The organism is Variovorax sp. GW823-FHT04F07, assembly GCF_058795995.1.
Window position 1 is genome coordinate 1231611 of record NZ_JBXAIG010000001.1, and the last position, 110013, is coordinate 1341623.

Sequence of the window (110013 nt, forward strand, 5' to 3'; positions counted from 1 at the left end):
CCGAGGCGCCGCAGCAGGCCAGCAGCAGCACCGCGAAGGCGATCGACAGGCGCCGCGACAGCGTGGCCCAAGCCATCGTCATTGAAGCACCCTTGGCGCTTCGCGCCTTCCCGCCAGGCGAGAGCGAGCTTGCTTGGGGCGGCCCGGCGCGGCGCTCATACGTCGCCCTTCGGTGCAGCATCGTCCGCCGCGAGCTTGTAGCCGCGCCCCCACACCGTGAGGATGCGCCGCGGCGCGGCCGGGTCGGCCTCGACCTTGGTGCGCAGCCGGTTGATGTGCGTGTTGACCGTGTGCTCGTAGCCGTCGTGCTGGTAGCCCCAGACCTGGTTGAGCAGGTCGAGCCGCGAGAACACCTTGCCGGGGTGGCGCGCGAAGAAGTACAGCAGGTCGAACTCGCGCGGCGTGAGCTCGATCGGCTTGCCGTCGACGCGCACCTCGCGCGCCAGCGGCTCGATGTCGAGGTTGCCCAGCGTGAGGCTGCCCGAATCGAGGCGAGCATTGCGCGCCAGCGCGTCGGTGCGCCGCAGCAGCGCCTTCACACGCGCCACCAGCTCCAGCACCGAGAAGGGCTTGGCCAGGTAGTCGTCGGCGCCCAGCTCCAGCCCGAGGATGCGGTGCACTTCGCTCGAGCGCGCGCTCACGATGATGATGGGCGTGTAGCGCGCCATGGCGCGGGCGCGACGGCAGATCTCGAGGCCGTCGATGCCGGGCAGCATGAGGTCGAGCACCAGCGCATCCCACTGGCCGCGCTCCAGCGCGCGCAGGCCGGCGTTGCCGTCGGCGGCGTGCTCGACCGCGTAGCCCTCGTCGCGCAGGTGCATGCGCAGCAGCTCGGCAATGTGGGCGTCGTCCTCGACGATCAGCACGCGTTTGGCGGTGTCCATGGCCGCGATTGTCCCGCGAGACGCCCCTCGGAGTTATCACGAATCTTTGAACTTTGCGTGATGAATCGGCGAGGGGGTGCGCCCAACAATCCGGGCCATGCAGACACGCTCCGCCCCCGACCACCGACCGATCCACCCGCCGTGGATGCGCGTCACGCACTGGCTCAATGCGCTGGCCGTGCTGGTGCTGGTGACCAGCGGCTGGCGCATCTACAACGCGGCGCCCTTCTTTGCCTTTCGCTTCCCGGCCTCGATCACGCTGGGCGGCTGGCTCGGCGGCGCGCTGCAGTGGCACTTCGCGGCGATGTGGCTGCTGGTGTTCAACGGGCTCGTCTACCTGGTGCTGAACCTTGCCAGCGGACGCTTCGCACGCAAGTTCTTCCCGCTCACGCCGGCCGGAATTTGGCGCGATGCGCGGGCCGCGCTCGGCGGCAGGCTCTCGCATGCCGACCCGCGCCACTACAACCATGTGCAAAAGCTCGCCTACCTGTTCGTGATCGTCGACCTCGTCGCGATCGTGCTGTCGGGGCTGGTGCTGTGGAAGTCGGTGCAGTTTCCGCTGCTGCGCGAGCTGCTGGGCGGCTACGAAGCCGCGCGCCGCGTCCACTTCGTGGCGATGGCCGCCCTGGTGGCTTTCGTTGCCGTGCACCTGGTGATGGTGGCGCTCGTGCCCCGCACCCTGCTCACCATGCTGCGCGGTCGCGCGCCCCACACCCCATGAGCCTCTTCTTCAAACGCCCGCCCCTGGTCGGTGTCGACGGCGACGCCGTGGTGCGCGAAGCCCGCACCCTCATCGAGCGCCAGCTCGACGCCCCCTCGCGTCGCCTGTTCCTGCGCCGTTCGCTGACGCTGGGCGGCCTGTCGATGCTCACCGGCTGCAGCATCAGCGACGACAGCCACGTGGAAGCGGCGCTCTCGAAGGTCTCGCGCTTCAACGACGAGGTGCAGGGCTGGCTCTTCAGCCCGACGCGGCTGGCGCCGACCTACACCGAAGCCGAGATCACGCGCCCCTTTCCGTTCAACGCCTACTACGGCGAGGACGAGGTCCGCGAGGTCGACGAAGCCACCTACCGCCTCGAAGTGAGCGGCATGGTCGCCGACAAGCGCCGCTGGACGCTCGCCGAACTGCGCGCCCTGCCGCAGCAGGACCAGATCACGCGCCACATCTGCGTCGAAGGCTGGAGCGCCATCGGCAAGTGGGGCGGCGTGCGTTTTGCCGATTTCCTGCGCCACGTCGGCGCGGACCTGAGCGCGAAGTACATCGGCTTCCAGTGCGCGGACGACTACCACACCAGCATCGACATGCCGACCGCGCTGCACCCGCAGACCCTGCTGACGCTGAGCTACGACGGCCAGCCGCTGCCGCCGAAGTACGGCTTCCCGATGAAGCTGCGCATGCCGACCAAGCTTGGCTACAAGAACCCCAAGCACATCCAGGCGATGTACGTGACCAACACCTATCCCGGTGGCTACTGGGAAGACCAGGGCTACAACTGGTTCGGAGGGAGCTGAGGGGCTGCCACAGCCGCTCGACTGCCGAAGAAAGCGCGAGGCCGAATTCCGACAGGGAACCAGGCCGATCTCGACAACAAAACCCAACCTCGACTCAGGAAGACCGACATGAACAAGCTCACCGCCACCCTCCTCGCCACCTGCATGGCCTTCGCCGGCGCCTCGGCCTTGGCCGCGGACGACATGGCCAAGGACGGCATGAAGAAGGACAGCATGGCCAAGGACGGGATGAAGAAAGACGCCATGGGCAAGGACGCCATGAAGAAGGACGGCATGGCCAAAGATGGCATGAAGAAAGATGCCATGGGCAAAGACGAAATGAAGAAGGACGCGATGGGCAAGGACGAGATGAAGAAGTAAGCCGCCGTCTGCCCGACCCCGCCGCCATTGACGGCCGGCGGGATCGGGATCACTGTCCCTTTCCTGCGCTCCCTACGAAAGACCGCCATGAAATCCTTCGCCATCGCCGCCGGCGCGCTCGCCGCCGCCGCCTTCGCCTGGCACGCGGCCCCCTCCTTCGCCGAGACCGCGCGCCGCGTGCCCGCGCCCACGGTCGACCTCACCGCACCCGCAGGCGCCACCACCGCCACCGCCGTGTTCGCAGGCGGCTGCTTCTGGGGCGTGCAGGGCGTGTTCCAGCGCGTCGAAGGCGTGAGCAATGCGCTCTCTGGCTACGCGGGCGGCGAGGCCCGCACCGCACGCTACAACGAGGTCGGCTCGGGCCGCACCGGCCATGCCGAAGCCGTGCGCATCAGCTACGACCCGCGCAAGGTCAGCTACGGCAAGCTGCTGCAGATCTACTTCTCGGTGGCGCACGACCCGACCCAACTCAACCGCCAGGGCCCCGACACCGGCCCGCAGTACCGCTCCACCGTGTTCGCCGAAAACGCCGAACAGGCCCGCATCGCCACCGCCTACATCGCCCAGTTGAACCAGGCCAAGACCTTCGGCAACAAGCCGCTGGCGACCACGGTCGAGGTGTCCAAGCCCTTCTATGCGGCAGAGGACTACCACCAGGACTACCTCACGCTGCACCCGAACCAGCCCTACATCGCGATCCACGATCTGCCGAAGATCGACGACCTGAAGAAGCTGTTCCCCGAGAGCTACAAGGCCACGCCATCGCTGGTGCGCGCGACCAAGGCCAGCTGATCAGCGATTGACGACCAGCGCGTTGCAGCGCGCGGTAACGACCTTGCAGTCCTTCGCATGCGCGGAGCACTCCGCCATCGCTTCCGCCTGCGCCGCGCTTTGCAGCTTGTTGGCTTTCATCGACAGCACGTTGCGGCCCATCACGACCACGCCGCAGCCTTCCTGCCAGGTCAGCGTCATGCTTCGGCAGCCGGTGGCGGTGCCGCCGTTGCCTACGCACTGGGCGATGGCGTTGTTCTCTGCGTCAGCCTGGGTCGCCCGGTTGTCGACCCCGCCGAAGGCGCCCTTCGACTTGTCGATGACGTACGCGCCCCATTTGTAGGAGAAGGTGGGGTCGGGCGGCGGCGGCGCCAGGTACTCGTCGGGGTCGCTGTAGCGGCCCGTGCCGCCGGGCAGTATGGGCACGGTGTCCCGGGGTGGCGGCCGGCTGTTGTGTGGCCAGCCCGGCGCGTTCGGTGGCGGGCATCCCGGCTGGCCCGGTCCGCTGCAAGCGAACGCCTGGCCGGACAGCACGCAGGCCGCGCCCAGCAGGAAGATGTGTCGCAACGAGATGCTCATCGCAGCGAATGTAGCCCGCGCCCGGGCCACGCAGGAGTGCCCTAAGTCACGCCCTGCGCCCCACGAAACTCAGAGCAGTTTGGCTTGCTTCGCCTGCTCCGTCAGCTCCGCCCGGAAGTTCGGGTGCGCAATGGCGATCAGCTCCTGCGACCGTTGCTTTGCCGACTTGCCGCGCAGCTGCGCCACGCCGTATTCGGTGACGACGTAGTTGATGTCGTTCTTGCTCGTGCTCACGTGCGTGCCCGGCGACAGCGAGGGCACGATGCGCGAGATGGTGTCGTCCTTCGCCGTCGAAGGCAGCACGATGAAGGCCTTGCCGCCGCGCGAGCGGTTGGCCGCACGCACGAAGTCCGACTGCCCGCCCGTGCCCGAGTACGGCGCGTGGCCCAGGCTCTCGGAGCCGCACTGGCCCAGCAGGTCGATCTGCATGGTGGCGTTGATGGCGATGAGGTTGTCGTTCAGCCCCGCCAGCGCCGGGTCGTTGGTGAAATTGACCGGATGCATCTCCAGCCCCGGGTTGCGGTCCATGAAGCGGTACAGCTTGTTCGATCCCAGCGCGAAGGTCGCGACCGACTTGCCCGGCAGGTAGTTCTTGCGGCGGTTGGTGACCGCGCCGCTTTCCACCAGCGTGAGGATGCCGTCGCCGATCATCTCGGTGTGGATGCCCAGGTCGCGCTTGCCCGTGAGCTGCATCACCACCGCGTCGGGAATGCCCCCGTAGCCGATCTGCAAGGTGGCGCCGTCGTCGATCAGGTCGGCCACGTGCTTGCCGATGGCTTCCTGCACCGGGCCGATCTTGGGCAGGCCGACTTCCATCACGGGCTCGCTGCTTTCCACCAATGCCGCCACCTGCGAGATGTGCACGTGGCAGTTGCCATGTGCGTAGGGCACGTTGGGGTTCACCTCGAGCACGACCGCGCGGGCCTTCGCCACGGCGGCCATCGTGTAGTCGGGGCCCAGGCTCAGCGCGAAGTAGCCGTGCGCGTCCATCGGCGAGGCCATGCTGAACACCACGTCGGCCGCGATCTGCCCGCGCTCGATCTGCGCCGGGATCTCGGAGAAGTAGTTGGGAATGAAGTCGATCCAGCCCGCCTGCCCGCCGGCGCGCGTGGCGCCGCCGAAGAACAGCGCGACGTGGCGCACGTGCTCGACCGTCTCGGGGTCGATGTAGGCGTACTTGCGCATCGCCAGGATCTGCGCCACCTTCACGTCGCGGAAGTCGCGGCGCTGCTCGGAAAGCGCCGTGAGCAGCGACGGCGGCTCGCCGACGCCCGTGGGCACGATGATCATGTCGCCGTTGCGCACCTGGCGCACGGCATCGGCGGCGGAAACGCGCTTTTGCGCGTACAGGGTCTGGGCAGTCATGCCTGCCACTATGCCTTCTTTTCGCCGCCGCCGAACTCGCGGTGTACCCAGTCGCGCAGCACGTCCGTCGCGGGGCGGGTGGCGGCGCGCGGGCTGTAGACCAGGTCGTAGCGGTAGCTCTCCACCGACAACTCGAAGGGCTGCACCAGCAGGCCCGACGCCAGCTCGTCGGCCACGAGCGCCAGGCTCAGCAGGCCGACGCCCTGCCCCGCGACCGTGGCCTGCACCGCGTGGATCTCTTCGGTGAACGACAGGCCGGCCTGCGCATCGACGTCGGTGCGGCCCGCGCGCGCGAGCCAGGTGCGCCACACGGGCGCCAGCGTTTCGTCGCGCCCCGCGCGGCCCCATTCGAAATGGATCAGCGAGACGGCGCGCAGGTCTTTCTTGGCCGCGACCGCCAGCGCGGGGCTGCAGACCGGCGCGTAGTGGTCCTGGAACAGCGGCTCGACGACCAGGTCGGCGTAGCGGCCGTTGCCGTAGCGGATCGCCGCGTCGGCCTCGGTGTCGAGGTCGACGACCTGGTTGGTGGCGTCCAGCCGCAGCGTCCATTCGGGGTGCAGGTCGCGGAAGGTGCCCGCGCGCGGCGCCAGCCGCCGGGCCATGAAACCGACGGTGGACGACAGCGTGGCGATGCGCGTGCCCTTCAGGCGGCGCACGCCGTCGACGGCGCGCTCGAAGCTGTCGAAGCCGTCGCGCAGCGCGGGGAACAGCTGGTGCCCGGCGGCCGTCAGGTGCACCTGCCGCGTGCCGCGTTCGAACAGCCGCACCTCGAGCGTTTCCTCGAGCTGCTTGATCTGGTGGCTGATGGCGGTGGGCGTGACGTGCAGCTCGTCGGCAGCCGCCTTGAAGCTCAGCCGGCGAGCCGCGGCCTCGAACACGCGCAATGCGCCCAGGGGAGGAAGTCTTCGCATGCGGACAGATTAGCTCAACTCATCCATCGGCTGAAAAATCAGCCTTTGTCGGGCACCCTCTTCGTCCCTAAATTTCAGGGGTCGCGGGAAGAAACCACTTCCACGGCTGATCTGAAATTCACCATCAAAGGCACCTGTCATGCAACTCCAACCCAAGCAGATCCACACGCAACCCGACCCCTACGCGCCCTTCCTGCTGTCCCAGGCCATCCAGCTCGGCAACCTGGTCTTCGTGTCCGGCCAGGCCGCGATCGGCGACGACGGCGAGATCGTCGGCAAGGGCGACTTCGACCGCCAGGCCGAGCAGGCCTTCAAGAACCTCGACCGCGTGCTGCGGGCCGCCGGCACGGGCCTGGGCAATGTGGTCAAGGTGACGATCTTCCTGACCTCCATGGCGAACTTTCCGAAGATCGTCGAGTTGCGCCGTCAGTGGTTCTCGGCGCCCTACCCGGCCGACACCATCGTCGAGGTCTCGGGCCTGTACTCGCCCGACGCGATGATCGAGATCGAGGCCATCGCCGTCGCGCCCGGAGACGCCCGATGAGCACGCCGCTGCTCGCGCCGGCGAAGCTGCACGGCCTGCAGCTGCCCAACCGGCTCGCCGTGGCGCCGATGACGCGCGTCAGCGCCTCGCCCGAGGGCCACGCCAACGGCACCATGGCCCGCTACTACGAGCGCTTTGCGCGGGGCGGCTTCGGGCTCGTCATCACCGAAGGCATCTACACCGACACGGCGTACGCGCAAGGCTATGCCCGCCAGCCCGGGCTGAGCGACGGCGAACAGGCCCGCGCGTGGCGCCCGGTGGTGAAGGCGATCCAGGGCGCGGGCGGGCGCGCCGTCGCGCAGCTCATGCATGCGGGCGCGCTGTCGCAGTTCAACCGCTTTCGCGACCACACGGCGGGGCCGTCGGCCGTTCGCCCGCTGGGCACGCAGATGACGGCCTACCGCGGCGAAGGCGAGTACCCGGTGCCCCGCGCGATGACCGATGCCGACATCGCCGAGGCGATTCGCGGCTTCGCCCGGGCCGCGCTGCTGGCGATGGAAGTGGCGGGCTTCGACGGCGTGGAGATCCATGGCGCGAACGGCTACCTGCTCGACCAGTTCCTGAGCGGCCACACCAACACGCGCACCGACCGCTGGGGCGGCACCCTCGCGCAGCGCGTGCAGCTCACGGTCGAGGTGGCGCGCGCCGTGCGGCAGTTGCTGGGCGCATCGACGCCGCTCGGCGTGCGCATCTCGCAAGGCAAGGTCAACGACTTCGGCCACAAGTGGCCGGAAGCCGGAGCCGGCGCGGCGACGGTGTTCGGGGCGCTGGCGCACAGCGGCATCGACTACCTGCACGTCACCGAGTTCGAAGCCTGGCGACCGGCCTTCGGCGATGCGGGGCCGAGCCTGCTGCAGCTCGCGCGCCGCCACGCGCCCGGCCTTGCGATCGTCGCCAATGGCAGCCTGCACGACCCGGGGCGCGCGCAAGCGGCGCTCGCGGACGGCGCCGACTTCGTGGCGCTGGGACGCGGCGCGCTGTCGAACCCCGACTGGCCGAAGCGGCTGAAGGAAGGCCGCACGCTGGCAACCTTCGACCAGGCGCTGCTGTCGCCCGTGGGGGACATCAAGCCGGCGGAGCAGCAACCCTAGATGATGTTCTTCTCGCGCAGCGGTCGGTTCTCGAGGATGCGCGCGAACGACAGCGGCGACAGGTCGAGGCTGCGGTAGCCGCCGAAGCGGATCAGCTCCGCGATGCCGCGCCCTGCGGCCGGGCACTGCTGCAGCCCGTGGCCCGAGAAGCCGTTCGCGAAGTAGAGGTTGTCGCAGTCCGGGTGCAGGCCGAGGATCGCGTTGTGGTCGAACACGTTCATCTCGTAGTAGCCGGCCCAGGCGCCCGTCATGCGGACGGCTTCGAAGGCCGGGATGCGTTCGGCCAGCGCCGGCCAGATGAAGTTTTCGAAGGCCTCGTGGTCGACTTCGAGCGGCGCGTCGTCGGGGTCCCGGTCTTCGGGCGGCGCAAAGCCGCAGATGAACTGGCGGCCTTCGGGCCGCAGCCAGATGCCCGAGGTGTCGATCACCAGCGGGCAACCCGGCAAGGTGCTCGGGCATGAAAAGCTGAACACGCTGCGGCGTCGCCCGTGCACCGGCAGCGCGATGCCGGCCCACTGCGCGACCGGCGCCGCCCACGCGCCCGCCGCGTTGACGACGATGTCCGCATGCAGCGTGTCGCCGCCGTCGATCTGCACGCCGGTGACGCGGCGGCCCTCGCGCTGCAGGCCCGTCGCCTGCGCCTGCACATAGCGCACGCCTTGCGACACCGCCTTCTTGCGAAAGGCCTGCAGCAGGCTGTAGCCGTCGTACCAGCCCTCGCCCGAAAGGCCGAGGGATGCGAGCGCGATGCCCTCGGTCGAGAGCCACGGGAAGCGCGCCTTCAGTTCATCGGGCGTCAACAGCGCCACGTCCACCGCGTGCGCCTTCTGCGTCGCGTGGTTCTCTCGCAGCACCTCGACACCCGCCGGCGAGGCCAGGTACAGGTAGCCCGGCTCGACCAGGCCAATGTCCGGCACGTCGTCGCCCACGCGCAGCGTTTCGCCCAGCGCGCGAAAAAACTCGATGCCGTAGAGCGACATCTCGATGTTGATGGCGGTGGAAAACTGCTGCCGTATCGAGCTGGCCGACAACGCCGACGAGGCCTGCCGGTACGAGAAGTCGCGCTCCACCACCGTGATGTCGAAGGCCTCGCCCGTCGGGTCGGCGCCCAGGAAGTACGCGATGGCCGAGCCGATGGCCCCGCCGCCGATGATCGCCACACGCCGCATGAGATGCCTTTCCGTGTCTTCGATGTGCGGGCCCGGGCCGTTGCCCGGGCCGCGCACGCTCCCGCCAGAATAGCGCGATGAGAAAAGACATTCCCAACCTCGGCGCGCTGCAGGCCTTCGAGGCCTCGGCGCGCCTGGGGAGCTTCACCCGCGCGGCGACCGAGCTGGCGCTCACGCAAAGCGCGGTCGGGCGCCAGGTGGCGATGCTGGAGCAGCGCCTGGGCGTGCCGCTGTTCTCGCGCGTGCGCAAGCGGCTCACGCTCACCGACGTGGGCCGCGAGTACGCCGCGCGCATCCGCCGCCACCTCGACCAGATCCGCCGCGACACGCTGGAGATCAGCGCCGGCCACGAGATGGGCTTCGTGCTCGAACTGGCCGTGGTGCCGACCTTTGCCACGCAATGGCTTATTCCGCGGCTGCCCGATTTCAGCCGGCTGCACCCGAACATCACGGTGAACCTGTCGGCGCGCTCGCAGCCCTTCTCGTTCCAGGAAAACGCCTACGACGCGGCGATCTACTTCGGCGACCAGTTCTGGCCGAACACGCGCGGCGGGCTGATCTTTTCCGAGGGCGAGATGGTGCCCATCTGCAGCCCCGCGTTCCGCGACGCGCAGGCCCGGTGGGACGAAGCCGGCTTCGAGCGCTGCCGCCACGTGCACCTGAGCACGCGCGCCCATGCCTGGCGCGACTGGTACGCGCAGCAGGAGTGGGAATACACGGTGCACGCCTCGCGCGGGCCGCGCTACGAGCTGTTCACCATGGTGGTGGCCGCCGCGGCGGCGGGCATGGGCGTGGGGCTCGCGCCGCGCATCCTGATCGAGCAGGAACTGCGCACCGGCGAACTCGTGATCCCGGTGGACCGGCACCTGGACGTGCACCAGGGCTACTACTTCGCGTACCCCGAAGGCCGGCCGGCCTCCGGGGCGCTGGAGCAGTTCAAGCAGTGGGTGCTGGGGCTGACACCCGACTGAACCCGGTCAGACGGGGTTCGGGTTGCGTTCCTTGAAGCCCTGCTGGTGCCAGTACGGGTAGGTGCGCGTCGTCGCGCTGGCCGCGTCGAGCTCGGCCACCTGCGCCGGCGTGAGGTTCCAGCCCACCGCGCCGAGGTTCTGGCGCAGCTGCGCCTCGTCGCGCGCGCCGACCACCACGCTGGACACCGTCGGGCGTTGCAGCAGCCAGTTGAGCGCGACCTGCGGCACCGTCTTGCCGACTTCGGCGCCGACTTTTTCCAATGCCTCGACCACGCGATACAGCAGCTCGTCGGGCACGGGCGGGCCCATGTCGGCCGTCACGTGCAGGCGGCTGTTGGCCGGCAACGGCTGGCCGCGGCGGATCTTGCCCGTGAGCCGGCCCCAGCCCAGCGGGCTCCAGACCACCGCGCCCACGCCCTGGTCTTGCGCCAGCGGCATCAGCTCCCACTCGTACTCGCGGCCCACCAGCGAGTAGTACGCCTGGTGCGCCACGTAGCGCGCATAGCCGCGCTGCTCCGACACCGCCAGCGACTTCATGAGGTGCCAGCCCGAGAAGTTCGACGCGCCCACATAGCGCAGCTTGCCCGCGCGCACGAGGTCGTCGAGCGTGGACAGCGTTTCTTCCACCGGCGTGCTGGCGTCGAAACCGTGCAGCTGGAACAGGTCGATGTAGTCGGTGCCCAGCCGCTTCAGCGACGCATCGACCGCCTGCACGAGGTGATGGCGCGACGATCCCACGTCGTTCGGCCCCTCGCCGCTGCGGAAGGTGGCCTTGGTCGAGATCAGCAGGCGGTCGCGCGGCCGGCCCTTGATCGCCTCGCCGAGCACCGATTCGGCGGCGCCGCCCGAGTAGATGTCGGCGCTGTCGAACATGTTCACGCCGGCGTCCATGCAGATGTCGATCAGCGTGCGCGCCTCGGCCACGTCGGTGCTGCCCCATGCGCTGAAAAACTCGCCCTTGCCACCGAAGGTGCCGGTGCCGAAGCTCAACACGGGGACCTTGAGGCCTGATTTGCCCAGATGACGGTATTCCAAAGTTCTACTCCTTCAATCGAACGAACAACGAACAAGATGAATGACGCGGCCATTGTTGGCCGCCGCGCAGAACCCCGTCGCGCGTCGGGCTTTGCAGCGCTTCGGCTCGCTACGATCGAACGATGCAGATCTCGATCGAAAACCCGAACCAGCCCGACGTCGTCCAGCTCATCGATGACCTCGATGCGTACCAGAAGCCGCTGTACCCACCCGAGAGCCACTACGGCATCGACCTTGCCGCGCTGTCGGCGGCGCACGTGCTGTTCGCGGTCGCACGTGACGAAGCCGGCACGGCCATCGGCTGCGGCGCGCTCGTCATGAACCCCGGCTACGGCGAACTCAAGCGCATGTACGTGCGCCCGCAGAACCGCGGGCAAGGCGTCGCGGCCAAGGTGCTGGGCTTTCTCGAAGGCGAAGCGACGGCGCGCGGATGCGCGATGTTCCGGCTGGAGACAGGCGTGAGCCAGCCCGAGGCGCTGGCCTTCTATGCACGCGCGGGGTATGCGCGGCGCGAGCGCTTCGGCGACTACCCGGACGATCCGTTGAGTGTGTTCATGCAGAAAACGGCCGCGACAGCCGCACCCCCTTCCCCCTAAGATCGCCCCGGCTTCCGCCACCACGGTTCTCACCAACAAGGAACACCACATGCAGACCAGAGGGATTCTTCGCCGGCTCATGTTCACAGCGGGCTGCGCCCTGCTGCTGGGGCTTTCAGGGTGCGGCGGCGGAGGGGGTGGTGGAGGCGGCGGGGGCGGTGTGGCGATGCTGCCGCTGCCGCCGGTCGGCGGCACGCCGACACCACCGCCCGCGGACACCGGGCGCGGACGGGTGGTCAGCAGCTCGATGAAGTCGACCGCCACCGAAGCGACCTACCCGATCCAGGTCTACCTGCCGGCCGGCTACGACGGCGCCACGGCGAGCTACCCCACGGTCTACATCACCGACGGCGACGCGGTCTACAACCAGAGCGTGACGCGCTTCCAGAACTTCACCGACATCCTCGAGAAGGCCGGCAAGAAAGCCATCGTGGTCGGCATCGGCGGCACCTCGCGTCGCAACACCGACTACCTGATGCCGGGCGCCAAGGCGTACCACGAGTTCCTCGTCGCCCAGCTGGTGCCGCATGTCGAATCGAACTACCGGGCCAACCCGGGCAAGCGCATGCTCTCGGGCCTGTCGAACGGCGGCGTCTTCACGCTCATCGCCTTCTTCACCGAAGGCGCGGCGGGCACGTTCACCTTCCAGCATTTCTTCGCATCCGACCCGCCCGCCGCCGGCGCGCGCGGCCAGCTCGATCCGCTCGAAAGCCAGATGTACGCCAACAGCAGCACCCGCGACATTCCCGTGACCCTGCTGCTGGGCTATGCCATCAGCAACGTCGGCGGCCCGGAGATCACCGCGCTGCGCGACCAGATCGCCGCACGCAACTACAAGGGTCTGCAGCTGAGCCTGAAGGGCTACGAGGGCGGCCACACGCAGATGGACTTGCCGTCGTTCCAGGACATCGTCGCGCGGTTCATCGATTGAGGCGCGGGGTGTGGGCTCAGGGTTTGTCCTGATCCTGCCCCCTGTCGAATCGCAGCGGGCTCATCCGACGTCAGCATAGAGGGTCGTCCTCTGTACTTCATCAGGAGAAAGCAACCATGGCCACCAACACCGTCCGCCTGCACCGCGTGCTGCGCACCACCCCCGACAAGCTCTACCGTGCCTTCGTGGAGCCCGGCGCCTTCGAGCGCTGGCTGCCGCCCTTCGGCTTCACCGGCAAGGTCCACACCATGGAGCCAGTGGTGGGCGGCGCGTGGCGCATGTCCTTCACCAACTTCGGCACCGGCCACGGCCATTCGTTCGGCGGCAAGTACCTGGAACTCGTGCCCGGCCAGCGCATTGCCTACGACGCGAGCTTCGACGATCCCCACCTGCCGGGCACGATGAAGACCACGGTGGTCCTGACCGCGGTCTCGTGCGGCACGGACATGTCCGTCGTGCAGGAAGGCATCCCCGACGTGATTCCCGTCGAGATGTGCTACCTGGGCTGGCAGGAGTCGCTGGTCGCGCTGGCGCAGCTGATCGAGCCGAACATTCCGGGTTGAGGATCGGCCTCAGGCACGCCGTGCTTCGCAGCCGGCGAAGCCCTTGAGCCCGGCCAGCTCATCGAGGATCGGACACTCCGGGCGCTCGTCGCCTTCGCAGCAGTGGGCCAGGCGCTCCAGCAGGCGCTTCATGTGCGCGAGCTCTTCGATCCGCTGGGCCAGGTCGTCGGCGCGTTCGAGCGCAACGCGCTTCACGTCGAAGCTTGCACGACGACCGTCTTGCCACAGCGCGTGCAGCTCGACGACTTCCGGTGTGTCGAAACCCAGCGTGTGCGCGCGCCGCACGAAGCGCAGTGTCGACACCGCGCGTTCGTCGTAGCGGCCGCCGTGCGCCGTGTCGTCGAGCAGTCCGAGCGATTCACAGTCACTCAGCAACTGCGCGGACGCACCAGAGCGCGCAACGACCTCGGCAAGGGACAAGCGCGCCGCAGCAGCCGGCGCCGTGGGATGTTCCATGGGGTTCTCCTTCGAGCCAAAGCGCGAAGTCTCAACCTTCACACCATGAGAGAGTCAAACGCAAACGGCGCATGACCTTGGCACGCCAGTGGTCAGGCGTTCGACGCGCTTGACCTTCACACGATGCCAAGCTTGAGACTGCGAGTCACTCTTTTGAAAGGACTCACCCCATGCAAGCGTTTGAAATCCAGTCGATGACCTGCGGCAGTTGCGCCGGCCGCATCACCCGCGCCATCAAGGACCTAGACCCACAGGCCAGGCTCGAAGTGGACGTGAAGCAAAGAACGGTGCGCATCGACACCACCGAAGACCGCCCCTCGCTGGTGGCGGCGTTGACGGAAGCCGGCTACCCGCCGAGTCCTTCCGCCAACTGAGCGCGTGGCGCGAACCGGCTTGCCCGGTTCGCCGCAAAGCCTTGCCTTACTTGAATATCCGCACGATCGCGTCGTCGAACGCGAGCACGTCCGTGCCCACGTGCGTGGAATTGAACTCCGTGTCGATGAGCTGCAACCCCACGTAGCCCCGTTCGGACATCCGCTTGTACATCGCCTTCACCGGCACTTCGTTGCAGCCGCTGGCGCAGTGCGCCAGGATCAGCGTCACGGGCAATGGCCGGCCCGCGAGCGCGTCGAACATCTTCTTTTCGAGCGCGTTGTTCTCGGCCTCCTGCTGCCAGAAGGCCGCTTCGATGGAAATGAAGTACGAGAACACGAGGTTGTCCGGCGCCTCCAGGAACAGCGCCGTGGCCGCGAGGTTGCCGCTGGTCGACAGGCCGGTGAGCATGCGTTTCTTCGGGTCCGCGCGGTACTTCGATTCGATGAACGGCACCAGGTCCTTCGTGAGGAAGGTGTGGTACGCGTTGGCGCCCGGAAAGTTGTAGTCCTCCTGCCGGCGCGCGGTGTAGCCGATGCCCACGAGGATGGCCTTGGTGCCACGCTTGAGCAGCACGTTCTTGAGGTTCGTGAAGCGCGTGTCGGGCAGGCCGTTGGTCGCGTCGCCGTCGAAGGCGTAGATGATCGGCACGGCATCGCTGCTGCTGTCGTAGGCCGCCGGAATGAACACCTCGATCGGGTAGCGCACGCCATTGACGCTCGACGTCACGGTGTCCGACACCACCCGGCCATTGGCCGAAGGCGCCGGCTGCACCGGCGCCGTGCCCGTCGGCGGCAGGATCAGCGGCACGCCGCCCCCGCCACCTCCTCCGCCCCCACCGCCGCCGCAGGCGGACAGGGCCGCAACCAGCACAAAGCCGCCCATCACCGCGCACGCGCGGCGAAGCCATTCCTGTCTCATTTTTTGGTTCCTCGTTCCCCGGTGCCAATCGCACCGCTCGGGATACTCAGGGCTGGCCTGAAGGCCGTCAATGTCGCCATGCAACCCGGCCATCGCCGTTAATTCGTTCGTTTCCAAAGCGCCCGATCCCCTGCCCGTGGGGATGAAACGACAGCATCAGGGAAATCCCTGAAGACCGCGCCCGAACGGCCCCGAACACGGCGCCCCACAAGGGAAACACGCCCCTTCCGCCCCTCGCCAAAGCCCCTCACGGCTGGCCCGCTACTTGCGATATCGCTCGGGAATGACAGAAAATTTTCATAACTGACATATATTTGTAAACTGATTTACATCACTCGCACCCTTCCCGGTGCATCGCCCGCCCCATGAGCACCAACGTCGACACCCCAGGCACCACCGTGGCCCAGCGCATTGCGCAGGCGCTGCCGCGGCTGACGCGTTCGCACCGGCAGGTGGCCGACTTCGTGCTCGGGCATCCGCTGCAGGTCGCGACGCTGCCCATCGACGAGCTTGCCGCCGCAGCCGGCGTGTCGGTGGCCACGGCCAACCGCTTTGCGCGCGCGCTGGACTTCGACGGCTACGCCGCCTTTCGCGCCGAGCTCGTGCGCGGCTTCGAGCCGCTGGTGGCGCCGGTCGAGCGGCTGCGCGGCAACCTGGAGCACCCGACCACGGTGGCCGAGGTGTTCGCCACCGCGCTCGACGAGAGCCGCCGCAACATCGAAGCCACGCGCCAGTCGCTGGACTACGCCGCCTGCGAGGCCGCGGTGCAGCGCATCCTGAAGGCGCGCTCGATCTACATCGGCGGCTTCGGTGCCAGCGCCTGGCTTGCGGGGCTGCTGCAGCACGGACTCGATGGCTCTTGCAGCGACGTGCGCATGCTCTCCAGCGTGAGCGGCGTCACGCACTCGGCGCGCACGCTGATGCATGCGGGGCCGCAGGACCTGTTCATCGGCCTGACCTTTCCGCGCTACCTCACCGACACGGTGGCGCTCGCGCAGATCGCGCGCGGCCAGGGCTGCGCGGTGCTCGCGCTGACCGACCGCCCCAGCTCGCCCATCGCGCCGCTGGCCGACGTGGTGCTGTACGGCCAGACCGAAACCAGCTACCGCCCCAACTGCGAGACCAGCGTGCTCGCGCTGATCGAGGCACTGACCAGCGCGGTCGCCCTGCGCGCGCCCGGCGCGGCGCAGTCGGCCGGCCGCATCCTGCAGGCGGTGCGCCCGTGGCTGCACGGCGGGCTGGGCCAGGGCCATGCGCGCGGCGAAGTCTCCATGCCCCCCCTCCCCGCCGCCGTCGCTTCCGACGCCGGCAAGAAAAAGAAGAAAGCTTCCCGATGAAGAACGTCACGCCCGTCATCGCCATCCACGGCGGCGCCGGCACCATCAGCGCCTCGACGACCAACCCCGAGCAGGCGAAGGCCTACCACGACGCGCTGCAGGCCATCGTGCGCGCCGCGCAGGCCGCGCTGCTCAAAGGCATGTCCGCGCTCGACGCCACCTGCCTGGCGGTCGAGATGCTCGAAGACTGCCCGCTCTTCAATGCCGGCTACGGCGCGGTGTTCACGCACGAAGAAACGCACGAGCTCGACGCCGCCGTGATGGACGGCGCCACGCTCGCGGCCGGCGCCATCGCCGGCGTGAGCCACGTGCGCCGCCCGGTGCGCGCCGCGCGCGCCGTGCTCGAGGACGGCGCCCACGTGCTGCTGGCCGGCGCGGGCGCCGAAGCCTTCGCGCGCGACCGCGGGCTGGAGATGGTCGAGCCCTTCTTCTTCTCGACCGACGCGCGCCGCCAGCAGCTGTACCGCGTGCGCGACACAGGCCGCGTGGTCACCGACCACGAAGGCGCCGCCATGACCAAGCCGCCGCTGGACGAAGACAAGAAGTTCGGCACCGTCGGCGCCGTGGCGCTCGACATCCACGGCCACCTGGCCGCCGCCACCTCGACCGGCGGCATGACCAACAAGCGCGTGGGCCGCGTCGGCGACACGCCGCTCATCGGCTCCGGCACCTACGCCGACGACCGCACCGCCGCCATCTCGTGCACCGGCAGCGGCGAAATGTTCATCCGCGTCGCGGCCGCGTACGACATCTGCGCGCGCATGGCCTACGGCGGCGCCACGCTCGAAGCAGCGACGCATGCCGTGGTGCACGAGTCGCTGCCCGCCATCGGCGGCACCGGCGGCCTGATCGCCGTCGACCGCCACGGCAACCTGAGCCTGGCCTTCAACACCGAAGGCATGTACCGCGGCCACGCGCGCGGCGATGAAGCCCCCGTGACGGCCATCTTCGCCTGACGCCCTGCCCCTTTTTCCCTCGCATCCGCCATGTCCTCCCCTGCCCTGAACCTGCCCGACGGCCGCGTCCTCGCCGTCGACGACCTCACCGTGCGCTTCTCGACCTCCGAGCGCACGGTCGATGCCGTCAAGAAGCTGTCCTTCCACGTCGACCACGGCGAAACGCTCGCGGTGGTGGGCGAATCGGGGTCGGGCAAGTCGGTCACCTCGCTCGCGCTGATGCGGCTGGTGGAGCACGGCGGCGGCCGCATCCTCGGCGGCAGCATGGCCTTCCGCCGGCGCAACGGCGAGGTGCTCGACCTGGCGCAGGCGCGCGACGGCACGATGCGCGGCATCCGCGGCGCCGACATCGCGATGATCTTCCAGGAGCCGATGACCTCGCTGAACCCGGTGTTCACCGCCGGCGACCAGATCGCCGAGGCCATCCGCATCCACCAGGGCAAGAGCAACGCGGCGGCGCGCGCCGAGGCGCTGCGCATGCTCGAACTCGTGCGCATTCCCGAAGCGCGCAACGTGCTCGACCGCTTTCCGCACCAGCTGTCGGGCGGCATGCGCCAGCGCGTGATGATCGCGATGGCGCTGTCGTGCAAGCCGCAGCTGCTGATCGCCGACGAGCCCACCACCGCGCTCGACGTGACGATCCAGGCGCAGATCCTGCAGCTCATCCGCGAGCTGCAGAAAGAGATGCGCATGGGCGTGCTCTTCATCACGCACGACATGGGCGTGGTGGCCGAGATCGCCGACCGCGTGCTCGTGATGTACCGCGGCGACAAGGTGGAAGCCGGCAGCTCCGACACCGTGTTCGCCTCGCCGCAGCACCCCTACACCCGGGCGCTGCTGTCGGCCGTGCCCAAGCTGGGCGCGATGCAGGGCACCGACCTGCCGGCCAAGTTTGAACTGCTGCGCACCGAAGACAGCACCGAGACCGTGCCCTGCACCGACACCACGCCGCAGACCACCGTGCGCGAAGACGCCGGCCCGATCCTGCGCGTGCGCGACCTCGTCACACGCTTCGACGTGCGCAGCGGCATCTTCGGCCGCGTGAAGCGCCGCGTGCATGCGGTGGAGAAGATCAGCTTCGACCTGTACCCCGGCGAAACGCTGGCGCTGGTCGGCGAATCGGGTTGCGGCAAGTCGACCACGGGCCGCTCGCTGCTGCGCCTGGTCGAGAGCCAGAGCGGCGCGATCGAGTTCGGCGGCAAGAACATCCGCGAGCTGCCCACGCGCGAGCTGCAGGCGCTGCGCCGCAACATCCAGTTCATCTTCCAGGACCCGTTCGCGTCGCTCGATCCGCGCGTGACGGTGGGCTTCTCGATCATGGAGCCGCTGCTCATCCACGGCATCGCCAAGGGTGCCGAGGCGCAGCAGCGCGTCGACTGGCTGCTGCAGAAGGTCGGCCTGCCGCCCGAGGTGGCACAGCGCTATCCGCACGAGTTCTCGGGCGGGCAGCGCCAGCGCATCGCGATCGCGCGCGCGCTCGCGCTCAACCCGAAGGTGGTGGTGGCCGACGAATCGGTGTCGGCGCTGGACGTGTCCATCCAGGCGCAGATCGTCAACCTGATGCTCGACCTGCAGCGCGAGCTGGGCGTGGCGTTCCTCTTCATCTCGCACGACATGGCCGTGGTCGAGCGCATCAGCCACCGCGTGGCCGTGATGTACCTGGGCCAGATCGTCGAGATCGGCCCGCGCCGCGCCGTGTTCGAGGCGCCGCAGCACCCCTACACGCGCAAGCTGATGGCCGCGGTGCCGGTGGCCGACCCGTCGCGCCGCCACAAGCCGCGCGCGCTGCTCGAAGGCGAGATCCCCAGCCCGATCCGCGCCGTGGGCGACGAGCCCGACGTGCCGCCGCTGGTGCAGGTCGCGCCCGGCCACTTCGTGGCACGGCATGCCATCGGCGGCGCCTTCTGATTCCGAACCGTTTTTTCACCCGCAGGCCCCCTGCATTTTTTCCACGAACCGACTGGAGTTCTTCCATGAAGCAATCTTCTTCCTCCCTGCGCTGGGCATCCGCACTGCTGGGCCTGGCCGCGCTCGCCGCCTCGGGCTCGGCACTGGCTGCCAAAGACGTGGTGCTGGCCATCGGCTACCAGCCGGAAACGCTGGACCCGTACAACACCAACACGACCATCACCACGGCCGTGACCAAGACCTTCTATGAAGGCCTGTTCCAGTTCGACAAGGACCTGAAGGTGCAGAACGTGCTCGCCGAGAGCTACGACGTGTCCAAGGACGGCCTGGTCTACACCATCAAGCTGCGCAGCGGCGTCAAGTTCCACGACGGCACCGACTTCAACGCCGAAGCCGTGAAGGTCACGCTCGACCGCGTGCTGAACCAGGACAACAAGCTGCTGCGCTACAACCAGTTCAACCGCGTGGGCAAGGTCGAGGCGGTGAACCCGACCACCGTGCGCATCACGCTGAAGGAGCCCTTCGGCCCCTTCATCAACTCGCTGGCCCACGCCTCGGCCGCCATGATCTCGCCCACCGCGCTGAAGAAGTGGGGCAACAAGGACATCGCTTTCCACCCCGTGGGCACCGGCCCCTTCGAGTTCGTCGAGTGGAAGCAGACCGACGCCGTGAAGGCCAAGAAGTTCGACGGCTACTGGAAGAAGGGCTACCCGAAGGTCGACAACCTGCAATGGAAGCCGGTGCTCGAGAACAACACGCGCGCCGCGATGCTGCAGACCGGCGAAGCCGACTTTGCCTTCCCCATTCCCTACGAGCAGGCCGAGCTGCTGAAGAAGAGCGACAAGCTCGAAGTGGTGGCCTCGCCCTCGATCATCACGCGCTTCCTGGCCTTCAACATGCTGCAGAAGCCGTATGACAACCCGAAGGTGCGCGAAGCCATCGGCTACGCCATCAACAAGGAAGCGCTGTCCAAGGTGGCCTTCGGCGGCTATGCCTTCCCCGCACAGGGCGTGATGCCCCAGGGCGTGAAGTTCGCCGAGAAGATGGCGCCCATTCCCTACGACGTGAAGAAGGCCAAGGCCCTGCTGGCCGAGGCCGGCTATCCCAACGGCTTCGAGTCGGTGCTGTGGAGCGCCTACAACAACACGACCAGCCAGAAGACGATCCAGTTCGTGCAGCAGCAGCTCGCACAGGTGGGCATCAAGCTGCAGGTGCAGGCGCTCGAAGTGGGCCAGCGCACCGAGCAGGTCGATGCATGGCCCGATCCGAAGACGGCCAAGGTCCGCATGTACTACACGGGCTGGTCGTCGTCGACCGGTGAAGCCGATTGGGGCCTGCGTCCGCTGTTCGCCTCCGAGTCGTGGGCGCCCAAGCTCAACAACATGTCGTTCTACAAGAGCGACGTGGTCGACGCCGCGATCGCCAAGGCGCTCGTGACGGTGGACGACAAGGAAAAGGCCGCGCTGTACAAGACCGCGCAGGAAGAGATCCGCAAGGACCTGCCGCGCGTGCCGCTGGTCACCGAGCAGAACCTGTCGGCGCACGCCAAGCGCCTGTCGGGTGTGTTCGTGATGCCCGACGCGAACATCAACATCGATGCCATGTCGGTGTCGAACTGATCGCAGCTCCTTCGTTTCCTGACTGACTGTCCGGCGGGCGGTGGCACCGTGCCATCGCCCGTTCGCGACAACCGTATCCCATGCTGAACTACTTCCTCAAACGACTGTTGGGCCTGATCCCGACACTGCTCATCGTGGCAGTGCTGGTGTTCCTGTTCGTCCACATGCTCCCCGGCGACCCGGCGCGCCTTGCCGCCGGCCAGGACGCCGACGAGCAGACCGTGGCCATGGTGCGCGCGGAGCTCGGGCTGGACAAGCCGCTGCCCCAGCAGTTCGTGAGCTTCTTCACCCACATGGTGCAAGGCGACTTCGGCACCTCGATCCGCACGCGGCGGCCGGTGTCGACGGAGATTGCCGAGCGCTTTTTCCCGACGGTGATGCTGACCATCACCAGCATGGTGTGGGCGGTGATCTTCGGCATGGGGATCGGCATCGTGTCGGCGGTGTACCGCAACAAATGGCCCGACCGCATCGGCATGACGCTGGCGGTGTCGGGCATCTCATTCCCCGCATTTGCATTGGGCATGTTGCTCATGCAGATCTTCTCGGTGCAGCTGGGCTGGCTGCCCACGGTGGGCGCCGCGACCTGGCAACACTACATCCTGCCCTCGATCACGCTGGGCGCGGCCGTCGCGGCCGTGATGGCACGCTTCACGCGCGCTTCCTTCGTCGAAGTGATCCAGGAAGACTTCGTGCGCACCGCGCGCGCCAAGGGCGTGCACGAAACCAGCGTGGTGTTCAAGCACACGCTGCGCAACGCGCTGATCCCGGTGGTCACGATGATGGGGCTGCAGTTCGGCTTCCTGCTGGGCGGCTCCATTCTTGTGGAGGCGGTGTTCAACTGGCCCGGCCTGGGCCGCCTGCTGGTCGATGCCGTGCAGATGCGCGACTACCCCGTCATCCAGACGCTGGTGCTGCTGTTCTCGCTCGAATTCATCCTGATCAACCTCGTGGTCGATGTGCTGTACGGCTACATCAACCCGACCATCCGCTACAAGTGAGCACGCAGCCATGACGCAAGCTACCGGCGTGTCTGCCGAATCCATCGTTCCACTGCCCCCCGTTGCCGTTGCGCTGACCGCCGGCAAGGTCCGCACGCCCTGGGGCGAATGCTGGCGCCGTTTCAAGAAGCAGCCCGTGGGCATCGTGGCGGCCATCTTCGTGCTGCTGCTGGTGGTGATCGCGGTGTTCGCACCGTGGATCGTGCCCTTCGACCCCGAGAACTTCTTCGACTACGACATGCTGAACAGCGGGCCCTCGGCCACGCACTGGTTCGGCGTCGATCCGCTGGGCCGCGACATCTTCAGCCGCATCCTGGCGGGCACGCGCATCTCGCTGGCGGCCGGCTTTTTGTCGGTGCTGGTGGGCGGCATCATCGGCACGGCCTTCGGCCTGCTGGCCGGTTACTACGAAGGCTGGTGGGACCGCATCGTGATGCGCATCTCGGACGTGCTGTTCGCCTTCCCCGGCATCCTGCTGGCGCTGGGCGTGGTGGCCATCCTGGGCAGCAGCATGACCAACGTGGTGGTGGCGGTGTCGGTGTTCAGCGTGCCGGCCTTTGCGCGCCTGGTGCGCGGCAACACGCTGGTGCTCAAGCAGCAGACCTACATCGAGGCCGAGCGCAGCATCGGCGCGTCCGACTGGACCATCATCGTGCGCCACATCCTGCCGGGCACGATCTCGTCGATCGTCGTGTACTTCTCGATGCGCGTGGGCACCTCGATCATCACGGCGGCCAGCCTCTCGTTCCTGGGCATGGGCGCGCAGCCGCCGACGCCCGAGTGGGGCGCGATGCTCAACGAAGCCCGCGCCGACATGGTGACCTCGCCGCACGTGGCGCTGTTCCCCAGCCTGGCCATCTTCTTCACCGTGCTGGCCTTCAACCTGCTGGGCGATGCGCTGCGCGACGCGCTCGATCCGAAGATCGACCGCCAGTAAGTTCTTCTTTTTCTCTTCATGGCCTCGACGACTTCCCTGCCCTTCATCGGCACGCTGCCTGCGGGCACGCACGACGCCATCACCGACGTCGCGGGCGTCACGGTCGGCCACCGCACGCTGGCCGACGGCCCGGTGCAGACCGGCGTGACCGTGATCCGCCCGCACGCCGGCGACCCGTTCCGCGACAAGGTGCCGGCCGCGGCCGTGGTGCTCAACGGCTTCGGCAAGAGCGTGGGGCTGGTGCAGCTGGCCGAACTCGGCGTGCTGGAAACGCCGATCGCGCTGACCAACACCTTCTCGGTCGGCACCGTGGCGACGGCGCAGATCCGCCACTGCGCAGCGGCCAACCCCGAGACCGGCCGCGCGCTGCCCACGGTGAACCCGCTGGTCTTCGAGTGCAACGACGGTTTTCTCAACGACATCCAGCGGCTGGCCGTGACCGAGGCCGACTACCTGCTGGCGCTCGACGCCGCCGGGGCCGATTTCGAACAGGGCTCGGTCGGCGCGGGACGCGGCATGTCGAGCTTCCAGCTCAAGGGCGGCATCGGCAGCGCGTCGCGCCGCGTGGCGATGGCCGACGGCACGACCCACACGGTGGGCACGCTGGTGCTGGCGAACTACGGGCGCCAGCCGCAGCTGGTGCTGGCCGGGCACGCGGTGGGCGAACGGCTCGCGGCGCTGCAGGCAGCGAAGGAAGCGGCGGAGCCCGAGAAGGGCTCGATCATCATCGTCGTCGCCACCGACGCGCCGCTCGATGCGCGCCAGCTGCGCCGCCTGGCACTGCGCGCGGGCGCGGGGCTGGCCCGCACCGGCTCGGTCTACGGCCACGGCAGCGGCGACCTCGTGCTGGCCTTCTCGACCGCCTACACGATCCCCGACCACGCCGACCGGCCCATGCCGGCCGTGGCGATGCTGCACGACACGCGGCTCGACGGGCTGTTCCAGGCCGCGGCCGACAGCACCGAGCAGGCCATACTTCATGCGCTGTGGCGCGCCACGCCGGTCACGGGCCGCGACGGCCACCACCGCGCGGCGCTCGGCGAACTGCTGCCGGCGTCTTCCCTTTCACCTCTCGCCTGAAACACACGTCCATGAAAGTCCTGATCTCCACCGACATCGAAGGCGTTGCGGGCGTCTACCACCACGAGCAGGCGCGCCAGGGCAACCCCGAGTACGAGCGCGCCCGCGTGCTGATGGCGCAGGAGGCCAACGCCGCGATTGCCGGCGCCTTCGACGCCGGCGCCACCGAGGTGCTGGTGAACGACTCGCACGGCGGCTTTCGCAACATGCCGCCCGACGTGCTCGATGCACGCGCCCGTGTCGTGCAGGGCAAGCCGCGCTACCTCAGCATGGTGGCCGGCGTGGAAGAAGGCGTGGACGCGCTGTGCATGGTGGGCTACCACTCGCGCGCGCAGGGCCGCGGCATCCTGGCGCACACGATCAACGGCTTTGCCTTCGCGGGCATCCGTCTGGGCAACCAGGAACTCGGCGAAGCCGGGATCTACGGCGCGCTGGCCGGCGAGTACGGCGTGCCCGTGGTGATGGCCAGCGGCGACGATGTGTTCATCTCCGAAAACCAGGCGCTCTTTCCGCATGCGAGCTTCGTGCAGACCAAGAAGGCGACCGGCTTCAACAGCGGCGTGTCGCTCTCGCCGGAGCAATCGCGCCAGGCGATCCGCGCCGGCGTGATCGAAGGGCTGGCCGCGCGTGCCCATGCACGTCCGCTGGTCTTCCAGGGCCCGCAGGTGGTCACGCTGCGCACCCAGTCGCCGATGATGGCCGACCTGTTCTGCCAGTGGCCGAGCTTCGAGCGCGTCGACGGCGTCACGCTGCGCTTCAGCGCCGACTCGGTGGAGTCGGCCGTGCGCATGCTGAACTGTTGTTCGGCGATGTCGTCGATGCTGCGCTGAGGCCGCGCGCCTTCAAGGCACTTCAAGGCAGCGCGAGGCTGAAGCGCACGTGACCGTCCTGCCCGGCGCTGTCGAGCCGGGCGTGCCCCCGATGCAGCTCGGCGATCTGGTGCACGAGGTACAGCCCCAGCCCGGCGCCCGGTGAGCGCGCCGCCTGGCGGCCACGGAAGTATTTCTCGAACAGCCGCGGCACCTCGTCGTGCGGAATCGCGTCGCCGGGGTTGCTCACGCGGATGTCCAGTCCACCCGTTTCCGCCGGCACCACATCGAGCACGATCGCGCGGCCGGCCGGCGTGTGACGGTCGGCGTTGGCCAGCAGGTTGCGCAGCGCCACGCGCAGCAGGCCGAGGTCGCACACCAGCTGCGGCGGCAGGTGGCTGCCCTGCCACACGACGCGGCCGTCGGGCCAGTCCGCCACCAGGTCCTCGAACAGTTCCAGCAACTCGTCGCGCTCGCAGGGGCGCGGCTGGAATGGCGTCTGGCCGGCCTCCATGCGATCGGAGGTCAGGTACTCGTCGACCAGCGCGGTCATGCGCTGTGCGGCGGCGCGCAGGTTCAGGCAGCGCGCCAGGGTCTTCTCGCGCGCGGCGTCGAGGTTCTTCGCGATCTGCTGCGCGGTGGTGTGGATGATCGCCAGCGGCGTGCGGAACTCGTGCGACACCATCGCGACGAAGTCCACCTGCGACTGCTTGGCGCGGCGCTCGGTCTCCAACGCGGCACGCAGGTCGACCTCGAGGCGCTGGCGCTGCTCGATCTCGCCGCGCAGGTCGGCCGTGCGCTTGCGCACCTCGTCTTCCAGCCGGTCGTTCTGGCGCCCGACCACGTGCACCAGGCGCGCCTGCGCGGCTTCCTTCTCGCGGCGCAGTTGGTCGTAGCGGCGGTTCAGCCGCATGCTCATGAGCAGCAGGTGCAGCAGCGTGCCCACGGCGGTCGCGTTGTCGGTCCAGGCGCCGGCCGGCAGCCAGCCCTGGTTGCGCAGGAAGCTCACCATCACGCCCACGTAGTAGATGCCGAAGATGACGAGAAAGGCCCGCGCCTGGCCCTGGTCGCGCGGCAGCAGCCACAGCGCGGCGCCGATCAGGTAGACGATGCACAGCATCGCCGTCCCCTGCACCGCCTGCATGGCCAGGCCGTTGGCGCCGGCCAGCACCAGCGCCACCGCGATGGCACTCACGAGGCCCACCACGCACACCACCACGCGAGTGAAGCGCGGCCACTGCACATCGGTACCCAGCTGCATGCCGGCAAAGCGGATGCCGATGGCCACGCCGGCGCAGATCGACAGGCTCAGCAGCAGGTCGGACAGCCGCGCGGGCATGGCCAGCAGCTGCTGCGGCAGCCCGGCCGTCAGGAACTCGACCAGCAGCGCGTTCGCCACGTAGACCAGGTACCACGCGCTCAGCCGCTCGCGCGTCATCTGCCAGAACAGCGTGTGAAAGGCGAGCAGCATCAGGCCGAATCCGAAGCCCAGACCGTAGAAGAGGTACTCGCGCCGCGCGGTGCCCGCGTAGACCTCGGGCGCCGCGAAGCCGATGGTGGTCGACATGGCGTTGCGCGACTGCAGGCGCAGCAGCAGCGGCGTGGGTTCGGTGCCTTCCAGCGTGAGCGGCAGCTGCACGTTGCGCGCGTCGACCGGCCAGTGCTCGCGGCCGATGTCTTCGCCCGAGTGCACGGCCAGCTGCCAGCGGCCGGTGTCGTCCTGGCGGTACAGCCGCACATCGTCGAGCAGCGCATTCCTGAACTGCGCCAGCCAGCGCTGCTGCGGCGCGTCGGCCGGGCGCTGCACCTCGAGCTTGATCCACACGGCGTCGCGCGTGAAGCCCGCATTCACGGCCCCAGGCAAGGCCTTCCAACCCGGCGCGGCGGCGGCTTCGTCGGCACTGAGGCGGCCTTCGGGGTCGCGCAGCATCGACAACTGGCCGTGGCTGTCGACGCTCGCCAACGGATTCAGCCGCAGCACGCCGGCGGCGGCCGCGGTGGAAAAGAGAAGGCCCAGCACGGCAAGACAACCGCACCGCCACAGGCACCGAGCAAGGCGTTTCATGGGCGCTGATTATCGAGGGCGCCCCTACAATCCGCGCGCCTTTCATCGTGCTTAGAAACGCTCAGATTCCCTCGGCCACCAGCCCCTACCCTGTTCCCATGCGTGATGTGATCCTGCTGGAAGATGAAGCCGTGCTGCGCGAAGAGTTGAGCGAGTTCCTGACCGGCAGCGGCTACCGGGTTGATGCCGAGGCGTCGCTCGAAGGTTTCCACCGCACCTACGACCCCGCCCGCCACGGCATCGCGCTGGTCGACCTCGGCCTGCCCGACGGCGACGGCCTGTCGCTGATCCGCGAACTGCGCGAACGCGGCGAGCGCCTGGGCATCGTCGTGCTGACGGCGCGCGGCGGCGCCCGCGACCGCGTGACGGGGCTGGACATCGGCGCCGACTACTACCTGTCCAAGACCACCGACCTCGATGAACTGGCCGCCACGCTGGCGGCACTGTCGCGGCGCCTGGGCGATTCGCCCGCCGCGCTGCCGGCCGACGCCTGGGTGCTGGAACTGGGCCCGCGCCGGCTGTCGCCGCCGGGCTTCGCGCCCATTGCGCTGTCGGAACAGGACCTCACGGTGCTGCACGAGCTGATGCGCAGCGCCGGCGAGATCGCCAGCCGCCAGCAGATCGTGCAGGCCCTGGGCGAGCACTACCTGAGCTACGACCAGCGCCGCCTCGACACCCAGATCCGCCGCCTGCGGCGCAAGGTCAGCGAGGCCACGGGGCTGGTGCTGCCGATCAACACGGCGCGCAACGCCGGCTACCGCTTCCACGCCAAGACGCTCATCCGGCGCTAGTCCACAGCAGATCGGGCGCCGCTGCGGCGCTCAGAAACGCTCAGTTTCATTTCGATACCCGCCGCTAATCTGCGGCACAGGCAGCGACTTGAGGCACGGATGAAGGCATGAGCGATCTCGCCAGGACAACTTCTTATGTGGTCCCCTACGTGGTCCACGTCAAAGGCCAGAACTTCACCTTGAAGGATGTCATGGTGGCCGCGGACATCTATCGGCTGCGGATCGAGGAGCAGATCGGCGATCCGCTGCGGGTGGTGAAGTGCTTCCAGGCCTGGTCGAAGGAGCGCCACCACGGCATCGAGCACCTGAACCGGACCGAAGCCCGGCTGGCCCGGGAATGGCTCAATGCGCAGCACCAGGCCGACAAGGCCGCCCGGCAGCTGCTGAGCTCGCCGCAGACCCTCGGCTTCGACTTCAAGCTGCGGTAGCCGCCCTGCGCGGGTGCCCCCGGGTTCCTAGAATCCAGCGTCCGGCGACCCCGCGCCGGCCTTCGCGCCTTATCCGGAATAAGCAACCAACCGCCTCGCAACCCGCATGGATGCTGGTGAATAAGCTTATCCGCATAAGACGCGAACCAAAAAATAGTTTGTTTCCATAAGGCGGGCTTTCAGAATCCGGGGCTTCTTGCTGGGGCGCTGGACGCACCGCACTTCAAGACACATACGCACGATGTACCAATACACAGAATTCGACCGCCAGTTCGTTCACCAACGCGCTGCCCAGTTCCGAGACCAGCTCGAGCGCTGGCAAAAGGGCCGCCTGCACGAGGACGAGTTCCGCCCCCTGCGCCTGCAAAACGGCTGGTACGTGCAGCGCTACGCGCCGATGCTGCGCGTGGCCGTGCCGTACGGCGAGCTGTCGAGCAAGCAGCTGCGCGTGCTGGCCCGCATCGCCCGCGAATACGACGAGCCCGAGGCCGAGGTCTACCGCAAGGCCATCGAGACCCAGGGCCTGCTCGGCAGCCACAAGCTGCCCACCCACTACGCCCACTTCACGACGCGCCAGAACGTCCAGTACAACTGGATTCCGCTGGCCAAGTCGGCCGACGTGATGGACCTGCTGGCTTCGGTCGACATGCACGGCATCCAGACCAGCGGCAACTGCATCCGCAACATCACGAGCGACGAGCGCGCCGGCATCGCCGTCGACGAGATCGCCGACCCACGCCCGTTCGCGGAAATCATGCGCCAGTGGAGCACGCTGCACCCCGAGTTCGCCTTCCTGCCGCGCAAGTTCAAGATCGCCATCACCGGCGCCACCGAAGACCGCGCCGCCACCGGCTGGCACGACGTGGGCCTGCACGTGGTGAAGAACGAAGCGGGCGACATCGGCTTTCGCGTGCAGGTGGGCGGCGGCATGGGCCGCACCCCCATCATCGGCACCGTGCTGCGCGAGTTCCTGCCCTGGCAGCAGATCATGAATTACCTCGAAGCGGTGATCCGGGTCTACAACCGCTACGGCCGCCGCGACAACATCTACAAGGCGCGCATCAAGATCCTGGTGAAGGCCGAGGGCCAGCGCTACATCGACGACGTCGAGGCCGAGTACAAGCAGATCCTCGAGCACGACGGCGCACCGCACACCATCACGCAGGAAGAGTACGACCGCGTGGCCGTCTCCTTCGTGCCGCCGACGCTGGCCACCCGCGTGCTGCAAAGCGCCGAGAAGACCGACGCCGAACTGCGCGCCCACGCCGCCGACGACGTCATGTTCGCGCGCTGGCTCGCCCGCAACGTCGACGCCCACAAGAACCCCGCACTGCGCGCCGTCACGCTGTCGTTCAAGCGCCTGAAGCAGGCGCCCGGCGACGCCTCGGGCGACCAGCTCGACACCATCGCCGAGCTGGCCGACCGCTTCTCGGCCGGCGAAGCCCGCGTGACGCACGACCAGAACGTGGTGCTGCCCTGGGTGCACGCCGAAGACCTGCACGCGCTGTGGCTCGCCGCCCGCGCCGCCGGTTTCGCGAGCGCCAACGTGCAGCTGCTGACCGACATGATCGCCTGCCCCGGCGGCGACTTCTGCGCGCTGGCCAATGCGCGTTCCATTCCCATCGCCGAAGCCATCACCGAGCGCTACCAGGACCTGGATGAGCTCGACGACCTGGGCGAGATCGACCTGCACATCAGCGGCTGCATCAACTCGTGCGGCCACCACCACAGCGGCCACATCGGCATCCTGGGCGTCGACAAGGACGGCAAGGAGTGGTACCAGGTCACGCTCGGCGGCTCCGACGGCTCCGCGCTCAGCGGCGCGCCGCAGGCCGGCAAGGTGGTCGGCCCCTCGTTCTCGGCGGCCGAAGTGCCGGGCGTGATCGAGGCCGTGCTCACCACGTACCGCGACACCCGCGCCAACGGCGAGACCTTCATCGACACCCTGCGCCGCGTGGGCCACGACCCGTTCAAGGCCGCAGCCAACGGTGCGCGATTCAAGGTGGAGGAAGCAGCATGAAAAAGACTCTGAATATTCTTTCCGCCGAAGAACACATCGACGACGGCGACCCGAAGGTCCTGCAACTGGCCAACGACGCCGACCCGCTCGCCATCGAGGTGTGCCTGGCCGACATCGAGCGCATCGACCTGAACTTTCCGAAGTTCACCGACGGCCGCGCCTACAGCCAGGCCTTCCTGCTGCGCCGCCGCCTCGGCTTCACGGGCGACATCCGCGCCACCGGCGACGTGCTGATCGACCAGCTGGTGCAGATGGAACGCACCGGCTTCTCCAGCGCCGTGCTCAAGGAAGGCGTGGACGCCTCCGACGCACAGCGCCAGTTCGACCGCTTCGCCACGTTCTACCAGGGCGATGCGGTGAAGACCGCGCCGCACTTCGTCGCCGGCGCCTGAGCAGACAAGAGAGCCCCATGAGCATCGCCACCGACATCGACTTTGCACGCATCAACACCGAACTCGGCCGCAACGCCGAGGGCCTGGTGGACTGGGCCGTCGGCCTGGGCCAGCCCGCGATCATCACCACCAACTTTCGTCCCTTCGAGGCCGTGATCCTGCACATGGTCACGCGCGCCAAGCGGGACGTGCCGGTGGTCTGGATGGACAACGGCTACAACACCGAGGCCACCTACCGTTTTGCCGACGAGGTGACGAAGCTCCTGGGCCTTCATCTACACATCTACCTGCCGCGCCGCTCGCGCGCGCACCGCGAAGCGGTCGAAGGTGCCACGCCGGCGCTGGACGATCCGCGCCACGCCGCCTTCACTGAAGAAGTGAAGCTGGAGCCCTTTGCCCGCGCCCTGCGCGAGACCGCGCCCAAGGTCTGGTTCACCGCGCTGCGGGCCACCGACACGGCCGTGCGCGCGCAGATGGACCCGGTCAGCGTGAACCCGGACGGCCTGATCAAGGTCGCGCCGCTGCTGCACTGGTCGTCCAAGGACCTGTACGAATACTGCGAAGCCAACGGCCTGCCCAACAACTTCGACTACGTGGACCCGACCAAGGGCGAGGACAACCGCGAATGCGGCTTGCACCTGTCGCACTGAACGATCGCTCCCCGTCTCCAGGACCCATCCGATGAACGCCCGTACCGAAGCCGACCTGCTGCAGCCGCCCATGCATTCACCCGCGAACCTGTCCAACACGCACCTCGACGCGCTGGAAGAAGAAACCATTTTCATCCTGCGCGAAGTGGCCGCCGCCTTCGAGCGCCCCACCCTGCTGTTCTCGGGCGGCAAGGACTCGCTGGTGCTGCTCAAGTGCGCTGAAAAAGCCTTCGGCGTCGGCCGCATTCCCTACCCGCTGCTGATGATCGACACGGGCCACAACTTCCCCGAAGTGACGGCCTACCGCGACCAGCGCGCGAAGGAACTGGGCGCCGAACTCATCGTGCGCAGCGTCGAAGACTCGATGAAACGCGGCACCGTGCGCCTGGCCCACCCGGGCGAATCGCGCAACGCGCACCAGTCGGTGACGCTGCTCGAGGCGATCGAAGAATTCCGCTTCGACGCGCTGATCGGCGGCGCCCGCCGCGACGAGGAAAAGGCCCGCGCCAAGGAGCGCATCTTTTCGCACCGCGACAGCTTCGGCCAGTGGCAGCCCAAGGACCAGCGCCCCGAGCTGTGGACGCTGTTCAACACGCGCCTGGCTCCCGGCGAGCACTTCCGCGTGTTCCCGATCTCGAACTGGACCGAGCTCGACGTGTGGCAATACATCGAGCGCGAGAACGTCGGCCTGCCGTCGATCTACTACACGCACAAGCGCGAAGTGGTCGAGCGCCGCGGCCTGCTGGTGCCCGTGACCGAACTCACGCCGCCGCGCGACGGCGAGACCGTCCAGGTGCGCGACGTGCGCTTTCGCACCGTGGGCGACATCACGACCACCTGCCCGGTCGAGAGCCTGGCCGCAGGCGCGGGCGACGTGGTGCTGGAGACGCTGTCGGTCGACGTCAGCGAGCGCGGCGCCACGCGCATGGACGACATGACGTCCGAAGCTTCGATGGAAAAACGCAAGAAAGACGGTTACTTCTGATGAGCGCAACGATCGCAACCCCCGCCACGTCCGACGTCCACGGCGACACCGGCACCGCCCTGCGCTTCATCACCTGCGGCTCGGTCGATGACGGCAAGAGCACGCTCATCGGCCGCCTGCTGGTCGACAGCAAGACCGTGCTGCAGGACCAGCTGGCCGGCGTGCAGCGCGGCGGCGAGACCGACCTGGCCCTGCTGACCGACGGCCTCTCGGCCGAGCGCGAGCAAGGCATCACGATCGACGTGGCCTACCGCTACTTCTCGACCGCCAAGCGCAAGTTCATCATCGGCGACGCGCCGGGCCACGAGCAGTACACGCGCAACATGGTCACGGCCGTCTCGGCCGCCGACGCGGCCGTCGTGCTGGTCGATGCCACCAAGCTGGCCTGGGCCGCCGAGGTCGAAGACGGCACCGTGGTCAAGCGCGAGCTGCTGCCGCAGACGCGCCGCCACACGCTGCTGGCCCACCTGCTGCGCGTGCAGTCGATCGTGTTCGCGGTCAACAAGCTCGACGCCATCGACGATGCCGCCCTCGCCTTCGAGCGCATCTCGACCGCGCTGAACGCCTTTGCCGAAGCGGCCGGCGTGAAGGTCGCGGCCATCGTGCCGATCTCGGCCCTCAAGGGCTGGAACGTGGCCACGCGCCATGCCGACTGGGTCGGCTACGAAGGCCCGAGCCTGCTCGAGCTGCTCGAAGACCTGCCCGTGACTGCGCAGGACGAAGCCGTGCCCTTCGCCTTCCCGGTGCAGTGGGTCGAGAAGTTCTCGGCCTCGGCCGACACCTCGCAGGGCCGCCGCGTGTTCTGGGGCCGCGTCGCCTCGGGCCACGTGGAGCCCGGCCAGCGCGTGACCGTGCTGCCCAGCAACCAGACCGCCACCGTGGCGCAGGTGCTGAGCCACACGCGCCAGCCGAAGACCGTGCATGCGGGCCACAGCGCCGGCATCGTGCTCGACCGCGAACTCGACGTGTCGCGCGGCGACTGGCTGCTGGCGCCCGAGGCCTTCGAGCCCGTGCGCGAGATCACCGCCACCGTGGCCTGGCTCGACGACGAGCCACTGGTTGCCGGCCGCGTGTACTGGGCGCTGCAGGGCCACCGCTGGGTCAAGGCCAAGGTGGCGCGCATCGTCGATCGCGTGAACATCACCACCCTCGAATCCGAGCCGGCGACCCAGCTGGAAGCCAATTCCATCGGCGATGTGGTGCTTGCGCTGCAGCAGCCGCTGGCCGTCCTGCCCTTCGCCCAATCGCGTGCGCTGGGGTCGCTGGTGCTGGTCGATACGGCCTCTCATCGCACCTCCGCCGCCGTGCTCGTGCAGCCGCCCGCCGCAAAGGCCTAAAATCTAGGGTTTTCCAGCCCCTTCCCCTGACGCTAAAAGACAAATGACCCACGTCGTCTCCGAAGCCTGCATCCGTTGCAAATACACCGACTGCGTGGACGTTTGCCCCGTCGACTGTTTCCGCGAAGGTCCCAACATGCTGGTGATCGACCCGGATGAATGCATCGACTGCGCCGTCTGCATCCCCGAATGCCCGGTCAATGCGATCTACGCCGAGGAAGACCTGCCGGCCGACCAGATCGCCTTCATCAAGCTGAACGCCGAGCTGGCCCTGGCCGACGGCTGGAAGAGCATCACCAAGCGCAAGCCCGCCCTGCCCGAAGCTGAAGAGTGGAAGGACAAGACCGGCAAGATCTCGGAGCTCGTGCGCTGAGCCAGGCGCCCGCACCGATCGAGACCGACGCGCTGATCATCGGCGCCGGTCCGGTCGGCCTGTTCCAGGCCTTCCAGCTGGGCCTGCTCGAGATTTCCTGTCACATCGTCGATGCGCTGCCCGCCGCGGGCGGCCAGTGCGTGGCGTTGTACGGCCACAAGCCGATCTACGACATTCCCGGCACCCCGGTCACCAGCGGGCGCGATCTGGCGCAGTCGCTGCTGCAGCAGGTGGCGCCGTTCAAGCCGCAATTCCACTTCGGCGAGCAGGTTTCTACCCTGGCCCGCCAGGGCGACGACCGCCTGCTGCTGACCACCTCGGCCGGCACGGCCTTCCTCGCGAAGACCGTGTTCATCGCGGCGGGTGTCGGCGCCTTCGTGCCCAAGCGCATCACGGTCGACGGCATCGGGCAGTTCGAGGGTTCGACGCTGTTCTATCACCCCGATTCGTTCGACCGCTTCGCCGGCCAGACGGTCGTGGTCAATGGCGGCGACGACATCGCGCTGGAAACCGCCATCGCCCTCACGGCCATCGCCAAGCAGGTGACGCTGGTCCACCGTCGCGACGGCTTCCAGGCCGACGAGGCGAACGTGGCCGCCATGCGCGCCCTCGTGGCCGACGGCAAGCTGGCCTTCCGGGTCGGCCAGCCGAGCGCCTTCGACGGCAAGCAACTGCAGATCACCACACCCGACAACACCACGGTCGACCTGCCGCTCGATGCGTTGATCGCCTGCCTGGGTATTTCGCCGCGCCTGGGCCCCATCGCCGACTGGGGCCTCGAGCTGGAGCGCAAGCAGGTGCCCGTCGACACCGAGAAGTACGAAACCCGCGAGCCCGGCGTGTTCGCGGTGGGCGACATCAACACCTACCCGGGCAAGAAGAAGCTCATCGTCTGCGGCTTCCACGAGGCCACGCTGGCCGCCTGGGGCGCGGCCGCGCGGGTGTTCCCCGGCAAGGCGATCCCGCTGCAGTACACGACCACCAGCACGCGCCTGCATGAGCTGCTGGGCGTGGCGAGCACTACCCCGCGCTGAGCAGCAGCGGCCGGTAGGCCTCGATGAAGCTGCCCACGGCGGCGACGTAGCGGTCGATATCTCCCGTCGACAACGGCAGCGAGAGCACGACGAATCCACGCGGCGAGGTGTAGATCCCCTCACTCAGCAGGTGGAAGAACAGCAGCTGCCGCAAGCGCCCATCCGCCGCCGCCAGGTCGGCCACGCGCCGCACCTCGCCCCGCAGGAAATGCGCATTCATGAGCGAACCCACGCCGGTGAACTGCATCGCGACACCTTCGCGTTCGCACAGCGCATTGAGCCGCGACCGCATCGCCTCGCCCCGCTCGGCCAGCGCGCCCGCCGCCTCGGGCGTGAACAGCTGCGTGAGGCCTGCATAGCCGGCCGCCATCGTCATCACGTTGTTGTTGAAAGTGCCCGAGTGCGCAAGCGCGCCGGTGCGCGGGTCGAACTGCGCCATCACGTCGGCTCGCCCACCGAAGGCGCCGAAGGACATGCCGCCACCGATGTACTTGCCCAGTGTCGTGAGGTCGGAGTAAATGCCCAGCCCGTTCGCCAGCCCGTGCGGCCCCAGCCGCGACGTCATCACCTCGTCGAAGACCAGCAGCGCACCGACCCGCGTGGCCCCGTCGCGCAGTGCCTGCAGGAAATCGCGCCGCCCCGGAATGCAGCCGCTCGCGCCCTGCATCGGCTCGACCAGGATGGCGGCGATGTCCGCGCCGTGCGCATCGATCTGCGCGCGCGCCGTGTCCGCATCGTTGTAGGGCAGCACGAGGAAGTCGAAGGGCACGGTCGTCGGTGACGGCTGGTCGCCGAAGCCGAGCACGCCGCCGTGGTAGCCGCCCGAGAACACGACGATCTTGCGCCGTCCCGTGAAGCGCAGCGCGGCCGTGAGCGCCATCAGGTTCGCCTCGGTGCCCGAGTTGGTGAAGCGCAGCTGCTCGACCTGCGGGAAGCGTTCGCAGATCGTCTGCGCGAGCCGGCCTTCGAGCAGGTTGTGACCCGTGAGGTTGATGCCGCCCTGCATCGCCTCGATGACGGCCTCGCGGATCTCGGGTGCCGAATGGCCGTAGACACCGGCCGTGTACTCGGCGATGAAGTCGATGTAGCGGTGGCCGTCCGCGTCCCAGAGCGACGCGCCCTCGCCTTTGGCGATGGTGAGCGGGAACGGCGCATAGAACAGCACCGAGCGGCTGTTGGCGCCGGGCATGTAGCGCGTCTGTGCCTCGAAGCGACGCAAGCTTTCGGGGTTGCCGTCGGTGAAGCGTTGATGGGCCTCGGCCAGGGCCTGATCGATGGCGGTCGTCATGGGAGACATCCTTTGAGAGTGGAACGTGCCGGGAGCGCTCGGCCCGTTTAATTGATCAATGCTCAATTAATAATATTTATACAATCAATTCACCCGCTGCACAATGGCCGCATCCATGAAGAAAAAAGCCCCCGAGCCTCGCCCCCGGACGGCCGGCCGCCCTGCCGGCGGTGCGGCGCTGTCGAAGCAGCGCATCGCCGAAGCCGCGCTGGCGCACATCGACGCCTTCGGCCTCGGCGCCTTCAGCATGCGCGAGATCGCGGCGCAGCTCGGCGTGTACCCGGCCACGGTGCACTGGCATGTCAGCACGCGCGAGGCCCTGCTCGCGGAAGTCGCCGCCACGGTCATGGCGCAGGTCACGCCGCCCAAGGGCACGCTCGCCTGGCAGGACTGGATCGCCGAGTTGTTCCACCGCTGCCGCACCGCGGTGCGGCAGCACCCGAACGTCGCGCAGCTGCTCGGAGCGCAGCTGGTGTCGAACGGCAGCCTGCCGACCGAGCTGGTCGAAGGCGTGCTGGCGGCGCTGACCGAGGCCGGCTTCGACGGCGAGCCGCTGCGCGAGGCCTACAACTGCGTGATCGCCGCGATGCTGGGCTTCCTGACGATGGAGTTCTCGCCCCTGCCCGCCGACAACACGCAGGCCTGGGCCGAAGAGCTGCGCGAGCGCGTCCACACGATCCGCCCGCTCGACCATCCCGTGCTTTCGCGCCACCTGCCGCAGCTGGCCAACAAGGCCTTCATCCTGCGCTGGGACAACGGCACCACCGTGCCGCTCGACAGCAGCTTCGAGCGGCACATCCAGATCACGATCGACGGGTTGGAGGCTTTCGCGCGCAAGGTGGCTCAGGCCAGATCGAGCAGCTCGTAGAGCACCATCCGCGTCTGCCGCCCGCGCAGCTCGATCTGCTCCTCGATGCGCCGCGTGGCCAGGCGCCCGCCCAGGCCTTCGAAGGTCGTCTCGGACATCAGCGTGCGCGTGCCCAGTTGCTTGTTGGTGCCCTCGATGCGGCTGGCCGCATTGATCACGTCGCCCAGCGCGGTGTACGACAGCCGGTCGCTCGAGCCGAGCACCCCGGCGATCACGATGCCGGTGTGCATGCCGATGCGCGTGCGAAAGGGCTGCAGGCCCTCGGCCTGCCAGCGGCGGTTGAGCTCGGTCATCTCGGCGTGCAGTTCGAGCGACGCCGCGCAGGCGCGGTACTCCGCGTCGGGCAGGTCGGTGGGCGCACCCCACAGCACCATGATGCCGTCGCCCATGAACTTGTCGATCACGCCGCCGTGGCGCGCGAACACGCGGGTCGCGAGGTTGAAGTAGTCGGTCAGCTGCCGCATCAGCACGTCGGCCGGCATCGATTCCGCGATGGCCGTGAATCCTTCCACATCGGTGAACATCGCGGTGATGCGACGCGGCGACCCGTTGGGTTCGAGGGCATGCCCTTCGGCGATGAGCTGGCGGATCACGTCCACCGGCACGAACTTGCGAAAGGCCTGCAGGCTGCGCGCGGATTCGTCCAGCGCCTGGTTCAGGTGCTGGATTTCGAGCACGCGGCTCGACTCGCGCGGCAGGTCGTCGAGCTCCAGCCGCCCGATGCGCCGCGCCGTGCGCGAGAGACTTTCGATGGGCGCGGTCACCAGCTTCGACAGGCGCAGCGAAATGAAGAGCGCGATCGCCAGGAATGCCAGCACCAGCAGCAGCGACCACAGCACGTTGCGATGCAGCGCACCCAGCAACGCCTCTTCGGGCTCCCAGCTCACCAGATGCCAGTCGGTGGCGGGAATGCGCGAGGTCTGCACCTGGTAGTGCATGCCCTCGTGCACGAGCGCAAAAGCCATGTCCTCGGTCCAGCCGCGGCTGCCGTTGGCCAGCATGTGGGTGTGCAGCGCACCGAGCACGCCCTCGTCGGGGTCTTCGAGCACGCGCACGGAATGCGGGTGGTCGCTGCGCGCGATCACGTGGTGGTCGGCGCTCAACAGCGCGCTGTGGCCGTGGCCCGTGCCGCCGAACAGGCGCACGAGGTTCGAGAGATGCCCCAGCGACACGCTGGCGACCGCCACGATCGTCTGCGTGACGCCCTCCTCGTCCTGCCGCCGGCTCGGCCGCGCGTGGCTCACGCCGAGTTCCTTCATCGAGGGCAGCACGAAGGGCGCGGTCCACACGGCGCGCTGCGCCTTCTCGGCCTGCGTGAACCAGTCCTGGTGCACCGGGTCGTCCTCGCTGCGAAAGGCCTCGATGCGCGTCGTCTCGTAGCGCCGCCGCGGGTCTTCGTCTTCGTCGCTGTCGGGCGGCGACTTGTACTCCCAGGTCTCGGTGGTGAAGTCTTTCTCGCGCAGCACCTGCCGCACCACCGGCGCGGGGTGGCGCATGGCCATCAAGAAATGGCCGTCGTCGCTGCCCACGCCGATGCTGTCGATTTCGGGTGTCTGTTCCAGCGCGGCCCAGAGCAGCTCGGCAGTCTGCTCGCCGTCGTGGCCCGCCGGGTGCAGGTCGGGCGTGTGGGCGATGGCGCGCACCAGGCCCTCGGTCTTGGCCAGGAAGGCGAGGATGTTGTCCTCGACCCGGTCGTGGTTGACCTTGTGTGCCGACTCGCCCACCTTCGACACCAGCTTCTCCGCCCCCCAGTAGCCGAAGGCCACCAGCAGCAGCGACTGCAGCAGCGCGACCGCGCAGATGATCGTGCCGACGTCGACTCGGAAGCGCCGCAGGCGGGTGCGCGGCGCGTTCGCGGGTGGCGCCGGTGCCGGTCCCGGGTGCTTGAAATCGTCTGCCATGTGTCGTGGTTCCCCCGGGGCATTTGAAACCGCCCTCGCGACGCGGATTTTCGTGCGTCTGCGACGTTCTGCCGCGCAGGGATAAAATCCGCCCCGCGCCGCAGTTCGCTGGGGTGCATCGCTAGGGGTGTCGAACCGGATTGTTCCGGGGCTGACTGAGAGAGTCCCTTTGAACCTGACTGGGGTACGACGTTGCGCGGGAAGCCGAGGCGGTGACCATCAATTGCTATCGCAACGTGCTACTTGGCAGGGGCTCCTACGCGTCACAAGCCTGCCGCTGACCAGCGGCCAAGCGACCAAAGCCCTAAGCCAAGAGAGACTTTGCGGACCGCCCCATTGCAGCCAAGAGCACGGCGGACCGGTCCGTAACCGGGATGTCTGGGACGCCCCCCAGGGAGATTAATTTCAGTGGGGGCTCCCCCTTTTCTCTTTGAAGCATGTTCGCGCCGAGAAGTCTTGCGATCTTTTCCGGATCATCGAAATAGCCGCGCATCGTGCGGCGCAGACCCGACGCCAATAGGTCAGCGACTTGCACACCGGGAACTGCCGCTGAGTCCACCAAGCGAAAGTCCTCGCGGACCATTTTCCCTACGTCGAGTGGATCAGTATCCATGTCGATGCCGTAGTCATCCCGCAGGAAGGTCGGCGCCGCGCCCCTCGGGAACTCAAACCGCTGAAAGAACGAGTAATCGGCACCGGTCAACTGCAAGATGGGATCTCGAAGCGACTTTGTCTGCAGCAGTGCGGGAAGAATGATCCTGAAGGCGTTTTCGTATGCCGTCGGAATCGTGTCCTTCCGATCGACTCGCCAGCGTAGGTGCGCCAAAGTCGGTGGATGACGCTGGGCGAAGTATGTGATCCCAGTGCGGAGCACAGCGTGGCAAAGCTCGACCTGAGCGCAAAGTTGGGCGTACAACTGAACAGGAAGAAGTCGAATCGCTGTAGCAAGATCCTCTAGCCCCCTGCGGGCTTCAGCATGGTGCATCTTGTCGATGTGCGTCAGAACCTTCTGAGCCTGCATGTCGCGATGGTGAATCAGTTGCGCGTCGCTATGTTGGTACGCATCCATTGCGACCCCGAAGGCGATGCCCCGCAGCCGCGTGAGGTCGGTGAGGAAGCGTGCATAGCGAGCTTCTGTTAGATCTCGAAGCTTGGCCTCCCCCCCACCAGAGGTCTCAACACGCAGATCGCTGATCAGTCGCGCCAACGGAGCGCGATCAATCTCTGGCGAGACATAGGCGACGACGACGCACCAAGCGTCTGCCACGGGCGCCGTCCGAAAAGTGCCCGACTCGTCGACAAAGATGTTCATGTTGCTAGCGCTCGGACTCTGTTGGGATCCTCTCCGGACATCCGATGCCCAAGGAGCAGAGGCACGTTTGCTCTAACGCTTCTTTCGCGCCTGATGCTTTTTCAGAATCTCGGGAATCTTGCTCTCTGGCCACCCAGGTTGATCACAAGGACCCAAAAACTGGGCAGACACATCGTTGTTTGCACCCCGAGCGATGAGCCCGATATCCTGTCCGGCCACGTTGAGATTCCAAGTAATGCTGTAGCGCTGGGACCAGCGCACAAGCACTTTCACTATTTCCCGCATGTCTCGGCACATCATCAATGTGTCTTCAGGCTCGGACACCTTCACGGGCCCATAGCTTCCTAGCGAAACTCGCGTACCGCCGCCCAAATGCTTGGAATCCTCATCCAATTCGATGGATAGAGGCTCGGCCCACCAGTCGTACGACCTCCGAAGTTTGTCGGCTTCGATAGAGACCTGCGCCGCGACCTGCTGGGACACAGGCTCAACGCTTGTGTAATCAAAAGTGAAGCTCATCGGGCCTTTTCTATGGACACGGCGACGTCCGCCCCCGGGGCCGAATTTTGCAGTACGCAGGAACTTTTCGATGCGTTCGCAGCACGGGCGCCTAAAATGACATTTCGCTAGGGGTGCTGGGGCGGCTTGCCGTCCCTGCTGAGAAAGTCCCTTTGAACCTGATTGCGCCTTCTTTGTTCGTTTACTTAGGAGGCCCGAGGTAATCCTCGCGCAGGGAAGCTGGTCCGGTGGCCTGTCGCGTTGTCTCGCGTGACGGCCGCGCCACTGGAGCCTCGCCCACCTGCCAAACCTTTTGCACTGGAGCAAAACGGATGGCACACGACCACGACAACGACAGTTCCGCTTCCGGCAACGAAGCGCTCACGCCCCTGCCCGCCTCCCGGCGCGTCTTCGGCTGGCACGACCACGCCTCGCTGTGGTTCAGCCTCGGCGTCGGGCTGCTGGTAATGCAGATCGGCGCCTACCTGGTGCCGGCCGTGGGCACGCGCGACGCGGCACTGGCGATCGTGCTGGGCTCGCTGCTCGGCGCCGGGCTGCTGGCCTGGACGGCGCGGCTGGGCTGCGAAACCGGGCTGGCCAGCGCCGGCCTGATGCACGCCACCTACGGCAGCGCCTTCGCGCGGCTGCCGGTGCTGCTCAACATCGTGCAGCTGGTGGGCTGGACCACCTTCGAACTCGTGATCATGCGCGAGGGCACGCAGGCCATCGGGCAGCAGGCCTTCGGCGCCGCGCTGGGCACGGCCTGGGGCGGCGTGCTGACGACGCTGCTGTGGGGTGCGGTGCTGCTGGCGCTGCTGGCCGGGTCGATGGTGAAGCTGGTGCGCCGCTTCGTGAGCCGCTTCGGCCTGCCGCTGGTGGTGCTGTCGCTGCTGTGGCTCAGCTGGCAGTTCGCGACGCAGTTGCACGCCAAGGGCCTGGACGCCTTCTGGGCGCGGCCGGGCAACGGCAGCATGGGCATGTTCAGCGCGCTCGACCTGGTCATTGCGATGCCGGTGTCGTGGCTGCCGCTGGTGGCCGACTACGCGCGCCACGGCAAGCGCAGCGCCGCGGGCGGCCTGGGCAGCGCGTTCAGCGGCACCTGGATCGGCTACGCGCTCGCCAACATCTGGTGCTACGCGCTGGGCGTGATGGTGGTGAGCGTGGCCGAGCCGGGCACCAGCCTCGTCACGGCGCTGCTGTTGGCGCAGGGCGGGCTGGTGGCGCTGGGGCTGATCCTCATCGACGAACTCGACAACGCCTATGGCGACGTGTATTCGGGCTCGGTGTCCACGCACAGCCTGCTGCCGCGCTGGAGCGTGAAGCGCTGGGGCCTGCTGCTGGCGGTGCTGTGCATCGGGCTCGCGCTGGTGCTGCCGATGCACACGCTCGAACCCTTCCTGCTGCTGCTGAGCTCGGTGTTCGTGCCGCTGTACGGCGTGATCCTGGGGCGGCTGGGCAGCGGCCACGCCGTGTCGGCGAACGGCACGCGCACCATCGACTGGGGCGCGGCGCTGATCTGGCTCGCGGGCATCGCGGCCTACCACGCGCTCGCCAAGTGGGCGCCGCAGTTCGGCTCGGCGCTGCCGACGCTGGCGGCGACCTTCGTGCTGGCCTGGCTCAGCCGGCCGACAGCGGCAAGCGGTGGGTCGGCACTGGCGCAAAGCCGTGGTTGAGCGGACCGTGGCCCGCGCCGACCAGCACATCCGCACCGGCGCTCATCGCGCCGAGGATGTACGCGCGTGCGCGCTCGACCGCCTCGGGCAGCGCCAGGCCCAATGCCAGGTGCGCGGCGATGGCCGACGAGAGCGTGCAGCCGGTGCCGTGCAGGTTGCGGCTGGCGATGCGTTGCGACGCGAGTCGCTTGCGCGCGCCGCTGCGCTCCAGCAGCACGTCGACCACCTCGTCACCCGGCAGGTGGCCGCCCTTGAGCAGCACGGCCTTGGCACCGAGCGCGAGCAGTTCGTCGGCCGCGCCGTCGAGTGCGTCGATGCCGCCGATGGCATGGCCGACCAGCAAGGCGGCTTCGTCGAGGTTGGGCGTGACCACCACGGCGCGCGGGAACAGCTCGCGCACCAGCACCTGCACGGTCTCGGCCGCGATCAGGCGGTCGCCGCTGGTGGCGATCATCACGGGGTCGAGCACCACGTTCTTCAGCTGGTAGCGGTCGATGGCCCAGGCCACCACCTCGACCACCTCGGGCGCGTGCAGCATGCCGAGCTTGACGGCGTCGACGCCGATGTCTTCCACCACGGCCTGAATCTGTGCCTTCAGGAAGTCGGGCGGCACGCCGTGGATGCCCGAGACGCCCACCGTGTTCTGCGCGGTGAGCGCGGTGATGGCCGTCATGCCGTAGCAGCCGAGGGCCGCGAAGGTCTTGAGGTCGGCCTGGATGCCGGCGCCGCCGCCGCTGTCCGAGCCGGCGATGGAGAGCACGCGTGCGTAGCGCTGGGTGGGTGCTTGGGTCATGTCGAAAATTATCGGCGAGCCGACGGAGGCGCCGCATGAGCACACCGCATCCCCTGCCTTTCGGCTCGGCGGCGATCCTCGGCGCGGGCCTGATGGGCCGCCTGATGGCGGTCACGCTCGCGCAAGCTGGCTGCAAGATTGACCTGTACGAGGCCGGCAGCCCCGAGGCCGAAGGCGCGGCCGCGCGCGTGGCCGCGGCCATGCTCGCGCCGCTGGCCGAATCGGCCGTGGCGCCGGTGTCGGTCGTGCGCATGGGACAGCATGCTCTGTCGCGCTGGCCCGAGCTGCTGGCGCCGCTGGCGCAGCCCGTGTTCTTCCAGCGCGAAGGCACGCTGGTGCTGTGGCACCGGCAGGACGCCGCCGAGGCCACGCGGCTCGCGGGCGTGCTGGCGCGCACCGGCGCGCAGGTGCCCGAGCTGGCGCCGATGCAGGCGCTCGACACGCCCGCCTCCATCGCCGCGCTGGAGCCCTCGCTGGGCACGCGCTTCACGCGCGGCCTGTACCTGCCGGGCGAAGGCCAGCTCGACAACCGCGCACTGCTGGCGTCGCTGCGCGCCACGCTCGAAGCCGATGCGCGCGTGACGCTGCACTGGCAATCGCCGCGTGCGCCCTCCGACTTTTCGCCCGGCACGGCGGGCCAGCCCGACTGGGTGATCGACTGCCGCGGCCTCGGCGCCAAGCCGCAATGGAATGCGCTGCGCGGCGTGCGCGGCGAGGTGATCCGCGTGCATGCGCCCGAGGTCACGCTGCAGCGCCCCACGCGCCTCGTGCATCCGCGCTACCCGCTGTACATCGCGCCCAAGCCAGATCACCTGTTCGTGATCGGCGCGACCGAGATCGAGTCGGACGACCTGTCGCCCGCCAGCGTGCGCTCCACGCTCGAGCTGCTGAGCGCGGCCTATGCGGTGCACAGCGGTTTTGCCGAGGCGCGCATCGTCGAGATCGCGACGCAATGCCGGCCCACGCTGCCCGACAACCTTCCCGCCATTCGCCAGCCCCAGCCGCGCATGCTGCAGATCAACGGCCTGTACCGCCACGGTTTCATGATCGCGCCCGCCCTGCTCGACGCGGCGATGGAACTGCTGGCGCAAGGCAGCTCCACGATCGCACGCGGCTTCGGCATGGACGTGCCCGACGCATGACGAGAACAACACAAGCCCGATGAACATCCTGATCAACGACAAGCCCTGCACGCTGCCCGAGGGCGCGCTGCTCGCCGACGCGCTGGCCGTGCTGCAGGCCGTGCCGCCCTTCGCAGTGGCGGTGAACCGAGAGTTCGTGCCGCGCTCGGCCTACGCCACGCACCCGCTGCACGCCGACGACCGCGTCGAGGTGATCCGCCCGGTGACCGGCGGCTGACCGAACGCACCAGAGACAAGACGATGGAGACAACAACCATGACCAATCCCGACCCCCTGGTCCTCTACGGCCAGACCTTCCACAGCCGCCTGCTGCTGGGCACCGCGCGCTACCCCTCGCCCGACGTGCTCGAAGCCGCCGTGCAGCGCGCCCAACCCGCGATGCTGACCGCCTCGCTGCGCCGCCAGACGGCCAACCAGGGCTCCGGCAACAGCGACCTCGGCAACGGCTTCTGGGAGCTGCTGCGCAAGCTGGCCGTGCCGGTGCTGCCCAACACCGCCGGCTGCCACAGCGTGCAGGAAGTGATCGCCACCGCGCAGATGGCGCGCGAGCTGTTCGACACGCCGTGGATCAAGCTCGAGCTCATCGGCGACGACTACACGCTGCAGCCGGACACGCTGAACCTCGTCGATGCGGCGTCGCAGCTGATCCGCGACGGCTTCCATGTGCTGCCGTACTGCACCGAAGACCTGGTGCTGTGCCAGCGCCTCGTCGATGTCGGCTGCCAGGCCGTGATGCCGTGGGCCGCGCCCATCGGCACCGGCCGCGGGCCGGTCAACCCGTATGCGCTGCGCCTGCTGCGCGAGCGGCTGCAGGTGCCGATGCTGGTCGACGCGGGCCTCGGCCTGCCCTCGCATGCGTGCCAGGTGATGGAGTGGGGCTACGACGGCGTGCTGCTCAACACCGCCGTCGCGCTCGCACAGGAGCCGGTCGCCATGGCCGGCGCGTTCGCCGATGCGGTGCAGGCCGGCCGCGCCGCCTACCGCGCCGGCGCGATGGCCGCGCAGGACGCCGCGCAGCCCAGCACGCCCGTGCTCGGCACGCCCTTCTGGCACCACGCACCATGAACGCCATCGACACCTCCAACGCCCGCGCCGTGGCACAAGCCATCGTTGCGGTCCACGGCTTGCGCTTCGGCGCCGCCACGTCCGCGCCCGTGAGCGGCTCGCCGCGCTTTACGTCTGACGACGCCATCTACCGCGGCGCGAAGCAGGCCTGCACCGCGCTCGGCTTCATCGAGATCGACGCCGAATGCCTTGCCCACGCGTGGCGCGCACAGACCGAACGGCTCAGCCAGTTCGACGCGTCGGCATGGCCCGATGCGCCGGTCGATTTCGGCATGGGCCCGTTTCCGCCGACCGCGCGCGCCGACGCCTTTCCGCCCTGCCCCGAACGGCTCGGCCTCTACGCCGTGCTGCCCGACGCGGCGTGGGTCGGCCGCATGGCGCGCGCCGGCGTGCCGACGGTGCAGTTGCGCTTCAAATCGGACGACGCCGAGGCCGTCGCGCGCGAAGTGCAGGCCGCCGTCGAAGCCGTGCGCGGCACCGGTGCGCTGCTGTTCATCAACGACCACTGGCAGGTTGCCATCGCGGCGGGCGCCTACGGCATCCACCTCGGGCAGGAAGACCTCGACGCGCTGTCGCCCGATGAACTGCAGCAACTGCGCGCCTCCGGCCTGCGGCTCGGCGTGAGCACCCATGGCTACGCCGAGATGGTGCGCGCCGATGCGGTGAGCCCGAGCTACATCGCGATGGGCGCCATCTACCCGACCACGCTCAAGAAGATGGCGACCGCGCCGCAGGGCGTGGCGCGGCTTGCGGCTTACGCGCGGCTGCTGCGCGGCTACCCGCAGGTGGGCATCGGCGGCGTCGATGCCGTGCGGTTGCCCGAAGTGCTCGCCACCGGCGTCGGCTCGGTTGCCGTGGTGCGCGCGCTGGTCGCCGCCGACGACCCCGAGGCCACGGCCGCGCAATGGATGACGGCAATGCACGCCGCCCCCGGTTCCCCTGAACGCACAGAATGAACGCTCGACTTTTCTCGCACTCCCCGCTCTCGCGCGCGCTTGCCGCAGCCCTTCTCACTTTCGGTGCCTGCGGCGCGCATGCGCAATCGACATCGCAAGCACTGCCCGAGGTCACCGTGAACGACGGCGCCGCCGCGCCGCAGGCCGAGATCAGCGGCTTCGGCGATGTGCCGCTGCGCGAGCTGCCGCTGTCGGCCACCATCATCGACAGCCAGCAGCTGCGCAGCAGCGGCGCACGCCGCCTCGCGGACCTGACGCAGTTCGACGCCTCGGTCACCGACGCCTACAACTCCGCCGGCTACTGGGACTACCTCACGGTGCGCGGCTTCGTGCTCGACAACCGCTTCAACTACCGGCGCGAAAGCCTGCCGATCAGCGCCGAGACGGCGATCCCGCTGGACAACAAGGAGCGCATCGAGATCCTGCGCGGCACCAGCGGCATCCAGGCCGGCACCAGTGCGCCGGGCGGGCTCGTCAACTACGTGGTCAAGCGCCCGACCGAGCAAGACCTGCGCACCATCCGCCTCGAAACCACCAGCCGCGGCAGCGTGCTGAGCGCGCTCGACGTCGGCGGCCGCTTCGGCGAGAACCGCCAGTTCGGCTACCGGCTCAACGTGGCCGGCGAAAAGCTCAAACCGCTCACGCACAACCTGGACGGCAGCCGCCGTCTCTTCTCGCTCGCGGCCGACTGGCGCATCACGCGCGACTCGGTGCTCGAGTTCGAGGTGGAGCAAAGCCACAAGCAGCAGCCGAGCCAGAACGGCTACAGCCTGCTGGGCAACACGCTGCCCCGACCGGTCGATCCGCGCATCAACCTCAACAACCAGCCGTGGTCGCAGCCCTCGGTGTTCAAGGCGCTGACCGGCACGGTGCGCTTCAGCCAGGCACTGAATGCCGACTGGCGCTGGAGCGCGCAGATCGGCCAGCAGCGCCTGAAGACCGACGACCGGCTGGCCTACGCCTTCGGTTGCGGCGCCGAAGGCAACTACGACCGCTACTGCTCCGACGGCACCTTCGACGTGTACGACTTCCGCAGCGAGAACGAGCGCCGCACGCAGACCGCGGGCAGCCTGAATCTCAAGGGCAACGTGATGACGGGCAGCGTGCGCCACGAGCTGGGCTTCGGCCTGCTGCAAAGCCGCGTGCGCAACCGCTTCCAGGACCAGGCCTATAACTACGTCGGCACCGGCAACATCTGGGCCACCGCGATGACGCCGGCCGACCCGCGCCTGACCGACGCCAACACCAACCGCAACGAGCGCTCGACCGAGCTGTCGGTGCAGGACGCGATCCGCTGGAACGACCGCTTCACGACCTGGATCGGCGCGCGGCACACGCGGCTGTCGCGCGACAGCATCCGCACCGACGGCTCGCGCCCCACCGGCTACAGCGACAGCATCACCACGCCGTGGATCGCGGCCAGCTACGCGATCCAGCCCGGGCTGCTCGCCTATGCGAGCTGGGGCAAGGGCGTCGAATCGCAGGTCGTGCCGAACAAGAGTTCGCAGTACGCGAACGCCGGCGAGGCGCTGCCCGCACTGCAATCGCGCCAGTGGGAACTGGGCCTCAAGGGCGGCGACGCGGCGCTCAACTGGCAGCTCGCGTGGTTCGACATCTCGCGCCCGATGACCAACCTCGACCTGTGCGGCGCGTCCTGCACGGTGCGCAACGACGGCCGCGCGGTGCATCGTGGCCTCGAGGCCGGCGCGCAATGGACCGGCGGCCCCTGGCGCCTGGGCGGCAGCGTGGCACTCATCGACGCCAAGCGGCGCGGCAGCACGACCGCGCCCGAGCTCAACGGACAGGCGCCCACCAACGTGCCCAAGCAGGTGCTGCGCGCGCAGGCCGGCTACCGCTTCGCGTCGGTGCCGGGCCTCGAACTCGCGGGACAGCTGTCCTACGAAGGCCGCCGCAACGTGCTGCCCGACGGCTCCATCCGTCTGCCGTCGTGGACGCGCCTGGATGCGGTGCTGCGCTACGACACCAAGCTGGCCGGCATGGCCGCGAGCTGGACGCTGGCCGTCGACAACCTGTTCGACCGCCGCTACTGGAAGGAATCGCCCTACCAGTTCAGCCACGTTTACCTGTTCCCGGGCGCGCCGCGCACGCTGCGGCTGGGCGTGAGCATCGCGATGTGACGACATGAATGGAGCGCTTCGTCTTCGTCATCGCGGCGTCGTTGCCACGAATTCGTTGCGCCGGCGCCGCGTTGTTTTGGAAGCCCAAAAAATCACGCTATAATCTAAGGCTTGTTCGTTCCTCGATAGCTCAGTTGGTAGAGCGCCGGACTGTTAATCCGTAGGTCCCTGGTTCGAGCCCAGGTCGAGGAGCCATCACAAAGCCGCAAGGCCTCTGGAAGGCCCGCTACTCACAAGGTAGCGGGCCTTTTCATTTGTGAGACGACCGTCGAACGAAGACGTGTGCCAAGCGATGGAAAGAAATCGCCCAACGCACTTCGATTGGCAAAAATTGAGGGTCGCCGTTCAGAACGGCGATTCCATTGAATATAATTGAAAGCTTGTTCCTCGATAGCTCAGTTGGTAGAGCGCCGGACTGTTAATCCGTAGGTCCCTGGTTCGAGCCCAGGTCGAGGAGCCACCATTTGCTGAAGGCCCGTTACTCACAAGGTAACGGGCCTTTTCGCTTTGCGGCCCCTTTTGCTTTGGCGCCACATATCGGCCGCCGTCTGCCCGCTCGCGGGCCTGTCCGACACGCGGGCCCCGCCGTGCGTGCAAAACTCCCTCTTTGTTCACGGCTTGTGCTGCCCTGCCACGGGCAAACCCGTGCACGCGACACGCCGCTCAGGCGTTGTTTGAGTTCAGTCATTCACAAATAACAACCATCAAGGGCATCACGATGAAACTCACACGAATTCTTCTGGCCGCCGCCGTGGCCGCCGCCACCTTGCCCGCCGTGGCGCAGGTGTCCGTCAACATCAACGTGCCGGGCCTGATCCAGGTCGCGCCGCCCGCGCCGCGCTACGAGCCCGCGCCCCGCCCGCGCAGCGGCCAGGTCTGGGTGCCCGGCCATTGGCAGTGGAACGACCGCGCCTACGCATGGCGCCCCGGCTACTACGTGGCGGCCCGCCCCGACTACGCCTATGCCCCGGGCGGCTGGGTGCGCGCCGACGGCGGCTGGCGCTGGCGCGAAGGCGACTGGCGCCGCGCCGAGCGCCGTGAGGAACGCCGCGAAGACCGCCACCACCGCCGCCATGACCACGACCGCTACGACCATGACGACGACCACCGCGGCGGCGGCCACTGCCCGCCCGGCCAGGCGAAGAAGGGACGCTGCTGATAGCAGCAGCAGCTTGCGCGCCTGCTGGCGCGCAAGCCCTCAGTTCACCGTCACCCTGAACCGCACGCTGCCCGTGCCGCCGGGCGCGAGTTGCCCGGTGAACTTCCAGTCCAATGGCCCCGTTCCGCCCGGCGCTTGTGCGACCGCACATGCCACGGCCGGCGCAGGCAATGCATTGGCCGGCGTGCGCTTCGTGCATGCGGTCAGCGTCGCCGGGGTCGCGCCTTCCTGCGAGGCGACGAAGCTGGTGTAGACCGGCGTGACGTCGCTCACCGTCAGGCCGCTGATCGGCGTTGCGCCGTTGTTGGTGTAGGTGATGCGGTACTCGAGCGTCTCGCCCGACTTGGCTTCGTTGTTGAGTCCGAAGTCGCCGTTCTTCGTCAGGTTGCGCACTTCCTTCTTGAGCTCCAGCGCCGTGCTCGACACGGTCGTGGTGTCGAGCACGAGGTAGCTCGCGCTCAACGCGGGTGATGCGTTCGTGAACACGAAGCTCGCCTGCACCGAGCGCTTGTCGTTGTAGCCGGCGAGCGCGCCGGCCGGAATGAACTCCTGCACCACCACGCAAAGGTTCTGCCCCGTCGTCACGGGCCTGGGCACCGCCGGCGGATAGAGCACCGTAGCGCCGGCCTGCAAGGCACCGGTGCAGCCTGGGTCTTCGTAGATTTTTGCGCTCCAGCCGTCGATCGGCGGTGTGGCCACCGCGCCGGCCACGCCGAAGCTCACCGTCCCGCCGGTCTGCGCCACGAAGGTGTGCGCGTGGCTCACGCTGCTGCCGGGCGAGCCGGTGCGGGCGCTGTCGGCGCCGAAGCGGTTGAGGGCCACATCGCCGAAGTTCAGCTCGCCGGCCCGGGCCTCGTTCCATGCAAAGGCGATGTGGTCCGGCGCCCCCGCGGCGGTGCGCGTGTAGGTGTAGGTCCGCCCGCCCACGGCCACGCCCGTGCCGGAAGGCAGCGGCGTGGCGCCGACCGACGCCCCGGTGGACAGATGGCCCGCCGGTGTCACCTCTTCGACGCATAGCGGATCGCCATCGGACGGCGACGACGGCTGCGACGGCACCTCCAGGCGGTAGTGGCCCGAGCCGTCGGTCACCGCCGTGGACCACACGCCCGCCGCACAGTTGGTGAGCCGCATCTGCACGCCCACGAGCCCCGCTTCGCCGCCGTTGGCCACGCCGTCGTTCGGCACGCCCGCGCCGCTGCCGTTGTCGCTGAAGACGCGGCCGGTGACGGCATGCGCATCGCTGTTGACGAAGGTGCATTCAAGGTCCGCACCGGCCACCATCCACTCGGCAGGAATCTTCAGCACATTGCCGGCCAGCACCACCGGCGGCGCCGACGCGGCCGCTGCGGCCGGCCTCGAACCGGAGGTCCCGCGAATGGGCGACGGTGCGATGACGTCCTTCAGGTCGCGGCAGCTGGCGCTCACCGGGTTCACGGGCCAGCCGGCAGGCGACGTTTCGGTGATGGTGACCGGCACGCCCACCTTGCCGGTGATCGTCTGCGCACCGATACCCCGGCCCGGCGCGCTGACCGTGATGGTGTCGCGGGCCACGCTCAGGCCCGACAGCGCAAAGTCGAAGCGATGGGAGCCGGAACCGCTGATCACTTCCTTGGCGATGCGAAGCCGCGGGTCCCCAAAGCGGACCGCGACCGGCCCCGTCGAGCCGTCGCAGGCCGTTTCGTTCGGCGAGACAGTGCAGGTCGGATCGCCACCGCCGCTCAGGTTGACCGCGTTGGTGCCGCCGTCCGGCCCCACGGCCGTGGCATCGACGTTGACAGGAATCCGGACAGAGAAGGTGCCCGGCACAACGCCTGCAGCCACGCTGCAGGTGACGACTGTTGCACCTGCCGCGGGGCAGCCGCTCATGACAGCACCTGTGCCAGACGGCACCAGCACGGGAGGCCCGGCCAACGTGATGCCCTTGGGCAGCGCATCCTGGATCACGATGGGCGCCGTGGTCGGCCCCGACGTCACCGCCACTTCGATCGTGTAGTACTGACCCGGCGCACCGACGATCATCGGATTGAATCTCGCGAACTTGTTTCCGAAGATCTTCGGCGCGGGAGCCACCGGTGTGGTCGCCGTGCTCACACACGCCCCCGCACCGTTGCAGGCAGGGTCCCCGCCACCCACGGCCGTGGCCCTGTTGGTCACGCTCGGCCTCGCCGCCGCGAGAGGCGTCACCGGGATGACGAACGACGCGGAGGTTGTCATGCCCGCAGGCACCGTGCACGTCACGGCCTGCCCTGCCCGGCTGCAGCCTGAAGGCAGCGTGCCGATCGTCAAGGAGGCAGGAATGGTGTCGGTGATGACGCTGTTCGCCGTGGTCATGCCGCCGTTGGTGCTGCTCAGTTTCAGTGTGTAGCTGGCCTGCGCGGCAACGACGAACTGCGCCACATCAGCGATCTTTTCGAGTTTCAGCGTCGCTTGGGGCACCACGCGCGTGGCCGGCGTGCTCGCATCGCACGCCTCTGCTGGCGCCGTCGTGCAGGCGACATCTCCACCGCCGCCGAGATTCACCATGTTCGTGCCGCCCGTTGCGCCCACGGCCGACGAGGCGACGTTCACAGGAATCCGTATTTCGAAGGTGCCGGGCGCGATGCCCGCCGCCACGCTGCAGTTGGTCGTGTTCGGTCCCGAGGTCGGGCAACCACTCAGCACGCCGGCGGTGGTTCCCGCCACCAATGTCGGGGCCCCGCGCAGGGTGACGCCCGGCGGCAAGGTGTCCATCACCGAGATCGGCGCCGTGGTCGTGCTGTTGGCCACGGTAACGAGCACAGCGTAGAACTGGTCGGGCGCCCCCACCACCAGCGGGCTGGCGCTGACCGTCTTGGTCGAGGTGATGGTGAGCGGAAGCGCCACCGGCGTGGTCACCGTGCTCGTGCACGCCCCCGTGCCGTCGCACGTGGCGTCTCCGCCCCCCGATGCCTTGGCCGTGTTGGTCACGCCGGGCACTGCGGCACCCTGGGGTGTGACGGGAATGACGAAGGAAGTGGACGTCGTCAGCCCGGCAGGCACCTTGCAGCTCACGACCTGGGCCGCCCTTGCACACCCGGCAGGCAACGCGCCGATGGTCAGAGATGAAGGCACCTCGTCGATGATCGTCGTCTCTGCCGTGGTGGGTGCGTTGGTCTCGTTCGTCAACTTCAACGTGTAGTTGCTTGACGCACCGACGCGGAAGCTCGCCGCATCGGCAGTCTTGCTCAACACCAACTTCGGCGACGGCGTCGAGAAGCAGACCTGATAGACGGTCCCATTTGCTCCGCCGTTCAAGCTGACTTGAGAGAGCTGGACCGAAGAGACTGCTGCCGTCGAAATTTCCAGTTTGGCAGTGCCCCCCAAAGGGTTGATGGGACCTTGCTGCATAGCCAGAATGTCTCCGTTCGCATCGATCGCGAGCACACCCCCGCTTGGCGGGAATGGGGACGTTACTTCATTTGCTGTGAAGGGGTGATGGCTGCCGTTGACATCTACCACCAGCTTGTCGCACGAAGTACCGCTGCAATCGGCAGCTTGCATCAGAATAGACGCATTGGTTATTGGGACTGAAAAGTCGAACGTACATGCTTCGATTGCGGGACCCCGTTCAGCCCCCATCCAGACGCCATAGAACCCATAGAAGTCGAGCTTGCTTTCGCATCCACTGCCCTTCAACGTGACGGCAACCCCTCCGTAGTTTCCGCTGTCTGCTGTGCATATGTTCGCCGCAATCGCCGGCATCAGCAGCGAGGTCAGTGCCAGAAAGGCGACGCCGCGCAAGGCATGAAAGAAGTGCGCCACGCCTTTTGCAAGCGCCATCGCACGCGTCCGCACGGGTAGGCAGCGAAGCGCCGTCGCGCAGCGCATCGAATCAGTTTTTTGCATTTTCATTGGCCATTGCTCCGCGACTTCATCGATCGGTCCACTCGTCCTTCACGGGGGCTGCTCCGCCCGCCGACGCGGCACCCAGCGCCGTTTCGTCGAACTTGAAACGCAGCCGGATGTACGCGCCCTTGCTCGTGTAGTCGTTGGCCGCCAGGTCGCGGTCCTTCAGGCCCACGAAGTTGTAGCCCGCCGACACCCACAGGTCCTTCATGACCTGGTAGCCGACTTCGATGCCCAAGGTCTTCTGCAGGCCGCCGCCCTTGCCGCGCAGCAGGCCGGCCTGCACGCCGAGGTCCCAGCTGTCGTTGAGGTCTGGGGCCCGCGCCGAGGTCACCGTTGGCGACACTGCCGGTGCCTGTACCGATCTTCGTATTGGTCAGGTCGACCAGGGTCTCGATCACGCGCTCGAGGCGGTCTTCGGTCGCATCGATCTTCGTGTTGTCGCCCACGGAACGACCGAGCACGGTGGCCACGTAGGCGCCGCCCACGGTGGCCGGCGGCAGTTGCACCTGCGTCACGATGTTGAAGCTCGCGCCAGCCGGGATCGGACCGGTGTCGGGCACGCCGTCACCGTTCGTGTCCAGCAGCGGTGCGCCGGTGTCTGCCGCGAAGAACTGGAAGCTCGTGCCGGCCGGGAAGGTGTTGGCGGAGATCGACAGGTTCACGGCATCGGTCGCGCCGCCCGTGTTGAACACGGTTTGCGGGAACCGGACGCTGCTGCCTGCGACGGCCAACTGCCTCGTGGTCAGGTCTTGCCCGGCGGGGTTGGGCGTGCCGGGTGTCGCGTCGAGCGCCGTTGCAGCCGTGGACGGGTTGGAACCCACCACGATGCCGAAACGCGCCAGGACGGTGTACGCCGACGGGTTGGAGGTCGAACCGACGGTGCCGATCAACGCTGCGGTCACGCCGGCCGGCGCGTTCGCGGGGTTGTAGCGGGCCACGTTGGTGGTGGTGGACGTACCGACCGCCGCGGTGCTGTTCACCAGCACCACGAAGCTCAGCGTTTGCGTCACGTTCGGGTTCAGCGAAGCCACCACGGCATTCAGCGTGTTGCCAGTCGCCTGGAAGTCGATGCCCGACGGATCGCCGCCTGCACCGTCACCCAGCGCCGTACCCGACGCACCGCTCCACACTGCCGAACCCGTGACGTAGGTCAACCCTGCCGGCAACACGTCGGACAGCGCGAACTTGCCCGGTGCGCCGCCCGTGTTGTTGAACGTGAGGGTGTAGACCGAGTACTGGCAGTTCGCGTTCGACGCGAGACCGGCTGTCCAGCTCGTGGCCGTGCAGGCGGCGGAAGAGCGCGGCCCGCTGGTCGGCGCGGTCGGCCAGACGCCGTTGCCCGGTGCCGCGACCGACGGAGCGCCAATCGACTTGGTGACGTTGAACACCGCATCGGTGGCCAGCTTGACCTCGTCCTTGTCGGCCGCCGAGGTGTTCGGCGCGATGTACAGCCCCGGGGTGCCCGGGGTGGCGGTGATCGTCGCCGCATCGAAGTTGCCGGTGCCGCTGGCCGAGCCCGGGATCGTGTAGGCCACGACGAAGCGGAACGCACCGTTGTTGCCGGGCACGCTCTGCGCCGGGGTCACCGTGCAGACGTCCGTGCCGACCGCCGAGCAGAGCGCCGTCGTGCTGTCGGGCAGCCCATTGCCGTCGGCATCGGCAAAGACCTCGACGCGCGAGAACTTGCCCGCATCGGCCTTGACCGTGAGGCCGAAGGTGTCGACGCCATTGCCGGTGTTGGTCAGCACGTGAGGCGCATAGACCGTGGCGCCGGCCGCGCCGGACTTGGTGTTGACGATGGTCGTCGTGACCTGGTTGACGCTGTCGAGCGTGAACGAGCCCACCTGGAGAACGGTGGTCTGCACCAGGTTGGAGGTCGCGACCTGGGTCGTCCCGGCGGCGTCCGAATAGCTGGCGGACGCCTGGTTGCCGATGACGGTGTTGGCGGGCGGCGACGCGGCAAATGCAGCCGGGCTTCCGAAAAGGAAGCCCAGCGTCAACGCTGCGGCGCCTGCCCAGGGCGCGCACGGCTTGCAGCCGCTGACGCGTTGGGTTGGCTGGGTGGGAATCACGTAGTTTTCTCCTCTGTTGTCGATGAACGGGAACACGAAAGAACCTGGCGGATACGTTTCGACGGGCGAACGCGTACCTGCCGACTGGCACTCAGAAACAAGAGATCGATGGAAAAGGCGGGCGCCCTCGCCTCGCGCAGCGCGCGAGGGCCGGCGCGGCCTTTACTTGCCGCGCGGGGGCGGCGTGGCGGGCGTGGGAGGCACAGCCGTTGGCGGCGCGACGGTTTCGACCTTGGCGCGCGCGCTCACGGCGAGGCTGCCGTTTGCGGGCAACTGGCCCAGGCTCCAGCGCAGCATGCGGTACTCGCTGTAGGGAACGGGTTCGGTCTTGCCGCCGGGCAGTTTGCGAACGAGCGGCTCGGGCTCGAAGACGGCGGTCTTGGTGGCGGCTTTCACGAGGCTGGCGCCAGGCTTGGCGCTGCGCGGCAGGTATTCCAGCCCCTCGGGGATCGGCAGATCGGCCACGAGGCCCTTGACCGGTTTGCCCGTGTTGTTGGTGTAGGTGGCCTTGTATTCGATGACGTCACCCGGCTTGATGGTGGCCGCGTCCTGGAACTGTTCATTGCCGTCGGGCCCCTTGACCACCTTCGACTGGGCGAGGACGACGGTCACGGCCTGGGTCGCGGCAGGTGCGCGCGACGCCTCCAGCGAAGCGGCGGGTTGCGCGAACGCGACGGTCGCGGCGCCTGCGGCAAGCAGGACCAGGCCTGCGCGGATCAGCGGGTGGACCGCCCCTGCGCGGCCTCGCGACGACGACAAGAACAAGTCCCATGTGGATGCTGTCATTCAAACCCCAATTAACAATATTTGAAATTCACGCGCAAAATTTACAATCAACTTCTTATTGCAAACAAATGACCAACATTGCTTGCAATTGAAGGCAATCGGCCACTTAGATTTTTGCGTACTGAATTCTTATGTCTCGGGGCTTTTATGGCAATCAAACAAAAGAACAGAGGATGCGCAAATGAGACATATTGAACAAACAAAATGCATCCACCATTTCGTTCGACCTGAAGCCCCCTCAATTGAAGCTTTCAAGCTTCTGGGAGAATCAAAACAATTGAGATCGAATGACAACAACCGCAGCCTCAGGCGTGCTCCCTATTCATGGAATAATATTTTCAATAAATTCAAGCTCATAGAATTAATTTGAAATCACTCATTCGATGCGGTACAAGAAATTATTCATTGATGAATTACAGAGAAATCCCGGTGGTCATGAAAATATCGAACTCGCAAAGAATCCGGTAAATATGAGCGCTTGCCCACCCTTTTCCCATCACTCATTCACGTCGTCTCGAATCACAGGTTCTTGATTTCAATTCAGGCGTTCTACTGATTGAATCCAGAGATTCCACGGCAATTCCTCGCTGCGCCCGTAGGGCCATAATTGGCCAATCTGGCCAGAATCCCCTACACTCGCGCCCCATGGCTCCCCTCTCGCCCCGTCGATACCCTGCGCGCGCAGCCCTGCCCATGGCAGCGGCCGGTCGTCGTGTGGGCGCCGTCGTCGCGGCGGCCACGTCGGTCCTCCGACGCACGTCCGCACATTCCTGAGCCCGGCGGTCCGCTACCTTCTTCTTGATGCGCACACCTTGACCGCCGGGCACCACACCGCGCGGTAGCGACCCTGTCTGTTGGAAAGGCGGGTTGCGTTCATCTGGAGTGCTTCATGCTTTCAACCGTTCACGGGGAGCGCACGCTCACCGAACTCGATTACGTCCGTCTCAGCAAATTCGCGGACACGCCGCTTCCCCCGGCCCTGGTCGATCTGCTCGACACGGCCGACATCCTTCCGTCACGGGAAATGCCCTCGGACATCGTGACGATGTACACCCAGGTGGAAATCGAAGACCTGCCCGCCGGACAGCGGCAGAAGATCGTGATCTGCTATCCCGCCGATGCGAACCCGACCACGGGCTTCATCTCGGTGTTCTCGCCCGTCGGCATCGGCCTGCTGGGCCAGAAGACCGGCGCGGTCGCGCGCTGGAAGACGCCCGGCGGCGGCGAACACAGCGCGCGCGTGATCGCCGTGCTGTTCCAGCCGGAAGCCAGCGGCGACTACACGACCTGAAAGTGCGTCGGTTCAGGCCGGAGGCCGGCGCCCCGCCGGCCGGTCAGTGCTGCAGCACGCCGGCGACGCCGGGGCCCCTGCTCTTCGCGCTGTCGATGGTCGCGCTGACGGAACTCGTGTTGACCGCCAGCGCCACCAGCACCGCCCCCACGAACGACGGATCGGCGCTGCCGCTGTAGCCCGACGCCCCGGCAATGGCCAGGGCCTGCGCGACCTGTTGCGTCGTCAGCTCGACGGCGGCTTCTCCCACGATATTCCTCTTCTTTGTGGCCATCTGAAAACTCCTGCGAATGGAGTTCGGACTGTAACCAAGCCCCGACAAGCGCCACAAATGTTCCTGACCGTGTGACTTTCGACACTGGCCCGCGCATCGGTCGGCCCGTATCGTCGCGCGGGCGCGGCGCCCGCCGGTGGGGCGGACGCCACATTGTTTTCATTTGACGGACAGGGACATGCCTTTTTCCAAACTCTCTCTCGCCAGCGCACTCGCGGGCCTGCTCGCGCTTTCCGGTTGCCAGACCATGGACATGCAGATGGGCGCTCCGGCGGCCAAGACCACGGCCACGGGCAGCGCCGCCGGCGGCGCCACCTCGGGCGAGAGCAGCCAGCTCGAACGCTGCGATTCGCCGCTCGGTACCGTCTCGCTGATCGAGAACGTCAATGCCGGCTGGTACACCATCCTCACCGGTGAATACCGCCTGCCGCCCACGGCCAACCTGCTGCGCCTGCTGGTGCAGCAGTCGAACTGCTTCGTGGTGGTGGAGCGCGGCGCGGCCGGCATGAACGCCATGACGCGCGAACGCGCGCTGATGCAATCGGGCGAGATGCGCGGCGGCAGCAACTTCGGCCGCGGCCAGATGGTGGCCTCCGACTACGGCCTGTCGCCCGAGATCGTGTTCAGCAACAACGACGCCGGCGGCATCGGCGGCGCGCTCGGCGGCCTCGTGGGCGGCGGCCGTGGCCGCGCCATTGCAGCCGTGGGCGCCAGCCTGCAGACCAAGGAAGCCAGTGCGCTGCTGACGCTCATCGACAACCGCTCGGGCGTGCAGGTGGCTGCGGCCGAAGGCAGTGCCTCCAAGACCGACTTCGCGGGCTTCGGCGGCCTCGGTGGCCGCAGCGGCGCCGGCGGCATCGGCGGCTACACCAACACCGCACAGGGCAAGGTGATCGCGGCGGCCTTCATGGACGCGTTCAACCAGATGGTCCGTTCGCTGCGCAACTACAAGGCGCAGACGGTGCGCGGCCAGGGCCTGGGCGGCGGTGGCCGGCTCGGCGTGGACGGCGGCGCCGCCCCGTCGCAGACCTCGGCGCCGGGCGCCGCCCGCCCGCGCCGCAAGTAAGCGCGACCGTTCATCGTCTTCGAAGTGACCCGGTCCGGATATCGACCGGGTTCACAATTCACCCTCTGGAGGTGAAACACGATGGATGGTTTGGAAGAGTCGGCGGAAGCAGCCAAGGGCAAGCTCGTTTATCCCTTTGCACAGCTTCCGCCACGCGGCAAGTCGATCGAGGTCGCCGACGGGGTCCACTGGATCCGCATGCCGCTGCCCTATTCGCTCGACCACATCAACCTGTGGGCGCTGGACGACGGCGACGGCTGGGCCGTGGTCGACACCGGCGTGCGCACCGAGGAAACGGTGGCGGTCTGGCGCGAGCTGTTCGCCAACTCGCCGGACACGCGCGGCCTCACCCGCGTCTTCGTGACGCACATGCACCCCGACCACGTCGGCATGGCCGGCTGGCTCACGCGCAAGTTCGGCGTGCGGCTGTGGATGACCCGCTCCGAATACCTCATGTGCCGCGTGATGGTGTCCGACACCGGCCGCGAAGCACCCGACGACGCCATCGCCTTCTACCGCCGCGCCGGCTGGGGCGAGGCGGCCATCGAGACCTACCGCACGCGCTTCGGCAACTTCGGCAAGCACATCCACCCGCTGCCCGACAGCTTCCGGCGCCTGCGCGACGGCGAGGTGCTGCGCATCGGCGCGCACGACTGGCGCGTCGTCACCGGCAACGGCCACTCGCCCGAGCATGCGTGCCTGCACTGCCCCGACCTGAAGGTGTTGATCTCGGGCGACCAGATCCTGCCGCGCATCTCGTCCAACGTGTCGGTCTCGCCCGTCGAACCCGATGCCGACCCGATGGCCGACTGGCTCGCGTCGCTCGCCAAGCTCAAGCGCGAAGTGCCCGACGACGTGCTGGTGCTGCCGTCGCACAACGAGTGCTTCCGCGGCCTGCATGCGCGCATCGACCGCCTGCAGCACGGGCAAGAGCGCTCGCTCGACCGCTTGCGCAACGCATTGAAGACGCCGAAGCGCGCGGTCGATGTGTTCACGAGCCTGTTCGCGCGCAGCATCGCCGAATCCGACGTGCCGCTGCTGGGCATGGCGACCGGTGAAAGCCTGGCCTGCCTCAACTACCTGCGCCACCGCGGCGAGATCGCGTGCGACATCGCCGACGACGGGGTGGCCTGGTACCGGCTGACGTCCGCCGCCTGAGCGCCGGTCAGACCTCGAGCACGACCTTGCCGATATGCCCGGCGCGCTCGAGGTAGCGATGGGCCTGCACCACGTCGTCGAGCGCGAAGCTGCGGTCGATGCGCACATGCAGCGTGCCATCGGCAAGGCCCGCATCGATGAACGCCAGCGCACGGCCCAATGCGCCCTCGTCGCGCGGCAACCCCATGGTGGCGGCACCCGTGTGCTCCAGCACTTTGTAGACGTGGAAGCGCCAGCTCTTGCGGAACTGCGCAATCACCGGAAACCTGAATTCGGCGCCGCCCGACAAGCCATACAGCACATACCAGCCGCCATGCGCGACCACGTCGCCGAGCCGCTCGACCTGCGCGCCGCCCACGCCGTCGTACACCAGGTCGAAACCTCGACCCTCGGTGAGCTCCAGCACGCGCTCGACCACGTCTTCTTCGTCCGTCACGACCACATGCGTCGCGCCCGCTTTCCGCAGCGCGTCGCCCTTGGCAGCCGTGCGCGTGACCGCGATGGCGACGATGCCCGCCGCGCGCGCCATCTGCAGCGCCGCGATGCCGGTGCCCGATGACGCCCCGGTGACGAGCATCACCTGGCCGCGCTGCAGCCGCGCCATCTCGAACATCGGGAAGTAGCCCGTGAGGTAGGCCATGTAGGCGCCCGCAGCCTGCGCGGCCGACAGGTTGGCGGGATACCGCACCACGTGCGCGGCCGGAAAGAGGATGCGGTCGCCGTAGGTCGGATACAGCCCCTGGCTCGCCCCCGGCAGCACCGCGACCCGGTCGCCCACGCGCAGCCCTTCGACACCCTCGCCCACCGCCTCGATGACGCCGGCGGCTTCGTTGCCCAGCCCCGCCGGCAAGGTCGCATCTTCGATGTACAGGTTCTCGCGCCACAACGCGTCGGCCCGGTTCAGGCCGATGGCCTGTACCGCGATGCGCACCTCGCCAATGCCTGGCGCCGGCACCGCGACCTCTTCGAGCTTCAGCACCTCGGCACCGCCGAATGCGTGGAAGCGAACCATCCTGCTCATGAAACTCTCCTTCTTGAATGACCGATGGCTTCAATCTAGAGGCCGCAGTGGCATCAAGGAAATCGATTCGCGGGATAGTCGCTATGCGCACCATCGATAACGCCCCGACCCCGATGAAACCCATCGAACTCAACCGCATCGACCTGAACCTGCTCACCGTGCTGGCCGCGCTCATGCGCGAGCGCCACGTCAGCCGCGCCGCCGAGCGGCTGAACCTCGGCCAGCCCGCGGTGAGCCATGCGCTCGCGCGACTGCGCGAACTCACGGGCGATCCGCTGCTGGTGCGCCAGGGCCGCGTGATGGAACCCACCGCACGGGCGCTCGCCCTGATGCAGGGCCTGGGCCCCGCCCTCGCGCAGATCGAGGCCACGTTCCGTGCGCAGGCCGACTTCGAACCGGCGCGCGCCGCGCCGGTGTTCCGCATCGGCCTGACCGATGACCTGCAGATCGCGATGCTGCCCCGCCTGCTGCGCGCCCTGAGCACCGAAGTGCCCGGCGCCAAACTGGTGACGCTCACCGTCTGCTACCGCAACGCCATGCGCTACCTCGACCAGGGCCGTGTCAGCGCGGTGATGTCCTTCCTGAAAGACCTGCCCGCCGATGCGAAGGTGCGCAAGGTCCGCACCGCGCGCTTTGCCGTGCTCCGCGCCGACACCGCGCCCGGCAGGCTGTCGCTCGACGACTACTGCCGCCGACGCCACCTGCTCGTGACCTATGCCGGCGACCTGTGCGGCACCGTCGACGAAACGCTGGGCGAACTCGGACGCCAGCGCGACGTGCTCTTCTCGGTGCCGCAGTTCGGCAGCCTGCCCGCCGTGCTCGCCGGCACCGACCTGCTGGCCACAGTGCCAGAGCACGTGGCGCTGGCCCTGTCGGCGCAAAGCGGCTTGCGCTGCGAGCCCCTGCCCTTCGACAGCCCGAGCTACCAGTTGCGGATGGCCTGGCGTGCCGTGACCGACAAGGACCCGGCGCAGGCGTGGCTGCGCAAGGCCATGCTGCGGGCTGCCAACGATTAGGATGCAGATCCACTTCCCTGGAGGACCCCGCATGCCGAGCACCGAGACCCACTTCGAACTGACCGCCAACGACGGCCATCCGGTGGAGGCCCACCGCTGGCAGGGCACCGCGCCGCGCGCCATCGTGCAGCTGGCACATGGCATGGGCGAGCATTCGCTGCGCTACCGGCCGCTGGCCGACGCGCTCACGCAGGCCGGCTACGTCGTCTACGCGAACGAGCACCGCGGCCACGGCCCGGGCGCCGCCGCGCGCGACGAACTCGGCGAGTTCGGCCCGCGCGGATTCGCCGGCCTCGTGGAGGACATGGCGCTGCTCAGCCGCCACGCGCGCGCCGAGCACCCCGGGCTGCCGCTGGTCCTTGTCGGCCACAGCATGGGCTCGTTCGCCACGCAGTACTACCTGGTGCGACACAGCGAGCTGCTGTCGGGCGCGGTGCTGTCGGGCACCACGGCGCTCGACCTGCTGGGCGGCGCGCTGCAAAGCGGCTTCCGGCTCGAAGACATGAACGCCGCGCTGCCCGACGTGCGCACGCCCTTCGACTGGCTCAGCCGCGATCCGGCCCAGGTCGATGCCTACATCGCCGACCCGCTGTGCGGCTTCACCGTGTCGGCCGAAGGCATGGGCTCCATGTTCGCCAGCCTCGACGAACTCACGCCCGCCGCGATGCAGACGCGCATCCGGCCCGAGCTGCCGCTGTACCTGTTCACCGGCGACCAGGACCCGGTCAGCAACAAGGCCGAGTGGTTCTACCCGCTGGTGCAGCGCTACCGCGAGGCCGGCCTGCGCGACGTGTCGTGCCATGTGTTCGGCGGCGCGCGCCACGAAACGCTGAACGAAACCAACCGCGACGAAGTCGTGGCCGTGCTGCTGGCCTGGCTGGCGCGCATCGTGCGATGAAGCTCCTCGCCTTCGACGAGAGCCTGGACCAGCGCCACATCCTGCCCTACGACCCGGCGTACGCCGAGGTGTTCGCGCAGGTGCAGCGCCATGTGCAGGCGCAGCTCGAGGGCGTGGAACTCGTGCACATCGGGAGCACGGCCATCGTCGGTTTGCGGGGCAAGCCGATGGTGGACATCGCGGCGATCACGCAGCGCGAGAACTTGCGCAGGGCCCAGGCGGAATTCGAGGCCCTCGGATTTCACCGCCGCCCCGTGTGGGTCGACACGGACGAGAAGCCCTACGTCTGCGCGTCCGTGCTGCACGACGGGCGCAGGTTCAACCTCAACCTGCACATCTGCCATCGCGGCGACCCGGTGCACGTGGACTCGCTGGCGTTCATGGAAGTGCTCGACCGGCGCCCGGACCTGCGCAGGAAGTACGAAGAAGCCAAGGACCGCGCCCACGGCATCGACCCGGCCGACCCGCAGGTCTACAACCGTGAAAAGGAAGCGGTGATCCGCGAGATACAGGCCCAGGTCGGGCAGGCCTAGGCTAGAGGCTCGCCAGTATCCCGGTCGACGTGGCCTCGGCCGCCAGCTTCCCGTCCGGGTTGTAGAGCGCCGCTTCGAGAAACGCCACGCGCTTCCCACGCCGGATCACGCGCCCCTCGACCCGGCCTTCGCCGGGGCCGACCTTCTCGTAGAAGCTCACCTTGATTTCCAGGCTGAAGACCGTCTGCGCCTGCTCGGTGTCATGCATGACCGCATGGGCCATGGCGGCGTCGAGCCAGGCCGTGATGAAGCCGCCCTGGGCGATCGTGCCGTTCGTGTGGCAGTACTCGCGCCGCACGGTGAAGGCGGCCTTCAGCGTCTTGTGCTCGGCGTCCCAGCCGGTCACGTGGAAATTGCCCATCGATTCGGACAGCGCCTGGCCCGAGCGGATGCGGGCTTCGAGTTCGTCGTTCATTGGTTTCGTTCGCAGCAGGTGAAGCAACGGGCATTCTCAGCCGAAAGCGTGGGGCCATCGGTCACCTCAGAAGGTGTGAATGAATCCGGCGTGGCCGAGCAGCCCGCCCAGGCGCGGCCCATCAAGGCGCAAAGCGCAGCCATAGCTCAAGCTATGGCGAGCATTTGCAACGCAGAGGGGACGTGTCTGGGCGGGATGAGCGGACATGCCGGGTTCGTTCGCACCTTCTCAAAGGTAGCGCACCTCCGCCGGCACCTCGAACCAGTTGTTGTGGCGACCATCCATGTAGCGCACCGGCGCGGTGGACAGCTCTTCGAGCGTCGCGTCGTCCAGGCAGGAGACGTTCACGCTGACGTACGCGCCGCCGATCTCCGGCACGTTGCCGCGCCCGAAGGACTTGACGCCGCAATGGCGGCAGAACAGGTGCTCGGCGCTGAACGAGCCGAACTGGTAGCTCGACAGGTCTTCTTCGCCCGACAGCAGCGTGAAGTCGGCCGGCTTGACGATGGCGCCCCAGCCGCGCGATTTCATGCAGATCGAGCAGTTGCACTTGCCGGTGCCCGCGGCGAGGTCGATGAGCGCCTGGAAGCGCACCTTGCCGCAGTGGCAGCTGCCGTGATAGGTCTTCTTCATGGTCGGTGTCCGTGGAAACGAGTGGAGGAAACCCAAGGCTACGACCCATTGCGGACAGATTCTGTCCTCGATCGCAGGCATGATGCGGCCCATGCTGTCCGCTTCCGCCCGCCTGCTTCGCCTGCTCGCACTGTTCCAGGCCCAGCGCGCCTGGACTGGTGCCGCCCTGGCCGAGCGCCTGGAGATCACCGAGCGCACGCTGCGCCGCGACGTCGACCGCCTGCGCAGCCTCGGCTACACGGTCGACTCCACCTCGGGCGTGGCCGGGGGCTACCGGCTGGGCGCGGGCAGCGCCCTGCCCCCATTGCTGCTGGAAGACGAGGAAGCCATTGCCGTGGCGCTGGCGCTCGGCCATGCCGGCACGGGCGAAGGCGATATCGGCAACGCCTCGATGCGCGCCCTCGCCAAGCTCGACCAGCTGATGCCGCCGCGCCTGCAGCGCCGCCTGGGCAGCGTGCGCGCCTCGGTGGTGCCGGTGATGCGAAGCAAGTCGGGCGTGCGCGTGAAGGCGGTGTCGATGTTCGCCGAGGCCTGCACCGAGCGGCGCGAACTGCGCTTCGGCTACCAGGACCACCACCAGACCGCCACGGCGCGCACGGTGGAGCCGCACCGCGTGGTGCAGACCGGCCAGCGCTGGTACCTGCTGGCCTGGGACACGGCGCGCCAGGACTGGCGCACCTTCCGCCTCGACCGCATCGTCGACGCCGAACCGACGGGCGCGCGCTTCACCGCACGCCGCCTGCCGCTGGGCGACGTCGAGGCCTACATGGAACACGCGCTCAAGGTCTCGCCCTACCTGCACCACGCGCGCGTGATCGTGCATGCCCCGCTCGCGGCGCTGGAACCGCACCTGGGCTGGGTGGGCGGCGTGCCCGAGGCCCTCGACGCGGGCCGCACGCGCGTCGTCACCGGCGCCAGCTCGCTCGATGCGCTGGCCGTGTGGCTGGGCTGCCTGGGCCACGAAATTGAAATCGAGTCGCCTCCCGAACTGGTGCAGCACGTGGCGCGCGTCGCGACACGGCTGGACACCATCGCGCGCCGGCAGGGTACCCCCATCCCCCGTCTATAGGATGGGCTCGCCCGATACCGGTCGATAGGCTTGCGGCACCTGCAACCTCCGAACGGAAACGGATCTGCCCATGCGCCTCGGCCCCGGTCTCGCCTGCGGAAGCCCGCCATGCCCCTGACCGCCACCCAGGTCGCCGTGGTCGAGGACGACAGCGGCATGCGCGAGCGCATCGCCCGCGTGATCGGCGCCGACCCGGCGCTGGCGCTGGCCTTCAGCGCCTCAAACGCGGTCGACATCCTGAACTGGCTCACGGACAACCCGGTCGACGTGCTGCTGGTCGACCTCGGCCTGCCCGACCACCCCGGCCTGCAGGTGATCCGCCAGTGCCGCCGCATGCAGCCGGCCTGCGCGGTGATGGTGCTGACGATCTTCGGCGACGAGACCCACATGGTGCAGGCCTTCGAGGCCGGCGCGCGCGGCTACCTGCTCAAGGACGGCACCGAGGCCGACCTGGCGGCGCACCTGCGCCACCTGGGCACCGGTGGCTCGCCGCTGCCGCCAGGCATCGCGCGGCAGCTGCTGCGGCGCTGGCAGGCCTCCGACGGCGCGCCCGGGCACCTCTCGTCGCGCGAGGCCGAAGTGCTCGACCGGGTGTCTCGTGGTTTCACCTATGCCGAAATCGGCGCGCAGATGGGAGTCTCCGCATCGACGGTTCAAACCCATATCAGAAACATCTACGGCAAGCTGGATGCGCCCCCACCCTCGGACGCCGTGTTGGCGACCCGCCCTCCAGGCCGGCTTTCCTAGCCGCGTGAGCCGCCCCTTCTTTTCCCGCATGCAAGCCGTGCTGCAACTGCTGCTGTGGCTGGTGCTCGCAGCCCCCTTCGCCCATGCGGCCACCCCGCCGGGCACCACCGACGTGGACTGGGCCGAAGCCAGCCTCGAACCCGACGGCCTGCCGCTGCAGGTGCGCCAGGTGGCGCTGCCCTTTCGCTGGGACCACGAGTTTCCGGGGCGCGGCGGCAAGGCCAGCTACCGCATCGTGCTGCCCCCGGACGCCGCCCGCGCGGACGACGCCCAGGCGCTCCTGATGTCGGGCCTGGGCAACCAGGCCGCCGTGTGGTTCAACGGCGCGCTGGTCGCCAACTACGGCGTGCTCGGTGATCCGGCCTACGACGCCGGCAAGGCCAACCTGCTGATCCCGCTGGCCGCCGCGCTGCGGCGCGGCGACGGCCAGCCGCAGGAGCTGCTCATCCAGGCCACGATGCAGCGCCAGCGCGGCGGCGGGCTGGCCAGCGTGCTCTACGGCCCCGAGGCCTCCCTGGCCCCGCTGCACCGCTCGCAGCAGAACTGGCGCAACACCTCGGCCATCGTCTACGCCGTGAGCCTGCTGCTGATGGGCGGCCTGGCCGCCGGGCTGTGGCTGCGCCAGCGCGACGCGCTCTACGGCTGCTTCGCGCTGGCCGCGCTCTCGGGCGTGGCGCGCAACCTCGACCGCGTGCTGACCGAAGGGCCCGTACCCTGGCCGCTGTGGGGCGCGGTGGTGGCGGTCTGCTATGCCTGCCACATCGGGCTGATCGCGCGCTTCGTGCTGCTGGTGCTCGACCGCAACCCGCCCTGGCTGGTGCGCTCCATCTACGGGGCGCTGGCGCTGTCGGTGGTGCTGGCCTGCGCCTCCTTCGCCTTCGCGCTGCCGGCGCTGTGGACCACCGGGCTGGCGATCCTGCAGGTCACGAGCACCATCTGCCTGCCCTACGTGGTGCACGGCGCGCTGGTGGCGCGGCGGCGCATCGCGGGCGTGCTGATGGCGGCGGGCACGCTGGCCATCCTGGCCGGCGCGCACGACCTGCTGCTGGTGCGCATGGGCCTGTTCGGCGGCGCCTACTACACGCTCACCTCGCACGCGATCTTCTTCTTCGTGATGATCCTGGCCGGTCTCGTGGTGGAGCGCTACAGCCGCACCGTGGCCGACTACCGCTCGCTCAACGCCAACCTCGCAGCGCGCGTGGCCGAGCGCGAGGAGCAGCTGCGCGGCGCCTTCGAAACCGTGCGCAAGCAGCAGGAAGAACAGGCCGTGCTGCTGGAGCGCCAGCGCATCATGCGGGAGATCCACGACGGCGTCGGCTCGCAGCTCGTGGGCCTGCTCAACGTGGTGAACCAGCCCGCGCCCGATCGCGACGTGGTCGAGGAGCACGTGAAGCTGGCGCTCGACGAGATGCGCATGGCCGTCGATTCGCTGCAGCCCATGCACGACGACCTGACGACCGTGCTGGCCACGCTGCGCTACCGCCTGCAGCCCCGGCTGGACGCGGCCGGCATCGAACTGGTGTGGGACGTCGCCCTCATCCCCACGCTCGCGCCCTTTGCCGCGCAGGCTGCACTGCAGCTGCAACGCATCCTGCTGGAGGCCTTCACCAACGTGCTGAAGCACGCCGGCGCCACGCGCATCGTGATGCACGTCGGCTGGCACGGCGAGCAGACGCCGCCCCTGGTGCGCATCGTGCTCACCGACAACGGCCGCGGGCTGCCGGCGAACGAACGCCCCGGCGGCCACGGCCTGGCGAACATGCGTTCGCGGGCACAGGCCATCGGGGCGCGGCTGCAGATCGAGCGGGCCGACGCGCAGTCCGGCGGCACGCGCGTGTCGCTCGACTGGCCCTGCGCGCTGCCCTGAGCGCGCACGGGTCGGTCAGCCCAGGCGCACCGGCACGAAGATCTTGTCCTCGCCGCGCTGGATCAACAGCGCCACCGACTTGTCGGCCTTGGCCACCGCCTGGCGCACCTGCTCCAGGCTCTTGGCCGGCGTGCCGTTGATGGCCAGCAGCACGTCGCCGGCCTGCACCCCGGCCATCGCCGACGGGCCGGCCACGTCCTCGATCAGCAGACCGCCGTCGACCGAGGCCGCGCGCTGTTCCTGCGGCTGCAGCGGGCGCAGCGCCAGGCCGAGCTTGCCCTGCCCCGCCGTGTTGTCGGCCTTGGCGACCTGCGCCGGCTTGTCGCTCGCGTCGCCCAGCTTGGCCTGCAGCTCCTGGCGCTCGCCCTGGCGCCACACCTCGAGCGTGACCTTCTTGCCCGGCGCCTGCTGGCCGATGACGGCCGGCAGGTCGCCCGACGACACGATCGCCTGGCCGTCGACCTTGCGGATCACGTCGCCCGCCTTCAGGCCGGCATGGTCGCCGGGGCCGCCCTTCTCGATGTTCGAGACGAGCGCACCCTCGGGCTTGTCGAGCTTGAACGAATCGGCGAAGGCCTGGTTCACCTCCTGCACCGCCACGCCCAGGCGCGCATGCGTGGCCTTGCCGGTGGCGACGATCTGGTCCTTCACCTGCACGGCCACGTCGATCGGAATGGCGAACGACACGCCCTGGTAGCCGCCGCTGCGGCTGTAGATCTGCGAGTTGATGCCGACCACCTCGCCGCGCGCATTGAGCAGCGGCCCGCCCGAGTTGCCGGGGTTCACGGCCACGTCGGTCTGGATGAAGGGCACATAGCTGTCGTCGGGCAGCGAACGGCCCTTGGCACTCACCACGCCGGCGGTGACGGTGTTCTCGAAGCCGAAGGGCGAGCCGATGGCCAGCACCCATTCGCCGACCTTCAGGTCCTTGGTGTTGCCGAGCGCGAGCACGGGCAGATTCTTGGCGTCGATCTTGAGCACCGCGATGTCGGTCTTGGCATCGGCGCCCAGCACCTTGGCGCGGTACTCGCGGCGGTCGGTCAGCTTGACGGTGACTTCCTTCGCGTCCTTCACCACGTGTGCGTTGGTCATGATGATGCCGCTCGGGTCCACGATGAAGCCCGAGCCCTGCGAGCGCACCGGCACGGCGCGCTGCTGTTGCTGCTGGCCGCGCGGTCCCATCTGCCCCTGGAAGTGGCGGAAGAACTGGAACATCGGATCGTCCGGGTCGATGCCCTGCAGCTGCGCCATCGTGTCGTCGTCCGGGGCCTTCTCGGTGCCGGTCACGCTGATGTTGACCACGGCCGGGCCGTCGCGCGAGGTGATGGTCGAGAAGTCGGGCAAGGTGACCATGGCGGCCGGCGCGGCCACGGCGGCGGTGGTGGCCGGGGCGTTCACGGCGCGGGCGCTGGTGTAGGCCCCGGCGCCGACGGCACCGATCACGCCGGCGCTGGCCAGCGCGATCACGAGGGCACGGGGGGAGATCAGGGCGGCTTTCATTCTTCGATTCCTTTCAATCCTGCGCCGGAGCGCAAACACGGTGAAAGGAATGTCGCGGCCTTGACTTAGGCGTCGCTTAAACGGAACTCACTCTTTGGCGGGAGCGAACGTCACCCGCACGCACAGCCCGCCGAGGCTCGTGGACTCTTCGAGCGCCACCGTGGCGCCATGCAGGTCGGCAATCGACTTCACGATGGCCAGCCCCAGCCCGCTGCCCGGCGCCTGCGGCTCGCCCGAGCGGTAGAACCGGTCGAGCACGCGCGCGCGCTCGGCCTCGGGCAGGCCGGGGCCGCTGTCGTCCACGCGCAGCTCCACCGCATCGGCGCGCTTCACGAGGCCGACGTCGACCCGCCCGCCTTCGGGCGTGTACTTCACGGCGTTGTCGATCAGGTTGCGCAGCAGCATGCGCAGCGCCTCCGGCTGGCCGCTCACGGTCGCGCCCGCGTCGGCTTGCGCCACGCCGATGTCGATGCGGCGCGTCTGCGCGGCCGCCACCGCATCGGAGATCGCCAGGCGCGCCACCTCGGCCAGGTCGACCGCTTCAGGCTTCGCACCCGCGGCCACGCTGGCCTCGTGACGGGCCAGCGCCAGCATCTGCTCGACGAGGCGCGTAGCGCGGTCGATGCCGGCCGACAGCCGGCTCACGGCCAGCGTGCGCGCCGCGTCGTCGGGCGCGCGCTGCAGGCCCTGCACCTGCAGCTTGAGCGCCGCCAGCGGCGAGCGCAGCTCGTGCGCGGCATCGGCCACGAAATGCTTCTGCGCATCGAAGGCATGGCGCACGCGGCCGAACAGCAGATTGAGTTCCTGCACCAGCGGGCGCACTTCTTCGGGCAGGTTCTCTTCGCTCACGGGCGAGAGATCGTCGGCCTGCCGCGAGGCCACCTGCCGGCGCACGCGCGCCACGGGCGCCAGCGACAGGCTCACCACCCACCACACGACCAGCATCAGCAGCGGCGCCATCAGCGCCACGGGCACGATGGTGCGCAGCGCGAGCGAGCCGGCCATGTGGCGGCGCGCCGCCATGTCCTGCGCCACCTGGATCACCAGCCCGCGCGTCTGCATCGAGAACACGCGGTAGGTCGTGCCGCGTGCGCGCACGTCGGCAAAGCCCAGCACGGCGAGCTGCGGCAGCGCCGCCTCTTCGGCCGACTCGAAGATGCGCACGCCGTCGACCGTCCACACCTGCACCACGAAATCGAAGTTCTGTTCCGCGCCGCCGAGCCCGCCCACGGCCGCGCTCGGCGGCAGGCCCGCGCGCAGCGACAGCGCCATCTGCTGCATGTGGTAATCGAAGATGTCGTCGGCCTCTTTCAGCACCGTGCGATAGGCCACCAGCGCCTGCGCGCCGGCCGCGAGCACGATGGCCGCAAGCAGGAACACCAGCAGCCGCGCGCGCAGCGATCCGGTCCATCGCATCACGCGGCGCATCATGCCTTGGGCACCATGTAGCCGACGCCGCGCACGTTGCGGATCAACTCCGCGCCCAGCTTCTTGCGCAGGCCGTGCACGTAGACCTCGACTGCGTTGCTGCTGATCTCGTCCTTCCAGCCGTAGAGCTTTTCTTCGAGCTGGGCGCGCGAAAGCACCATGCCCGGGCGGGCCAGCAGCGGTTCGAGCACGGCCCACTCGCGCGCCGAGAGCACCACCGGCTCGCCGTTCACCGCGACCTCGCGCGTGGCGGGGTTGATGCTCACGCCCATGTGCTCGTACACCGGCTCGGCGCGCCCGGACGCGCGCCGCAGCAAGGCGCGGATGCGGGCCAGCAGCTCGTCGAGGTCGTAGGGCTTGAGCACGTAGTCGTCGGCGCCGGCATCGAGGCCTTCAATGCGCTGCTGCACCGAGTCGCGCGCGGTGGCGATCAGCACCGGCATGCGCTGTTTGCGCGCACGCAGGGCGCGCAGCACTTCCAGGCCGTCGCGGCGCGGCACGCCCAGGTCGAGCAGCACGAGGTCGTACTGCTGGGTGCGCAATGCGGATTCGGCGGCGTCGCCGTCTTTGACCCAATCGACCGCGTACTGCTCGGCCCGCAACAGGTCGAGCACGGCCTCGCCGATCATCACGTCGTCTTCGAGAAGCAGGAGTCGCATGGTGGTGTCCGTTTCGGGGGTTCGAGGCCGTGCCGGCGCCGAAAGTTCAGCGCCCCCGCGTTCACAGGAGGGAGCGCACCTCGCGCGCCGCCTCGAACAGCAGCGGCAGCATCTCGCGCTGCAAGGTCTCTTCCTGGTAGCGCGTGCCCGACAGCACCACGTTGAGCGCGGCCACCGTGTGGCCCTGCATGTCGCGCAGCGGCACCGCCAGCGCCTGCACGCCGAGTTCGTGCTCTTCGCTGGCTAAGCAGTAGTCGTCCTTGCGCACCTGCGCGATGCGCTGGCGCAGCGCGCGTGCCTGGGTGATGGTGTGTGGCGTGAGCCGCGCCAGGTGCCGGCCCTTGAGCCACTGCGTGAGCTGCGTGGCGGCCATGGCGGCCAGCAGCACGCGCCCGGTCGAGGTGGCGTGGGCCGGCAGGCGCGCGCCCAGGTGCAGGCCGTAGGCCAGCACGCGCGTGGGCGTGCCGTAGCTGCCGCTGCGCGCGACGATGACCACCTCTTCGCCGTCGAGCACCACGGCCGAGAACGACTCGCCCGTCTGCGCCGCGAGCCGGTTCAGCGTGGGCTGCAGCGCGCGCGGCAGGCGCGACGAGGCCAGGTAGCTGCCCGAGAAGCGCAGCACCTTCGGCGCCATCCAGAAGTAGCTGCCGTCGGTTTCCAGGTAGCCCAGGTGGGCCAGCGTGAGCAGGTGGCGCCGGGCGGCGGCGCGCGTGAGGCCGGCACGCTCGGCCGCCAGCGTGGCGTTCAGGCGCTGGCGCTCGGTGTCGAAGCTTTCGAGCACCGCCATCCCCTTGGCGATGCCCTCGATGAAGTCGGCGCGGGCGATGGTCATTCGTCGTCGGGAGTTCGTCGTGGATCGGTCGGCTGATGAAGTGTTGCGCGATCATCGCGCACGCGTTCGCATGATCGCACAGAGCCTCTCCAGCCGCCGCCCCAACCGGCCGCCCGCGCCCTACGCTTGGCAAAACCCTTTCGGAGACACGAACATGCGCACCCAGGTCGCCATCATCGGCGCAGGCCCCGCCGGCCTTCTGCTCGGCCAGCTGCTGTACAAGGCAGGCATCGACAACGTCATCGTGGAGCGCCAGAGCGGCGACTACGTGCTGGGCCGCATCCGCGCCGGCGTGCTCGAACAGGTCACGATGGACCTGCTGGCGCGCGCGGGCGTCGACACCCGCGCCAAGGCCGAGGGCCTGCCGCACGACGGCATCGAGCTGCTGTTCAAGGGCGCGCGCCACCGCATCGACATGCACGGCCTCACGGGCGGCAAGCAGGTCACGGTGTACGGCCAGACCGAGGTGACGCGCGACCTGATGGAAGCGCGCACGGCCGAAGGCCTCACGACGATCTACAGCGCAGCCAACGTCAGCCTGCACGACTTCGATTCGGCCAAGCCGCGCGTTCGCTACGAGAAGGACGGCCAGACGCACGAGATCGAGTGCGACTTCATCGCCGGCTGCGACGGCTACCACGGCGTGAGCCGCGCCAGCGTGCCGGCCGACGCGATCCAGACCTACGAGAAGGTCTACCCCTTCGGCTGGCTCGGCGTGCTGGCCGACGTGCCGCCGGTGTCGCACGAACTCATCTACGCCAACACCGAACGCGGCTTTGCGCTGTGCAGCATGCGCAGCGCCACGCGCTCGCGCTACTACGTGCAGGTGCCGACCGAAGAGAAGGTGGAGAACTGGAGCGACGAAGCCTTCTGGAACGAGCTGCGCGCGCGCCTCGACCCCGAAGCGCGCGAACGGCTGGTGACGGGCCCGTCGCTCGAAAAGAGCATTGCGCCGCTGCGCAGCTTCGTGGCCGAGCCGATGCGCTTCGGCTCGCTGTTCCTGGCCGGCGACGCGGCGCACATCGTGCCGCCGACCGGCGCCAAGGGGCTCAACCTCGCGACCGCCGACGTGGGGTACCTCTCGCGCGCGCTGGAGATTTTCTACAACGAGAAGTCGGCTTCGGCGCTGGACCGTTATTCCGACCTGTGCCTGCGCCGGGTCTGGAAGGCCGAGCGCTTCTCGTGGTGGTTCACCTCGCTGATGCACCGCTTTCCCGAGACGGGCGCCTTCGGCCAGAAGATCCAGGAAGCCGAACTCGACTACCTCGTGCACTCGCGCGCGGCGTCGACCGCGCTGGCGGAAAACTACGTGGGGCTGCCGCTCGAAGACTTCTGAGCGGCGGGCGACAGCATCTCGTCGACGAGCCGCTGGTCTTCGTCGTAGATCCAGCATTCGCGGAGCTTGCCGTCTCTCACGGCGTAGCGCAGCTGGCGCTCCAGCTCGACCGGGCGCCCCTGGTGTTCGAACTGCTCGACGGCGACGATCAGCCCGAAATGCTCGCCGGCCAGCACGTCGCGGATCGCGACGAGCCGGCGGTTCGTGCGCTCCTTCACCTGCTTGAGCACCGCGAGGCAGGCCGCCTTGCCCCGATGCGTGCCCGCGAGCGGGCTGCAGCCGAAGTAGTGAAAGACGACCTCGTCGTGGTAGCAGTCGACGATGGCCTTGAGGTCGTTCGCGGCCCAGGCCTGCGCGTAGCGCTGCACGACCGCCAGGATCTCGTTCGCGGCCGGTGTTGTCGGCGTGCTCATCGTGCGTTGGCCTTCTCCAGCGTCTTCTTCATGGCAGCGCCGCCCTGCGCCATCATGGGCTCGACGTACGCCGCGAGCCCGTCGGGCAGCACATCGGTGATCCAGACGAAGCGCGACCGGCCTTCGCCGTGCGCGAACACCTGGGCCGACGCGTGGTGGTGCGTGGCCTTGCCGTCGGTCACGGTGTAGGCCAGCCGGCGGTTCTCGTCGTCGAGGGCCACGAGCAGCTCGCGCGCCACGAGGCCGTTGGCGAAGTGGACGATGCGGGCGCCCTGCCCGTCGAGTTCGCAGCCGGTGAGAAAGCCCGGCGCGAGGCGCGTGTGCACGGCGCCGAAGTCGCGCAGCGCGTCCCACACCTGCGCGGCATCGGCCTCGACGATGAATTCCTTGTAGACGGTGGCCATGGGGTCGGTGCCTTTCGTGTCAGGGACAGACGGCCTCGACGTTGTTGCCGTCGGGGTCGATGAGGAAGGCCGCGTAGTAGGTCGGGCTGTAGTCGGCGCGCGGCCCCGCGCCGCCGTTGTCGGTGCCGCCGGCCTTCAAGCCGGCCTTGTGGAAGGCGGCGACGGCCGCATGGTCGGGCGCGCGAAACGCGATGTGCGTGCCGGGGCCCTTGGCATCTTTCGTGGCATAGAGCCACAGCGCCGGTTCGCCGGCCGGGCCGAGGCCGGCGTAGCTGTCGTCGTGGGAGCCCAGCACATGGCCGAGCGGCGCGAGCGCGGCTTCGTAGAAGCGCCGGCTCACGGCGAGGTCTTTGACTTTCAGTCCGATGTGGTCGTACATGGCGATGACTTCCTGCTTGAAGGGTGGATCAAGCGGTCATCGTGAAGCAGCGTGGCCAGGCGGTCTTGGAAAATCTTGCGGTCGCCCTTGGCAGCAAGCCGGAAACCGCGCGGCGACACGCCGGCCGCGCGGTGGAAGGTGCGCACGAAGTTGCTCAGGTCGGCAAAGCCGGCCTCGAGGGCCACCTCGGTCACGGCAAGGTCGCTGTCCGCCAGCAGGCGCGCCGCGCGGCGCAGCCGGGAGCGCACGAGGTACTGGTGCGGCGTGACGCCGAGCACCTGGGAGAACAGGCGCAGGAAATGGAAGGCGCTCAGGCCCGCCTGGGCGGCCGCGTCTTCCAGGCCGATCTCACCGGCGGCGTGGGCCTCGATCCAGGTCGCGGCCTCGACCGCACGGCGACGGTCCCGCGGCGCGGCCGACGGCGGCGCCGCCGCGGGCTTGCCGCGCCCCTTCACCACGTCGAGGAAGCGGCTGGCGAAGCCCATGCCCAGCTCGTCGAGACCCACGTCGCTGCCGCCTTCGACCGCGACCTGCGCGAGTTCACCGAGCACCATGAGTTCGGGCAGCGGCGGCAACGCCGAGGCATGCCAGCTGCGCCGGTCGGCGCCGATCAGGTCGACGAAGCTCGGCGAGAAGTGGAACGACAGGCACTCGTCGCCACAGGCGAAGTGCTCGTGGGTGCAGACGTAGTCGTCGCCCGGCGCACCGACCAGCACCGCGCCGGCCACCAGCTCGTAGTCGCGGCCGAGCGCGCGGCAGCCGAAGCTCCCCTTGCGCACGTACGAGACCGAGTGCGTCTCGTGCATCTCGGTGAACGGCGCCGCGCCGACGCCCGCGTCACAGCGGTAGGTCGAGACGCGGATCGCGTCGGTCTGCAGTTCGGTGGTGACGCGCATGATGACTTTCGCCGCCCTTCGATCACCGGCCGGCGGCGCTCAATCGATCGTCTGCATGGCCTGCCAGACCCGCGACGGGCTCAGCGGCATGTGCAGGCGGGGCGCGCGGGCGCCGAGGCCGTTGCGTGCGAAGGCGTCGGCCACCGCGTTGACGATGGCCGGCGTGGCGCCGATGGTGCCCAGCTCGCCGACGCCCTTCACGCCCAGCGGATTGTTCTTGCAAGGCGTCGATTCGTCCATTTCCATCTGGAACATGGTGTCGACGATGTCGGCGCGCGGCGCGGCGTAGTCCATGAGGCTGCCGGTGACGGGCTGGCCGGTTTCGCTGTCGTACACCACCTGCTCGTACAGCGCCTGGCCGATGCCCTGCACCGCGCCGCCTTCGAGCTGGCCGCGCACGATCATCGGGTTGACCACGCGGCCCACGTCGTTGACCGAGCTGTAGGCCACGACGCTGATCTCGCCGGTGGGCGGGTCGAGTTCGATCTCGCAGATGTGGCAGCCGTTGGGCCAGCTCGGGCCGGCCACGGTGCTGGTGGAGTCGACGAAGATCTCGCGCCCCGGCTGCTTGGCAGCCAGGGTGAACAGGTCGAGCTCGAGGTCGGTGCCGGCCACGATGAAGGTGCCGCGGCTGTAGACGATGTCGTCGATGGAGGCCTCGAACTCCTGCGCCGCGAGTTCGCGCGCCTTGTCGATGGTGCGCTCGGCGCCGATGCGCACAGCCGAGCCGCCGGTGAAGAGCGAACGCGAGCCGGCGCTGCCGAAGCCGTCGCCGCGATCGGTGTCGCCGAGCACGACGCGCACCTTCTCGATGGGCACGCCGAAGGCATCGACGGCCAGCTGCGCGAGCGAGGTCGCGATGCCCTGCCCCATGGCGTTGACGGCCGAGAACACCTCGATCACGCCGTCGGCCTGCACCGAGACGGTGACGCGCTCTTCGAACACGTTGCCACCAGTCCACTCGAGAAAGGTGGCAATGCCCAGGCCGCGCTGCTTGCCGCGCGCCGCCGACTCGACCGCGCGGGCCTCGAAGCCCTGCCAGTCGGCCAGCTGCAGCGCCTGGTCCATCACCGACTCGAACTGGCCCGTGTCATAGGTCTGCGCCATCGGGTTCTTGTAGGGCATCTGCTCGGGGCGGATGAAGTTGCGCCGGCGCAGCGCGATGCGGTCGATGCCGGTCTGGCGCGCGGCTTCGTCCATCAGGCGCTCGATGGTGAAGATGGCCTCGGGCCGGCCCGCGCCGCGGTAGGCGCCGGTGGGCGCGGTGTTGGTGAGCACCGCCTTGAAATGGAAGTCGATGGTCTGGATGTCGTAGACGCTGGTCTGCACCCAGGGGCCGATCAGCAGCTGGATCGCGACGCCAGTGCCGGTGGCGTAGGCGCCCACATTGGCGAGCGTCTTGATGCGCAGGGCCAGGATCTTGCCGTCGGCGTCGAGCGCCATTTCGGCGCGCGCCTCGATGTCGCGGCCGTGCGCGCTGGACAGGAACTCTTCACTGCGGTCGGCCACCCACTTCACGGGCCGGCCCACCTGCAGCGCGGCGTAGGCGACCGCGATGTCCTCGGGGTAGGCACCGGTCTTCATGCCGAAGCCGCCGCCAACGTCGCCCACGACCACGCGCACTTTTTCCTTGGCCAGGCCGATGGCCGCGCAGACCGAATCGCGCACGCCGGACGGCATCTGGGTGCTCATGCGGATCGTGAGGCGGTCGGTCTTGCTGTCGTGCGTGGCGAGCACGGCGCGCGGCTCGATGGTGAGCGCGACCACGCGCTGGTTGTTCACGTCCAGGGCGATCACGTGGGCGGCGCGCTCGAAGGCGGCGGTGGCGGCTTCGCTGCTGCCGTGGCGCATCTCGGCGGCGATGTTGCCCGTGGCCTCCTCGCACAGGAGCGGCGCGCCTTCGGCGGTCGCGCCCGGCAGGTCGACCACCATCGGCAGCTCTTCGTAGTCGACCATGACGGCTTCGGCCGCATCGCGCGCCTGCTGCACGGTGTCGGCAATGACGGCCGCGACCGGTTCGCCGACGAAGCGTGCGCGCTCGTGCGCCAGGGCGCGGCGCGGCGGGCTCGCGCTGTCGCTGCCGTCCGCGCGCTTGAAGCCCGCGGCGCCGGGCATCGGCTTGACGCCGGCCTCGGCCAGGTCGGCCCCGGTGATCACGCGCAGCACGCCGGGCATGCCGACGGCTGCGGACGCGTCGATGGACACGATGCGCGCATGCGGATAGGGGGAGCGGAGAAAAATGAGGTGCGCCTGCTCGGAGAGCGTGACGTCGTCGGTGTAACGGCCGGCGCCTGCGAGCAGGCTTTCGTCCTCGAGGCGGCGCACCGCCTGGCCGCTGCCGAAGCGCGTGGGATTGGGTTCAGTGGTCAACGTGGTCCTCTTGTGCTGATCCCCGGCGCCCTGCACATGCCTGCCGGATCCGCTGTGGTACTGCGAAAGCAAGCTGTGCACTATAGGTTTTTCGACGGGTCTTGTGGGGTTGTCTCGCGTGCCATCGGCGGTGGCACCAGGGCCGCAGCCTTGTGGACTGTTCCCGTGTGAGCGGGATTTTCCCTCAACTGGCTTGCGTTTTCGAGAAGCCGTGTATACCTGCATCCATGCGACAACTGCCTTGGCTCGAACCCGGAGATGCACTGCCCGACCCCGCTTCGGCGTGGGACGAACGGGACCCGGTGCCCGGCCTGCTGGCGGCCGGCGGCTCCCTCGATGTCGATACTCTGATGCAGGCCTACAGCCGCTGCGTCTTCCCCTGGTTCAGCGACGACCAGCCCATCCTGTGGTGGAGCCCCGACCCGCGCATGGTGCTGCGGGTGAACGACTTCCGGCTGCATCGCTCTCTGCGCAAGACCCTGAGCCGTTTTGCCGCGACGCCCGGCTGCGAGCTGCGCGTCGATCACGATTTTGGAACGGTGATCCAGGCCTGTTCGCAGTCGGCGCGCGCCGGCCAGTCGGGCACCTGGATCGTGCCGGACATGGTCAAGGCCTATACGCAATTGCACCGCGCCGGGCACGCACACAGCGTGGAAACCTGGATCGACGGCGAGTTGGCGGGCGGACTCTACTGCGTGGCGCTGGGCCGGGCCGTATTCGGCGAATCGATGTTCACGCGCCGGCCGGACGCCTCGAAGATTGCGCTGGCCGGCCTGGTCGCGCTGTGCCGGCGCGCCGGCATCGCGATGATCGACTGCCAGCAGAACACCGCGCACCTGGCCAGCCTCGGCGCCCGCGAAATGCCGCGCGCGCGCTTCGTCGCGCACGTGGCCCAGGCCCGAAAACAGGAGGGCCCGCAGTGGCAATTCGACCCCGTATACTGGTCCGAACTCCTTTCCGAGCGACCTTTTCTTTCGACGTGACGTGACGTGACGCACCTCAAGGATCTTCCGCTTCACACGCTGCAGTTCTACGCGACGGCGCCCTATCCCTGCAGCTACCTGCCGGATCGCCAGGCCCGCTCGCAGGTGGCCACGCCCAGCCACCTGATCCACAACGACGCCTACTCCGACCTGGTGCTCAGCGGCTTCCGGCGCAGCGGCATGTTCACCTATCGGCCGTATTGCGACGGCTGCCGCGCCTGCATCCCGCTGCGCGTGCTGGCGCACAGCTTCAAGCCGAACCGCAGCCAGCGGCGCACCGCCAAACAGCACGCCGACCTGCAGGCGCGCGTGCTCAAGCTGTGCTTCGTGCCCGAGCACTACCAGCTCTACCTGCGCTACCAGACCGGCCGCCACTCGGGCGGCGGCATGGACCACGACAGCATCGACCAGTACACGCAGTTCCTACTGCAAAGCCGCGTCAACTCACGGCTGGTCGAGTTCCGCGAAACCCTGCCCGACGGCAGCCCGGGCGCGCTGAAGATGGTGTCGATCCTCGACGTGCTCAGCGACGGCATCTCGGCCGTCTACACCTTCTACGAGCCCGAGGACGGCGCCGGCTACGGCACCTACAGCGTGCTGTGGCAGATCGAGCAAGCCCGCAAGCTGGGGCTGCCGCACGTCTACCTGGGCTACTGGATCGAGCGCAGCCCCAAGATGCACTACAAGGCCCGCTTTTCCCCGCACGAAGTGTTGGTGGACGGCCACTGGCAGGCACCGAGCGATTTCACAAGGTAAAATGGCGCACGGTCATCACCGCATTGCGCCATGAGAAAAAACCTATCCGACGTTCCCGCCACTCCCGTCATCCAGGTCATCGAGCGCATGTTCTCGCTGATCGACGTCCTGGCCTCGCGCGAAGAAGCGATCTCGCTGAAGGAAATCAGCGAAAAGACGGGGCTGCACCCGTCGACCACGCACCGCATCCTCAATGACCTCGCGGTCGGTCGTTTCGTCGATCGCCCCGAAGCCGGCAGCTACCGCCTCGGCATGCGCCTGCTGGAGCTGGGCAACCTGGTCAAGGGCCGGCTGAACGTGCGCGACGCAGCCCTGGGCCCGATGCGCGAGCTGCACAAGCTCACGCAGCAGCCGGTCAACCTCAGCATGCGCCAGGGCGACGAGATCGTGTACATCGAACGCGCCTACAGCGAACGCTCGGGCATGCAGGTGGTGCGCGCCATCGGCGGTCGTGCCGCCCTGCACCTGACCTCGACCGGCAAGCTGTTCCTGGCCGCCGACGATCCCCAGCGCGTGCGCAGCTACGCCACGCGCACCGGCCTGGCCGGGCACACCCGCAACAGCATCACCCAGCTGCCCGCGCTCGAGCGCGAGCTGTCGAAGGCGCGCCAGTACGGCATCGCGCGCGACAACGAAGAACTGGAACTGGGCGTGCGATGCATGGCCGCCGGCATCTACGACGACCAGGGCAAGCTGGTGGCGGGCCTGTCGATCTCGGCCCCGGCCGATCGCCTCGATGAAGGCTGGCTGCCCAAGCTGCAGGCGACCGCCAATGAAATCTCGGGCGCGCTGGGCTTCAAGGACGGCGGCGTGGCCGCAACGCCTGCGTCGGGCGCGAACGTGACGACGGGCGCCTGAGCGCCCGTTTTCTTTCGACTCTTTTTCTTTCCAGCGAGCCGGCCGATAAGTCCTGCACGAGGACAGCAGGCAGGCCGCTAACGGCCTCCCCGTTCAGCCGATCTCAGCCAGCGACCTGGAAGCCGCGCGGACCCGACACGGCATGCGTGGCCTCGACCCAGCGGCGAACCCGCTCGGCATCGGCGATGCGGCTGAACTTGCCGGCCGAATCCAGGAACACCATGATCAGCTTGCGCCCGGCCACCTTGGCCTGCATCACGAGGCACTGGCCGGCTTCAGAGATGTAGCCGGTCTTCTGCAGGCCGATGTCCCATTCCGGGCTCTTCACGAGGCGGTTGGTGGTGTTGAACTGCAGCACGCGGTTACCAACTTCGACCTGGTATTCCGGCGACGTGGACAGCGAACGCACGGTGGCGTCCGAATAAGCTGCGTTGACCAGCAGCGCCAGGTCTTGCGCGCTCGACTGGTTGCGGCTGGACAGGCCGGTGGGCTCCACGTAGCGCGTGTCCTTCATGCCGAGCATGCGGGCCTTGGCATTCATGATGCTCACGAAGGTCGTGAGACCGCCCGGGTAGGTGCGGCCCAGCGCGTGCGCCGCGCGGTTTTCGCTGGACATCAGCGCCAGGTGCAGCAGCTCGCCGCGCGACAGCGTGGTGCCGACGGTCAGGCGCGAACGGCTGCCCTTTTCGGTGTCGACGTCGTCTTGCGTGATGGTGATGAGTTCGTCGTTCGGCAGATGGGCCTCGCTGATCAGCAGGCCGGTCATGAGCTTGGTGAGCGAAGCGATCGGCAGCACGGCGTGGTCGTTCTTGCTGAACAGCACTTCGTGGGTGTCCTGGTCGATCACCAGGGCTACGCTCGACTTCAGGTCGAGCGCGTCGTCGGTGCTGTGCAGGCCGGCCATCTGGCCGAAGGACTGGCGAGCCGGCGTCTCGACGCGCACCACCGAACGGCGCTGCACGGCGACGACGGTCTTGCCGTTCTTCTTGTGGATGGTGGCCACGACATTGCGACCGCCGCGCACGACCTTGTCGGCCTGCTCGGCGCGACCGCCGCGTGCCACCTTGGAAGCGGACGCATTGCGCTGCTTGGCCTCGGCAGGTGCCTTCGCCTTCTTGGCGACGGCGGACTTGGCGGCAGCGGGTTTTTCCTTCTTCGCGGCCTGGGCGCCAGGCAGCAAAAACGCCGAGGCGCACAGCGCCACGGCGAGGAACTTGAAGGCGGGTAGGAACCGCTGGATGGAAACTCGACGTAGACGGGTTTCAGGCATCAATAAATCTCCAGCGGCAACAAACGAGGACCGCAGTGTATCGAAATCAAAAAAGACACGCAATATCAGTTACTTGCATCCTCTTCTTCATTCGAATACCAAGGAACGCCTGAAAACCTAACCTTGTGCCGCCACTCTCTCAGCTTGGCTCTGTAACTTGTTGAGCGCACTCAAATAAGCCTTTGCCGAAGCGACCACGATGTCGGGGTCTGCACCCACACCGTTGACCACCCGCCCTGCGTTTTGTAACCGGACTGTAACTTCTCCCTGGCTTTCCGTCGAGCCGCTGATGGCGTTTACAGAGTAAAGAACCATCTCGGCGCCGCTCTTGACGTGGGCCTCGATGGCCTTGAGGGACGCATCGACCGGCCCGTTGCCGTCGGATTCGCTGGTGACTTCCTTGCCCTGGACCGTGAACACGATCTTGGCCTGGGGCCGTTCGCCGGTTTCGCTGTGCTGGGAGAGAGAGACGAAAGCAAACTGTTCACCAACGTGCGACAGCTCTTCCGCGCTGACCAGCGCGAGGATGTCCTCGTCGAAAATTTCGGACTTGCGGTCGGCCAGCTCCTTGAAACGCGCGAACGCGGCGTTGACCTCGGTTTCGCTTTCCATCGTCACGCCCAGGTCCTGCAGGCGCTGCTTGAAGGCATTGCGGCCGCTGAGCTTGCCCAGCACGATCTTGTTGGCGGTCCAGCCCACGTCTTCGGCGCGCATGATCTCGTAGGTGTCGCGCGCCTTGAGCACGCCGTCCTGGTGGATGCCCGAGGCATGTGCGAACGCGTTGGCGCCCACCACCGCCTTGTTGGGCTGCACCACGAAGCCCGTGGTCTGGCTGACCATGCGGCTGGCGGCCACGATGTGCTGGGTGTCGATGTTCAGGTCGAGCCCGAAGTAGTCCCTGCGCGTCTTCACGGCCATGACCACTTCTTCGAGCGAACAGTTGCCCGCGCGCTCGCCCAGGCCGTTGATCGTGCACTCGACCTGGCGCGCGCCGCCGATCTTCACGCCGGCCAGCGAGTTCGCCACGGCCATGCCCAGGTCGTTGTGGCAATGCACCGACCAGATCGCCTTGTCGCTGTTGGGAATGCGCTCGCGCAGCATCTTGATGAAGTTGCCGTACAGCTCGGGAATGGCGTAGCCGACAGTGTCGGGCACGTTGATGGTGGTGGCGCCCTCGTTGATCACGGTTTCGAGCACGCGGCACAGGAAGTCGGGGTCGCTGCGGTAGCCGTCTTCGGGGCTGAACTCGACGTCGGCGATCTGGTTGCGCGCGAAGCGCACGGCCAGCTTGGCCTGCTCATGCACCTCGTCGGGCGACATGCGCAGCTTCTTTTCCATGTGCAGCGGCGAGGTCGCGATGAAGGTGTGGATGCGCCCGCGTGCCGCGCCCTTCAGGGCCTCGGCCGCGCGCGCGATGTCGCGGTCGTTGGCGCGCGAGAGGCCGCACACCGTCGAGTCCTTGATCGCATTGGCGATGGCCTTCACGGCCTCGAAGTCGCCGTTCGAACTGGCCGGAAAACCGGCTTCGATGACGTCGACCCTGAGCCGCTCCAGCAGCTTGGCGATGCGCAACTTTTCGTCGCGCGTCATCGAGGCGCCGGGCGACTGTTCGCCGTCGCGCAAGGTGGTGTCGAAAATAATGAGTTGGTCGGTCATCGTGGATCTCCTTGGTTCGTTCCCACCTTGCGCGTGCGGCTGGTGCCGGTGCGTCAGGCGACTTCAGCCACCGATTGTGCGCTGCGCGCGCCCCGGCCCCTCGCCCGCTGCACCCCCGACACGATCGCCTTCAGCGAGGCCGAGATCACGTTCGCATCGATGCCGACGCCGAACAGGGTCTGCGACTCGTCCACGCGCAGCTCGAGGTAGGCCACCGACTTGGCATCGGCGCCCGCGCCGATGGCGTGCTGGTGGTAGTCCATGACGCGCACCGTGTGGCCGGTGGCCTGGCTCAGCGCCTGCGTGAAGGCGTCGATCGGGCCGTTGCCGCGGCCTTCGATGGCGCGGGTTTCACCGTCCCATGGCAGGTCGCCGCGCAGCACCACCGTGGCATCGGCGCCCTCGCCTTCTTCCTGGATCACGCGGTGTTGCAAGGCCTTGGCGGTCTCGATGCCGTATTCGTTCACGAAGATCTGCCAGAGGTCGGCGGCAGTGAGCTCTTTGCCGCCCACGTCCATCACGCGCTGCACGACCTGCATGAATTCCATCTGCAGGCGGCGCGGCATCTCGAGGCCGTACTCGCTCTCGAGCAGGTAGGCCATGCCGCCCTTGCCCGACTGGCTGTTCACGCGGATCACGGCTTCGTAGCTGCGGCCCACGTCCTTCGGGTCGATGGGGAGGTACGGAATGTCCCAGATGTCGCCGTCCTTGCGCGCGGCGAACGCCTTCTTGATCGCGTCCTGGTGCGAGCCCGAGAACGAGGTGTAGACGAGATCGCCGACATAGGGATGCCGCGGATGTACGGGAATCTGGTTGCAGTGCTCGACCGTGGCGCGGATCTCGTCGATGTTCGAGAAGTCCAGTTCGGGCGAGACGCCCTGCGTGTAGAGGTTGAGCGCGACGTTCACGAGATCGAGGTTGCCGGTGCGCTCGCCATTGCCGAAGAGGCAGCCTTCGATACGCTCGGCGCCCGCCATCAAGGCCAGTTCACCGGCTGCGGTGCCGGTGCCGCGGTCGTTGTGCGGGTGCACGCACAGCACGATCGAGTCGCGACGCGCGAGGTTGCGGTGCATCCACTCGATCATGTCAGCGAAGATGTTCGGCGTGGAATGCTCGACCGTCGTGGGCAGGTTGACGATGCACTTGCGCTCGGGCGTCGGGGCCCAGACTTCGGTGACCGCATCGACCACGCGCTTGGAAAAGACCACGTCGGTGCCCGAGAACATTTCGGGCGAGTACTGGAAGGTCCACTTCGTGTTCGGCTGCTTTGCGGCGAAGTCGTTGAACATGCGGGCATGGCTGCTCGCAAGTTCGACGATCTGGTCTTCGTCCATGCCGAGCACCACGCGGCGCATCACGGGAGCCACTGCGTTGTAGAGGTGGACGATGGCGCGCGGTGCGCCCTGCAAGGCTTCGAAGGTGCGTTCGATGAGGTGGTCGCGCGCCTGCGTGAGCACCTGGATCGTCACGTCGTCGGGAATGCGGTCCTCTTCGATGAGCTTGCGCACGAAGTCGAATTCGACCTGCGACGCCGAGGGAAAGCCGACTTCGATTTCCTTGAAGCCGATGGCCACGAGGGTTTCGAACATGCGCATCTTGCGCGCGATGTCCATGGGTTCGACCAAGGCCTGGTTGCCATCGCGCAGGTCCGTCGACAGCCAGATCGGGGCCTTGGTCAGCACGGCATCGGGCCAGGTGCGGTCCTTGAGACCGATCGGGGCGAATGCGCGGTATTTGGCTTGAGGTTGCTTGAGCATGTCGATTTCTCTGTGATGGTTGGAACTCAACCAGCAACCCCAAAAGACAAACGGCCCGTTGCTGGTGCGAACGGGCCGTGATGAAGGATTAGCGCGTGCGCTACCGTCTCCGCCCGTGAGGGAGGGCTAGTAGGGCCAGCAGCGAGATCTTGGTCATGAGGGTTGCGAATGTAGCACAGCCTTCGGGGGCCTGTGAAGGCCGGGGGCTTCCTCAGTTGTGCAGTCCCCTCTCGTCGGGCTCTTCGGTCGAGGTGCTGATCACGCTCACGGGCTGACCCTTGGCCTTGCGCCACGCGTACACCACGTAACCGCTCAGGCCATAGGCCACGAAGAGGCTGAACAGCACCGTCGGCGGATGGATGTTGATGACCGCGATGCCCAGCGCGATCAGCACGATCACGACGAAGGGCACGCTCTTCTTCATCTGGATGTCCTTGAAGCTGTAGAACGGCGCGTTGGTCACCATGGTGAGGCCCGCGTACAGCGTGAAGGCGAAGGTGACCCAGGTGATCTGCGTCCACGAGAGGTACAGCACCTCGCCGCCGCGCTTGCCCCATTCGTTGACGAGCCAGATGAAGCCCGCCACCAATGCCGCGGCCGCCGGCGACGGCAGGCCTTGGAACCAGCGCTTGTCGACCACGCCCGTGTTGACGTTGAAGCGCGCGAGCCGCAGCGCGGCACAGGCGCAGTACACGAAGGCGGCGATCCAGCCCCAGCGCCCCAGCCCCTTGAGCGACCACTCGTAGGCGATGAGCGCGGGCGCGGCGCCGAACGACACCATGTCGGACAGCGAGTCCATCTGCTCGCCGAACGCGCTTTGCGTGTTGGTCATGCGGGCCACGCGCCCGTCGAGGCTGTCGAGCACCATCGCGGCGAACACGCCGAGCGCGGCCAGGTCGAAGCGCGCGTTCATGGCCATCACGACCGAGTAGAAGCCGCCGAACAACGCCGCCAGCGTGAACAGGTTCGGCAGGATGTAGATGCCCTTGCGACGCTTGCGCGGTTGCGCGTCGTCGGGGACGGTGTCGTCATGCATTGAATTGGCCTCCGTCCCTCGTGGGAACTGCCCGGTCAGCTATCCATTCGATAGCATCTTGGTCTGTGAATCGCATGCTTCGCAGTGTAGTTCAGGGGACCCGTGCACTCCCCTTCAAACAAAAGGGCCACCGCGACGGGTGGCCCTCCGAAACAGGGTGCCGAAGCACCCTGTTGGCTCTTGCCTCTGAAGATCAGTTGCGGGTCTGGTCGACCAGCTTGTTCTTCTTGATCCAGGGCATCATCGCGCGCAGCTTTTCGCCGACGACTTCGATCTGATGCTCAGCGTTCAGGCGACGGCGGCTGATCAGCACCGGCTGGCCGGCAGCGGCTTCGAGCACGAAGCTCTTGGCGTATTCGCCGGTCTGGATGTCCTGCAGGACCTTCTTCATGGCCTTCTTGGTCTCGTCGGTCACGATGCGCGGGCCCGTGACGTACTCGCCGTATTCGGCGTTGTTCGAGATCGAGTAGTTCATGTTGGCGATGCCGCCTTCGTAGATCAGGTCGACGATCAGCTTCAGCTCGTGCAGGCATTCGAAGTACGCCATTTCGGGCGCGTAGCCGGCTTCCACCAGCGTTTCGAAACCAGCCTTGATCAGCTCGACCGTGCCGCCGCACAGAACCGCTTGCTCGCCGAACAGGTCGGTCTCGGTTTCTTCGCGGAAGTTGGTCTCGATGATGCCGGCCTTGCCGCCGCCGTTGGCGGTGGCGTAGCTCAGCGCGAGGTCACGCGCCTTGCCGCTCTTGTCCTGGTGCACCGCGATCAGGTGCGGCACGCCGCCACCTTGCGTGTACGTGCCGCGCACGGTGTGACCCGGAGCCTTGGGAGCGACCATCCACACGTCGAGGTCGGCGCGCGGCTGCACGAAACCGTAGTGCACGTTGAAGCCGTGCGCGAAGACGAGCGAAGCGCCCTCCTTGATGTTCGGGGCCACGTCGTTCTTGTAGACGGCGGCGATCTGCTCGTCGGGCAGCAGGATCATGACGACGTCGGCCGACTTCACGGCGTCAGCGACTTCAGCGACCTGCAGACCGGCCTTGCCGACCTTGTCCCACGAAGCGCCGCCCTTGCGCAGGCCGACAACGACCTTGACGCCGCTATCGTTCAGGTTCTGCGCATGTGCGTGACCTTGCGAGCCGTAGCCGATGATGGCAACCGTCTTGCCCTTGATGAGGCTCAGGTCCGCGTCCTTGTCGTAATAAACCTTCATGATGTTCTCCAGATAGATAAGCGAGTTGCAGTGTGTTGTTGTGCCGTTCGTCCTGAGCCTGTCGAAGGGCTCAATGCAGTCCCCGCTCGCGCGGAGGCTTCGACAAGCTCAGCCCGAACGGGCAGCGACTGAGCTCCGAATCATGGTGTCAGACCCGCAGGATGCGTTCGCCGCGTCCGATGCCACTGGCGCCGGTGCGCACCGTCTCGAGGATGGCGCCGCGGTCGATCGCTTCCAGGAAAGCGTCGTTCTTGCCGTGATCGCCAGTCAGCTCGATGGTGTAGCTCTTGTCGGTCACGTCGATGATGCGGCCACGGAAGATTTCCGCCATGCGCATCATTTCCTCGCGTTCCTTGCCCACCGCACGCACCTTCACCATCATGAGCTCGCGCTCGGTGTAGGCGCCTTCGGTCAAGTCGACCACCTTCACGACCTCGATGAGACGGTTCAGGTGCTTGGTGATCTGCTCGATCACGTCGTCCGAGCCGTTGGTGACGATGGTCATGCGCGAGAGGCTTGCGTCCTCGGTCGGCGCCACGGTCAGCGATTCGATGTTGTAGCCACGGGCCGAGAACAGGCCCACCACGCGGGAAAGAGCACCCGGCTCGTTTTCCAGCAGCACTGCAATGATGTGTTTCATGTTGGCGTGACTCCTCTTTTCGCCTACGCGGAAGCTTTCGCTTTCGCCGCCCTCCCCCGTGCACGGTAATGCGCGGGCTTGGCGGGCAATAGATTCGTCAGTAAAGGTTGAACGAACGAATGTTCCGGATCAGAGATCTTCGGAACCCAGCAGCATCTCGGTGATGCCCATGCCGGCCTTGACCATCGGGAACACGTTCTCGGTGGGGTCGGTACGGAAATCCATGAACACCGTGCGGTCCTTGAGCTTGCGCGCCTCGCGCAGCGCCGGCTCCACGTCTTGTGGACGCTCGATCAGCATGCCGACGTGGCCATAGGCCTCGGCGAGCTTCACGAAGTTGGGCAGCGCGTCCATGTAGCTGTGGCTGTAGCGGCCGGAGTATTCGATCTCCTGCCACTGGCGCACCATGCCCAGGTAGCGATTGTTGAGCGAGCAGATCTTGATCGGCGTGTTGTACTGCAAACAGGTGGAGAGCTCCTGGATGCACATCTGCACCGAGCCTTCGCCGGTGATGGTGAACACTTCCGAGTCGGGCTTGGCGAGCTTGATGCCCATGGCGTAGGGAATGCCCACGCCCATGGTGCCCAGGCCGCCCGAATTGATCCAGCGGCGCGGCTCGTCGAAGCGGTAGTACTGGGCGGCCCACATCTGGTGCTGGCCGACGTCCGACGTGATGTACGTGTCGGCGTCCTTGGTCATGTTCCAGAGGGTCTCGACCACGAACTGCGGCTTGATCACGTCCTTGTTGTCGCGGTCGTACTTGAGGCAGTCGCGCGAGCGCCAGCCTTCGATGGTCTTCCACCAGTCGGCCAGCGCACCGGCGTCGGGCTTGGTGGTGCTCTCGCGGATCATCGAGATGAGCTCGGTGAGCACGTCCTTCACGTCGCCGACGATCGGGATGTCGACCTTCACGCGCTTGGAGATGCTCGACGGGTCGATGTCGACGTGGATGATCTTGCGTTCGTTCTGCGCGAAGTGCTTCGGATTGCCGATCACACGGTCGTCGAAGCGCGCGCCCACGGCCAGCAGCACGTCGCAGTTCTGCATCGCGTTGTTGGCTTCGATGGTGCCGTGCATGCCCAGCATGCCCAGGAACTTGCGGTCGCTCGCCGGATAGGCGCCCAGGCCCATCAGCGTGTTCGTGACGGGGTACCCCAGCATGTCGACCAGCGTGCGCAGCTCGTTCGTGGCATTGCCCAGGAGCACGCCGCCGCCGGTGTAGATGTAGGGGCGCTTGGCCGCCAACAGCAGCTGCAGCGCCTTGCGGATCTGCCCGCCGTGGCCCTTGCGCACCGGGTTGTACGAGCGCATCTCGACCTTGTCGGGATAGCCGCTGTACGGGATCTTCTTGAAGGAGACGTCCTTCGGCACGTCCACCACCACGGGGCCGGGACGGCCGCTGCGTGCGATGTGAAAGGCCTTTTTCATCGTCATGGCCAGATCCTTCGGATCCTTGACGAGGAAGTTGTGCTTGACGATGGGGCGCGTGATGCCGACCGTGTCGCATTCCTGGAAGGCATCGAGGCCGATGGCGGCCGTCGGCACCTGGCCGGAGATGATCACCATCGGGATCGAGTCCATGTACGCCGTCGCGATGCCGGTGACCGCATTGGTCAGGCCGGGACCGGAGGTCACCAGTGCCACGCCGACTTCGCCGGTGGCGCGCGCATAGCCGTCGGCAGCGTGGACGGCGGCCTGTTCGTGGCGCACCAGCACGTGCTGGATGGTGTCCTGCTTGTAGAACGCGTCGTAGATGTAGAGAACCGCGCCGCCCGGGTAGCCCCAGATGTACTGGACGCCTTCGGCCTGCAGTGCCTTGACCAGCACTTCAGCGCCCATGAGTTCTTGCGTGGTGTTGCCGGCGCCAGAGGACGCGGCTGCTGCGGAAGCGAGTTCCGCCTTCGAGATTTCCATGATCAACCTTTGTGTTTTTTCGGGAACGAAAAACCTTGGGTGCCCCTTGCCAGCCCTTGTGGGGCCGCGCCAGGACTTGAGGCCAAAGCCATGAGCGGACTGATGTTCCGCCGGACCGTGACCCGTTTGCCTTTTGACTTGCAAGGCGGATTATGACACTACCGGCGCGTTCAGACTCGCTTCAGGTGCCCTGTCTTGGCACAAAGGCATAATCCGCGGCATAAAAACATGAGCGTTCGCCAAACATCCTCCCCACGCGGCGCGTCCCGCCGCCCCCTCTCATTTGGCTACTGAACACGAACTCTCCGACTTCCTGAAAAACGTCGAACGACGGGCCTTCAAGCGCTCGGTCTATCACGTGCGGGACGAAGAAGCGGCCTTGGACATCGTGCAGGACAGCATGATGAAGCTGGCCCAGCACTACGGCGACAAGCCTGCCGAGGAACTACCGATGCTGTTCCAGCGCATCCTGTCGAACTGCACGCTCGACTGGTTCCGCCGCCAGAAGACCCGCCGCGCCCTTTTTTCCAATCTGAGCGACTTCGAACCGGCCGACAACGGCGAAGATTTCGACTTGCTGGAGAACTTCGTCTCGCCAACCGACTCCAGAGAATCGGAGAGCGCCGAAGACACCACCCGCCGCAGCCAGGTCTTTCACGAAATCGAAGAACAGATCGCGGCTTTGCCCGGCCGTCAACGCGAGGCTTTCCTGATGCGTTACTGGGAGGAAATGGACGTCGCAGAGACGGCCGCCGCAATGGGCTGCTCCGAGGGCAGCGTCAAAACCCATTGTTCGCGAGCTGTCCACGCTCTGAGCAAGGCGCTCAAGGCCAAGGGAATATCGCTATGAACACTAAGGTTCCAACCTCTCAATCCAGCGCAGCAGAAGACCGCTTCGGCCAACGGCTGGCGGCCCGGCTGTCGGACGGCAATCAAGCCTTGCCGCACGACATCAGCGAGCGTCTGCGCGTTGCCCGTTCGCAGGCCGTGGCCGCGCGCAAGCAGGCGCCGCAGCTGCGCACGGCGCCCGTCGCGGTCCAGTCGGGCCACACGGTCACGCTGGGCGGCAGCTGGTGGACCCGCATCGGTTCCGTGGTGCCCCTGATCGCCCTGGTGGCCGGCCTGATCACCATCAGCGTGTTGCAGGACGACGACCGCGCCAGCGAACTCGCCGAGGTCGACTCGGCCCTGCTGACGGGCGACCTGCCGCCCGCCGCCTACACCGATCCCGGCTTCGCCCAATTCCTGAAGTCCGACAGCGCCTCCGACTGAACACCTTGCCCGACCGAATGCGACGCCGCTCCGTTTCCCGTGCGAAAGCCCTGCTTCCGTTGCGCCCGCTCCCGGCGGGCGCCGTCGTTTGGGCGGGTGCGCTGGCAGCCGCTGCCTTCGGCCTGACGCTGGCTGATGCACAGACGCTGCCCGAAACCGCCAAGCCCGCCACGCACGCCGCAGCCACCAATGGCGCGGCAAGCCCCAAGGCCGTTGCCACGACCAAGCCCCTGTGGAACGAACTGAGCAATGAGCAGCAGCACGCCCTGAAGCCGCTGGCTTCGCACTGGAACACGCTGAACGCCGGCCAGAAGCGCAAGTGGCTGGCCTTGTCGCGTAATTACGCGAACATGCCCGCCGACGACCAGGTCACGCTGCACAGCCGCATGATCGAATGGGCGGCGCTGAGCAACCAGCAGCGCGCCCAGGCCCGCCTGAATTTCGCCGAGGTCAAGCGCGTGCCTGCCGACGAGCGCAAGCTCAAGTGGGAGCAGTACCAGGCGCTGAGCGAAGAAGAAAAACGCAAGCTCGCCGAGAGTGCTCCGCCCAAGCCCCGCGGCGCCGCCCTGCCAGTGCGCCCGGTCTCGTCGCAAAAACTCGTGCCTGTGCCGGCCGTCACGCCGCCCGGACAGCACACGCCCCGCATCGTGCCGGCCACGCCCCCCACACCCGTGCTGCCGCCGTCGGCCATCGTGGTGAGTTCGCCGGCGACACCGCCTGCCGCCGTGGAACGCACCGCCGTGCCGGCCAGCACCGTCATCGCCCCGGCGGCGTCGGCACCGAGCAGCCTCACGCCGCCACCGGTGCCCGCCGAAGCGCAGGTGCCGGCACCGTCCGCGGCCACGGCGCCCACGGCCTCGCCCTCCGCCCCCTGACCGAAGGTTTCGATGGTTTCCAGTTCGCCCGAGGCCTCGGGACCCGGCCAGTCGGCCTCGCCCTCTTCATCTACCCCCAACGCGCCCGCGGTGCCCGGCCTGTGGCGGCGCATGGCCTGCTGGCTTTATGAGGGCATGCTGCTGTTCGCGGTCGTGTTCGTGTCCGGCTGGCTGTTCAGCACGCTGGGCCAGATGCGCGATGCCATGGACGAACGGCGGCACCTGCTGCAGGCCTTCCTCTTCGTGGTGTTCGGCGTCTACTTCGTCTGGTTCTGGGCCAAGGGCCAGACGCTGGCCATGAAGACCTGGAACATCCGCATCGTCGACCGCAACGGCCGCCCCGTCAGCCAGGGCCGCGCACTCGCGCGCTACCTGCTGAGCTGGGTGTGGTTCCTGCCGCCACTGGCCGCCATCGCCCCGTTCAAGCTGTCGGGCGGCGAGTCGACCGTGCTGATTTTCGGCTGGGTCGCCATCTGGGCGCTGCTGGCCCGTTTTCACCCCGAGCGCCAGTTCTGGCACGACGCCTGGGCCGGTACGCGGCTCATCACCTCCAAGCCGATGAGCCGCCAATGAGTGCCCTGCCCGACCCCGCCGTGAACCCGCAGAAGGCCCGCAAGGGCTTCGAGCGCGTCTGGCATGCCACCCTGATCTCGCTGCACGGCCTGCGCGCCGGCTGGAGCGAGCCGGCGTTCCGCCAGGAAGCCATCCTGTCGATGCTGATGATCCCGGCCGCCTTCTGGCTCGGGCGCAGCTGGGTCGAGGTAGCGCTGCTCGCCGGCAGCGCGGTCCTGGTGATGATCGTGGAGCTGCTCAATACGGCGGTGGAAGCCGCCATCGACCGCATCGGCCCCGAATGGCACGACCTCTCCAAGCGCGCGAAGGACATGGGCAGCGCCGCCGTCCTGCTGTCGCTCACACTGTGCGGCGGCATCTGGGCCGCGGCCCTGTGGCAACGCTTCGTGTCATGAGCGGGTCCGCCGCCTGCGGCATGATCGCAGGATGACCCCTGAATTTTCGATTTGCGTGTATTGCGGCTCGCGCCCCGGCGAGCGCCCCGAGTTTTCCCAGGCCGCCCAGGCCGTGGGCCAATGGATCGGCAGCCACGGCGGCCAACTCGTCTACGGCGGTGGCCGCACCGGCCTGATGGGCACGGTGGCCGAGGCCACCCGCCAGGCCGGCGGCCGCGTCGTCGGCATCATCCCCAAGGCCCTGGTCGACAAGGAACTGGCCAACCCCCTGTGCGACGAGCTGCACGTCGTCGACACCATGCACGAGCGCAAGGCCATGATGGGCGAGCGCGCCGACGCCTTCCTCGCGATGGCGGGCGGCATCGGTACCTTCGAAGAACTGTTCGAGATCTGGACCTGGCGCCAGCTCGGCTACCACGACAAGCCGACCGGCATCCTCAACACCGCCGGCTACTACGACGGCCTGCTGAGCTTCCTGGCGCACAGCGTGCGCGAGGGCTTCATGGGCGAATGGCAGATGGACCTGGTGCGCACCGGCACCGACGTGCCCGAACTGCTGACCGCGCTGCGCGCCGAAGTCCCCCTGCACCCCCGCGACGACAAGCTCTCAGAAAACCTCTGACCCGAAAGCCTCGAGGCCCTATTCCAGCGAACACCGAGGAACCGGCTCCGCCGGGCCTCAGGTGTTGCCCCCGGTAGGGGGTTGGCGAAGCGACACGAAGTGCGCGAAGCCTGGGGGCGAGCCTGGCTAGACTGCGTTTTCGTTTTCTTCGCCGGTGCGGATGCGCACGATGCGCTCCACCTCGGTCACGAAGATCTTGCCGTCGCCGATCTTGCCGGTGCGCGCCGAGCTCACGATGGCCTCGATGCAGCGCTCCACGTCGCTCTCGTTGACGACCACTTCGACCTTCATCTTGGGCAGGAAGTCGACCACGTACTCGGCGCCGCGGTACAGCTCGGTGTGGCCCTTCTGGCGGCCGAAACCCTTGACCTCGGTCACCGTGAGGCCGGTGACACCCACCTCGGCGAGGGCTTCGCGCACGTCCTCGAGCTTGAAGGGTTTGACGATGGCGGTGATCTGCTTCATGGTTTTTGTGCTCCGGCGGTTTCGTTGAACTTGCTGGTGATAGGGTAACGCCAATCCTTGCCGAAGCTTCGGTGGGTGACCCGGATGCCTACGGGCGCCTGGCGCCGCTTGTATTCGTTGATCCTGATGAGCCGCGCAACCCGCTCGACCACCGCGCGGTCGTAGCCCGCGGCAATGATCTCGTCGATGCCTTCATCGTCCTGCATGTAGCGTGCCAGGATGCCGTCCAGCACGTCGTAGGGCGGCAGGCTGTCCTGGTCGGTCTGGTCGGGGCGCAGCTCGGCGCTCGGGGGGCGCGTGATGATGCGCTCGGGAATCGGCGCCGCGCCGGTGCCGTACGGGTCGTGGGCATTGCGCCAGCGCGCCAGCGCGAACACAGTGGTCTTGAGCAAGTCCTTGATGACCGCAAAGCCGCCCGCCATGTCGCCGTAGAGCGTGCAGTAGCCGGTGGCCATCTCGCTCTTGTTGCCGGTGGTCAGCACGATGGCGCCGAACTTGTTCGACAGCCCCATCAGCAGCGTGCCGCGGATGCGGGCCTGGATGTTCTCCTCGGCCGTGTCTTCCGGCCGGCCCGCGAACTCCCCGGCCAGCGCGGCCTTGAAGGACTCGAAGGTGTGCTTGATCGAAATCTCGTCGTAGCGCACGCCCAGCCGGCCGGCCATGTCGCGCGCGTCGATCCAGCTGATGTCGGCCGTGTAGGGCGACGGCATCATCACCGCGCGGACCTTGTCCTTGCCCAGCGCGTCCACCGCGATCGCGAGCACCAGCGCCGAGTCGATGCCGCCCGACAGCCCCAGGATCGCGCCCGGAAAGCCGTTCTTGCCGACGTAGTCGCGCACACCGAGCACCAGCGCGTCCCACAGCTGCGCCTCGGCGTCGCGCGGCGCGGCGATGGCCAACGGATCGGCCACGACGGCGACGCCGCCCTGCGCCCCGCGCGCGAGCTCCATGAAGACCAGCCGCTCGCGAAAGCTCTCGGCCTGCGCGGCCAGCGCGCCGTCGGCCTGCAGCGCGAACGAGGCGCCGTCGAACACCACCTCGTCCTGCCCGCCCACCAGGTGCGCGTAGACCAGCGGCAGGCCCACGGCGCGTGCGCGGTCGGCCATGCGCGCCACGCGTTCGCCTTCCTTGCCCACGTGGTACGGCGAGGCGTTGATCACCGCCAGCACCTCGGCACCGCCGGCGCGCGCCAGCTCGGCCGGCGCGTCGAACCAGGCGTCCTCGCAGATCAGCAGGCCCACCGACACGCCGCCTGCCTCGAACACGCAGGTGCCCTGCCCCGGCGTGAAGTAGCGGCGCTCGTCGAACACCTGGTAGTTCGGCAGTTCGCGCTTGGCGTAAGTCTCGAGGATGCGGCCTTCCTTGAGGACGCTGGCCGCGTTGTGACGCAACTGCACGGCCACAGATCGGCTGCGCAGGCTGCCGCCGCTGGGATGCCCCACCACCACGACCATGTCTTTGAGGTCAGCCAGCGCGGCCGCGATGCCTTTCACGGCATCATCACAGGCTTCGGTGAAGGCGGGACGGAGGAACAGGTCCTCCGCCGCGTAGCCGGCAATCGAGAGTTCGGGTGTCAGCAGAAGGCGCGCGCCCTGCGCGTAGGCCTCGCGTGCGGCGCCGACGATCTTCTGCGCATTGCCGACGAGGTCGCCCACCACAAAATTGAGTTGCGCGATGGCGAGCTTGAGCGTCATACAGAAGGAAGAAAAAGGCTTGAACGATTATGTCATTCGGGTTCTGGCGTCGCCGTCGGACATCGACCCGCAAGCCTGGAACGCCCTGCTCGCCGCGCAGCCCGAACCCTCGCCCTTCATGCGCCACGAATACCTCGCGGCGATGCACGACAGCGGCAGCGCCTCGCCCGAGCGCGGATGGACACCGCAGTTCGTCACGCTGTGGCGCGGCGAGGTGCTCGAAGCCGCCTGCGCGCTCTACCTCAAGGACCATTCCTACGGCGAGTACGTGTTCGACTGGGCCTGGGCCAACGCCTACGAGCAGCACGGGCTCGCCTACTACCCGAAGGCCGTGGTGGCGGCGCCCTTCACGCCCGTGCCCGGCGCCCGGCTGCTGGCACGCGACGCGCCAAGCCGCACGCTGCTGGTGCAGGCGCTGGTGGCGGTCTGCAAGGAACAGGAACTTTCGTCTTTGCATCTGCTGTTCGGCGCCGACGCCGACATCGCCGCGTGCACCGAAGCCGGGCTGATGCTGCGCCATACGGTGCAGTTCCACTGGACGAACACGCAACCCGGCTACACCAACTTCGACGCATTCCTGGCAAGCCTCTCGCACGACAAGCGCAAGAAGATCCGCCAGGAGCGCCGCAAGGTCGCCGAGGCCGGCGTCAGCTTCCGCTGGTCGCGCGGCACCGACATCGCCGCCGCCGACTGGGATTTCTTCTACCGCTGCTACGAGCGCACCTACCGCGAGCACGGCAACCCGCCCTACCTCACGCGCGATTTCTTCCAGCGCATGGCCGACACGCTGCCCGAGGCGTGGCTGCTGTTCGTGGCGGAGCGCGACGGGCGCCCCATCGCGACCAGCCTGATCGCACTCTCCACCGACAAAGCCCAGCCGCTGGTGGCCTACGGCCGCTACTGGGGCGCGCTGGAGCGCGTCGACTGCCTGCACTTCGAGGCCTGCTACTACCAGCCCATCGCCTGGTGCATCGCGCACGGCGCGGTGCGCTTCGAAGGTGGCGCGCAGGGCGAGCACAAGATGGCCCGTGCGCTGATGCCGGTGCGCACCACCAGCGCCCACTGGCTCGCGCACCCGTCGTTCGCCGATGCCGTCGAGCGCTTCCTCGAGCGCGAAGGCGCCGGCATCGAGAACTACATGGACCACCTCGGCGAACGCAGCCCGTTCAAGGCGACCTGATCGGTGCGGGAGCGCCGGGGGCTGCTATAAAGCCGCCCGGCACTCAAACAACCACACACAACACACAGGGAGCACCGATGCCATTCGTCGGACTGGGACTGCACATCCTCATCGCGCTGTACTTCGCCGTGCATGCCATGCGCCACGGCAAGCAGATGTACTGGCTCATCATCCTCTTCAGCTTTCCGCTGCTCGGCAGCATCGTGTACTTCGTGGTCGAGTACCTGCCGGCCTCGCGCATGCAGCGCACCGCGGGCAAGGTGGCGAACGCGGCCATCGGCTTCATCGACCCCGAGCGCGAATACCGCGCCGCCGCCGAGGCCTACGACCTCGCGCCCACGGCGCAGAACAAGCTGCGCCTGGCCAAGGCGGCACTCGACCGCGGCCAGGCGGCCGATGCCGTCGAGCACTACCGTGACGCGCTGAAAGGCCCCTTCGCCTCCGACCCCGAGTTGCAGTTCGGCCTGGCCAGCGCGCTGATCGCCGAAGGCAGCCCGGCCTCGGCCCGCGAAGCCTCGCAGGCCCTGCAAAACCTGCGCGCCACGCGCGACGACTACCGCAAGGACGAGGTCGCCGTGCTCAACGCCCGCGCGCTGGCCGCCGAGGGACGCACGTCCGAAGCGCGCGAAGCCTTCGAGGCGGCGCTGAGCAGCTACAACACGGTGGAGACGCGCGCCCGCTACATCGCGTGGCTGGCGCAGCAAGGCGACACCGCCGGCGCGCAGCGCCATTGGAACGGGCTGCAGCAGGCGGCGCGCCACTGGAACGCGCATGCGCGAGGCGTCAACCGCGAATGGATGCGGCTGGCCGGGGATGCGGTCCGGGGCTGACGGCCCGGAGCATCCAGGCCGTTTCTTTCAAGCGAAAGAAATTACTTCTTGTACGCGGCGATGCCGTCGAGAACTTCCTTCTTGGCGGCGTCGATGCCTTCCCAGCCCAGCACCTTGACCCACTTGCCGGCTTCCAGGTCCTTGTAGTGCTCGAAGAAGTGGCTGATGGCCTTCAGGCGCATCGGGTTCACGTCGTCGACCGACTTCCAGTGGCTGTAGATCGGCAGCACCTTGTCGGTGGGCACGGCCAGCACCTTGCCGTCGACGCCGGCTTCGTCTTCCATCATCAGGATGCCCAGGGGACGGCAGGGCACGACCACGCCCGGCAGCAGCGGGTACGGGGCGATCACCAGCACGTCGACCGGGTCGCCGTCGCCCGACAGGGTCTGCGGCACGTAGCCGTAGTTGGCGGGGTAGTACATGGCCGTCGTCATGAAGCGGTCCACGAAGATCGCGCCCGATTCCTTGTCGACTTCGTACTTGATCGGGTCGGCGTTCATCGGGATTTCGATCACGACATTGAAGGCGTCGGGGACGTTCTTGCCGGGGGAGACTTTGTCGAAGGACATGACGTTTTTCGAGTAGTTGAAAAGTATGAGACGGATGGGGACAAACCCGGAGTTTACTTTCCGTGTCACGGGCCGGTCGCACGCGTGTGTGTTTTTGCCTGTAAATTGCAAGCGTTGGCCAATCGGCTCCGCACCTCCGGTGCAGCGAGCTTCGAGGAAGCAACGCGGCGGAGAACATGGTCCCGTACGCGTTGCGCGCAGGGCCCAGGCTGTCCGTCTCCACAAGTCACAACGAACGAATGGAGAAGCAAAGCATGAGCGGCAACACCCCCCTGATTCTTGCCATCGTCTGCGGCCTGGTGGCCGTAGGCTACGGTTTCTGGGCCCGAAGTTGGATTCTCGCCAAGGACCCGGGCAACGCCCGGATGCAGGAAATCGCCGCGGCCATCCAGGCTGGCGCCTCGGCCTACCTCGCCAAGCAGTACACCACCATCGCGGTGGTCGGCGTGGTGCTCGCGGTGCTCATCGCCCTCTTCCTCGACCTGACCACGGCCGCCGGCTTCGTGGTCGGCGCGGTGCTCTCGGGCGCCTGCGGCTTCATCGGCATGAACGTGTCGGTGCGCGCCAACGTGCGCACCGCGCAAGCCGCGACCCAGGGCATCGGCCCGGCACTCGACGTGGCGTTTCGCGGCGGCGCCATCACCGGCATGCTGGTGGTGGGCCTGGGCCTCTTGGGCGTGACGGGCTTTTACTGGTTCCTGGCCGGCAGTGCGCCGAAGGCGGACCACAGCCTTGCGGCCATCCTCAATCCGCTGATCGGCTTTGCCTTCGGCTCCTCGCTGATCTCGATCTTCGCGCGCCTGGGCGGCGGCATCTTCACCAAGGGCGCTGACGTCGGCGCCGACCTGGTGGGCAAGGTCGAGGCCGGCATTCCGGAAGACGACCCGCGCAACCCGGCGGTGATCGCCGACAACGTGGGCGACAACGTCGGCGACTGCGCCGGCATGGCGGCCGACCTGTTCGAGACCTACGCGGTGACGCTGATCGCCACCATGGTGCTGGGTGCGCTGATGGTCACGGCGGCGCCGCTGGATGCGGTGCTGTACCCGCTGGCGCTGGGCGGCGTGTCGATCATCGCGTCGATCATCGGCTGCTTCTTCGTGAAGGCGTCGCCGGGCATGGTCAACGTGATGCCGGCGCTCTACAAGGGCCTGGCCGTGGCGGGCATCCTGTCGCTGATCGCGTTCTGGTTCGTCACGAGCTGGATCATTCCGGACAACGCCATTGCCGCCAGCGGCAGCCAGCTGAAGCTGTTCGGCGCCTGCTTCGTGGGCCTGGCGCTCACGGCCGCGCTGGTGTGGGTCACCGAGTACTACACCGGCACGCAGTACAAGCCCGTGCAGCACATCGCACAGGCCTCGACCACCGGCCACGGCACCAACATCATCGCGGGCCTGGGCGTGTCGATGCGTTCGACGGCCTGGCCGGTGATCTTCGTGTGCATCGCGATCCTGGCCTCCTACGCCCTCGCGGGCCTGTACGGCATCGCGGTGGCCGCGACGTCGATGCTGAGCATGGCCGGCATCGTGGTGGCGCTGGACGCCTACGGCCCCATCACCGACAACGCCGGCGGCATCGCCGAGATGAGCGAGCTGCCCGCCAGCGTGCGCGACATCACCGACCCGCTGGACGCGGTGGGCAACACCACCAAGGCCGTGACCAAGGGCTACGCCATCGGCTCGGCTGGCCTGGCTTCGCTGGTGCTCTTTGCCGACTACACCCACAAGCTGGAGAGCTTCGGGCTGAACATCAGCTTCAACCTGAGCGACCCGATGGTGATCGTGGGCCTGTTCATCGGCGGCCTGATCCCCTACCTGTTCGGTGCGATGGCCATGGAGGCGGTAGGCCGCGCGGCCGGTGCGGTGGTGGAAGAAGTGCGCCGCCAGTTCCGCGAGATCCCCGGCATCATGGAAGGCACCGGCAAGCCCGAGTACGGCAAGGCCGTGGGCATGCTGACCGGCGCGGCCATCAAGGAAATGATGATCCCGTCGCTGCTACCGGTGGTGGTGCCGATCCTGGTCGGCCTGCTGCTCGGACCGAAGGCGCTGGGCGGCCTGCTGATGGGCACCATCGTCACCGGCCTGTTCGTCGCCATCAGCATGTGCACGGGCGGCGGCGCGTGGGACAACGCCAAGAAGTACATCGAGGACGGCCACCACGGTGGCAAGGGCTCCGAGGCGCACAAGGCGGCCGTCACCGGCGACACCGTGGGCGACCCCTACAAGGACACGGCCGGCCCGGCGGTGAACCCGCTGATCAAGATCATCAACATCGTGGCGCTGCTGATCGTGCCGCTGGTGGTCAAGTTCCACGCTGGCGATGCAGCGGCGGCCGTGCCGACCAAGGTCGAGACGCCGCCTGCAGCCACCGCACCTGCGGCGATGGCACCGGCGGCCACGCCGGCCGCCACCCTCGCCTCGGCGGCCGTGGGAGCCACCGAAGCCGCGGCGGTGAAGGTCGAGAACGGCATCGTGAAGTTCTACTTCGCGAGCGCCAGCGCCGAGGTCGCGCCCAATGCAAAGGAGGCGCTGTCCGATGTCATCAAGGCCGTGCAGAGCGGCAGCACCGTGCTGGTGAGCGGCTACCACGACGCCAGCGGCGACCCGGCCAAGAACGCCGAGCTGGCCAAGCAGCGCGCCATGGCCGTGCGCGACGCCATCAAGGCGGCGGGCGCGCCCGAAGACAAGATCGAACTCGCCAAGCCCGAGCAGTCGCAAGCCGACGGGCCGGCCTCGGAAGCGCGCCGCGTCGAAGTGAAAGTGAAGTCCTGACATGCCCACGCCCGCCCGGCTCGAAGCCTTCATTGCCGCCGTCGAGGGCGGCGCGCATGCCCAGGTCATCGAAGATTTCTATACCGAAGACGCCACCATGCGCGAGAACCAGGCCGAGCCGCGGCGCGGGCGCAGCACGCTGGTCGCGCAGGAAAGCGCCGTGCTCGCACGCACCGAGTCGGTGGCGTCGACCTGCGTGCGGCCGGTGCTGGTGAACGGCGACCACGTCGGCATCCACTGGATCTTCGAGTTCGTCTTCAAGGGCGGCGGCCGCATGCGCATGGAAGAGATCGCCTGGCAGCGCTGGGACGGCGAGCGCATCGCCGAAGAACAGTTCTTCTACGACCCGGCGCAGCGCAAGCCGGGCTGAGGATGCCCCGCCCGGACCGCGCGATCCGGGCTGGTTTTATGCAACATTTTCGATGTAACATTGAAACTGTCACATGAACGCATCCACCGCCACACCCGATTCCACGGCCCCGCAGGACCTCTCCATCGAGGCCCTGGCGGCGCGCACGGGTGTCACGGTGCGCAACATTCGCGCCTACACCACGGGCGGCCTGCTGCCGCCGCCGCGGCTGCAGGGCCGGCTCGGCCTGTACGGCGCCGACCACGTCCAACGCCTGGCGCTGATCCGCGAACTGCGTGAACAGGGCTTCGGCATCGAGGCGATCCGCCGCATCTTCACGCGCGCGCCGGCCTCCACCTGGCCCGACCTGCTGGCCGTGGCCCGCTCGGTGTCGGGCAGCCTGTTCGCCGAAGAAACGCCCGTGGTGGTGTCGGCCCAGGCGCTGGCCACCAAGTGGCAGGGCCAGATGACACCCGCCCTGCTCGGCCGCGCCACCCGCGCCGGCCTCATGCGCGAACTGCCCGACGGCCAGGTGCAGGTGCTGAGCCCGGCGCTCGGTCAGGTCGCCGAGCAACTGGCCGCGCTGGGCCTGCCGCTCGAAGCGGTGATCGGCATGCAGGAAACCATGGTCCGCACGCTGCGCACCGTGGCGCGGCGCTGGCTGCGCACGCTGGCCGACAGCCTGCTTTCCGGCGACACCCTCGATGCCGGCCGCGCCGCGCAGCTGCTCGAGAAAGCACGGCCGCTGGCCACCGGGGCGGTGCAGGCCGCCTTTCCCGTGATCCTGCAGCAGGAGCTCGACGCCCTGCTGCACAAGACCGCCTGATGCCGATGACACGACCTCGCCTCGCCCTTCTTCCGTCCCTGCTGCTGTTGCCGGCCTTCATCGGCGGCGCGGCTTTCGCGCAGCAGCAGGCCCGCGGCGACACCACCTCCACGCTGGCACTGAGCTTCGACGCCGCGCGCCAGCGCATGGTCGAGCGCTCCGACAAGCTGGCCGCCGCGCGCATCGCCGTCGAGGCCAAGGAACTGCAGAGCGAAGGCGTCAAGCGCCTGGGCGGGCCGGTGGTCAGCATCTCGGGGCTGGCCTATGCGTACAACGCGAACCTGAACCTCGACCTCGACCCGCTCAACCAGAAGCTCGGCCAGATCGGCTCGTCGCTGCCGCCGTCGATCCAGAGCTTCGTCTCGCGCGTGCCGATTCCGCAGCTGCCCAACAGCTACACGCTGAATCGCCACGACACCGGCGCCAACGCCTCGGTGTCGGCCGTGTGGCCGCTCTACCTGGGCGGCGCGACCGACGCGGTGCGCGGCTTCGTCTCGGCGCAGGCGCGCGAAGCCCAGGCCGATGCCGAACAGGCCGGCCACGAGGTCGACACGCTGCTGGTGCAGCGCTACTTCGGCGCCCAGCTCGCGCAGCGCGCGGCCACGCTGCGCCTGCAGGCCGAGCGCACCATCGCGCAGCACGACGCGGCGGCGCAGAAGATGCTCGCGGCCGGCGTCATTTCGCGCGTCGAGCGGCTGCAGGCCAGCGCCGCGTATGAAGAAGCGCGCCGCAACGCCCGCAAGGCCGAGAACGATGCCGCGCTGGCGGGCGTGGCCCTGGCGCGCACCGTGCGCGCCGAAGGCAGCGTCACGCCGCAGACGCCGCTGTTTCTCATCAGCGCGCCGATCGAACCGCTCGGCCACTTCATCGATGCGGCGCTCACGCGGCATCCGGGCCTGGGCAAGGTCGCGGCCAAGAAGGCGCAGGCCCAGCAGCTGCACGAAGGCGAAGAAGCCCTGCGCCGCCCGCAGGTCATCGCCTTCGGCACGCGCGAGATCAAGAGCGGCAACGCCGACTGGGTGGCCGGCCTCGGCGTGCGCTGGACGCTGTACGACTCGGTCGACCGCAACGCGCTGTCGGCCGCCTCGCACAAGCAGGTCGAACAGGCCGAGCGCACCGACCTGCAGGCGCGCAGCGACATCTCGCTGCTGGTCGAACGCAACTGGCGCGCGCTGGACAACGCGCGCCGCCAGTACCTCGAGATGAAGGTCTCGGTCGAGCTTGCACAAGAGGTGGTCAAGCTGCGCACCGCCGGACTGCGCGAAGGCACCAGCACCACGCTCGACCTGATCGATGCCGAGACCAACCAGGCCAAGGTGCTGACCGAACGCGCGCAGGCCGCCAACGACTACGTGCAGGCGCTCGCGCAGCTGCTCGAGAGCGCGGGCCTGTCCGAGACTTTTTCCGACTACATCGCGCGCGCCGACGTGAAGGTGAACTGACCATGATGAGTGCCAAGACCCGCCGACTGATCGCCATCGCCGCCGCACTGCTCGTGCTGGTGCTGCTCGCCTGGGGCTTCTGGCGCGCCGCGCAGCCGGCGCCCGAGGTGTTCCAGGGCCAGATGGAAGCGCGCGAGACCGACGTGGCCGGCAAGGTCACGGCCCGCATCGCCGAAGTGGCGGTGAAGGAAGGCGACCGCATCCAGGCCGGCGCCCTGCTGGTGCGCATGGACAGCCCCGAGGTGCGCGCCAAGCTGGCGCAGGCCACCGCCGCCGAACAGGCCGCGCAGGCCGTGGCCGACAAGGCGCAGAACGGCGCCCGCCCGCAAGAAATCGAAATGGCGCGCATGCAGTGGCAGCGCGCCGAGACCGCCGCGCAGCTCGCGCAGACCTCGTTCCGGCGTGTCGACGGCCTGGCGCGCGACGGCCTCGTGGCCGACCAGAAGCGCGACGAGGCCGAGGCCAACTGGAAGGCCTCGCGCGACGCCGCCGTGGCGGCCAAGGCGCAGTACGACATGGCGCGCACCGGCGCCCGCCCCGAGGACAAGGCCGCTGCCAACGCGCAGGCGCGGCAGGTGGCCGGCGTGGTCGCCGAGGTGGAAGCCGCCAAGGCCGAGACCGAGCTGCGCAGCCCGGTCGGCGGCGAAGTGGCCAAGGTGCTCGCCAAGGTCGGCGAACTCTCGCCGCAGGGCGTGGCCGTGGTCACGGTGGTCGACCTGAACGACCAGTGGGTGGTGCTCAACGTGCGCGAAGACCGGCTGGCCCGCTTCGCGCTCGACAAGGAATTCGACGCCCGCCTGCCCGCCCTGCCCGAGGACCGGCGCACCGCCCGCTTCAAGGTCTACTACAGCGGCGTGCTGCCCGACTTCGCCACCTGGCGCGCCACGCGCGGCGGCGCCGGCTTCGACGTGCGCACCTTCGAGGTCCGCGCCCGGCCGCTCAAGCCGATCGAAGGCGCGCGCCCCGGCATGAGCGTTCTGGTCGACTGACGCCGCACCCACCATGAGCCTGCGCGGCTTTTCCACCGCCAGCGCCCGGCGCGAATTCGCGCTGCTGCGCACGCGTCCGTGGGACCTGGCCATGATCTCGTGGGTGCCGCTGCTCGCGGTGTTCCTGATCTGGTGGATCTTCTCGGCCGGCCTGCCCGAGCGCCTGCCGATCGGCGTGCTCGACCAGGACCACTCCGCCCTCTCGCGCCAGCTGGTGCGCTTCCTGGACGCCACGCCGGGCCTGCGCGTGGCGCAGCAGTACGCCGACGAAGGCGAGATGCAGCGCGCGCTCACCAGCGGCGCCGTCGATGCGGCGGTGCAGTTGCCGCGCGAGCTGAGCCGCGACGTCAAGCAGGGCCGCGTCGGGCAGGTCGTGCTGCTGCACAACGCGCAGCTGGGCACGCACTCGAGCCTGATCCAGCGCGACGTGCGCACCGCCGTCGCCACGGTGTCGGCCGGCGTCGAGCTTGCGGTGCGCAACAAGCGCGGCGAGTCGATGAAGGCCGCGCGCGTCAGCATGGACCCGGTCAAGGCCAGCATGGTTGCGCTGTTCAACACCTCGACCGACTACGAGCAGTTTCTCGGTGCCGCGCTCATTCCGGCGCTGCTGCACATCCTCGCGATGACGGCCGGCGCCTGGGCCGTGGGCCGCGAGCTGCGCGACCGCAGCCTGGGCGGCTGGCTCGGCGCGGCGCCGCGCTGGCCCGAAGCGCTGGCCGCGCTGGCGGGCAAGCTGGCGCTGCCGTTCGCGAGCCTGTCGGCGGTGGGCCTGGCCGCCATGCTGTGGATCACGGCGGGCCGCGGCTGGCACCCGGTCGGCTCGGTGGGATGGACGCTGTTCGCGCTGATGGTGTTCCTGGCGCTGTCGATCGCGCTCGGCGCCTTCGTGGCCAGCCTCACGCGCTCGCTGCGCACCGCGCTGTCGGCCACCGGCTTCATCACCGCGCCGGCCTTCGCGTTCGGCGGCGTGGGCTTTCCGCTGGTCGCCATGCCGGTGCTCGCACAGCTGTGGGCCGGACTGCTGCCCTACACGCATTACATCCGCGTGCAGATGGAGCAGCTGCAGATGGGTGCGCCCCTGGCCTACTCGGCCGCCACGCCGCTGTGGATGGTGGTGGGCACCGCGGTGCTGCTGGCCGTGTCGGCCACGCTGCTGGTGCGTGCGGCCGCGGCGCCCGAGACGTGGGGAGGCCGCTGATGAGCACACGCATCCCAGGCTTCGCCGCCGCCTGGCGCGACACCGCCCTCGGCGTGCTGCGCGACAAGGGCGTGCTGCTGATCATGCTGCTCGCGCCCATCATCTACGGCTTCTTCTACCCGTGGCCCTACGGCACGCAGGCCGTCACGCGCGTGCCGGTGGCGGTGGTCGACCAGGACCACAGCGGGCTGTCGCGGCAGATCGCGCGCTTCGCCATGGCCAGCCCGCGGCTCGATGTGCGCATGGTCACGTCCGACGTGCACGAGGCGCAGCAGGCGCTGTGGCGCGGCGAGATCGAAGGCTACGCCCTGCTGCCGCAGGATCTCAAGCGCAACGTGCTGCGCGGCACGCCGGCGGTGGTGAGCATCGAGGGCAACGGCGCCTATGCGCTGCTGAACAAGGCGGTGCTGTACGGATTCTCGGAGGCGGTGGGCACGGTGTCGGCCGGTGTGGAGATCCGCAAGCTGCAGGCCGGCGGCCAGAGCGCGGTGCAGGCCGCGCGCAGCCGCAGCCCGCTCAACACGCAGCTGGTCGCGCTGTTCAACCCGACCGAGGGTTACGGCAGCTACGTCGTGCCGGCGGTCGCGCTGTTGATCCTGCAGCAGACGCTGCTGATGGGCGCCGCGATGCTGGCCGGCACCTGGGCCGAGGCCGGCCGGCTGCGCGCCGGCATGGGCGCGTGGCTGGGGCGGCTGGGCGCGCTGTCGGGCTTCGGCGTGCTGAGCGGCCTGTTTTATTTCGGCTGGGTGTTCTTCCTGCAGGACTACCCGCGCGGCGGCAATCCGTTCGGAGCGCTGGTGCTGCTGATGTTCTACGTGCCGGCGATCTGCGTGCTCGGACTGCTGCTGGGCTGCTGGTTCCGCGACCGCGAGCGCGCACTGCAGGTGCTGCTCTTCACTGCGCTGCCGATGGCTTTTCTCTCGGGCTTCTCATGGCCCGTCGAGGCCCTGCCCGCGCCGCTGCAGGCGCTGCGCTGGCTGTTCCCGAGCACGGCGGGCATCCAGGCTTCGTTGCGGCTCAACCAGATGGGCGCACCGCTGCACGACGTGCTGCCGTACCTCGGGGCACTGGCGGCGATGGTGGTGGCGGGGCTGCTCGTGCTGTGGGCTGCGGCCACGCCCCGCAAGGCCGAACAGGCCTAGCGTCGACTGTCGGCCGCGACCGCGCGCACCAGCCGCGTGGCCGGCGCCACCAGCTCGCGCAGGTCGCCCACGCGGTCCTGCTCGATGGCCTGCAGCACCAGTTCGTTGATGCCGCCCACCACCGTCATCGCCATCTGGCTGCTCATGTGCGCCGCGGGCACCTCACCTGAGTCGCTGCTGTTGATCGCCACCTGGATGAAGTTGGCGATCTCGCCGTTCACGCGCCGCCGCGCCGCCAGCCCCGGCAGCCCGAGCCCGAGGATCTCGACGAACAGCGTGCGCAGCAGCACCGGGTCTTGGGCGAGGTAGTCCATGTAGGCGGTCATCGCCTGCTCCACCTGCGTGTGCCAGGGCTGGGCCGGGTCGAAGGCCTCGCTCACGGCCTGCAGGCCGAGCCGGCTGGCCGTTTCGTACAGCGCGATCAGGCACTCGGTCTTGGTGCTGAAGTGCTCGTAGAACGTGCGCCGCGAGACGGCGGCCTCGCGCACGATGTCGGCGATGGTGGTGTCGGCGTAGCCCTTGGCCGCCACGGCATGCGCCATGCCCTGGAGCAGCCGCGCGTAGTGCTCGCTGGGCGCGCCTTCGGCGGCATCGGGCGTGGCGGTTTTGTCGATGGTGGCAGTCATGTGCGATTCATTTTCCTACGCCTTGGTACTTGACAGTACCAGCTCACAATTGCACCATGGCGGCACGCGGTACGGATCTGTACCAACCTTTGTGCCCACGACCTCAGGAATTGCCTTCCCATGACCGAACTCGTAGTCCGCCGCCTGCTGATCGACCTGCAACCGCCCTTCTCGCGCGACTGGTGCGGCGGCGACGCCTTCTCGACGGCTTTCCTCAACGCCCTGTCGATGAGCTTCCCCTTCGGCGAGCAGTTCTTCATCGACGCCGTGCGCGACGCCATGGCCACGCTGCCGACCGAGGTGCAGGAACGCCACCGCGCCAACGTGCGCGGCTTCATCGGCCAGGAGGCAACGCACCGGCGCATCCATTCGCTGTTCAACGCGCACCTCGAGCAGCAAGGCCTGGTCGACCGCTGGACCGCGCGCGCCAGCCAGCGCATGGAACTGATGGACGGCGCCGATCCGCGCCACGCGCTGGCCGTGACGGCCGCCACCGAGCACTTCACGGCGATGTTCGCCGAGTGGCTGCTGGCCCGCCCCGAGATCCTGGATGGCGCCGAGCCCCGGCTGCGCACGATGTGGCTGTGGCACAGCGCGGAAGAGCTGGAGCACAAGAGCGTGGCCTTCGACATCTACAAGGCCGCAGGCGGCTCCGATGAATGGCGCACGCGCTGGTTCCGCCGCGTGACGGTGATGTTCCTCGGCGACCTGATGCGCCAGACGGTCGACAACCTGCGGCATGAAAAGCAATTGTGGAAGTGGGCTACCTGGAAGAGCGCCGCGCGCATCCTGCTGGGCCGCGGCGGCCTGCTGCGGGGCAATCTCGCGGGCTGGCGCCAGTACCTGCGCAGCGACTTCCACCCCGACCAGCAGGACAGCAGCCTCTCGGCGCGCTGGCTGGCCGACAACGGCGCGCAGTTCACGCCCGTGGGCGCGCCTGCGGCAACGTCGGCCTGAGTTCGTCAGTAGATGCTGGCGCGGTGCGGGCTCAGCGCACCCGCCTGCGTCGGCTGCCCGTCGGCGCGCAACGTGAGGTCGTGCAGCGTGTCGAAGTCCGACGGCGCATCGGGCACGCGCATCACCACTTCGAGTTCGTGCATGGAAGCCACCCAGCGGCCGGCCGGTGATTCGGCCGGTTCGTCGTTGGCGAACACGCCGTCGCGGATGTAGAGCGTTTCGCCTTCGGGGCGTTCGCCGTGCAGCTCGATCAGTCGCGCGATCGAGAAGTTGTAGGTCACGAGCTTTTCGCGCGTGCGGCGGTCCTTGCCGCCGCAGTTGAACGAGCCCTCGGCCGCGATCACGATGCAGGAGCCGTCTACCCCGCCGTCGATGGCGATCTCGTTGCCCGAGCGCCAGATGGCGTTGGGCAGGCGCACGCGCACCTTGTCGATCACGAGGTCGCGTTGCTTGTTGAGGGCACCCAGCGGCGGCACCAGCGAGCGCAACTGACGCAGGCGCTCGGCGAAGTTGTCGTCCATGAGGAATTCGACATGGTGCGTGGCGCTGCCGGACGAGCGCTTGACGACCTGCATGACGACGTGACGTGGCTTGTTCACAGCTCAGGCCCTCCACGCAGAGAAAAATCCACGCCCGCTGCGGGGCACCGATCGCCTTCTTGCTGGATTTGAGTGGTCATCGG

The 110013-nt window shown here is 68.0% G+C and carries 108 protein-coding genes and 2 tRNA genes (1 of these 110 cut by a window edge); 67 read left to right on the top strand and 43 right to left on the bottom strand.

All coding sequences use genetic code 11. From position 1 onward, the window contains the following. Window positions 1-76, bottom strand: partial view of a sensor histidine kinase gene (locus AC1RAA_RS05815; protein WP_492728335.1) — the start only. The gene continues 1400 nt to the left of window position 1, outside the view; 76 of the gene's 1476 nt are visible here — the first part of the coding sequence; its start codon is at window positions 74-76; its stop codon lies beyond the left edge, outside the window. Between the two features lie 79 nt (window positions 77-155). Further along, window positions 156-884: a response regulator transcription factor gene (locus tag AC1RAA_RS05820; protein ID WP_492727078.1), complete on the bottom strand. Its 729-nt coding sequence runs from the start codon at window positions 882-884 to the stop codon at window positions 156-158. Between the two features lie 97 nt (window positions 885-981). Between AC1RAA_RS05820 and AC1RAA_RS05825 the strand changes: the two genes are divergently transcribed. The 4 genes from AC1RAA_RS05825 to msrA all read left to right on the top strand — a co-directional run bounded on the left by AC1RAA_RS05825 (window position 982) and on the right by msrA (window position 3548). Beyond that, a complete protein-coding gene (locus tag AC1RAA_RS05825; protein WP_492727080.1) occupies window positions 982-1605 on the top strand; it encodes a cytochrome b/b6 domain-containing protein in 624 nt (207 codons plus the stop codon). Beyond that, window positions 1602-2396 carry a molybdopterin-dependent oxidoreductase gene (locus AC1RAA_RS05830; RefSeq protein WP_492727082.1) on the top strand — a complete coding sequence of 265 codons (795 nt, stop codon included), beginning with the start codon at window positions 1602-1604 and terminating at the stop codon, window positions 2394-2396. The genes AC1RAA_RS05825 and AC1RAA_RS05830 overlap by 4 nt, the downstream gene beginning before the upstream one ends. Before the next feature lie 108 nt (window positions 2397-2504). Further along, window positions 2505-2756 (top strand): pentapeptide MXKDX repeat protein, encoded by a 252-nt coding sequence (locus tag AC1RAA_RS05835; RefSeq protein ID WP_159271664.1) that lies wholly within the window; start codon window positions 2505-2507, stop codon window positions 2754-2756. A gap of 87 nt (window positions 2757-2843) precedes the next feature. Further along, window positions 2844-3548, top strand: a complete 705-nt coding sequence (msrA, locus tag AC1RAA_RS05840) for a peptide-methionine (S)-S-oxide reductase MsrA (RefSeq protein WP_492727084.1) — start codon at window positions 2844-2846, stop codon at window positions 3546-3548. Here msrA and AC1RAA_RS05845 read toward each other — a convergent pair whose 3' ends face one another. The 3 genes from AC1RAA_RS05845 to AC1RAA_RS05855 all read right to left on the bottom strand — a co-directional run bounded on the left by AC1RAA_RS05845 (window position 3549) and on the right by AC1RAA_RS05855 (window position 6382). Beyond that, window positions 3549-3953 (bottom strand): DUF4189 domain-containing protein, encoded by a 405-nt coding sequence (locus AC1RAA_RS05845; RefSeq protein WP_157755070.1) that lies wholly within the window; start codon window positions 3951-3953, stop codon window positions 3549-3551. A gap of 222 nt (window positions 3954-4175) precedes the next feature. After that, entirely contained in the window at window positions 4176-5471 is a 1296-nt protein-coding gene (locus tag AC1RAA_RS05850) for an acetyl-CoA hydrolase/transferase family protein (RefSeq protein ID WP_492727087.1), read from the bottom strand. A gap of 8 nt (window positions 5472-5479) precedes the next feature. Beyond that, on the bottom strand, window positions 5480-6382 hold the full coding sequence (locus AC1RAA_RS05855; RefSeq protein ID WP_492727089.1) for a LysR substrate-binding domain-containing protein: 903 nt from the start codon (window positions 6380-6382) through the stop codon (window positions 5480-5482). A gap of 139 nt (window positions 6383-6521) precedes the next feature. On the opposite strand from AC1RAA_RS05855, the gene AC1RAA_RS05860 reads away from it, so the two are divergent. Then, entirely contained in the window at window positions 6522-6926 is a 405-nt protein-coding gene (locus AC1RAA_RS05860; RefSeq protein ID WP_159271659.1) for a RidA family protein, read from the top strand. Further along, complete coding sequence (locus tag AC1RAA_RS05865; RefSeq protein WP_492727091.1) at window positions 6923-8017, top strand: oxidoreductase; 1095 nt, start codon at window positions 6923-6925, stop codon at window positions 8015-8017. Before AC1RAA_RS05860 ends, AC1RAA_RS05865 begins: the two co-directional genes overlap by 4 nt. On the opposite strand, the gene AC1RAA_RS05870 is transcribed toward AC1RAA_RS05865, so the two are convergent. Continuing rightward, window positions 8014-9186, bottom strand: coding sequence for an NAD(P)/FAD-dependent oxidoreductase (locus AC1RAA_RS05870; protein ID WP_492727093.1), 1173 nt, complete (start codon window positions 9184-9186; stop codon window positions 8014-8016). The genes AC1RAA_RS05865 and AC1RAA_RS05870 overlap by 4 nt on opposite strands. Window positions 9187-9263: 77 nt before the next feature. Between AC1RAA_RS05870 and AC1RAA_RS05875 the strand changes: the two genes are divergently transcribed. Then, window positions 9264-10157 (top strand): LysR substrate-binding domain-containing protein, encoded by an 894-nt coding sequence (locus AC1RAA_RS05875; protein WP_492727095.1) that lies wholly within the window; start codon window positions 9264-9266, stop codon window positions 10155-10157. Between the two features lie 6 nt (window positions 10158-10163). Here the strand turns inward: AC1RAA_RS05875 and AC1RAA_RS05880 are convergent, their stop codons facing one another. Beyond that, window positions 10164-11192, bottom strand: coding sequence for an aldo/keto reductase (locus AC1RAA_RS05880; protein ID WP_070060858.1), 1029 nt, complete (start codon window positions 11190-11192; stop codon window positions 10164-10166). 122 nt (window positions 11193-11314) lie between these two features. On the opposite strand from AC1RAA_RS05880, the gene AC1RAA_RS05885 reads away from it, so the two are divergent. The 3 genes from AC1RAA_RS05885 to AC1RAA_RS05895 all read left to right on the top strand — a co-directional run bounded on the left by AC1RAA_RS05885 (window position 11315) and on the right by AC1RAA_RS05895 (window position 13282). Further along, the gene (locus AC1RAA_RS05885; RefSeq protein ID WP_492727097.1) at window positions 11315-11788 is read left to right on the top strand and encodes a GNAT family N-acetyltransferase; all 474 of its coding nucleotides are present in this window, start codon (window positions 11315-11317) and stop codon (window positions 11786-11788) included. Between the two features lie 49 nt (window positions 11789-11837). Beyond that, window positions 11838-12719, top strand: a complete 882-nt coding sequence (locus AC1RAA_RS05890) for an alpha/beta hydrolase (RefSeq protein WP_492727099.1) — start codon at window positions 11838-11840, stop codon at window positions 12717-12719. A gap of 116 nt (window positions 12720-12835) precedes the next feature. Next, complete coding sequence (locus AC1RAA_RS05895) at window positions 12836-13282, top strand: SRPBCC family protein (protein ID WP_487846821.1); 447 nt, start codon at window positions 12836-12838, stop codon at window positions 13280-13282. Window positions 13283-13291: 9 nt separating this feature from the next. Here the strand turns inward: AC1RAA_RS05895 and AC1RAA_RS05900 are convergent, their stop codons facing one another. Beyond that, entirely contained in the window at window positions 13292-13738 is a 447-nt protein-coding gene (locus tag AC1RAA_RS05900) for a MerR family DNA-binding protein (protein WP_492727101.1), read from the bottom strand. Window positions 13739-13908: 170 nt separating this feature from the next. Between AC1RAA_RS05900 and AC1RAA_RS05905 the strand changes: the two genes are divergently transcribed. Beyond that, window positions 13909-14112, top strand: a complete 204-nt coding sequence (locus tag AC1RAA_RS05905) for a heavy-metal-associated domain-containing protein (RefSeq protein WP_062472532.1) — start codon at window positions 13909-13911, stop codon at window positions 14110-14112. A 46-nt stretch (window positions 14113-14158) separates the two neighbouring features. Here the strand turns inward: AC1RAA_RS05905 and AC1RAA_RS05910 are convergent, their stop codons facing one another. Continuing rightward, on the bottom strand, window positions 14159-15031 hold the full coding sequence (locus AC1RAA_RS05910; RefSeq protein WP_082818027.1) for an alpha/beta hydrolase: 873 nt from the start codon (window positions 15029-15031) through the stop codon (window positions 14159-14161). Between the two features lie 365 nt (window positions 15032-15396). Here AC1RAA_RS05910 and AC1RAA_RS05915 point away from each other — a divergent pair, with 365 nt between their 5' ends. From AC1RAA_RS05915 to AC1RAA_RS05950, 8 genes are all read left to right on the top strand, one after another. After that, on the top strand, window positions 15397-16368 hold the full coding sequence (locus tag AC1RAA_RS05915) for a MurR/RpiR family transcriptional regulator (protein WP_159271651.1): 972 nt from the start codon (window positions 15397-15399) through the stop codon (window positions 16366-16368). Then, window positions 16365-17324 carry an isoaspartyl peptidase/L-asparaginase family protein gene (locus tag AC1RAA_RS05920; protein WP_492727105.1) on the top strand — a complete coding sequence of 320 codons (960 nt, stop codon included), beginning with the start codon at window positions 16365-16367 and terminating at the stop codon, window positions 17322-17324. Before AC1RAA_RS05915 ends, AC1RAA_RS05920 begins: the two co-directional genes overlap by 4 nt. Window positions 17325-17354: 30 nt before the next feature. After that, entirely contained in the window at window positions 17355-19232 is a 1878-nt protein-coding gene (locus AC1RAA_RS05925; RefSeq protein ID WP_492727107.1) for a dipeptide ABC transporter ATP-binding protein, read from the top strand. A 65-nt stretch (window positions 19233-19297) separates the two neighbouring features. Beyond that, entirely contained in the window at window positions 19298-20851 is a 1554-nt protein-coding gene (gene gsiB, locus AC1RAA_RS05930) for a glutathione ABC transporter substrate-binding protein GsiB (protein WP_070060868.1), read from the top strand. Window positions 20852-20931: 80 nt separating this feature from the next. After that, window positions 20932-21852, top strand: coding sequence for a glutathione ABC transporter permease GsiC (gsiC, locus tag AC1RAA_RS05935; protein ID WP_062472516.1), 921 nt, complete (start codon window positions 20932-20934; stop codon window positions 21850-21852). A gap of 10 nt (window positions 21853-21862) precedes the next feature. Further along, on the top strand, window positions 21863-22789 hold the full coding sequence (gsiD, locus tag AC1RAA_RS05940; RefSeq protein WP_492727109.1) for a glutathione ABC transporter permease GsiD: 927 nt from the start codon (window positions 21863-21865) through the stop codon (window positions 22787-22789). Window positions 22790-22807: 18 nt separating this feature from the next. Further along, window positions 22808-23869 (top strand): DmpA family aminopeptidase, encoded by a 1062-nt coding sequence (locus tag AC1RAA_RS05945; protein ID WP_492727111.1) that lies wholly within the window; start codon window positions 22808-22810, stop codon window positions 23867-23869. 11 nt (window positions 23870-23880) lie between these two features. Further along, on the top strand, window positions 23881-24699 hold the full coding sequence (locus tag AC1RAA_RS05950) for a M55 family metallopeptidase (RefSeq protein ID WP_492727113.1): 819 nt from the start codon (window positions 23881-23883) through the stop codon (window positions 24697-24699). A gap of 22 nt (window positions 24700-24721) precedes the next feature. Here the strand turns inward: AC1RAA_RS05950 and AC1RAA_RS05955 are convergent, their stop codons facing one another. Next, a complete protein-coding gene (locus AC1RAA_RS05955) occupies window positions 24722-26698 on the bottom strand; it encodes a sensor histidine kinase (protein WP_492727115.1) in 1977 nt (658 codons plus the stop codon). A gap of 143 nt (window positions 26699-26841) precedes the next feature. Here AC1RAA_RS05955 and AC1RAA_RS05960 point away from each other — a divergent pair, with 143 nt between their 5' ends. The 9 genes from AC1RAA_RS05960 to AC1RAA_RS06000 all read left to right on the top strand — a co-directional run bounded on the left by AC1RAA_RS05960 (window position 26842) and on the right by AC1RAA_RS06000 (window position 34753). After that, window positions 26842-27534, top strand: a complete 693-nt coding sequence (locus AC1RAA_RS05960) for a response regulator transcription factor (RefSeq protein WP_062472505.1) — start codon at window positions 26842-26844, stop codon at window positions 27532-27534. 107 nt (window positions 27535-27641) lie between these two features. Further along, complete coding sequence (locus AC1RAA_RS05965) at window positions 27642-27962, top strand: hypothetical protein (protein WP_139705889.1); 321 nt, start codon at window positions 27642-27644, stop codon at window positions 27960-27962. 241 nt (window positions 27963-28203) lie between these two features. Next, window positions 28204-29982 (top strand): nitrite/sulfite reductase, encoded by a 1779-nt coding sequence (locus tag AC1RAA_RS05970; protein ID WP_492727117.1) that lies wholly within the window; start codon window positions 28204-28206, stop codon window positions 29980-29982. Further along, window positions 29979-30374: a DUF934 domain-containing protein gene (locus AC1RAA_RS05975; protein WP_062472499.1), complete on the top strand. Its 396-nt coding sequence runs from the start codon at window positions 29979-29981 to the stop codon at window positions 30372-30374. The genes AC1RAA_RS05970 and AC1RAA_RS05975 overlap by 4 nt, the downstream gene beginning before the upstream one ends. 17 nt (window positions 30375-30391) lie before the next feature. After that, complete coding sequence (locus AC1RAA_RS05980) at window positions 30392-31024, top strand: phosphoadenosine phosphosulfate reductase domain-containing protein (RefSeq protein ID WP_307692959.1); 633 nt, start codon at window positions 30392-30394, stop codon at window positions 31022-31024. Between the two features lie 31 nt (window positions 31025-31055). Further along, window positions 31056-32009: a sulfate adenylyltransferase subunit CysD gene (gene cysD, locus AC1RAA_RS05985; RefSeq protein WP_062472495.1), complete on the top strand. Its 954-nt coding sequence runs from the start codon at window positions 31056-31058 to the stop codon at window positions 32007-32009. Beyond that, window positions 32009-33346, top strand: a complete 1338-nt coding sequence (locus AC1RAA_RS05990; protein ID WP_062472493.1) for a sulfate adenylyltransferase subunit 1 — start codon at window positions 32009-32011, stop codon at window positions 33344-33346. The genes cysD and AC1RAA_RS05990 overlap by 1 nt, the downstream gene beginning before the upstream one ends. Window positions 33347-33389: 43 nt before the next feature. Next, a complete protein-coding gene (fdxA, locus tag AC1RAA_RS05995; RefSeq protein WP_062472491.1) occupies window positions 33390-33719 on the top strand; it encodes a ferredoxin FdxA in 330 nt (109 codons plus the stop codon). Beyond that, entirely contained in the window at window positions 33677-34753 is a 1077-nt protein-coding gene (locus tag AC1RAA_RS06000) for an NAD(P)/FAD-dependent oxidoreductase (protein WP_492727120.1), read from the top strand. The genes fdxA and AC1RAA_RS06000 overlap by 43 nt, the downstream gene beginning before the upstream one ends. Here the strand turns inward: AC1RAA_RS06000 and AC1RAA_RS06005 are convergent. Then, window positions 34740-36041, bottom strand: coding sequence for an aspartate aminotransferase family protein (locus AC1RAA_RS06005; RefSeq protein WP_492727123.1), 1302 nt, complete (start codon window positions 36039-36041; stop codon window positions 34740-34742). The two genes, AC1RAA_RS06000 and AC1RAA_RS06005, sit on opposite strands and share 14 nt — an antisense overlap. Window positions 36042-36156: 115 nt before the next feature. On the opposite strand from AC1RAA_RS06005, the gene AC1RAA_RS06010 reads away from it, so the two are divergent. Continuing rightward, on the top strand, window positions 36157-36909 hold the full coding sequence (locus tag AC1RAA_RS06010; RefSeq protein ID WP_492727125.1) for a TetR/AcrR family transcriptional regulator: 753 nt from the start codon (window positions 36157-36159) through the stop codon (window positions 36907-36909). Here AC1RAA_RS06010 and AC1RAA_RS06015 read toward each other — a convergent pair. From AC1RAA_RS06015 to AC1RAA_RS06025, 3 genes are all read right to left on the bottom strand, one after another. Beyond that, the gene (locus AC1RAA_RS06015; RefSeq protein WP_492728337.1) at window positions 36885-37910 is read right to left on the bottom strand and encodes an adenylate/guanylate cyclase domain-containing protein; all 1026 of its coding nucleotides are present in this window, start codon (window positions 37908-37910) and stop codon (window positions 36885-36887) included. The genes AC1RAA_RS06010 and AC1RAA_RS06015 overlap by 25 nt on opposite strands. 1204 nt (window positions 37911-39114) lie before the next feature. Next, window positions 39115-40122: a DUF3800 domain-containing protein gene (locus AC1RAA_RS06020; protein ID WP_492727127.1), complete on the bottom strand. Its 1008-nt coding sequence runs from the start codon at window positions 40120-40122 to the stop codon at window positions 39115-39117. 72 nt (window positions 40123-40194) lie between these two features. Further along, entirely contained in the window at window positions 40195-40641 is a 447-nt protein-coding gene (locus AC1RAA_RS06025; protein WP_492727129.1) for a hypothetical protein, read from the bottom strand. Window positions 40642-40952: 311 nt separating this feature from the next. On the opposite strand from AC1RAA_RS06025, the gene AC1RAA_RS06030 reads away from it, so the two are divergent. Next, entirely contained in the window at window positions 40953-42293 is a 1341-nt protein-coding gene (locus AC1RAA_RS06030) for a purine-cytosine permease family protein (protein ID WP_492727131.1), read from the top strand. Here the strand turns inward: AC1RAA_RS06030 and thiD are convergent. Then, a complete protein-coding gene (thiD, locus tag AC1RAA_RS06035) occupies window positions 42238-43086 on the bottom strand; it encodes a bifunctional hydroxymethylpyrimidine kinase/phosphomethylpyrimidine kinase (protein ID WP_159271631.1) in 849 nt (282 codons plus the stop codon). The two genes, AC1RAA_RS06030 and thiD, sit on opposite strands and share 56 nt — an antisense overlap. 35 nt (window positions 43087-43121) lie before the next feature. Here thiD and AC1RAA_RS06040 point away from each other — a divergent pair, with 35 nt between their 5' ends. The 8 genes from AC1RAA_RS06040 (at window position 43122) to AC1RAA_RS06075 (ending at window position 49546) form a co-directional block, all read left to right on the top strand. Beyond that, the gene (locus AC1RAA_RS06040) at window positions 43122-44228 is read left to right on the top strand and encodes an FAD-dependent oxidoreductase (RefSeq protein ID WP_492727136.1); all 1107 of its coding nucleotides are present in this window, start codon (window positions 43122-43124) and stop codon (window positions 44226-44228) included. A gap of 19 nt (window positions 44229-44247) precedes the next feature. Then, window positions 44248-44445 (top strand): sulfur carrier protein ThiS, encoded by a 198-nt coding sequence (thiS, locus tag AC1RAA_RS06045; protein ID WP_062472460.1) that lies wholly within the window; start codon window positions 44248-44250, stop codon window positions 44443-44445. A 38-nt stretch (window positions 44446-44483) separates the two neighbouring features. Beyond that, on the top strand, window positions 44484-45293 hold the full coding sequence (locus AC1RAA_RS06050; protein ID WP_492727140.1) for a thiazole synthase: 810 nt from the start codon (window positions 44484-44486) through the stop codon (window positions 45291-45293). Continuing rightward, window positions 45290-46249 (top strand): thiamine phosphate synthase, encoded by a 960-nt coding sequence (gene thiE / locus AC1RAA_RS06055; RefSeq protein ID WP_492727142.1) that lies wholly within the window; start codon window positions 45290-45292, stop codon window positions 46247-46249. The genes AC1RAA_RS06050 and thiE overlap by 4 nt, the downstream gene beginning before the upstream one ends. Then, window positions 46246-48387, top strand: coding sequence for a TonB-dependent siderophore receptor (locus AC1RAA_RS06060; RefSeq protein ID WP_492727144.1), 2142 nt, complete (start codon window positions 46246-46248; stop codon window positions 48385-48387). Before thiE ends, AC1RAA_RS06060 begins: the two co-directional genes overlap by 4 nt. A 119-nt stretch (window positions 48388-48506) precedes the next feature. Continuing rightward, a tRNA-Asn gene (locus AC1RAA_RS06065) sits at window positions 48507-48582 on the top strand. Between the two features lie 189 nt (window positions 48583-48771). Further along, window positions 48772-48847 (top strand) — tRNA-Asn (locus AC1RAA_RS06070). Window positions 48848-49105: 258 nt separating this feature from the next. Beyond that, complete coding sequence (locus tag AC1RAA_RS06075; RefSeq protein ID WP_062472450.1) at window positions 49106-49546, top strand: YXWGXW repeat-containing protein; 441 nt, start codon at window positions 49106-49108, stop codon at window positions 49544-49546. A 39-nt stretch (window positions 49547-49585) separates the two neighbouring features. Here AC1RAA_RS06075 and AC1RAA_RS06080 read toward each other — a convergent pair whose 3' ends face one another. The 3 genes from AC1RAA_RS06080 to AC1RAA_RS06090 all read right to left on the bottom strand — a co-directional run bounded on the left by AC1RAA_RS06080 (window position 49586) and on the right by AC1RAA_RS06090 (window position 56244). Further along, window positions 49586-53416, bottom strand: a complete 3831-nt coding sequence (locus tag AC1RAA_RS06080) for a prealbumin-like fold domain-containing protein (protein WP_492727146.1) — start codon at window positions 53414-53416, stop codon at window positions 49586-49588. Next, a complete protein-coding gene (locus AC1RAA_RS06085; protein WP_492727148.1) occupies window positions 53413-55521 on the bottom strand; it encodes a hypothetical protein in 2109 nt (702 codons plus the stop codon). The genes AC1RAA_RS06080 and AC1RAA_RS06085 overlap by 4 nt, the downstream gene beginning before the upstream one ends. Window positions 55522-55647: 126 nt before the next feature. Then, window positions 55648-56244: a hypothetical protein gene (locus tag AC1RAA_RS06090; protein WP_492727150.1), complete on the bottom strand. Its 597-nt coding sequence runs from the start codon at window positions 56242-56244 to the stop codon at window positions 55648-55650. A gap of 916 nt (window positions 56245-57160) precedes the next feature. Here AC1RAA_RS06090 and AC1RAA_RS06095 point away from each other — a divergent pair. Then, window positions 57161-57562, top strand: a complete 402-nt coding sequence (locus AC1RAA_RS06095) for a GreA/GreB family elongation factor (RefSeq protein WP_062472433.1) — start codon at window positions 57161-57163, stop codon at window positions 57560-57562. 43 nt (window positions 57563-57605) lie between these two features. Here AC1RAA_RS06095 and AC1RAA_RS06100 read toward each other — a convergent pair whose 3' ends face one another. Next, a complete protein-coding gene (locus AC1RAA_RS06100) occupies window positions 57606-57836 on the bottom strand; it encodes a hypothetical protein (RefSeq protein ID WP_062472430.1) in 231 nt (76 codons plus the stop codon). 178 nt (window positions 57837-58014) lie between these two features. Between AC1RAA_RS06100 and AC1RAA_RS06105 the strand changes: the two genes are divergently transcribed. Together AC1RAA_RS06105 and AC1RAA_RS06110 are read left to right on the top strand one after the other, a co-directional pair. Further along, window positions 58015-58902, top strand: a complete 888-nt coding sequence (locus AC1RAA_RS06105) for a CsgG/HfaB family protein (RefSeq protein WP_070060896.1) — start codon at window positions 58015-58017, stop codon at window positions 58900-58902. An 81-nt stretch (window positions 58903-58983) separates the two neighbouring features. Further along, window positions 58984-60060 carry an MBL fold metallo-hydrolase gene (locus tag AC1RAA_RS06110; RefSeq protein WP_492727152.1) on the top strand — a complete coding sequence of 359 codons (1077 nt, stop codon included), beginning with the start codon at window positions 58984-58986 and terminating at the stop codon, window positions 60058-60060. Between the two features lie 7 nt (window positions 60061-60067). Here AC1RAA_RS06110 and AC1RAA_RS06115 read toward each other — a convergent pair whose 3' ends face one another. Next, window positions 60068-61081 (bottom strand): zinc-dependent alcohol dehydrogenase family protein, encoded by a 1014-nt coding sequence (locus tag AC1RAA_RS06115; RefSeq protein WP_492727154.1) that lies wholly within the window; start codon window positions 61079-61081, stop codon window positions 60068-60070. A 113-nt stretch (window positions 61082-61194) separates the two neighbouring features. On the opposite strand from AC1RAA_RS06115, the gene AC1RAA_RS06120 reads away from it, so the two are divergent. The 3 genes from AC1RAA_RS06120 to AC1RAA_RS06130 are packed head-to-tail and all read left to right on the top strand — an operon-like array spanning window position 61195 to window position 63528. Beyond that, the gene (locus AC1RAA_RS06120) at window positions 61195-62097 is read left to right on the top strand and encodes a LysR family transcriptional regulator (RefSeq protein WP_307635669.1); all 903 of its coding nucleotides are present in this window, start codon (window positions 61195-61197) and stop codon (window positions 62095-62097) included. A gap of 31 nt (window positions 62098-62128) precedes the next feature. After that, a complete protein-coding gene (locus tag AC1RAA_RS06125) occupies window positions 62129-62995 on the top strand; it encodes an alpha/beta fold hydrolase (protein ID WP_492727156.1) in 867 nt (288 codons plus the stop codon). Further along, entirely contained in the window at window positions 62992-63528 is a 537-nt protein-coding gene (locus tag AC1RAA_RS06130) for a GrpB family protein (RefSeq protein WP_492727158.1), read from the top strand. Before AC1RAA_RS06125 ends, AC1RAA_RS06130 begins: the two co-directional genes overlap by 4 nt. 1 nt (window position 63529) lies before the next feature. On the opposite strand, the gene AC1RAA_RS06135 is transcribed toward AC1RAA_RS06130, so the two are convergent. Both AC1RAA_RS06135 and AC1RAA_RS06140 read right to left on the bottom strand, forming a co-directional pair. Continuing rightward, on the bottom strand, window positions 63530-63943 hold the full coding sequence (locus AC1RAA_RS06135) for a PaaI family thioesterase (protein ID WP_062478117.1): 414 nt from the start codon (window positions 63941-63943) through the stop codon (window positions 63530-63532). Between the two features lie 228 nt (window positions 63944-64171). Then, window positions 64172-64576, bottom strand: coding sequence for a GFA family protein (locus tag AC1RAA_RS06140; protein WP_095745513.1), 405 nt, complete (start codon window positions 64574-64576; stop codon window positions 64172-64174). A 91-nt stretch (window positions 64577-64667) separates the two neighbouring features. Here AC1RAA_RS06140 and AC1RAA_RS06145 point away from each other — a divergent pair, with 91 nt between their 5' ends. The 3 genes from AC1RAA_RS06145 to AC1RAA_RS06155 all read left to right on the top strand — a co-directional run bounded on the left by AC1RAA_RS06145 (window position 64668) and on the right by AC1RAA_RS06155 (window position 68259). Beyond that, a complete protein-coding gene (locus AC1RAA_RS06145) occupies window positions 64668-65645 on the top strand; it encodes a helix-turn-helix transcriptional regulator (RefSeq protein ID WP_492727160.1) in 978 nt (325 codons plus the stop codon). A gap of 108 nt (window positions 65646-65753) precedes the next feature. Beyond that, window positions 65754-66392 (top strand): response regulator, encoded by a 639-nt coding sequence (locus AC1RAA_RS06150; protein ID WP_070060902.1) that lies wholly within the window; start codon window positions 65754-65756, stop codon window positions 66390-66392. Window positions 66393-66420: 28 nt separating this feature from the next. Then, window positions 66421-68259, top strand: a complete 1839-nt coding sequence (locus tag AC1RAA_RS06155; RefSeq protein ID WP_492727163.1) for a sensor histidine kinase — start codon at window positions 66421-66423, stop codon at window positions 68257-68259. Window positions 68260-68274: 15 nt separating this feature from the next. Here the strand turns inward: AC1RAA_RS06155 and AC1RAA_RS06160 are convergent, their stop codons facing one another. The 4 genes from AC1RAA_RS06160 to AC1RAA_RS06175 form a co-directional block, all read right to left on the bottom strand. After that, a complete protein-coding gene (locus AC1RAA_RS06160; RefSeq protein ID WP_159271618.1) occupies window positions 68275-69759 on the bottom strand; it encodes a Do family serine endopeptidase in 1485 nt (494 codons plus the stop codon). 87 nt (window positions 69760-69846) lie between these two features. Continuing rightward, a complete protein-coding gene (locus AC1RAA_RS06165) occupies window positions 69847-71175 on the bottom strand; it encodes an ATP-binding protein (RefSeq protein ID WP_492727165.1) in 1329 nt (442 codons plus the stop codon). An 11-nt stretch (window positions 71176-71186) separates the two neighbouring features. Next, window positions 71187-71846: a response regulator gene (locus tag AC1RAA_RS06170; RefSeq protein ID WP_062478105.1), complete on the bottom strand. Its 660-nt coding sequence runs from the start codon at window positions 71844-71846 to the stop codon at window positions 71187-71189. A 61-nt stretch (window positions 71847-71907) separates the two neighbouring features. Beyond that, window positions 71908-72678, bottom strand: a complete 771-nt coding sequence (locus AC1RAA_RS06175; RefSeq protein WP_492727167.1) for an IclR family transcriptional regulator domain-containing protein — start codon at window positions 72676-72678, stop codon at window positions 71908-71910. Between the two features lie 154 nt (window positions 72679-72832). Here AC1RAA_RS06175 and pobA point away from each other — a divergent pair, with 154 nt between their 5' ends. Beyond that, window positions 72833-74014, top strand: a complete 1182-nt coding sequence (pobA, locus tag AC1RAA_RS06180; RefSeq protein ID WP_492727169.1) for a 4-hydroxybenzoate 3-monooxygenase — start codon at window positions 72833-72835, stop codon at window positions 74012-74014. Here the strand turns inward: pobA and AC1RAA_RS06185 are convergent. The 5 genes from AC1RAA_RS06185 to AC1RAA_RS06205 are packed head-to-tail and all read right to left on the bottom strand — an operon-like array spanning window position 73984 to window position 78476. Further along, a complete protein-coding gene (locus AC1RAA_RS06185) occupies window positions 73984-74427 on the bottom strand; it encodes a nuclear transport factor 2 family protein (RefSeq protein WP_492727171.1) in 444 nt (147 codons plus the stop codon). The two genes, pobA and AC1RAA_RS06185, sit on opposite strands and share 31 nt — an antisense overlap. Further along, a complete protein-coding gene (locus tag AC1RAA_RS06190; RefSeq protein WP_492727172.1) occupies window positions 74424-74831 on the bottom strand; it encodes an SRPBCC family protein in 408 nt (135 codons plus the stop codon). Before AC1RAA_RS06190 ends, AC1RAA_RS06185 begins: the two co-directional genes overlap by 4 nt. A 19-nt stretch (window positions 74832-74850) precedes the next feature. Continuing rightward, on the bottom strand, window positions 74851-75210 hold the full coding sequence (locus tag AC1RAA_RS06195; RefSeq protein ID WP_095950192.1) for a VOC family protein: 360 nt from the start codon (window positions 75208-75210) through the stop codon (window positions 74851-74853). Then, on the bottom strand, window positions 75189-76106 hold the full coding sequence (locus AC1RAA_RS06200; protein WP_492727175.1) for a helix-turn-helix transcriptional regulator: 918 nt from the start codon (window positions 76104-76106) through the stop codon (window positions 75189-75191). Before AC1RAA_RS06200 ends, AC1RAA_RS06195 begins: the two co-directional genes overlap by 22 nt. Window positions 76107-76145: 39 nt before the next feature. After that, window positions 76146-78476 (bottom strand): xanthine dehydrogenase family protein molybdopterin-binding subunit, encoded by a 2331-nt coding sequence (locus AC1RAA_RS06205; RefSeq protein WP_492727177.1) that lies wholly within the window; start codon window positions 78474-78476, stop codon window positions 76146-76148. A gap of 227 nt (window positions 78477-78703) precedes the next feature. Here AC1RAA_RS06205 and aat point away from each other — a divergent pair, with 227 nt between their 5' ends. The 3 genes from aat to AC1RAA_RS06220 are packed head-to-tail and all read left to right on the top strand — an operon-like array spanning window position 78704 to window position 81073. Next, window positions 78704-79459, top strand: a complete 756-nt coding sequence (aat, locus tag AC1RAA_RS06210; protein ID WP_492727179.1) for a leucyl/phenylalanyl-tRNA--protein transferase — start codon at window positions 78704-78706, stop codon at window positions 79457-79459. Window positions 79460-79465: 6 nt separating this feature from the next. After that, complete coding sequence (locus AC1RAA_RS06215; protein ID WP_062478083.1) at window positions 79466-80215, top strand: arginyltransferase; 750 nt, start codon at window positions 79466-79468, stop codon at window positions 80213-80215. A gap of 30 nt (window positions 80216-80245) precedes the next feature. Beyond that, window positions 80246-81073, top strand: a complete 828-nt coding sequence (locus tag AC1RAA_RS06220) for an IclR family transcriptional regulator (RefSeq protein WP_492727181.1) — start codon at window positions 80246-80248, stop codon at window positions 81071-81073. A gap of 103 nt (window positions 81074-81176) precedes the next feature. Here the strand turns inward: AC1RAA_RS06220 and AC1RAA_RS06225 are convergent, their stop codons facing one another. The 7 genes from AC1RAA_RS06225 to AC1RAA_RS06255 all read right to left on the bottom strand — a co-directional run bounded on the left by AC1RAA_RS06225 (window position 81177) and on the right by AC1RAA_RS06255 (window position 90556). Next, complete coding sequence (locus AC1RAA_RS06225) at window positions 81177-82343, bottom strand: serine hydrolase (protein WP_095950197.1); 1167 nt, start codon at window positions 82341-82343, stop codon at window positions 81177-81179. Between the two features lie 117 nt (window positions 82344-82460). Further along, on the bottom strand, window positions 82461-83999 hold the full coding sequence (locus AC1RAA_RS06230) for a 2-isopropylmalate synthase (protein ID WP_070060915.1): 1539 nt from the start codon (window positions 83997-83999) through the stop codon (window positions 82461-82463). Between the two features lie 53 nt (window positions 84000-84052). Next, complete coding sequence (gene leuA / locus AC1RAA_RS06235; RefSeq protein WP_492727183.1) at window positions 84053-85756, bottom strand: 2-isopropylmalate synthase; 1704 nt, start codon at window positions 85754-85756, stop codon at window positions 84053-84055. A 211-nt stretch (window positions 85757-85967) separates the two neighbouring features. After that, entirely contained in the window at window positions 85968-86792 is an 825-nt protein-coding gene (pssA, locus tag AC1RAA_RS06240) for a CDP-diacylglycerol--serine O-phosphatidyltransferase (RefSeq protein WP_062478071.1), read from the bottom strand. Window positions 86793-86985: 193 nt separating this feature from the next. Beyond that, entirely contained in the window at window positions 86986-88002 is a 1017-nt protein-coding gene (gene ilvC, locus AC1RAA_RS06245) for a ketol-acid reductoisomerase (protein ID WP_062478069.1), read from the bottom strand. A gap of 148 nt (window positions 88003-88150) precedes the next feature. After that, window positions 88151-88642 (bottom strand): acetolactate synthase small subunit, encoded by a 492-nt coding sequence (gene ilvN / locus AC1RAA_RS06250; protein ID WP_062478068.1) that lies wholly within the window; start codon window positions 88640-88642, stop codon window positions 88151-88153. A gap of 129 nt (window positions 88643-88771) precedes the next feature. Then, window positions 88772-90556: an acetolactate synthase 3 catalytic subunit gene (locus AC1RAA_RS06255; protein ID WP_095745524.1), complete on the bottom strand. Its 1785-nt coding sequence runs from the start codon at window positions 90554-90556 to the stop codon at window positions 88772-88774. A 283-nt stretch (window positions 90557-90839) separates the two neighbouring features. On the opposite strand from AC1RAA_RS06255, the gene AC1RAA_RS06260 reads away from it, so the two are divergent. Genes AC1RAA_RS06260 through AC1RAA_RS06285 form a run of 6 tightly spaced genes read left to right on the top strand, consistent with a single transcriptional unit; the run spans window position 90840 to window position 94293 of the window. Continuing rightward, the gene (locus tag AC1RAA_RS06260) at window positions 90840-91406 is read left to right on the top strand and encodes an RNA polymerase sigma factor (RefSeq protein ID WP_062478063.1); all 567 of its coding nucleotides are present in this window, start codon (window positions 90840-90842) and stop codon (window positions 91404-91406) included. Further along, window positions 91403-91828 carry a DUF3619 family protein gene (locus AC1RAA_RS06265; RefSeq protein ID WP_062478060.1) on the top strand — a complete coding sequence of 142 codons (426 nt, stop codon included), beginning with the start codon at window positions 91403-91405 and terminating at the stop codon, window positions 91826-91828. Before AC1RAA_RS06260 ends, AC1RAA_RS06265 begins: the two co-directional genes overlap by 4 nt. A gap of 59 nt (window positions 91829-91887) precedes the next feature. Then, entirely contained in the window at window positions 91888-92703 is an 816-nt protein-coding gene (locus tag AC1RAA_RS06270) for a DUF3106 domain-containing protein (RefSeq protein WP_492727185.1), read from the top strand. A 12-nt stretch (window positions 92704-92715) separates the two neighbouring features. After that, window positions 92716-93276, top strand: coding sequence for an RDD family protein (locus tag AC1RAA_RS06275; protein WP_062481437.1), 561 nt, complete (start codon window positions 92716-92718; stop codon window positions 93274-93276). Then, window positions 93273-93671, top strand: a complete 399-nt coding sequence (locus AC1RAA_RS06280; RefSeq protein ID WP_119552011.1) for a diacylglycerol kinase — start codon at window positions 93273-93275, stop codon at window positions 93669-93671. Before AC1RAA_RS06275 ends, AC1RAA_RS06280 begins: the two co-directional genes overlap by 4 nt. 31 nt (window positions 93672-93702) lie before the next feature. Then, on the top strand, window positions 93703-94293 hold the full coding sequence (locus AC1RAA_RS06285) for an LOG family protein (protein WP_095950203.1): 591 nt from the start codon (window positions 93703-93705) through the stop codon (window positions 94291-94293). A gap of 126 nt (window positions 94294-94419) precedes the next feature. Here the strand turns inward: AC1RAA_RS06285 and AC1RAA_RS06290 are convergent, their stop codons facing one another. Then, the gene (locus AC1RAA_RS06290) at window positions 94420-94758 is read right to left on the bottom strand and encodes a P-II family nitrogen regulator (protein ID WP_056580191.1); all 339 of its coding nucleotides are present in this window, start codon (window positions 94756-94758) and stop codon (window positions 94420-94422) included. Further along, window positions 94755-96452, bottom strand: coding sequence for an NAD+ synthase (locus tag AC1RAA_RS06295; RefSeq protein ID WP_159271608.1), 1698 nt, complete (start codon window positions 96450-96452; stop codon window positions 94755-94757). Before AC1RAA_RS06295 ends, AC1RAA_RS06290 begins: the two co-directional genes overlap by 4 nt. A 19-nt stretch (window positions 96453-96471) precedes the next feature. Here AC1RAA_RS06295 and AC1RAA_RS06300 point away from each other — a divergent pair, with 19 nt between their 5' ends. Beyond that, the gene (locus AC1RAA_RS06300; RefSeq protein ID WP_492727189.1) at window positions 96472-97632 is read left to right on the top strand and encodes a GNAT family N-acetyltransferase; all 1161 of its coding nucleotides are present in this window, start codon (window positions 96472-96474) and stop codon (window positions 97630-97632) included. 77 nt (window positions 97633-97709) lie between these two features. Beyond that, window positions 97710-98462 carry a hypothetical protein gene (locus tag AC1RAA_RS06305; protein ID WP_492727192.1) on the top strand — a complete coding sequence of 251 codons (753 nt, stop codon included), beginning with the start codon at window positions 97710-97712 and terminating at the stop codon, window positions 98460-98462. Window positions 98463-98503: 41 nt separating this feature from the next. Here AC1RAA_RS06305 and ppa read toward each other — a convergent pair whose 3' ends face one another. Continuing rightward, the gene (ppa, locus tag AC1RAA_RS06310; RefSeq protein WP_007834256.1) at window positions 98504-99031 is read right to left on the bottom strand and encodes an inorganic diphosphatase; all 528 of its coding nucleotides are present in this window, start codon (window positions 99029-99031) and stop codon (window positions 98504-98506) included. 254 nt (window positions 99032-99285) lie between these two features. Here ppa and AC1RAA_RS06315 point away from each other — a divergent pair, with 254 nt between their 5' ends. The 7 genes from AC1RAA_RS06315 (at window position 99286) to AC1RAA_RS06345 (ending at window position 107748) form a co-directional block, all read left to right on the top strand. Further along, the gene (locus AC1RAA_RS06315) at window positions 99286-101802 is read left to right on the top strand and encodes a sodium-translocating pyrophosphatase (protein WP_492727194.1); all 2517 of its coding nucleotides are present in this window, start codon (window positions 99286-99288) and stop codon (window positions 101800-101802) included. Between the two features lies 1 nt (window position 101803). Next, complete coding sequence (locus AC1RAA_RS06320) at window positions 101804-102172, top strand: nuclear transport factor 2 family protein (protein WP_492727196.1); 369 nt, start codon at window positions 101804-101806, stop codon at window positions 102170-102172. A 73-nt stretch (window positions 102173-102245) separates the two neighbouring features. Then, the gene (locus AC1RAA_RS06325; protein WP_159271604.1) at window positions 102246-102977 is read left to right on the top strand and encodes a MerR family transcriptional regulator; all 732 of its coding nucleotides are present in this window, start codon (window positions 102246-102248) and stop codon (window positions 102975-102977) included. Between the two features lie 5 nt (window positions 102978-102982). Then, complete coding sequence (locus AC1RAA_RS06330; RefSeq protein ID WP_492727199.1) at window positions 102983-104419, top strand: TolC family protein; 1437 nt, start codon at window positions 102983-102985, stop codon at window positions 104417-104419. 2 nt (window positions 104420-104421) lie between these two features. Then, entirely contained in the window at window positions 104422-105408 is a 987-nt protein-coding gene (locus AC1RAA_RS06335; protein WP_492696953.1) for an HlyD family secretion protein, read from the top strand. 13 nt (window positions 105409-105421) lie between these two features. Then, the gene (locus AC1RAA_RS06340; RefSeq protein WP_369629071.1) at window positions 105422-106606 is read left to right on the top strand and encodes an ABC transporter permease; all 1185 of its coding nucleotides are present in this window, start codon (window positions 105422-105424) and stop codon (window positions 106604-106606) included. Beyond that, window positions 106606-107748, top strand: a complete 1143-nt coding sequence (locus AC1RAA_RS06345; protein ID WP_492727201.1) for an ABC transporter permease — start codon at window positions 106606-106608, stop codon at window positions 107746-107748. The genes AC1RAA_RS06340 and AC1RAA_RS06345 overlap by 1 nt, the downstream gene beginning before the upstream one ends. On the opposite strand, the gene AC1RAA_RS06350 is transcribed toward AC1RAA_RS06345, so the two are convergent. Beyond that, window positions 107745-108374, bottom strand: coding sequence for a TetR/AcrR family transcriptional regulator (locus AC1RAA_RS06350; RefSeq protein ID WP_062473073.1), 630 nt, complete (start codon window positions 108372-108374; stop codon window positions 107745-107747). The two genes, AC1RAA_RS06345 and AC1RAA_RS06350, sit on opposite strands and share 4 nt — an antisense overlap. 120 nt (window positions 108375-108494) lie before the next feature. Between AC1RAA_RS06350 and AC1RAA_RS06355 the strand changes: the two genes are divergently transcribed. Beyond that, window positions 108495-109331 (top strand): metal-dependent hydrolase, encoded by an 837-nt coding sequence (locus AC1RAA_RS06355; protein WP_492727204.1) that lies wholly within the window; start codon window positions 108495-108497, stop codon window positions 109329-109331. 5 nt (window positions 109332-109336) lie between these two features. Here AC1RAA_RS06355 and AC1RAA_RS06360 read toward each other — a convergent pair whose 3' ends face one another. Continuing rightward, window positions 109337-109930, bottom strand: a complete 594-nt coding sequence (locus AC1RAA_RS06360; RefSeq protein WP_070060930.1) for a hypothetical protein — start codon at window positions 109928-109930, stop codon at window positions 109337-109339. Window positions 109931-110013 lie beyond the last annotated feature (83 nt).

Excerpts from the sequence above, each read along its gene's own strand:
- AC1RAA_RS05820 (WP_492727078.1), bottom strand. The coding sequence starts at position 884 with ATGGACACCGCCAAACGCGTGCTGATCGTCGAGGACGACGCCCACATT.
- AC1RAA_RS05825 (WP_492727080.1), top strand. The coding sequence starts at position 982 with ATGCAGACACGCTCCGCCCCCGACCACCGACCGATCCACCCGCCGTGG.
- AC1RAA_RS05830 (WP_492727082.1), top strand. The coding sequence starts at position 1,602 with ATGAGCCTCTTCTTCAAACGCCCGCCCCTGGTCGGTGTCGACGGCGAC.
- AC1RAA_RS05835 (WP_159271664.1), top strand. The coding sequence starts at position 2,505 with ATGAACAAGCTCACCGCCACCCTCCTCGCCACCTGCATGGCCTTCGCC.
- msrA (WP_492727084.1), top strand. The coding sequence starts at position 2,844 with ATGAAATCCTTCGCCATCGCCGCCGGCGCGCTCGCCGCCGCCGCCTTC.
- AC1RAA_RS05850 (WP_492727087.1), bottom strand. The coding sequence starts at position 5,471 with ATGACTGCCCAGACCCTGTACGCGCAAAAGCGCGTTTCCGCCGCCGAT.
- AC1RAA_RS05855 (WP_492727089.1), bottom strand. The coding sequence starts at position 6,382 with ATGCGAAGACTTCCTCCCCTGGGCGCATTGCGCGTGTTCGAGGCCGCG.
- AC1RAA_RS05860 (WP_159271659.1), top strand. The coding sequence starts at position 6,522 with ATGCAACTCCAACCCAAGCAGATCCACACGCAACCCGACCCCTACGCG.
- AC1RAA_RS05865 (WP_492727091.1), top strand. The coding sequence starts at position 6,923 with ATGAGCACGCCGCTGCTCGCGCCGGCGAAGCTGCACGGCCTGCAGCTG.
- AC1RAA_RS05870 (WP_492727093.1), bottom strand. The coding sequence starts at position 9,186 with ATGCGGCGTGTGGCGATCATCGGCGGCGGGGCCATCGGCTCGGCCATC.
- AC1RAA_RS05875 (WP_492727095.1), top strand. The coding sequence starts at position 9,264 with ATGAGAAAAGACATTCCCAACCTCGGCGCGCTGCAGGCCTTCGAGGCC.
- AC1RAA_RS05885 (WP_492727097.1), top strand. The coding sequence starts at position 11,315 with ATGCAGATCTCGATCGAAAACCCGAACCAGCCCGACGTCGTCCAGCTC.
- AC1RAA_RS05890 (WP_492727099.1), top strand. The coding sequence starts at position 11,838 with ATGCAGACCAGAGGGATTCTTCGCCGGCTCATGTTCACAGCGGGCTGC.
- AC1RAA_RS05895 (WP_487846821.1), top strand. The coding sequence starts at position 12,836 with ATGGCCACCAACACCGTCCGCCTGCACCGCGTGCTGCGCACCACCCCC.
- AC1RAA_RS05900 (WP_492727101.1), bottom strand. The coding sequence starts at position 13,738 with ATGGAACATCCCACGGCGCCGGCTGCTGCGGCGCGCTTGTCCCTTGCC.
- AC1RAA_RS05905 (WP_062472532.1), top strand. The coding sequence starts at position 13,909 with ATGCAAGCGTTTGAAATCCAGTCGATGACCTGCGGCAGTTGCGCCGGC.
- AC1RAA_RS05910 (WP_082818027.1), bottom strand. The coding sequence starts at position 15,031 with ATGAGACAGGAATGGCTTCGCCGCGCGTGCGCGGTGATGGGCGGCTTT.
- AC1RAA_RS05915 (WP_159271651.1), top strand. The coding sequence starts at position 15,397 with ATGAGCACCAACGTCGACACCCCAGGCACCACCGTGGCCCAGCGCATT.
- AC1RAA_RS05920 (WP_492727105.1), top strand. The coding sequence starts at position 16,365 with ATGAAGAACGTCACGCCCGTCATCGCCATCCACGGCGGCGCCGGCACC.
- AC1RAA_RS05925 (WP_492727107.1), top strand. The coding sequence starts at position 17,355 with ATGTCCTCCCCTGCCCTGAACCTGCCCGACGGCCGCGTCCTCGCCGTC.
- gsiB (WP_070060868.1), top strand. The coding sequence starts at position 19,298 with ATGAAGCAATCTTCTTCCTCCCTGCGCTGGGCATCCGCACTGCTGGGC.
- gsiC (WP_062472516.1), top strand. The coding sequence starts at position 20,932 with ATGCTGAACTACTTCCTCAAACGACTGTTGGGCCTGATCCCGACACTG.
- gsiD (WP_492727109.1), top strand. The coding sequence starts at position 21,863 with ATGACGCAAGCTACCGGCGTGTCTGCCGAATCCATCGTTCCACTGCCC.
- AC1RAA_RS05945 (WP_492727111.1), top strand. The coding sequence starts at position 22,808 with ATGGCCTCGACGACTTCCCTGCCCTTCATCGGCACGCTGCCTGCGGGC.
- AC1RAA_RS05950 (WP_492727113.1), top strand. The coding sequence starts at position 23,881 with ATGAAAGTCCTGATCTCCACCGACATCGAAGGCGTTGCGGGCGTCTAC.
- AC1RAA_RS05960 (WP_062472505.1), top strand. The coding sequence starts at position 26,842 with ATGCGTGATGTGATCCTGCTGGAAGATGAAGCCGTGCTGCGCGAAGAG.
- AC1RAA_RS05965 (WP_139705889.1), top strand. The coding sequence starts at position 27,642 with ATGAGCGATCTCGCCAGGACAACTTCTTATGTGGTCCCCTACGTGGTC.
- AC1RAA_RS05970 (WP_492727117.1), top strand. The coding sequence starts at position 28,204 with ATGTACCAATACACAGAATTCGACCGCCAGTTCGTTCACCAACGCGCT.
- AC1RAA_RS05975 (WP_062472499.1), top strand. The coding sequence starts at position 29,979 with ATGAAAAAGACTCTGAATATTCTTTCCGCCGAAGAACACATCGACGAC.
- AC1RAA_RS05980 (WP_307692959.1), top strand. The coding sequence starts at position 30,392 with ATGAGCATCGCCACCGACATCGACTTTGCACGCATCAACACCGAACTC.
- cysD (WP_062472495.1), top strand. The coding sequence starts at position 31,056 with ATGAACGCCCGTACCGAAGCCGACCTGCTGCAGCCGCCCATGCATTCA.
- AC1RAA_RS05990 (WP_062472493.1), top strand. The coding sequence starts at position 32,009 with ATGAGCGCAACGATCGCAACCCCCGCCACGTCCGACGTCCACGGCGAC.
- fdxA (WP_062472491.1), top strand. The coding sequence starts at position 33,390 with ATGACCCACGTCGTCTCCGAAGCCTGCATCCGTTGCAAATACACCGAC.
- AC1RAA_RS06005 (WP_492727123.1), bottom strand. The coding sequence starts at position 36,041 with ATGACGACCGCCATCGATCAGGCCCTGGCCGAGGCCCATCAACGCTTC.
- AC1RAA_RS06010 (WP_492727125.1), top strand. The coding sequence starts at position 36,157 with ATGAAGAAAAAAGCCCCCGAGCCTCGCCCCCGGACGGCCGGCCGCCCT.
- AC1RAA_RS06015 (WP_492728337.1), bottom strand. The coding sequence starts at position 37,910 with ATGCTGGCCAACGGCAGCCGCGGCTGGACCGAGGACATGGCTTTTGCG.
- AC1RAA_RS06020 (WP_492727127.1), bottom strand. The coding sequence starts at position 40,122 with ATGAACATCTTTGTCGACGAGTCGGGCACTTTTCGGACGGCGCCCGTG.
- AC1RAA_RS06025 (WP_492727129.1), bottom strand. The coding sequence starts at position 40,641 with ATGAGCTTCACTTTTGATTACACAAGCGTTGAGCCTGTGTCCCAGCAG.
- AC1RAA_RS06030 (WP_492727131.1), top strand. The coding sequence starts at position 40,953 with ATGGCACACGACCACGACAACGACAGTTCCGCTTCCGGCAACGAAGCG.
- thiD (WP_159271631.1), bottom strand. The coding sequence starts at position 43,086 with ATGACCCAAGCACCCACCCAGCGCTACGCACGCGTGCTCTCCATCGCC.
- AC1RAA_RS06040 (WP_492727136.1), top strand. The coding sequence starts at position 43,122 with ATGAGCACACCGCATCCCCTGCCTTTCGGCTCGGCGGCGATCCTCGGC.
- thiS (WP_062472460.1), top strand. The coding sequence starts at position 44,248 with ATGAACATCCTGATCAACGACAAGCCCTGCACGCTGCCCGAGGGCGCG.
- AC1RAA_RS06050 (WP_492727140.1), top strand. The coding sequence starts at position 44,484 with ATGACCAATCCCGACCCCCTGGTCCTCTACGGCCAGACCTTCCACAGC.
- thiE (WP_492727142.1), top strand. The coding sequence starts at position 45,290 with ATGAACGCCATCGACACCTCCAACGCCCGCGCCGTGGCACAAGCCATC.
- AC1RAA_RS06060 (WP_492727144.1), top strand. The coding sequence starts at position 46,246 with ATGAACGCTCGACTTTTCTCGCACTCCCCGCTCTCGCGCGCGCTTGCC.
- AC1RAA_RS06075 (WP_062472450.1), top strand. The coding sequence starts at position 49,106 with ATGAAACTCACACGAATTCTTCTGGCCGCCGCCGTGGCCGCCGCCACC.
- AC1RAA_RS06080 (WP_492727146.1), bottom strand. The coding sequence starts at position 53,416 with ATGAAAATGCAAAAAACTGATTCGATGCGCTGCGCGACGGCGCTTCGC.
- AC1RAA_RS06095 (WP_062472433.1), top strand. The coding sequence starts at position 57,161 with ATGCTTTCAACCGTTCACGGGGAGCGCACGCTCACCGAACTCGATTAC.
- AC1RAA_RS06100 (WP_062472430.1), bottom strand. The coding sequence starts at position 57,836 with ATGGCCACAAAGAAGAGGAATATCGTGGGAGAAGCCGCCGTCGAGCTG.
- AC1RAA_RS06105 (WP_070060896.1), top strand. The coding sequence starts at position 58,015 with ATGCCTTTTTCCAAACTCTCTCTCGCCAGCGCACTCGCGGGCCTGCTC.
- AC1RAA_RS06110 (WP_492727152.1), top strand. The coding sequence starts at position 58,984 with ATGGATGGTTTGGAAGAGTCGGCGGAAGCAGCCAAGGGCAAGCTCGTT.
- AC1RAA_RS06115 (WP_492727154.1), bottom strand. The coding sequence starts at position 61,081 with ATGAGCAGGATGGTTCGCTTCCACGCATTCGGCGGTGCCGAGGTGCTG.
- AC1RAA_RS06120 (WP_307635669.1), top strand. The coding sequence starts at position 61,195 with ATGAAACCCATCGAACTCAACCGCATCGACCTGAACCTGCTCACCGTG.
- AC1RAA_RS06125 (WP_492727156.1), top strand. The coding sequence starts at position 62,129 with ATGCCGAGCACCGAGACCCACTTCGAACTGACCGCCAACGACGGCCAT.
- AC1RAA_RS06130 (WP_492727158.1), top strand. The coding sequence starts at position 62,992 with ATGAAGCTCCTCGCCTTCGACGAGAGCCTGGACCAGCGCCACATCCTG.
- AC1RAA_RS06135 (WP_062478117.1), bottom strand. The coding sequence starts at position 63,943 with ATGAACGACGAACTCGAAGCCCGCATCCGCTCGGGCCAGGCGCTGTCC.
- AC1RAA_RS06140 (WP_095745513.1), bottom strand. The coding sequence starts at position 64,576 with ATGAAGAAGACCTATCACGGCAGCTGCCACTGCGGCAAGGTGCGCTTC.
- AC1RAA_RS06145 (WP_492727160.1), top strand. The coding sequence starts at position 64,668 with ATGCTGTCCGCTTCCGCCCGCCTGCTTCGCCTGCTCGCACTGTTCCAG.
- AC1RAA_RS06150 (WP_070060902.1), top strand. The coding sequence starts at position 65,754 with ATGCCCCTGACCGCCACCCAGGTCGCCGTGGTCGAGGACGACAGCGGC.
- AC1RAA_RS06155 (WP_492727163.1), top strand. The coding sequence starts at position 66,421 with ATGCAAGCCGTGCTGCAACTGCTGCTGTGGCTGGTGCTCGCAGCCCCC.
- AC1RAA_RS06160 (WP_159271618.1), bottom strand. The coding sequence starts at position 69,759 with ATGAAAGCCGCCCTGATCTCCCCCCGTGCCCTCGTGATCGCGCTGGCC.
- AC1RAA_RS06165 (WP_492727165.1), bottom strand. The coding sequence starts at position 71,175 with ATGCGATGGACCGGATCGCTGCGCGCGCGGCTGCTGGTGTTCCTGCTT.
- AC1RAA_RS06170 (WP_062478105.1), bottom strand. The coding sequence starts at position 71,846 with ATGCGACTCCTGCTTCTCGAAGACGACGTGATGATCGGCGAGGCCGTG.
- AC1RAA_RS06175 (WP_492727167.1), bottom strand. The coding sequence starts at position 72,678 with ATGACCATCGCCCGCGCCGACTTCATCGAGGGCATCGCCAAGGGGATG.
- pobA (WP_492727169.1), top strand. The coding sequence starts at position 72,833 with ATGCGCACCCAGGTCGCCATCATCGGCGCAGGCCCCGCCGGCCTTCTG.
- AC1RAA_RS06185 (WP_492727171.1), bottom strand. The coding sequence starts at position 74,427 with ATGAGCACGCCGACAACACCGGCCGCGAACGAGATCCTGGCGGTCGTG.
- AC1RAA_RS06190 (WP_492727172.1), bottom strand. The coding sequence starts at position 74,831 with ATGGCCACCGTCTACAAGGAATTCATCGTCGAGGCCGATGCCGCGCAG.
- AC1RAA_RS06195 (WP_095950192.1), bottom strand. The coding sequence starts at position 75,210 with ATGTACGACCACATCGGACTGAAAGTCAAAGACCTCGCCGTGAGCCGG.
- AC1RAA_RS06200 (WP_492727175.1), bottom strand. The coding sequence starts at position 76,106 with ATGCGCGTCACCACCGAACTGCAGACCGACGCGATCCGCGTCTCGACC.
- aat (WP_492727179.1), top strand. The coding sequence starts at position 78,704 with ATGCGACAACTGCCTTGGCTCGAACCCGGAGATGCACTGCCCGACCCC.
- AC1RAA_RS06220 (WP_492727181.1), top strand. The coding sequence starts at position 80,246 with ATGAGAAAAAACCTATCCGACGTTCCCGCCACTCCCGTCATCCAGGTC.
- AC1RAA_RS06225 (WP_095950197.1), bottom strand. The coding sequence starts at position 82,343 with ATGCCTGAAACCCGTCTACGTCGAGTTTCCATCCAGCGGTTCCTACCC.
- AC1RAA_RS06230 (WP_070060915.1), bottom strand. The coding sequence starts at position 83,999 with ATGACCGACCAACTCATTATTTTCGACACCACCTTGCGCGACGGCGAA.
- leuA (WP_492727183.1), bottom strand. The coding sequence starts at position 85,756 with ATGCTCAAGCAACCTCAAGCCAAATACCGCGCATTCGCCCCGATCGGT.
- pssA (WP_062478071.1), bottom strand. The coding sequence starts at position 86,792 with ATGCATGACGACACCGTCCCCGACGACGCGCAACCGCGCAAGCGTCGC.
- ilvC (WP_062478069.1), bottom strand. The coding sequence starts at position 88,002 with ATGAAGGTTTATTACGACAAGGACGCGGACCTGAGCCTCATCAAGGGC.
- ilvN (WP_062478068.1), bottom strand. The coding sequence starts at position 88,642 with ATGAAACACATCATTGCAGTGCTGCTGGAAAACGAGCCGGGTGCTCTT.
- AC1RAA_RS06255 (WP_095745524.1), bottom strand. The coding sequence starts at position 90,556 with ATGGAAATCTCGAAGGCGGAACTCGCTTCCGCAGCAGCCGCGTCCTCT.
- AC1RAA_RS06265 (WP_062478060.1), top strand. The coding sequence starts at position 91,403 with ATGAACACTAAGGTTCCAACCTCTCAATCCAGCGCAGCAGAAGACCGC.
- AC1RAA_RS06275 (WP_062481437.1), top strand. The coding sequence starts at position 92,716 with ATGGTTTCCAGTTCGCCCGAGGCCTCGGGACCCGGCCAGTCGGCCTCG.
- AC1RAA_RS06280 (WP_119552011.1), top strand. The coding sequence starts at position 93,273 with ATGAGTGCCCTGCCCGACCCCGCCGTGAACCCGCAGAAGGCCCGCAAG.
- AC1RAA_RS06285 (WP_095950203.1), top strand. The coding sequence starts at position 93,703 with ATGACCCCTGAATTTTCGATTTGCGTGTATTGCGGCTCGCGCCCCGGC.
- AC1RAA_RS06290 (WP_056580191.1), bottom strand. The coding sequence starts at position 94,758 with ATGAAGCAGATCACCGCCATCGTCAAACCCTTCAAGCTCGAGGACGTG.
- AC1RAA_RS06295 (WP_159271608.1), bottom strand. The coding sequence starts at position 96,452 with ATGACGCTCAAGCTCGCCATCGCGCAACTCAATTTTGTGGTGGGCGAC.
- AC1RAA_RS06305 (WP_492727192.1), top strand. The coding sequence starts at position 97,710 with ATGCCATTCGTCGGACTGGGACTGCACATCCTCATCGCGCTGTACTTC.
- ppa (WP_007834256.1), bottom strand. The coding sequence starts at position 99,031 with ATGTCCTTCGACAAAGTCTCCCCCGGCAAGAACGTCCCCGACGCCTTC.
- AC1RAA_RS06315 (WP_492727194.1), top strand. The coding sequence starts at position 99,286 with ATGAGCGGCAACACCCCCCTGATTCTTGCCATCGTCTGCGGCCTGGTG.
- AC1RAA_RS06320 (WP_492727196.1), top strand. The coding sequence starts at position 101,804 with ATGCCCACGCCCGCCCGGCTCGAAGCCTTCATTGCCGCCGTCGAGGGC.
- AC1RAA_RS06325 (WP_159271604.1), top strand. The coding sequence starts at position 102,246 with ATGAACGCATCCACCGCCACACCCGATTCCACGGCCCCGCAGGACCTC.
- AC1RAA_RS06330 (WP_492727199.1), top strand. The coding sequence starts at position 102,983 with ATGACACGACCTCGCCTCGCCCTTCTTCCGTCCCTGCTGCTGTTGCCG.
- AC1RAA_RS06335 (WP_492696953.1), top strand. The coding sequence starts at position 104,422 with ATGATGAGTGCCAAGACCCGCCGACTGATCGCCATCGCCGCCGCACTG.
- AC1RAA_RS06340 (WP_369629071.1), top strand. The coding sequence starts at position 105,422 with ATGAGCCTGCGCGGCTTTTCCACCGCCAGCGCCCGGCGCGAATTCGCG.
- AC1RAA_RS06345 (WP_492727201.1), top strand. The coding sequence starts at position 106,606 with ATGAGCACACGCATCCCAGGCTTCGCCGCCGCCTGGCGCGACACCGCC.
- AC1RAA_RS06350 (WP_062473073.1), bottom strand. The coding sequence starts at position 108,374 with ATGACTGCCACCATCGACAAAACCGCCACGCCCGATGCCGCCGAAGGC.
- AC1RAA_RS06355 (WP_492727204.1), top strand. The coding sequence starts at position 108,495 with ATGACCGAACTCGTAGTCCGCCGCCTGCTGATCGACCTGCAACCGCCC.